Source organism: Nitrosomonas sp. (assembly GCA_016703745.1).
Taxonomy (GTDB): domain Bacteria; phylum Pseudomonadota; class Gammaproteobacteria; order Burkholderiales; family Nitrosomonadaceae; genus Nitrosomonas.
This window is the reverse complement of sequence record JADJBK010000006.1, coordinates 634,386-749,728: the sequence shown is the minus strand read 5'-3', so window position 1 is coordinate 749,728 and position 115,343 is coordinate 634,386. Positions and strand designations below refer to the sequence as shown.

91 protein-coding genes, 2 tRNA genes and 3 pseudogenes (2 of these 96 cut by a window edge) are annotated in these 115,343 nt (G+C 49.1%); 46 read left to right on the top strand and 50 right to left on the bottom strand.

Translation table 11 applies throughout. The features are described 5' to 3' along the window. The 8 genes from IPG31_04510 to IPG31_04475 form a co-directional block, all read left to right on the top strand. On the top strand, positions 1-1,132 hold the 3' portion of the coding sequence (locus tag IPG31_04510; protein ID MBK6617648.1) for a phosphomannomutase/phosphoglucomutase. Its footprint begins 245 nt before the window's first position; 1,132 of the gene's 1,377 nt are visible here — the last part of the coding sequence; its start codon lies off the left edge, out of view; the stop codon is at positions 1,130-1,132. Between the two features lie 67 nt (positions 1,133-1,199). Further along, the gene (locus tag IPG31_04505; protein ID MBK6617647.1) at positions 1,200-2,798 is read left to right on the top strand and encodes an NAD+ synthase; all 1,599 of its coding nucleotides are present in this window, start codon (positions 1,200-1,202) and stop codon (positions 2,796-2,798) included. Between the two features lie 512 nt (positions 2,799-3,310). After that, positions 3,311-4,534, top strand: coding sequence for an ABC transporter permease (locus IPG31_04500; protein ID MBK6617646.1), 1,224 nt, complete (start codon positions 3,311-3,313; stop codon positions 4,532-4,534). Between the two features lie 58 nt (positions 4,535-4,592). After that, the gene (locus IPG31_04495; GenBank protein ID MBK6617645.1) at positions 4,593-5,813 is read left to right on the top strand and encodes an ABC transporter permease; all 1,221 of its coding nucleotides are present in this window, start codon (positions 4,593-4,595) and stop codon (positions 5,811-5,813) included. Positions 5,814-5,951: 138 nt separating this feature from the next. After that, complete coding sequence (locus IPG31_04490) at positions 5,952-6,944, top strand: polysaccharide deacetylase family protein (GenBank protein ID MBK6617644.1); 993 nt, start codon at positions 5,952-5,954, stop codon at positions 6,942-6,944. Continuing rightward, positions 6,944-7,882 (top strand): GNAT family N-acetyltransferase, encoded by a 939-nt coding sequence (locus tag IPG31_04485; protein MBK6617643.1) that lies wholly within the window; start codon positions 6,944-6,946, stop codon positions 7,880-7,882. Before IPG31_04490 ends, IPG31_04485 begins: the two co-directional genes overlap by 1 nt. Positions 7,883-7,930: 48 nt before the next feature. Beyond that, positions 7,931-9,004: an ATP-grasp domain-containing protein gene (locus tag IPG31_04480; GenBank protein ID MBK6617642.1), complete on the top strand. Its 1,074-nt coding sequence runs from the start codon at positions 7,931-7,933 to the stop codon at positions 9,002-9,004. Positions 9,005-9,159: 155 nt separating this feature from the next. After that, a complete protein-coding gene (locus IPG31_04475) occupies positions 9,160-10,119 on the top strand; it encodes a hypothetical protein (GenBank protein MBK6617641.1) in 960 nt (319 codons plus the stop codon). 1 nt (position 10,120) lies between these two features. Here IPG31_04475 and IPG31_04470 read toward each other — a convergent pair whose 3' ends face one another. Next, entirely contained in the window at positions 10,121-11,239 is a 1,119-nt protein-coding gene (locus IPG31_04470; GenBank protein MBK6617640.1) for a hypothetical protein, read from the bottom strand. Positions 11,240-11,377: 138 nt separating this feature from the next. On the opposite strand from IPG31_04470, the gene IPG31_04465 reads away from it, so the two are divergent. From IPG31_04465 to IPG31_04455, 3 genes are all read left to right on the top strand, one after another. Beyond that, positions 11,378-13,267 carry an aminoacyl-tRNA hydrolase gene (locus IPG31_04465; protein ID MBK6617639.1) on the top strand — a complete coding sequence of 630 codons (1,890 nt, stop codon included), beginning with the start codon at positions 11,378-11,380 and terminating at the stop codon, positions 13,265-13,267. A 138-nt stretch (positions 13,268-13,405) separates the two neighbouring features. Further along, on the top strand, positions 13,406-15,325 hold the full coding sequence (gene htpG, locus IPG31_04460; GenBank protein MBK6617638.1) for a molecular chaperone HtpG: 1,920 nt from the start codon (positions 13,406-13,408) through the stop codon (positions 15,323-15,325). Between the two features lie 63 nt (positions 15,326-15,388). Next, on the top strand, positions 15,389-16,669 hold the full coding sequence (locus IPG31_04455; GenBank protein MBK6617637.1) for a divalent metal cation transporter: 1,281 nt from the start codon (positions 15,389-15,391) through the stop codon (positions 16,667-16,669). Between the two features lie 159 nt (positions 16,670-16,828). On the opposite strand, the gene IPG31_04450 is transcribed toward IPG31_04455, so the two are convergent. From IPG31_04450 to adk, 4 genes are all read right to left on the bottom strand, one after another. Then, positions 16,829-17,878, bottom strand: a complete 1,050-nt coding sequence (locus IPG31_04450; protein ID MBK6617636.1) for a class I fructose-bisphosphate aldolase — start codon at positions 17,876-17,878, stop codon at positions 16,829-16,831. Between the two features lie 150 nt (positions 17,879-18,028). After that, on the bottom strand, positions 18,029-20,086 hold the full coding sequence (locus tag IPG31_04445; GenBank protein MBK6617635.1) for a sodium-translocating pyrophosphatase: 2,058 nt from the start codon (positions 20,084-20,086) through the stop codon (positions 18,029-18,031). A gap of 129 nt (positions 20,087-20,215) precedes the next feature. After that, positions 20,216-21,475, bottom strand: coding sequence for a 6-phosphofructokinase (locus IPG31_04440; protein MBK6617634.1), 1,260 nt, complete (start codon positions 21,473-21,475; stop codon positions 20,216-20,218). Positions 21,476-21,592: 117 nt separating this feature from the next. Continuing rightward, positions 21,593-22,246 (bottom strand): adenylate kinase, encoded by a 654-nt coding sequence (adk, locus tag IPG31_04435; GenBank protein ID MBK6617633.1) that lies wholly within the window; start codon positions 22,244-22,246, stop codon positions 21,593-21,595. 217 nt (positions 22,247-22,463) lie between these two features. Between adk and recA the strand changes: the two genes are divergently transcribed. The 8 genes from recA (at position 22,464) to IPG31_04395 (ending at position 31,824) form a co-directional block, all read left to right on the top strand. Beyond that, positions 22,464-23,492 (top strand): recombinase RecA, encoded by a 1,029-nt coding sequence (gene recA, locus IPG31_04430; protein MBK6617632.1) that lies wholly within the window; start codon positions 22,464-22,466, stop codon positions 23,490-23,492. Further along, positions 23,489-23,947 (top strand): recombination regulator RecX, encoded by a 459-nt coding sequence (gene recX, locus IPG31_04425; protein ID MBK6617631.1) that lies wholly within the window; start codon positions 23,489-23,491, stop codon positions 23,945-23,947. The genes recA and recX overlap by 4 nt, the downstream gene beginning before the upstream one ends. Positions 23,948-23,972: 25 nt before the next feature. Continuing rightward, the gene (gene alaS / locus IPG31_04420) at positions 23,973-26,564 is read left to right on the top strand and encodes an alanine--tRNA ligase (protein ID MBK6617630.1); all 2,592 of its coding nucleotides are present in this window, start codon (positions 23,973-23,975) and stop codon (positions 26,562-26,564) included. Positions 26,565-27,154: 590 nt separating this feature from the next. Continuing rightward, on the top strand, positions 27,155-27,583 hold the full coding sequence (gene tnpA, locus IPG31_04415) for an IS200/IS605 family transposase (protein MBK6617629.1): 429 nt from the start codon (positions 27,155-27,157) through the stop codon (positions 27,581-27,583). A gap of 232 nt (positions 27,584-27,815) precedes the next feature. After that, positions 27,816-28,283 carry a hypothetical protein gene (locus IPG31_04410; GenBank protein ID MBK6617628.1) on the top strand — a complete coding sequence of 156 codons (468 nt, stop codon included), beginning with the start codon at positions 27,816-27,818 and terminating at the stop codon, positions 28,281-28,283. 50 nt (positions 28,284-28,333) lie between these two features. Next, positions 28,334-28,879 (top strand): TlpA family protein disulfide reductase, encoded by a 546-nt coding sequence (locus IPG31_04405; protein ID MBK6617627.1) that lies wholly within the window; start codon positions 28,334-28,336, stop codon positions 28,877-28,879. A 45-nt stretch (positions 28,880-28,924) separates the two neighbouring features. Beyond that, a complete protein-coding gene (locus IPG31_04400; protein MBK6617626.1) occupies positions 28,925-29,152 on the top strand; it encodes a DUF4266 domain-containing protein in 228 nt (75 codons plus the stop codon). Between the two features lie 92 nt (positions 29,153-29,244). Further along, positions 29,245-31,824, top strand: coding sequence for a DUF3570 domain-containing protein (locus IPG31_04395; protein ID MBK6617625.1), 2,580 nt, complete (start codon positions 29,245-29,247; stop codon positions 31,822-31,824). 112 nt (positions 31,825-31,936) lie between these two features. On the opposite strand, the gene IPG31_04390 is transcribed toward IPG31_04395, so the two are convergent. The 3 genes from IPG31_04390 to IPG31_04380 all read right to left on the bottom strand — a co-directional run bounded on the left by IPG31_04390 (position 31,937) and on the right by IPG31_04380 (position 33,788). Beyond that, positions 31,937-32,012, bottom strand: a tRNA-Phe gene (locus IPG31_04390). A gap of 69 nt (positions 32,013-32,081) precedes the next feature. Next, positions 32,082-32,158: transfer RNA gene (locus IPG31_04385), tRNA-Arg, on the bottom strand. A gap of 88 nt (positions 32,159-32,246) precedes the next feature. Continuing rightward, the gene (locus IPG31_04380) at positions 32,247-33,788 is read right to left on the bottom strand and encodes an adenylyltransferase/cytidyltransferase family protein (protein MBK6617624.1); all 1,542 of its coding nucleotides are present in this window, start codon (positions 33,786-33,788) and stop codon (positions 32,247-32,249) included. A 197-nt stretch (positions 33,789-33,985) separates the two neighbouring features. Here IPG31_04380 and IPG31_04375 point away from each other — a divergent pair, with 197 nt between their 5' ends. Further along, a complete protein-coding gene (locus tag IPG31_04375; GenBank protein MBK6617623.1) occupies positions 33,986-34,591 on the top strand; it encodes a hemolysin expression modulating protein in 606 nt (201 codons plus the stop codon). Between the two features lie 44 nt (positions 34,592-34,635). Here the strand turns inward: IPG31_04375 and IPG31_04370 are convergent, their stop codons facing one another. The 3 genes from IPG31_04370 to IPG31_04360 form a co-directional block, all read right to left on the bottom strand. Then, the gene (locus tag IPG31_04370; protein MBK6617622.1) at positions 34,636-34,923 is read right to left on the bottom strand and encodes a hypothetical protein; all 288 of its coding nucleotides are present in this window, start codon (positions 34,921-34,923) and stop codon (positions 34,636-34,638) included. A gap of 106 nt (positions 34,924-35,029) precedes the next feature. Continuing rightward, entirely contained in the window at positions 35,030-36,490 is a 1,461-nt protein-coding gene (locus IPG31_04365; protein ID MBK6617621.1) for a DUF3526 domain-containing protein, read from the bottom strand. 79 nt (positions 36,491-36,569) lie between these two features. Continuing rightward, positions 36,570-37,160 carry a DUF3526 domain-containing protein gene (locus tag IPG31_04360; GenBank protein MBK6617620.1) on the bottom strand — a complete coding sequence of 197 codons (591 nt, stop codon included), beginning with the start codon at positions 37,158-37,160 and terminating at the stop codon, positions 36,570-36,572. A gap of 88 nt (positions 37,161-37,248) precedes the next feature. Here IPG31_04360 and IPG31_04355 point away from each other — a divergent pair, with 88 nt between their 5' ends. Then, positions 37,249-38,229, top strand: a complete 981-nt coding sequence (locus IPG31_04355; GenBank protein ID MBK6617619.1) for an IS5 family transposase — start codon at positions 37,249-37,251, stop codon at positions 38,227-38,229. A gap of 81 nt (positions 38,230-38,310) precedes the next feature. On the opposite strand, the gene IPG31_04350 is transcribed toward IPG31_04355, so the two are convergent. From IPG31_04350 to IPG31_04315, 8 genes are all read right to left on the bottom strand, one after another. Continuing rightward, positions 38,311-39,252, bottom strand: coding sequence for an ABC transporter permease subunit (locus tag IPG31_04350; protein ID MBK6617618.1), 942 nt, complete (start codon positions 39,250-39,252; stop codon positions 38,311-38,313). Continuing rightward, entirely contained in the window at positions 39,249-39,965 is a 717-nt protein-coding gene (locus IPG31_04345) for an ABC transporter ATP-binding protein (GenBank protein MBK6617617.1), read from the bottom strand. The genes IPG31_04350 and IPG31_04345 overlap by 4 nt, the downstream gene beginning before the upstream one ends. A gap of 32 nt (positions 39,966-39,997) precedes the next feature. Then, a complete protein-coding gene (locus IPG31_04340) occupies positions 39,998-40,945 on the bottom strand; it encodes a TonB-dependent receptor (GenBank protein ID MBK6617616.1) in 948 nt (315 codons plus the stop codon). A gap of 88 nt (positions 40,946-41,033) precedes the next feature. After that, entirely contained in the window at positions 41,034-42,014 is a 981-nt protein-coding gene (locus IPG31_04335) for an IS5 family transposase (GenBank protein ID MBK6617615.1), read from the bottom strand. Positions 42,015-42,151: 137 nt separating this feature from the next. After that, entirely contained in the window at positions 42,152-43,753 is a 1,602-nt protein-coding gene (locus tag IPG31_04330; GenBank protein ID MBK6617614.1) for an IS66 family transposase, read from the bottom strand. Between the two features lie 63 nt (positions 43,754-43,816). Continuing rightward, entirely contained in the window at positions 43,817-44,167 is a 351-nt protein-coding gene (tnpB, locus tag IPG31_04325; protein MBK6617613.1) for an IS66 family insertion sequence element accessory protein TnpB, read from the bottom strand. After that, on the bottom strand, positions 44,155-44,451 hold the full coding sequence (locus IPG31_04320; GenBank protein ID MBK6617612.1) for an IS66 family insertion sequence element accessory protein TnpB: 297 nt from the start codon (positions 44,449-44,451) through the stop codon (positions 44,155-44,157). The genes tnpB and IPG31_04320 overlap by 13 nt, the downstream gene beginning before the upstream one ends. A 3-nt stretch (positions 44,452-44,454) precedes the next feature. Then, a complete protein-coding gene (locus tag IPG31_04315) occupies positions 44,455-45,786 on the bottom strand; it encodes a TonB-dependent receptor plug domain-containing protein (GenBank protein ID MBK6617611.1) in 1,332 nt (443 codons plus the stop codon). Between the two features lie 294 nt (positions 45,787-46,080). Between IPG31_04315 and IPG31_04310 the strand changes: the two are divergent. Together IPG31_04310 and IPG31_04305 are read left to right on the top strand one after the other, a co-directional pair. Continuing rightward, positions 46,081-47,508: pseudogene (locus IPG31_04310) on the top strand (IS21 family transposase). A gap of 30 nt (positions 47,509-47,538) precedes the next feature. Continuing rightward, a complete protein-coding gene (locus tag IPG31_04305) occupies positions 47,539-48,276 on the top strand; it encodes an ATP-binding protein (GenBank protein MBK6617610.1) in 738 nt (245 codons plus the stop codon). A gap of 176 nt (positions 48,277-48,452) precedes the next feature. Here IPG31_04305 and IPG31_04300 read toward each other — a convergent pair whose 3' ends face one another. The 4 genes from IPG31_04300 to IPG31_04285 all read right to left on the bottom strand — a co-directional run bounded on the left by IPG31_04300 (position 48,453) and on the right by IPG31_04285 (position 51,494). Further along, positions 48,453-49,082 carry a PepSY-associated TM helix domain-containing protein gene (locus IPG31_04300; protein MBK6617609.1) on the bottom strand — a complete coding sequence of 210 codons (630 nt, stop codon included), beginning with the start codon at positions 49,080-49,082 and terminating at the stop codon, positions 48,453-48,455. Between the two features lie 141 nt (positions 49,083-49,223). Continuing rightward, complete coding sequence (locus IPG31_04295; GenBank protein MBK6617608.1) at positions 49,224-50,204, bottom strand: IS5 family transposase; 981 nt, start codon at positions 50,202-50,204, stop codon at positions 49,224-49,226. 152 nt (positions 50,205-50,356) lie between these two features. Further along, positions 50,357-50,995: a DUF4198 domain-containing protein gene (locus IPG31_04290; protein ID MBK6617607.1), complete on the bottom strand. Its 639-nt coding sequence runs from the start codon at positions 50,993-50,995 to the stop codon at positions 50,357-50,359. Between the two features lie 298 nt (positions 50,996-51,293). Further along, positions 51,294-51,494 carry a hemin uptake protein HemP gene (locus IPG31_04285; protein MBK6617606.1) on the bottom strand — a complete coding sequence of 67 codons (201 nt, stop codon included), beginning with the start codon at positions 51,492-51,494 and terminating at the stop codon, positions 51,294-51,296. 81 nt (positions 51,495-51,575) lie between these two features. On the opposite strand from IPG31_04285, the gene IPG31_04280 reads away from it, so the two are divergent. Next, positions 51,576-51,791: a hypothetical protein gene (locus IPG31_04280; protein MBK6617605.1), complete on the top strand. Its 216-nt coding sequence runs from the start codon at positions 51,576-51,578 to the stop codon at positions 51,789-51,791. A 280-nt stretch (positions 51,792-52,071) separates the two neighbouring features. Here the strand turns inward: IPG31_04280 and IPG31_04275 are convergent, their stop codons facing one another. The 3 genes from IPG31_04275 to IPG31_04265 all read right to left on the bottom strand — a co-directional run bounded on the left by IPG31_04275 (position 52,072) and on the right by IPG31_04265 (position 58,170). Then, positions 52,072-53,157, bottom strand: a complete 1,086-nt coding sequence (locus IPG31_04275) for a multicopper oxidase domain-containing protein (GenBank protein MBK6617604.1) — start codon at positions 53,155-53,157, stop codon at positions 52,072-52,074. 236 nt (positions 53,158-53,393) lie between these two features. After that, positions 53,394-55,655, bottom strand: coding sequence for a hypothetical protein (locus IPG31_04270; GenBank protein ID MBK6617603.1), 2,262 nt, complete (start codon positions 55,653-55,655; stop codon positions 53,394-53,396). Between the two features lie 97 nt (positions 55,656-55,752). Further along, positions 55,753-58,170: a TonB-dependent siderophore receptor gene (locus IPG31_04265; GenBank protein ID MBK6617602.1), complete on the bottom strand. Its 2,418-nt coding sequence runs from the start codon at positions 58,168-58,170 to the stop codon at positions 55,753-55,755. Between the two features lie 408 nt (positions 58,171-58,578). Between IPG31_04265 and IPG31_04260 the strand changes: the two genes are divergently transcribed. The 7 genes and pseudogenes from IPG31_04260 to dapE all read left to right on the top strand — a co-directional run bounded on the left by IPG31_04260 (position 58,579) and on the right by dapE (position 64,631). Next, positions 58,579-59,766 (top strand): D-alanyl-D-alanine carboxypeptidase, encoded by a 1,188-nt coding sequence (locus tag IPG31_04260; GenBank protein ID MBK6617601.1) that lies wholly within the window; start codon positions 58,579-58,581, stop codon positions 59,764-59,766. A gap of 15 nt (positions 59,767-59,781) precedes the next feature. Further along, on the top strand, positions 59,782-60,642 hold the full coding sequence (locus IPG31_04255) for a D-amino acid aminotransferase (GenBank protein ID MBK6617600.1): 861 nt from the start codon (positions 59,782-59,784) through the stop codon (positions 60,640-60,642). A 12-nt stretch (positions 60,643-60,654) separates the two neighbouring features. Then, a complete protein-coding gene (locus tag IPG31_04250; GenBank protein MBK6617599.1) occupies positions 60,655-60,921 on the top strand; it encodes a DUF493 domain-containing protein in 267 nt (88 codons plus the stop codon). An 18-nt stretch (positions 60,922-60,939) separates the two neighbouring features. Next, on the top strand, positions 60,940-61,614 hold the full coding sequence (lipB, locus tag IPG31_04245) for a lipoyl(octanoyl) transferase LipB (GenBank protein ID MBK6617598.1): 675 nt from the start codon (positions 60,940-60,942) through the stop codon (positions 61,612-61,614). After that, the gene (gene lipA / locus IPG31_04240; protein MBK6617597.1) at positions 61,611-62,561 is read left to right on the top strand and encodes a lipoyl synthase; all 951 of its coding nucleotides are present in this window, start codon (positions 61,611-61,613) and stop codon (positions 62,559-62,561) included. Before lipB ends, lipA begins: the two co-directional genes overlap by 4 nt. A 134-nt stretch (positions 62,562-62,695) precedes the next feature. Beyond that, positions 62,696-63,471 (top strand): annotated as a pseudogene (locus IPG31_04235) (ATP-binding cassette domain-containing protein). A gap of 20 nt (positions 63,472-63,491) precedes the next feature. Then, a complete protein-coding gene (gene dapE, locus IPG31_04230; GenBank protein MBK6617596.1) occupies positions 63,492-64,631 on the top strand; it encodes a succinyl-diaminopimelate desuccinylase in 1,140 nt (379 codons plus the stop codon). Positions 64,632-64,633: 2 nt separating this feature from the next. Here the strand turns inward: dapE and IPG31_04225 are convergent, their stop codons facing one another. After that, the gene (locus IPG31_04225; GenBank protein MBK6617595.1) at positions 64,634-65,056 is read right to left on the bottom strand and encodes a hypothetical protein; all 423 of its coding nucleotides are present in this window, start codon (positions 65,054-65,056) and stop codon (positions 64,634-64,636) included. A 141-nt stretch (positions 65,057-65,197) separates the two neighbouring features. Between IPG31_04225 and IPG31_04220 the strand changes: the two genes are divergently transcribed. From IPG31_04220 to hemB, 4 genes are all read left to right on the top strand, one after another. Then, entirely contained in the window at positions 65,198-66,187 is a 990-nt protein-coding gene (locus IPG31_04220; protein MBK6617594.1) for a biotin--[acetyl-CoA-carboxylase] ligase, read from the top strand. Positions 66,188-66,206: 19 nt separating this feature from the next. Further along, positions 66,207-66,965 (top strand): type III pantothenate kinase, encoded by a 759-nt coding sequence (locus IPG31_04215; protein ID MBK6617593.1) that lies wholly within the window; start codon positions 66,207-66,209, stop codon positions 66,963-66,965. A gap of 92 nt (positions 66,966-67,057) precedes the next feature. Then, complete coding sequence (locus tag IPG31_04210) at positions 67,058-67,723, top strand: YihA family ribosome biogenesis GTP-binding protein (protein MBK6617592.1); 666 nt, start codon at positions 67,058-67,060, stop codon at positions 67,721-67,723. A 156-nt stretch (positions 67,724-67,879) separates the two neighbouring features. Then, positions 67,880-68,884, top strand: coding sequence for a porphobilinogen synthase (hemB, locus tag IPG31_04205; GenBank protein ID MBK6617591.1), 1,005 nt, complete (start codon positions 67,880-67,882; stop codon positions 68,882-68,884). Positions 68,885-69,152: 268 nt separating this feature from the next. Here the strand turns inward: hemB and guaA are convergent, their stop codons facing one another. The 18 genes from guaA to IPG31_04115 all read right to left on the bottom strand — a co-directional run bounded on the left by guaA (position 69,153) and on the right by IPG31_04115 (position 95,801). Continuing rightward, entirely contained in the window at positions 69,153-70,712 is a 1,560-nt protein-coding gene (guaA, locus tag IPG31_04200) for a glutamine-hydrolyzing GMP synthase (protein ID MBK6617590.1), read from the bottom strand. Between the two features lie 10 nt (positions 70,713-70,722). Beyond that, positions 70,723-72,186, bottom strand: coding sequence for an IMP dehydrogenase (gene guaB, locus IPG31_04195; GenBank protein ID MBK6617589.1), 1,464 nt, complete (start codon positions 72,184-72,186; stop codon positions 70,723-70,725). 106 nt (positions 72,187-72,292) lie between these two features. Further along, positions 72,293-72,955 (bottom strand): HAD family hydrolase, encoded by a 663-nt coding sequence (locus tag IPG31_04190; protein MBK6617588.1) that lies wholly within the window; start codon positions 72,953-72,955, stop codon positions 72,293-72,295. A gap of 827 nt (positions 72,956-73,782) precedes the next feature. Continuing rightward, entirely contained in the window at positions 73,783-74,553 is a 771-nt protein-coding gene (locus IPG31_04185; protein ID MBK6617587.1) for a M48 family metallopeptidase, read from the bottom strand. Further along, entirely contained in the window at positions 74,498-77,566 is a 3,069-nt protein-coding gene (locus IPG31_04180; GenBank protein MBK6617586.1) for an HsdR family type I site-specific deoxyribonuclease, read from the bottom strand. Before IPG31_04180 ends, IPG31_04185 begins: the two co-directional genes overlap by 56 nt. A gap of 150 nt (positions 77,567-77,716) precedes the next feature. Next, positions 77,717-79,183 carry a putative DNA binding domain-containing protein gene (locus IPG31_04175; GenBank protein ID MBK6617585.1) on the bottom strand — a complete coding sequence of 489 codons (1,467 nt, stop codon included), beginning with the start codon at positions 79,181-79,183 and terminating at the stop codon, positions 77,717-77,719. Continuing rightward, positions 79,180-80,403 (bottom strand): restriction endonuclease subunit S, encoded by a 1,224-nt coding sequence (locus IPG31_04170; protein MBK6617584.1) that lies wholly within the window; start codon positions 80,401-80,403, stop codon positions 79,180-79,182. Before IPG31_04170 ends, IPG31_04175 begins: the two co-directional genes overlap by 4 nt. Further along, positions 80,394-82,832, bottom strand: a complete 2,439-nt coding sequence (locus tag IPG31_04165) for a type I restriction-modification system subunit M (GenBank protein MBK6617583.1) — start codon at positions 82,830-82,832, stop codon at positions 80,394-80,396. Before IPG31_04165 ends, IPG31_04170 begins: the two co-directional genes overlap by 10 nt. Positions 82,833-83,125: 293 nt before the next feature. Further along, positions 83,126-84,727, bottom strand: a complete 1,602-nt coding sequence (locus IPG31_04160; GenBank protein ID MBK6617582.1) for a hypothetical protein — start codon at positions 84,725-84,727, stop codon at positions 83,126-83,128. 148 nt (positions 84,728-84,875) lie between these two features. After that, entirely contained in the window at positions 84,876-85,154 is a 279-nt protein-coding gene (locus IPG31_04155) for a hypothetical protein (GenBank protein MBK6617581.1), read from the bottom strand. A 229-nt stretch (positions 85,155-85,383) separates the two neighbouring features. Next, positions 85,384-88,566, bottom strand: coding sequence for a TonB-dependent receptor (locus tag IPG31_04150; GenBank protein ID MBK6617580.1), 3,183 nt, complete (start codon positions 88,564-88,566; stop codon positions 85,384-85,386). Between the two features lie 201 nt (positions 88,567-88,767). Next, positions 88,768-89,946, bottom strand: coding sequence for a tetratricopeptide repeat protein (locus tag IPG31_04145; GenBank protein ID MBK6617579.1), 1,179 nt, complete (start codon positions 89,944-89,946; stop codon positions 88,768-88,770). An 18-nt stretch (positions 89,947-89,964) separates the two neighbouring features. Then, positions 89,965-90,603, bottom strand: coding sequence for an energy transducer TonB (locus IPG31_04140; protein MBK6617578.1), 639 nt, complete (start codon positions 90,601-90,603; stop codon positions 89,965-89,967). 6 nt (positions 90,604-90,609) lie between these two features. Continuing rightward, positions 90,610-91,014 (bottom strand): biopolymer transporter ExbD, encoded by a 405-nt coding sequence (locus IPG31_04135; GenBank protein MBK6617577.1) that lies wholly within the window; start codon positions 91,012-91,014, stop codon positions 90,610-90,612. After that, positions 91,011-91,637, bottom strand: coding sequence for a MotA/TolQ/ExbB proton channel family protein (locus IPG31_04130; GenBank protein MBK6617576.1), 627 nt, complete (start codon positions 91,635-91,637; stop codon positions 91,011-91,013). Before IPG31_04130 ends, IPG31_04135 begins: the two co-directional genes overlap by 4 nt. 1 nt (position 91,638) lies before the next feature. Continuing rightward, complete coding sequence (locus tag IPG31_04125) at positions 91,639-93,153, bottom strand: MotA/TolQ/ExbB proton channel family protein (GenBank protein MBK6617575.1); 1,515 nt, start codon at positions 93,151-93,153, stop codon at positions 91,639-91,641. Beyond that, positions 93,150-93,920 (bottom strand): DUF3450 domain-containing protein, encoded by a 771-nt coding sequence (locus tag IPG31_04120; GenBank protein ID MBK6617574.1) that lies wholly within the window; start codon positions 93,918-93,920, stop codon positions 93,150-93,152. Before IPG31_04120 ends, IPG31_04125 begins: the two co-directional genes overlap by 4 nt. A gap of 183 nt (positions 93,921-94,103) precedes the next feature. Further along, the gene (locus IPG31_04115; protein MBK6617573.1) at positions 94,104-95,801 is read right to left on the bottom strand and encodes an ABC transporter ATP-binding protein; all 1,698 of its coding nucleotides are present in this window, start codon (positions 95,799-95,801) and stop codon (positions 94,104-94,106) included. 207 nt (positions 95,802-96,008) lie between these two features. Between IPG31_04115 and rfbA the strand changes: the two genes are divergently transcribed. Then, positions 96,009-96,935 (top strand): glucose-1-phosphate thymidylyltransferase RfbA, encoded by a 927-nt coding sequence (rfbA, locus tag IPG31_04110; GenBank protein MBK6617572.1) that lies wholly within the window; start codon positions 96,009-96,011, stop codon positions 96,933-96,935. An 80-nt stretch (positions 96,936-97,015) separates the two neighbouring features. On the opposite strand, the gene IPG31_04105 is transcribed toward rfbA, so the two are convergent. The 3 genes from IPG31_04105 to IPG31_04095 all read right to left on the bottom strand — a co-directional run bounded on the left by IPG31_04105 (position 97,016) and on the right by IPG31_04095 (position 101,750). Then, positions 97,016-98,773, bottom strand: a complete 1,758-nt coding sequence (locus IPG31_04105) for a hypothetical protein (GenBank protein MBK6617571.1) — start codon at positions 98,771-98,773, stop codon at positions 97,016-97,018. A gap of 31 nt (positions 98,774-98,804) precedes the next feature. Then, positions 98,805-100,058 (bottom strand): putative O-glycosylation ligase, exosortase A system-associated, encoded by a 1,254-nt coding sequence (locus tag IPG31_04100; GenBank protein MBK6617570.1) that lies wholly within the window; start codon positions 100,056-100,058, stop codon positions 98,805-98,807. Between the two features lie 255 nt (positions 100,059-100,313). Further along, positions 100,314-101,750 carry a lipopolysaccharide biosynthesis protein gene (locus IPG31_04095; GenBank protein MBK6617569.1) on the bottom strand — a complete coding sequence of 479 codons (1,437 nt, stop codon included), beginning with the start codon at positions 101,748-101,750 and terminating at the stop codon, positions 100,314-100,316. A 555-nt stretch (positions 101,751-102,305) separates the two neighbouring features. On the opposite strand from IPG31_04095, the gene IPG31_04090 reads away from it, so the two are divergent. The 5 genes and pseudogenes from IPG31_04090 to IPG31_04070 all read left to right on the top strand — a co-directional run bounded on the left by IPG31_04090 (position 102,306) and on the right by IPG31_04070 (position 107,260). After that, positions 102,306-102,758 (top strand): cytochrome c, encoded by a 453-nt coding sequence (locus tag IPG31_04090; protein MBK6617568.1) that lies wholly within the window; start codon positions 102,306-102,308, stop codon positions 102,756-102,758. A 34-nt stretch (positions 102,759-102,792) separates the two neighbouring features. Continuing rightward, positions 102,793-104,127 (top strand): cbb3-type cytochrome c oxidase subunit I, encoded by a 1,335-nt coding sequence (locus tag IPG31_04085; protein MBK6617567.1) that lies wholly within the window; start codon positions 102,793-102,795, stop codon positions 104,125-104,127. 50 nt (positions 104,128-104,177) lie between these two features. After that, a complete protein-coding gene (locus IPG31_04080) occupies positions 104,178-104,960 on the top strand; it encodes a CbbQ/NirQ/NorQ/GpvN family protein (GenBank protein MBK6617566.1) in 783 nt (260 codons plus the stop codon). Positions 104,961-104,964: 4 nt separating this feature from the next. Then, on the top strand, positions 104,965-106,899 hold the full coding sequence (locus IPG31_04075) for a VWA domain-containing protein (protein ID MBK6617565.1): 1,935 nt from the start codon (positions 104,965-104,967) through the stop codon (positions 106,897-106,899). A gap of 43 nt (positions 106,900-106,942) precedes the next feature. Beyond that, positions 106,943-107,260, top strand: a pseudogene (locus tag IPG31_04070) (transposase). Positions 107,261-107,433: 173 nt separating this feature from the next. On the opposite strand, the gene ppsA reads toward IPG31_04070, so the two are convergent. Further along, entirely contained in the window at positions 107,434-109,791 is a 2,358-nt protein-coding gene (ppsA, locus tag IPG31_04065) for a phosphoenolpyruvate synthase (protein MBK6617564.1), read from the bottom strand. A 54-nt stretch (positions 109,792-109,845) separates the two neighbouring features. Next, positions 109,846-110,229, bottom strand: a complete 384-nt coding sequence (locus tag IPG31_04060) for an Mth938-like domain-containing protein (GenBank protein MBK6617563.1) — start codon at positions 110,227-110,229, stop codon at positions 109,846-109,848. A gap of 175 nt (positions 110,230-110,404) precedes the next feature. Here IPG31_04060 and IPG31_04055 point away from each other — a divergent pair, with 175 nt between their 5' ends. The 5 genes from IPG31_04055 to IPG31_04035 form a co-directional block, all read left to right on the top strand. Continuing rightward, positions 110,405-111,631: a pyridoxal phosphate-dependent aminotransferase gene (locus tag IPG31_04055; protein ID MBK6617562.1), complete on the top strand. Its 1,227-nt coding sequence runs from the start codon at positions 110,405-110,407 to the stop codon at positions 111,629-111,631. Between the two features lie 64 nt (positions 111,632-111,695). Beyond that, positions 111,696-113,012, top strand: coding sequence for a homoserine dehydrogenase (locus IPG31_04050; GenBank protein MBK6617561.1), 1,317 nt, complete (start codon positions 111,696-111,698; stop codon positions 113,010-113,012). A 50-nt stretch (positions 113,013-113,062) separates the two neighbouring features. After that, on the top strand, positions 113,063-114,490 hold the full coding sequence (locus IPG31_04045; GenBank protein MBK6617560.1) for a threonine synthase: 1,428 nt from the start codon (positions 113,063-113,065) through the stop codon (positions 114,488-114,490). Positions 114,491-114,596: 106 nt separating this feature from the next. Then, on the top strand, positions 114,597-115,292 hold the full coding sequence (locus IPG31_04040; protein ID MBK6617559.1) for a succinate dehydrogenase iron-sulfur subunit: 696 nt from the start codon (positions 114,597-114,599) through the stop codon (positions 115,290-115,292). Then, a protein-coding gene (locus IPG31_04035) for a succinate dehydrogenase assembly factor 2 (GenBank protein MBK6617558.1) crosses the window boundary here: on the top strand, positions 115,289-115,343 show its beginning. It continues 179 nt past the right edge of the window; the window shows 55 of its 234 coding nt (coding positions 1-55); its start codon is at positions 115,289-115,291; its stop codon lies beyond the right edge, outside the window. The genes IPG31_04040 and IPG31_04035 overlap by 4 nt, the downstream gene beginning before the upstream one ends.

The window sequence follows — 115,343 nt, the reverse complement described above, 5'->3', positions numbered from 1 at the left end:
CCCTATGCTGTACTTCGCGGCGCATGAATTATGCGACTACTCTGGTGTGATGGTAACAGGTAGTCACAATCCCCCGGAATACAATGGATTAAAGATGGTATTGGGTGGGGAAACCCTTGCAGCAGAAGCCATTCAGGCGTTGCGTCACCGGATTGAGCAGCAGGACTTCACCCATGGGTCAGGGGGATATCGCGAGCTGGAGATTGGCGAGCGCTATCTGCAACGCATCACAAGCGATATCAAGCTGACACGTCCGATCAAATTGGTGGTCGATTGTGGCAATGGTGTGGCAGGTGCATTTGCGCCTGAGCTTTATCGCCGGTTGGGCTGTGAAGTAACAGAACTGTTTTGCGAAGTGGATGGCACTTTTCCGAATCATCATCCGGATCCTTCCGTGCCGGAGAATCTTCAGGACGTCATTCATGCGCTTGAAACCACCGATGCTGACATCGGTTTTGCTTTCGATGGTGATGGCGACCGGCTTGGTGTGGTGACCAAGGATGGCCGCATTATTTATGCCGATCGCCAGCTGATGCTTTTTGCTGCCGATGTGCTATCGCGCAATCCGGGTGGACAAATCATCTTTGATGTCAAATGTACGCGTAATCTGGCACCGTGGATTGAACAGCATGGCGGTAATCCAGTGATGTGGAAAACCGGTCATTCCTTTATCAAAGCCAAGTTGAAAGAAACAGGGGCTTTGCTGGCAGGCGAGATGAGTGGGCATATTTTTTTCAAGGAACGCTGGTATGGATTTGATGACGGACTTTATGCCGGTGCGCGTCTGCTGGAATTGTTGAGCAAGGAACAGGATATTGGCGCAACTCTCAATGCGTTGCCCGACTCTCTCAATACTCCGGAACTGCAAATCAAGCTTGCAGAAGGAGAGAATCATACTTTGATTGCGCAGCTACAGCGCGAGGCGCGTTTTCCTCATGCCGACCGAGTGATCACCATCGATGGGCTGCGCGTGGAATACCGGGATGGTTTTGGTCTGATTCGCGCTTCTAATACCACGCCCGTTGCAGTATTGCGTTTCGAGGCAAAAGACGAGGCCGCACTTAAGCGTATTCAGCAGGATTTTCGCCAATGTATCCTGCAGATCAAACCCGACGCAGTGTTGCCTTTTTGACAAGACCGGGAATGGACGGCTGGCATTATCAATCCAGCCCGCCGCACCTCAGTCATTCATGACTACCATAAAAATCGCTCTGGCGCAGATCAATCCTATTGTTGGTGACCTGCAGGGAAACGTCGATAAAATTCTTGATGTCTGTCTGCAGGCACAGGCCAGTTTATTCATCACTCCGGAAATGGCGTTGACGGGTTACCCGGTTCAGGACTGGTTGCTGCACAAAGACTTTATTTCAGCTTGTGAGCAGGCATTACTGACCCTTGCCGCAAAACTTCACCATATCACCCTGGTGGTTGGTCACCCAGCAGTCGAAAATGACAAACTGTTCAATGCCGCATCAGTTATCCGCTGTGGCAAGATTATTGCCCGGTACCATAAAAATCACCTGTCCGCAGACAATGTATTCAACGAACAGCGCTATTTCACAGCAGGGGATCATCCTTGTACTTTTGAGCACGATGGGCTGATTTACGGATTAACAATCGGTGAAGAGGCCTGCCAGTTGTCTCACCTGCAAAGACTGCAACAACAAGGGGCACAAGTGTTACTCGCAATGCATGCTTCCCCTTATGGCATTGAGCAACACGGTGAGCGACTACGCATAGCAAAAGCTGCTTCCATGCGTACTGTTCTACCCGCTATTCACGTCAATCTGATTGGTGGGCAGGACGAGCTGGTATTTGATGGCGCATCATTTGCTGTCGATGGCTGTGGTGAACTCACCCATCAGTTTGCCCCGTTTCAGGAAACACTTGGCATCATCGAATTGAGCCATGATCATCCACTTCATGGCACAGAAATTGAGCTGCCAGGCAAGATAGCCAGTATTTATGCCGCATTATGTTTGGGGGTGCGCGATTTTATTGGTAAAAATAAGTTTTCGGGTGTATTGATTGGCCTGTCGGGCGGTATCGATTCCGCGCTGGTACTGGCCATCGCAGCGGATGCGCTCGGATACGACCGGGTTAGAACGGTGATGCTGCCCTCTCCCTATACCACTGACATCAGTCGGCAGGATGCTCAGATGATGGCAGAGAATCTTGGTGTTTCACATCAGGAAATTCCAATTGATATTCTTTTTGCACAATGCCGTCAAACCCTGCTGGCACCATTGCAGGCCCTGCCAGCCATGCCCAATCCCACTACGGAAGAGAATCTCCAAGCCCGTATCCGCGCCACCCTGTTGATGGCGCTCTCCAATCAGAGTGGTCTATTGCTGCTCAATACCAGCAACAAATCTGAGACGGCAGTTGGCTACGGTACGTTGTATGGTGATATGGCAGGTGGATTGGCAGTGTTGCAAGATGTCAGTAAAACCCTGGTCTACGCGCTGTGCCACTACCGCAACCAGATTTCTTCAGTTATTCCAGAGCGCATTCTGCAACGCCCGCCATCGGCAGAGCTGCGCCCCAACCAGACCGACCAGGACAGTCTGCCGCCCTATGCAGCACTGGATGCGATTATCGAAGCCTACATCGAGCTGGGATACTCAGTTGAAGAAATTATTGCCTTGAACTACCCGCAGGATATTGTGCAGCGGGTGGTCAATATGATTCACGCCAGCGAATACAAACGCCACCAGGCCGCCCCCGGCATTCGGCTCACTCGAAGAGATTTTGGGAAGTCGTGGAATTTCCCACTGACTTCCCGGTTTTTGAAATAATTAAAGGCTCTCCTGACGACGCCTGGTCAAAGCTATGCGTTGATTTCATGGCATGAAAATTCCACATCCCTGACCCGCAAGCATACACATTCCATTAAACGCAGGCCCGCACCATGAGGCAGGCTTGCCATAAGTCAGACGATTAAACAGATTGTGTACTTCTTGAACGGTTAATTCTACTTTGGACTAACATCGACACCTCGTTACCCATACAAATTGGTATCCAATCTGATAAACCGTATAATTTCTATCACCTTCCCGACTCATCAATGCCTGTTTGAGTCACACTTAGATTAAACTGAGAATAGTTGAGAGGCATAAAAATTTATTTTATAAAAACCATGTTAGTTTAAGGCTATGTCATCGTTAGTTAGTGGTTGCCATGTAACCCAGTGAATTTAAAGAAAAATATCAATTATTGGTTTTTTGGCTAACGACTTGTTTATAAATGATAAATAGTGTTTATTTGCAGTGACCAACAATTAACGATGACATAGCCTAGTTTAATGCTCATGATTACTGATATGAAATTTGCCTTACGCAATCTTATACGCCAGAAACACCGTAGTTTCATGGCGCTAGGTGCAGTAGCGTTCGGCATTACTGCGCTGGTTATCGCGAGCGGTTTCATCCAGTGGATTTTTCTTGATTTCCGCGAAACCTCGATTCGCTCACAACTGGGTCACATACAGATCGTTCGGCCCGGTTATTTTGATGCGGGCAAGGCGGATCCTTATGCTTATCTGTTACCCGATGCTCTATCGGATTTTTTTGCACGTGATTTTGACGATAATCAAATTCAGGCGATTGTTCCCCGGCTCAATTTCAGTGGGTTGATCAGTCATGAGGAGGCAACGTTATCCTTTATCGGTGAGGGGGTGGATCCTGCCGAGCAGCAGTTTTTTGGTGATGCGTTGCAGATATCTTCCGGTGGGCATTTATCTGCTGACAAACCCAATCAGATTATCATCGGTGAGGGGTTGGCGCGCAACCTGGGGGTGAAAGTGGGCAACACTATAGTGTTATTGGTCAACACCGCTACGGGAGGGATCAACGCGGTAGAGGCAACGGTGGGTGGATTGTTTACGACGGTAACTAAATCATATGATGATAATGCGCTGCGTCTGCCGATCGATACCGCGCGCGAGCTATTGCGCACGCAGGGTGTGCACCGCTGGATCGTGCTGCTGAATAATACCGACCAGACCGATACTGTTTTGTCAAAACTGAGAGCTATACTACCGGCGGATCAGTTTGAAATCATACCCTGGTATGAGCTTGCGGATTTTTATAATAAAACCATCGTGCTGTTTACCAGACAGGTGCAGGGTATCAAGATAATCATCGCGCTTATCATTTTGCTCTCTATTTCTAACACCATGAGCCGCAGCGTAATGGAGCGCACTGGCGAGATTGGTACTGCGATGGCGCTGGGTATAAAAAAAGCCGATATTTTGCGCCAATTCCTGATCGAGGGCGCGTTGATTGGCGTAATCGGGGGGCTGATTGGACTGTTCGTCGGAATGATTCTGGCACAGATTATCTCATCCATCGGCATTCCCATGCCCCCGCCACCCGGCATGGCGCGCGGCTATACGGGTGAGATTTTAATGACGCTGCCGATGGCGGGGGAAGCGCTGCTGCTCGCCATTTTCACTACGCTTGTGGCGAGTGTTTACCCCGCATGGAAAGCATCACATATGCAGATTGTCGATGCACTGCGACACAATCGCTAATGTTGGAAAAATGATGCTATCTTTTTTTAAAGATTCCACACCAAACTTTCAGTAATCTATGTTCAAACTTGCATTGCGCAATATCTTCCGCCAGAGAATGCAAACAATGATGACGCTCGCCGCAATTGTTAGCGGTGTGGCGGGAATCATTCTGGCAGGCGGCTGGGTAAATGACATTTATGTCCAACTGGGTGACGCGCTGATTCGCTCACAAAGTGGCCATCTCCAGGTTTATCGGCAAGGCTATTTTGCTTCCGGTACGCGCTCACCCGAGAAATACCTGATCAACGATTCCGCGCAGCTGAGGCAACAGATTGCCACATCGATTGGTACCGAAAAAATGAGTACCAGCATGGTACGTTTGAATTTCTCAGGGTTGCTCAATAATGGCCGCAGCGATCTGCCCATCATCGGCGAAGGAGTGCAGCCGGCACAGGAAGCCGAGCTTGGCAGTTCGGTCGTCATTACTGCTGGTCGGCAATTGGTGGATGGTGATAACTTTGGTATTCTGCTGGGTCATGGAGTAGCACAAGTACTTAAGCTCTCGCCTGGTGATCACATCACGCTGCTGGCGAACACGCTGGATGGCGCATTAAATAGCCTCGATTTTGAAGTGATTGGTGTGTTTCAGAGCTTCTCCAAAGATTATGATGCGCGCGCAATCAAAATTCCGCTGCCTGCCGCACAGGAATTAATTGGCACGTCAGGAGTCAACGCGCTCGTTATCCTGTTACAGGATACCAGCTATACCGATCAGGTAACTAAGCAACTGGCCAGCCAGCTCGATGCGATGGGGCTGGAAATTAAGACCTGGGTAGAGCTCAATGATTTTTACGAAAAAACGGTAGAGTTATATAAAGGCCAGTTCGGAGTATTGCAAATTATCATTCTGATCATGGTACTGCTGAGTGTTGCCAATAGTGTCAACATGAGCATCTTCGAGCGCGTTGGGGAGTTTGGTACCATGATGGCGCTCGGCAATCACAGCAGGCAGGTATTTTTACTGATCATGCAGGAAAATCTGCTGCTGGGGCTAATTGGCAGCGGACTGGGTATTGGAATTGGCATACTGCTGGCCATGGTGATTTCTGCAATTGGTATCCCGATGCCACCTCCACCTAACGCCGATCTGGGGTATACCGCCCGGATTCAGATCGTGCCAGTTGTGCTGCTGATCGCATTCAGTATTGGTTGCGTTGCGACTATTTTGGCTGCATTGCTTCCTGCGCGACAGGTATCGCGTATACCGGTAGTAGATGCATTAAGACAGAATTTCTAGGAATACTATTGAAAATCAATAAAAAAGGTTTATCTGATATATGTTGACGCTTCGGACTTCATCTCAAAGCGTCAACTTGCTCTGGTTTGATTTGTTATTTTCTTGTGTCATTGGCAGCCCTCAGTTGAGACAAAAGCTATGCTAAATGTTTTTTTAACAGTCGATACTGAAATATGGCCATACTCAGATGGCTGGCCGGTACGATCGCTACCTGCGGATAAAACGCAGTTTGATGCCGAAATCGCCGCTTACTTGTATGGCAAAACATCCACGGGTGAATTTGGCCTGCCTTATCAGATTGAGCAGCTGAATCAACATGGATTAAAAGCGACCTATTTTCTGGAGCCACTTTTTGCAGATCGTGCGGGTGACCAACATCTTGCCAATATTGTGAATCTTATTCAACGTAATGGGCAGGAAGTGCAGCTACACATGCATACCGAGTGGCTGAGTGAAATCCATGATCCGACCATTCCCTCCCATTTCAAACAATATATGCATCAGTTCACACTGGAGGAACAAACCGCGTTGATTGCCAAAGGTGTGCGCAGCCTGCAAGCGGCGGGTGTGCAAGACGTGCACGCATTCCGTGCGGGCAGTTATGGTGCAAACCGTGATACCTTGCGCGCAGCCGCAAAAAATGGATTACTGTTTGACAGCAGCTATAACCCTTGTTTTCTAGGAAATGACTGTCAGGTAGATATGGAACAAACCTTGTTGCAACCAGAAAAAATTGAAGGCGTGTGGGAAATTCCCATTTCCTTTTTTCAGGACTACCCCGGACATCGGCGGTACACACAATTAGCAGCCTGCTCTTTTAATGAGATGAAAACTGCGTTATTCGATGCCTGGCAGGCTGGATGGTTTTCATTCGTCATTGTTCTACACAGTTTCGAGCTGGTCAAAAAAAATAATTCTGGCATGCTCTGTCTGCCAGATAAACAAAATATCGACCGCTTTTGCAAGCTGTGCGAATATCTTTCCGCGCATCAGGATAAATTCAGGACAACACTGTTTTCCGAACTCAATCCGGCAGCCATACCGCAAGCAGATTCGGTTAACAGATTGCGATCGCGCCCCCACCATACTGCTGGACGTTATGTCGAGCAGGCACTCGCCAGGTTGAATTAATGGAAATTTGGTCCAGGCAAACTATCGACTTTACCGTCAGGCTGGGAGAAATCAGGCTGCTGAGCTGGCAATTGACTGCTCGTGTGCTAAAAACTCATTTTACCCGGTTGCCATCTATCCCCGTTATTCCATCAGAATTATCCGAATGGTTTGATGAGTCGTTGGATGTGATAGTGACTCGCTCCCACCCTGTGGAAGCCCCTCTGCCTAAAATTAGCGTACTTCCGCAAGCCATCCGGTATGTTCCAGCAAGCTATCAGCGATACTGGGTCTCGATGGAAGATACATTTGACGCTTACCTGAAAAAGTTTTCTGCTAAATCGCGAAATACGCTCATGCGTAAAATAAAGAAATTTACAGAGTTTTCTGGCGGCGAGATAGACTGGCGGGAATACAGAAAACCAGATGAAATGCAGATATTTCATCAACTGGGGTTGGAAGTCTCACGTAAAACCTACCAGGAACGACTGCTTGATTGTGGACTTCCGGCCGAACAGTCGTTTCTGGATAAAATCATTGAGCTGGCAAAGGAGGATAACGCCCATGGATATATCCTTTTTCATCAGGAAAAACCGGTAGCGTATATTTTTTGCCCCATTCAAGAAGGTGTCGCACTGTATGAATATGTCGGACACGATCCGGACTATCAGCAGTGGTCACCTGGAACATTGCTGCAGTATTTCGCCTTGCAGCGTCTGTTTACTACGGGAAACGTAAAAATTTTTGATTTCACTGAGGGTGAAGGTGCGCATAAGGCATTCTTTTCCACACATTCACAATATTGCGCAGATATCTATTATTTCCGGCAAACGCTAAAGAATTCGGCCAAAGTCAGGTTGCATGCTGGATGTGATAATTTGTCAAAAAGGATTGTGCAACTCCTGGATTTTTTAAAGATAAAATCGGTTGTGAAAAAACTGCTGCGTTCCCATGCCTGACCCCGCTGATCCAAAAAATTATCAATTTGACTGCCACTCATTAACAATATGAAAGTATTATTGCTTTGCGAATCCGGGCCGCTCGGCTTGAAGGTTCTGTACTGCCTGCGCGGAATGCGCGCCAATGTCCAGACTGCGGGTCCTTCTGGTGCAGTTATGTTGAAGTATTCACGTTATGCGGAGCACCATACAACCGTGCAATTCTGGTTGCATGGTGCTCCAAGACCAGAAGCACAGCAATGGTTACGGGATGTTGTTACGGCAGAGTCCTTCGACATTGTGGTGCCTTCTGATATCGGTAGTGCCGCTTTTTTGGCTGCAACCAGGAAAGTCTATCCAGAAATCCCGTGTTTTCCTTGCAGTGGCCTTGATACCCTGGATGAGTTGCACAACAAATGGTCATTTGCGCAGGTTTGTACGAAATATGACTTGCCGATACCAGCCACCATTCTGCTGGAATCAGCCACGCAGATCCATGAGCATTTTTTCGATAAAATTGGGTTTCCACTGATCATCAAGCCGCTGGAGGCAGAATCCAGCCATGGCGTGGTACGTGTGAATGATTTTCAGATGCTTCAGCAGTATCTTGCCAAAGATACACGCTATACCCAATTTCCATTGATTGCTCAAGCTTTTATTCCTGGTCAGGATATTGATATCAGTATTTTGGCAGCGAATAATACGATTCTGTGTAATACGGTTCAGTCCTGGGTGGGCGATGGGGTGCTTGAATTTACCCGGCATCTGGAAATGCACGATATTGCGTTACGTCTTGTCAAGGCGTTTCAATATGAAGGCTTGGCACATTTTGATATGCGAATTGACTCGCGCGATGGCAAGCTGTATGTCATCGAGTGTAATCCCAGGGCGTGGTATACGATTTCTGCTTCGATGTGGCAGGGGCTAAATTTTGTGCAGGCAGGTATCGAATATGCACTGGAAAATAAGATGCCGGTTCTGGGGAAAGGGGAGGGTGAAGGATACTATTGTCTGGCAGGCTCGCTGTGGAAACATTGCCTGTCGCCCCGCACGGGCTGGCCATATATTTCGGTGGGAGCGTTTAAAGGATTCTGGCAGTCGATTACTGATCCGCTGCCGCATCTTTATTCAAAAATCCGTTGAATTTGTGAAGAGGGGTTATGAAACTCAGTAAACTGCTGGATTCTGCCAGAAAAATAAATGAAATTGTTCGGGCTAACGGTTACTCCCTGATTCCCAGTTATTTGCGCTTCCTTGATCTGGCTGTACGTAAACAATATTCCCCTGTTGAGATCTTCATGGAAGACTTGCTCAATCCGCGCTGGAGTGATGCGGAAAGAGCAGAAATGATCAGCAAGGAGCGTTTTCTTCACTTGCAGGAAAAACTGAATCCGCAGCCTTATCGCTACCTGACGGAAGACAAGATTGCCTTTCATCACTACTGCATTAAAAAAAACCTGCCCGTACCGGATTTAGTTGCCATATATGATCCTGACGGAAAGTCTTTCTGGGGAAACGGCGCCTCAATTGACTCCGGCGAATATTTGCTGCAAGGGTTGGCGGATTATCCATTCGATATTATTGCTAAACCCGTTCATGGTGTTCATGGCGATGGCGTGACCTGTCTGGATTTTATCGATGGAAAACATCATCTGGCTGACTCCCCTCATATTCCACTGGACGAAGCATTAGGCAATATTTTTATGAAACAGAGTGACCAGTATATTTTGCAAAAAAAACTGTACAGTCATCAAGCCATTGTTAATTTTACCAATAATACTGCGTTGCAGGGTTTGCGCCTGATTACCTGTCTGGATGAAAGTGACCGACCACTTCTTATTATTCGTAAATTAAAATTATCCAAAAAAGGCAATATTGTTGATAACTTTTACTGGGGCATGAATCAAGGGCGACAGTGCGCCATTGATGAAAATGGGGTTGTAACAAGTACGGCAACCTATGATCCGGTAAAAAAATGCGTTGTACGGCTGGATTATGTTGAAGACGCTGCTGGCAGTCGTGCTACTTTTAAAATACCCATGTGGGAGCAATGTGTAGCACTGATGCTGGAAGCGCAACGCGCCTTTGCGCCATTAAGAACCATCGGATGGGATGTGGCAGTTACGAATGATGGCGTATTCCTGATTGAAGGCAACGTTTTCTGGGATCCCCTAATGCCGCAAGAAGGCAGCATGCATGAAATATGCACGCTTCTTCCGGTAAAACCAGACTCTGTTACTGCCTGGCCAACCCAATGAATTACCGTTTCAACCCATAAAGCTTCAATTTTTCGTAGGGCAGGTTAAAGGGCACGACAGGTACCCAGTTTTCATTGCCTTCAAGCACCATTGGTCCTTGATCAGTGATGGCAATATCCCACCCAACTGCTCGCAGTGGCAGGAAAGCAAGTGCAGCCTGTTCGGCAAGTTGCTTGCAAGTTTGCCAGCAAGGCACTGTAAACTCCAGTAAATTTGCCAGCGTAACAGGATGATAATCCACCTGTACGAGGTATCCCTGTTGTTGATCCATCGCATGGATCTTGCGAAATCTTCCGTTCGTGGGATCAATCTCGGCCAGCATGTTGCCAGTCTTTCCGAGATTAAAGGCATCAGCGAGTCCTTCCGACCCGGCAAGCTTCATGAAGGCAAACAGTATTTCCACCTGATTATCAGCTGTGACGTGCGTACAGATGCGCATGGTCTGCAACATGTTGAAACCAGTCAGCTGCATGATATCAGAATGATTTTTTACCCGGGATTGCAGTAATATGCCCTGGAAATCCTGATCGACCACCGTTATATTTTTCTTGTAAGATGCAAATGATGCTTCTATTTGAGTTAACGTCCGGAAAAAATCATCAACACCAAGTTTCTGATTCTGATAGATCAAGCTGCCGTCCATATGCTTTTCCAAGGTGGCCAATCCCAACCCGAGTATGCCATTATTGGGCTTGAGCAGGTATTCGCCCGGTGCTAGTGCATTGACAAAAGCAACCCAATCCACCGAGGTCTGCAGAAGTGTGCCATCTACTCTCTGGATAGTGCCATCATGGAAAAGGCCATGAGTAGCAGGCGTCGCCAAGTGATTGTGAAGGCATAATTGGGTAAACCGAAGTTTGTCTTCGATGTTAGCAACGGCGGAAACCGGATTATGCTTGCGGTAAAACCGGTCAGCCATTTCCTTGGAGACATAATGTTGAAGTCGGTCTGACCCGTCAAGCGGATCGGCTAGTCCGTAGAGCCGGATTTCGTATGCGGAGAATTGTGCCCACCCATAAGCGGTGAACCAGTTTTGTAACACTTGAACAGGTGAGCGCTGGTAACGTTGGATTTCCTGATTGATTGTGGCGAGTGTTTGTAATACTTTTTGTAACAAAATAGCAGTCCTCAAAATAGTGAAATCCAAAGCAATGAATGGCCATATCTTCTGATCTGGCGATAGTAATTTATGGCAGCATTCTTAACCGATAGTACTTGCTACGTAGATTTTTGTAAATTTAGTTATCTGGAGAAAATAATGTTGCATCAATATCGATCAAGGATCAAAGACATTTACGAAACTCTGCGCTGGCGTGGCCGTCTCGCATACACTTTTACATCCGCACGGTTGCATCGTATACGCTTGTCGCAAACTACGTTTATCGGTATTACAGGTAGCGCAGGTAAGACAACTACTAAAAATCTGAGCCATCTGATTCTTTCAGCCTTTTATCCGGTGATCAGCACGGAAGGAACAATGAATACGCCCATCATCATCGCGGAAACCCTGCTTGCCACAGAGAGAAGACATCGATTCTGTATTATGGAGATCGGTGCGTTCAAGGCTGGCGCGTTGGATTTACCAATGCGTCTGCTCACGCCCAGAATTGGTATCTTGACCAATATAGGAAAAGATCACTTCCGAGCTTTCGAGGGAAAAAGTATTGACGGAATTGCCGCCGAGAAGGCGAAATTGATCAAAGCATTGCCAGCAGATGGCACGGCAGTGCTCAACATCGATGATGCGCGCGTCAAGGCCATTGGCGAGCAATGTCGGGCACGGATTATCTGGGTGGGTAGGGATGAAGGGGCGACCATCCGTTTGATCGAAGCCACTTCCCGTTACCCGGAACCGCTCAAATTAACGATCGCCTATCAAGGCAAAACCTATAACGTCATCACGCAACTACACGGCACCCAGCTTGCATTGTCGGTATTATCGGCGTTGGGGGTGGCCGTCGCGGCTGGTATTCCACTGGAGAAAGCGATTCCGTTGCTGGCAGAAGCCTGGCCAGAGGACGGGTGGATGCAGATTGTTGATGGCGGGAAGGGCGTGACGTTTATCCGTGAGGATTTCAAGGCACCGCTATGGTCACTGGGCGCGTCATTTCAATTTCTAGGCGAAGCAGCTGCTATTCGCAAGATTGCGGTGATCGGGTCAGTTTCCGACTTTAACGGAAAGAGCCCTTCGATCTATAGAAGAAGTGCAAGAGAAGCAACAGAATATGCCGACATTGTCATTTTTGTCGGTCAACATGCGCACCGTGCGTTGCGTGCCAGAAAAGATGAGAACGATCAGGTGCTGCAGGGGTTCGCCACCATGCGCGAAGCTGCGGATTACTTGCGGAGTATTTTACAGCCGGGCGATCTGGTGTTGCTCAAGGGATCGAACAAGGTCGATCATCTGGAACGACTGGTGTTTGACCGGCAGCAGCCGATTCAATGCTGGCAGGAGCGCTGCGGGCTGGACCGGTTCTGTAATCATTGCTCGCAACTATATCAGGCCGACCCGATAAATGATTCCGTTCGGGAAGTAATCCCTCCAGAAATGATGTGTGAGGCGATTTCTCGGGAAGTTGCGTATCAAGCTGCCACGGTCACGCCGGTTATTGTTGGACTGGGCAATCCCGGCAAGGAATATGAGGATACCGTACATAATATTGGCTATCGTGTAATTGATGCGCTCGCCGCACGTTATGATGGCATTTGGCAAAATGTGGAAGAAGGGCAGTTCTGCTCGATCCGGCTTAATGAGGCAGTGGTGAAACTGTTCAAGCCTGATGCATACATGAACCTGACGGGGCCCAGGCTGCAGCAGTTTCTGGCCAGTACGGGTTGCCTCCCGTCGCATTGCATGATTATTTACGATGACATGGATATCGAGCTGGGCAAAGTCAAATATAAACAGGAGGGCGGCGATGCTGGGCATCGCGGCGTGAAATCCTGTCTGGCGGCATTGGGCACCTATGCTGTGCCAAGGCTGCGCTTTGGTGTGCGTGAACCAGGCAGTGATAAAAAGGCGGGCGAGCAGGTTCTTACCAATTTTAGCCCGGCAGCGCAGGCACAACTGCCACAATTGATCGAGCAGGCGATGGATATGATTGTGCAAAGGCTTACGGTAGTGAACTCTTCTGATAGCCGGAAGTGAATATAGCGGATTCCAGATTCAGGGCAGTAATTTAAGGCTTCCCCCCGACGGAAAGTGGCTTTGGGGTAATCTGACAAGGTAGGACTAGCCAGCATAATGAATTACCGTTTCAACCTATTTTAGAAAGAGGAGAAATAAATGCAGGTTGCAGAAAATATCGAACACATGAGCTTTCAGACGGAAGCTAAGCAGTTGATGAAGTTGATGATCCATTCCTTGTACAGCAACAAGGAGATATTCTTGCGTGAGCTGATTTCCAATGCGTCTGATGCCGCTGATAAGCTGCGATTTGAGGGGTTATCTGATGCGGCTTTGTACGGGGATGATCCTGATCTGAAAATCTGTGTGGCTTTTGATGGGGAGGCTCGTACACTAACGATTACTGATAATGGTATAGGCATGTCGAGACAAGAGGTGATTGATAATATCGGTACGATCGCCAAATCGGGTACACGAGAATTCTTTAATGCGCTGACTGGAGATCAGGCTAAGGACGCGAATCTGATCGGACAATTTGGTGTCGGCTTTTATTCGGCATTTATTGTCGCGGATAAAGTAACTTTGACCACACGGCGTGCGGGTTTGACGAACGAGCATGGCGTTCGCTGGGAATCAAGCGGTGAGGGAGAATTTACACTGGAGACCGTTGAAAAACATGACCGTGGCACCGAGATCGTGTTGCACCTGCGTGAAGATGAAGTGGATTTTCTGGATGGTTATAAGCTGCGTTCAATTATTCGTCGTTATTCGGATCACATTACCCTGCCCATTCTGATGAAAAAACAGGTATGGGATGAAGAAAGCAAGAGCGATAAGTTAAGTGATGAGGATGAGACGGTCAACCAGGCCAATGCCATCTGGACACGGCCCAAAAACGAGATTACCCAGGAGCAGTACGAGGAGTTCTACAAACACGTTGCCCATGATTTCGAACCGCCGCTGGCTTATGTGCATACCAAAGTAGAGGGCAAACAGGAATATACCCAGCTGCTATTTATTCCCGCACGCGCACCATTTGATTTGTTTGATCGTGATCATCGCCACGGTCTCAAGTTATATGTTAAACGTGTTTTTATTATGGATGATGCAGAGAAACTGTTGCCTGCATATCTGCGATTTGTCCGTGGTATCGTTGATTCGAATGATCTGCCGCTAAATGTTTCCCGGGAAATTCTGCAGGAATCCAAAGATATCGATACTATCCGTGCGGGTTGTATTAAAAAAGTGCTTGGATTGATCGAGTCGCTGGCAACCAGTGGAGAAAAAGCCGGCCAGGAGCAATTCAGAACATTCTGGCGTGAATTTGGCCAGGTTTTGAAAGAGGGCATCGCTGAGGATTTTGCTAATCGCGAGCGCATCGCCAAGCTGCTCAGATTTGTTTCGACATTCGATGAAAGTGAAGCGCAGAATGTCTCGCTGGATGAATATATTTCCCGTATGAAGCCAGAGCAGGAAAAGATTTATTACATCACGGCCGATGGGCTAAAAGCAGCTCAAAGTAGTCCTCATCTCGAGATTTTCCGTAAAAAAGGTATCGAAGTCTTGCTTCTCTGTGATCGTATCGATGAATGGCTGGTATCGAATCTGCATGAATACTCAGGCAAGTCACTACAATCAGTAGCCAAGGGTGATCTTGATCTGGGCAAACTGGAAGATGAAGAAGAGAAAAAAATACAAGAAAAAGAAACCAGCGAATTTCAGGAGTTAGCAGCGAAAATGAAGGAAGTTCTGGCAGACCAGGTCAAAGATGTTCGCGTCACTTTCCGTCTGACGGAATCTCCTGCCTGTTTGGTGGCAGATACACACGATATGAGTGGTAATTTGGAGCGTTTGCTTAAATCTGCAGGCCAAAAAGTCCCCAACACTAAACCTTTTCTGGAAATCAACCCGCATCACCCCATGGTGCAACGTTTGAAATATGAAGATACCAAATTTACCGACTGGAGCCGGATTCTATACGATCAGGCGCTGCTGGCAGAAGGTGGGCAGCTCGAAGATCCAGCTGGATTCGTAAAACGGCTCAATGATCTGCTGCTGCAGAACGTGTTGAGCAGGTAGAAGAACAGGCTCTTAGTTCTTAAATGGGATTTTTCAGTCGAAGCTTGAAAATGGTGCAACACAATGAATGCTGGAAAAATTACTGATAGCATTCTTTCAAAACTGGGGCCGGGATTGCTGTATGCCGGTGCTGCTGTGGGGGTGTCCCATTTGGTGCAATCGACGCGTGCAGGGGGGATGTTCGGATTTGAATTGATCCTGGCGATTGTGATCATCCACTTCATTAAATATCCTTTTTTTGAATTCGGACCACGTTATACCGCAGCAACGGGTAAAAACATACTGCATGGCTATGCCATGCTCGGGAAATGGGCGGTGTGGGCGTATTTGTTGATGACTCTGTCAACCATGTTCATTATCCAGGCGGCGGTTACCGTGGTGACTGCAGGGCTGTTTACCCATATTTTCGGGCTGGACGGATTGGGCGGACATGCGCCACAGACTGTTGCCGCCATTATCAGCAGCTTGTTGCTGCTGATCTGTTTCACGCTACTGGCAAGTGGGCACTACGTATTGCTGGATAAGTTAATGAAGGTCATTATTCTGGTGCTGTCCGTCACCACCGTGATCGCTGTGATTGCATTGCTGTTTGACAATCCAGGACATTACGCCTCTGCAACCGTGCATTTTTCCTGGGGTGAGCATTTGCACCTGCTATTTCTCGTCACCCTGCTTGGCTGGATGCCCGCGCCGGTCGAACTTTCGGTGTGGCACTCCATCTGGTCACAAAGCAAGAATGAGAGTGAAGGCAGAATGGTCAGTATGCGCGACACCATTTTCGATTTTCGGGTAGGTTTTATTGGAACGGCTTTTCTCGCCATCTGTTTCCTGCTGATTGGTGCGCTGGTCATGTATGGCAGCGGGGAAATCTTTGAGACTGATGGCGCCAGATTTGCCGGACAGCTGATCGGCATGTATCAGCATGCGCTTGGTGATTGGGCCTATCCGATCGTTGCCTTGGCCGCACTTACCACCATGCTCAGCACCACGCTGACCTTGCTCGACGCCTTTCCACGCAGCATTGGCATGTCGCTCGAACTGCTGTTTCCGCAAAAGATTCAGCATAGCAAGAATGGAAATATCTACCTGGGCTGGCTGTTGATCACGATTGCTGGCACATTGTTGATCCTGTTCTTTATGCTGCCTTCAATGGGAGAGATGGTAAAAATAGGTACGATAGTTGCCTTTGTGGCTGCACCGGTATTGGCAGCACTCAATACGCTGGTGATGTTTGACAAGAATGTTCCTGAACAATATCGTCCCGGAAAGTTTATGCTGCTTTGGTGCTTGTTCGGATTGGTCGCGTTAACAGCCTGCTCAGCGGGTTATCTGCTTTTGCTGTGAATATAATAAGGTGCGTATAGTTGAAAACAGGACTGAGTGTGGGATGTTTAACTTGACCAGGTTAGAACGATGGCTTTAGCTAAGAAGTCGTGAAGAAATAGGTGTTGCAGTTATTTATAGACGACTTCTCAACCAGATAGTCGCAAGACTCGCCAGCTTTCAGGCTATCGTTACGTCTTTCTCCAGGTACACATCCTGAATCGCATTCAGTAGCGTGATACCATCAGCAAAGGGTTTCTGGAAAGCTTTGCGTCCAGAGATAAGCCCCATCCCACCCGCGCGTTTGTTGATTACTGCGGTGCGGACAGCCTGATGCAGATCGTCCTTGCCGGATTCGCCGCCCGAGTTGATCATGCCGACACGCCCCATGTAACAGTTGGCAACCTGGTAGCGGACGAGATCAATCGGATGATCGCTAGTGAGTGTGCTGTAAACTTTTGGGCTGGTTTTTCCGAATTTAATTGCGTTGTAGCCGCCATTGTTTTCTGCCATTTTTTGCTTGACGATATCTGCTTCGATGGTGACGGCCAGATGGTTGGCCTGGCCGGTCAGATCGGCACTGACGTGATAATCCGCTTCTGGGGTTTTGAACGCCGTATTGCGTGTGTATGCCCAGAGCACAGTTGCCATGCCCAGTTCATGTGCATGCCGGAATGCGTCTGAGACTTCTTCAATCTGCCGACGGGATTCTTCTGAGCCAAAGAAGACGGTTGCACCCACTGCGCAGGCGCCCATATCGAATGCCTGTTCGATACTCGCAAACAGCGTCTGGTCGTACTTGTTTGGATAAGTTAGCAGTTCATTGTGATTCAGTTTGAGAATAAACGGAATTTTGTGCGCATAACGCCGTGCAACCATGCCGAGTACGCCCAGTGTGGAAGCAACACCATTGCATCCACCTTCTATCGCGAGCTTGACAATATTTTCGGGATCGAAGAACTGTGGATTGGGAGCAAATGACGCACCTGCCGAATGCTCAACACCCTGGTCAACCGGCAAAAGTGATAGATAACCACTACCTGCCAACCGCCCATGATTATAGAGCGATTGTAGATTGCGCAGAACGGAAGGCTTACGATCACTTAATGCAACGACGCGATCAATAAAATCCGGCCCCGGCAGGTGAAAATTTTCCTTGGGCAAACCTTTGCAGACATGAAATAGTAAAGTATCTGCTTCATTACCAAGAAATTTTTCTATATCAGACATAATGACCTCCACATTGGTAAGTGAGTGATGCAACAGTTATGAGTATGCACCTTCTTTGTTACATGAGAGCTATTTTCCAGGCATGGCGGATATAAAAAAGCCCATCAATAAATTGATGGGCTTTTAGAGCAGATGGTTAATCCTGCGTGATTACAGCAGTGGAATAATCATTAGTGCCACGATGTTGATAATTTTAATCAATGGATTGATAGCGGGTCCAGCGGTATCCTTATAAGGATCGCCGACGGTATCGCCGGTGACAGCAGCTTTGTGCGCTTCACTGCCTTTACCACCATAGTTGCCATCCTCGATATATTTTTTAGCGTTATCCCATGCACCGCCGCCAGCAGTCATGGAAATAGCGATAAACAAACCGGTGACAATCGAACCCATCAACACCCCGCCCAGCGCTTGCGGACCGAGGAAAACACCGACTAATACCGGCACGAGTACGGGCAGGAGTGAAGGAATCATCATCTCCTTGATAGCGGCAATAGTTAACATATCGACCGCGCGCGAGTAATCCGGTTTGGCCGTGCCTTCCATGATGCCCGGAATTTCCCGGAATTGGCGACGTACTTCAATCACGACCGAACTGGCGGCACGCCCAACGGCTTCCATTGACATGGCTCCGAACAGGAAAGGCACCATACCGCCAATGAAGAGACCAATGATAACCAAATGATTAGATAGATCAAAGGTAAGAACCTTGCCTGCATGTTCCAGGCCGTGCGTGTAATCGGCAAACAGCACCAATGCAGCCAGCCCGGCAGAGCCGATTGCATAGCCTTTAGTGACGGCTTTGGTTGTGTTGCCAACGGCATCGAGCGGATCGGTAATAGCACGAACTGATTCCGGCATTCCTGACATTTCGGCAATACCGCCTGCGTTATCGGTAATCGGACCGTAAGCATCCAGCGCAACGATAATTCCGGTCATGGATAACATGGCCGTAGCGGCGATCGCGATGCCATAGAGGCCGGCCAGTGAGTAAGCAACCATGATGCTGGCACAAACTGCCAGTACCGGTGCGGCAGTCGCGCGCATGGCAACACCCAGACCAGCGATGATGTTGGTTGCGTGCCCGGTGGTGGAAGCGTTGGCGATATGTTGTACCGGCGGGTATTCAGTGGAGGTGTAGTATTCCGTGATCACGACCATCAAACCGGTCAATACCAGGCCGACAGTTGCGCAGGCGAACAAACGCATGACCAGATCACCTCCACTACTTTCGATTCCATCCAGAATCAATGTGGTTTCTCCCATGAACCATACTGTAACCGGGAGGTAGGAGAAAAAAGCAATACCGCCAGCAACTGCTAGACCTCGATATAACGCATTCATGATTTTACCGCCATCACGCATCTTGACAAAGTAGCAGCCGATGATCGAAGCTACAATGGAGGCTGCACCCAGCATTAATGGATAAACGACAGCGCTGCTCGTATTGGTCTGGAACAACAGTGCTCCCAGTAGCATGGTGGCAATAATTGTCACAGCATAGGTTTCAAACAAATCCGCTGCCATCCCTGCGCAATCCCCAACGTTATCACCGACATTATCAGCAATCACCGCAGGATTTCTGGGGTCATCTTCAGGGATACCCGCTTCAACCTTGCCGACCAGATCCGCACCGACATCCGCACCCTTGGTGAAAATACCCCCTCCCAGTCGCGCAAAGATCGAAATCAGCGAGCCACCAAAAGCAAACCCAACTAACGGCTGGATAATGTCACTGGTGGTTGCACCTTCAGCTGCGCCATTAAATAACAGCGCAGTGTAGCCAGCGACACCCAGTAATCCAAGTCCGACAACCAGCATGCCAGTTACCGCACCACCGCGAAAGGCAATATCGAGTGCTTCGTTCAGCCCGATTCGTGCTGCCTCAGCAGTACGAACATTGGATTGAACCGAAACTGTCATCCCCATGAATCCAGCCAGACCGGAGAGTATGGCGCCAAGTGCAAAGCTCAGGGCGGTACTCCAGGAGAGTGCCAGACCGATTAAGGCGAACAGAATGAAACCTACCAAGCTGATCGTTGTGTACTGACGTTTCAGATAAGCCGACGCGCCTTCCTGAATGGCGGCCGCAATTTCCTGCATACGTGCGTTACCAGAGGACTGGGCATAAATTTTCCGAATCCATATGCCACTGAAAATCAGGGCAAGTATTGCACTGCAGATTGCAATTGTTAAACCATTTCCCATAAAAAACTCCAATTAAAATCAGACCAACCCAAATGCACGGGCAGCTCGGCCTGGGAGCTGCCCGTCGATTTACAATTCCAACGCCATATTCTATAGGCTTAATGTTGCCGTAACTATAATAATTGCAAATTAAATCTTGAAATCGTTCAACTTCTTGCTTACCGCCAAATTTTTTAGTCTGACATAATCAGGCAGACCATTTTTATAAGGAGGGTAATCTTCGCCTTCAATCAGGGGACTGAGGTATTCGCGGCATTTGTTGGTGATACCAAACCCATCCGGGCTGATGAAATCTTCCGGCATCATTTTTTCGACATTGGCGACATCAGCAAGCTTGGCCATACCGGTTTTCCAGGTATAGGGCGTGTTGGATGTGCGCTCGATGGTAGGCATGACTGAGTTGTGCCCGGCAATGGCGTATTCCACCGCAGCTTTACCCATGGCATAAGCCTGCTCGACATCTGTCTTAGAGGCAATGTGGCGCGCGGCGCGTTGCAGATAATCCGCTACTCCCCAGTGGTATTTTAGTCCGAGCCCCTCTTTGACGATATTGGCAACAACTGGCGCGACCCCGCCGAGCTGCGCATGACCAAAGGCATCACGTAATCCCTGATCTGCGAGAAATTTTCCGTCGGCATCCTTGACGCCTTCCGAAACCACAACCGAGCAATAGCCATATTCCTTAACATACTGATCTACTTTAGCAAGGAATTTTTGTTTGTCGAAAGTAATTTCAGGAAACAGGATAATAATCGGGATCGGACAATCCTCGCTGGAGGCGAGTCCACCTGCAGCTGCAATCCAGCCAGCATGCCGTCCCATGACTTCCAGCACAAAAACCTTGGTGGAGGTTTTAGACATGCTGGCTACATCAAAACTTGCTTCACGTGTGGATACGGCAATATATTTGGCAACCGAGCCGAAACCAGGGCAGCAATCGGTGACAGGCAGATCATTATCGACTGTTTTCGGGACATGAATGGCCTGCAGTGGATAACCCAGCGTATCCGACAGTTGCGAAACTTTCAGGCAGGTATCTGCTGAATCGCCTCCACCGTTATAGAAAAAATAACCAATATCGTGCGCTTTGAACACTTCGATGAGTCGCTCGTATTCACGTCTGTTATCTTCAAGACTCTTGAGTTTGTAGCGGCAGGAACCAAAAGCACCTGAAGGCGTGTGGCGCAGTGCCCGGATGGCGTCTGCCGATTCGGTACTGGTATCGATCAGATCTTCGGTCAACGCACCAATAATACCGTTGCGTCCTGCATAAACTTTGCCAATTTTATCTGCATGCGCGCGCGCGGTTTCCAGCACACCCGCCGCGGAAGCATTGATAACAGCGGTAACACCGCCCGATTGGGCATAAAAAGCATTCTTTATAGCCATAATTTATGGTTTCTCCTGATTAATCAAACAAAGATAGGTTTTTTTCGGTTATGTGTCAAAGCGGTAAAACAGCTGACAGATTCAGCGACCAGCTCGCTTAGGTGAGTTACTTATGAATTACTTAAGCGCGGCAATGATATTGTTTCGAATGGTCAGGAAATCGCCCATGCCGGTTACTTTGACATAAGTGGGGGCGTTTGCTTCACCGCTTGCTGACCAGCTGGAATAATAGTCGATGAGCGGTCTGGTCTGGCTGTGATAGACTTCCAGTCGTTTGCGGACAGTTTCTTCCTTATCATCGTCACGCAGCACCAGTGTTTCTCCAGTTACATCGTCCACATCAGGCTGTTTGGGCGGGTTGAAAACAATGTGATAAACCCGACCAGAGGCTGGGTGAACCCGACGTCCGGAGAGGCGGTTGATGATCTCGGCATCTGATACATCAATCTCGACGATATAATCGATGGCGATCATCGCGGCTTTAAGCGCATCGGCCTGCGGTATGGTTCGAGGAAATCCATCAAACAGGAAGCCATTGTGGCAGTCAGGCTGACTGATCCGCTCCCGCATCAGATTAATGATAATATCATCCGGCACAAGCGACCCGGAATCCATGATTTTCTTGGCCATCATTCCCAACTTGGTACCTTCCTTGACAGCCTGACGAAGTATATCGCCAGTGGAAATTTGTGGTATAGCGAAATGGTCCCGGATAAAGACTGCCTGCGTGCCTTTTCCGGCTCCCGGTGCGCCTAGCAGAATAATGCGAATGGTGTGCCTCCTTGTGTCATGAATCTTTTGATGAGATAGGAAGTTTGCCGAGGAATCTCAACTCATGCTCCTGGCAACAGCCTGCGAATTATATCCCACGCAACGGGATTCTTGAAGTTTTTGATGGGTTTCAGATGCATGGCATGGCTACAGCTGTCATGCGCATATTTTTCAGTTGACTATGCGATAATTTAACCGCTTCTTCTCGGGAAAGACTATGGACGAAAATAGAAATAAGGCGCTTTCTGCTGCGCTGGCTCAAATCGAAAAACAGTATGGCAAAGGGTCGATCATGCGCATGGGCGACAGCGATATTGCCAGGGATATTCAGGTGGTTTCGACCGGATCGCTGGGGTTGGACATTGCGCTGGGTGTGGGTGGGTTGCCGCGCGGACGGGTAATCGAGATTTATGGGCCGGAATCATCCGGAAAAACAACGCTGACGTTACAGGTGATTGCCGAAATGCAGAAGATAGGCGGGACAGCGGCCTTTATCGATGCGGAGCATGCTCTGGATCCACAATATGCGCAGAAAATTGGCGTGCATGTGCAGGACCTGCTGATTTCACAACCGGATAACGGTGAGCAGGCGCTCGAAATTACCGATATGTTGGTACGCTCCGGATCGGTCGATGTGGTGGTCGTGGATTCAGTAGCCGCGTTGACGCCACGCGCCGAGATCGAAGGTGAAATGGGAGAGCCGCAGATGGGGCTTCAAGCGAGACTGATGTCTCAGGCGCTGCGTAAATTGACCGCGAATATCAAGCGTACCAACACAATGGTTATTTTTATCAATCAAATTCGTATGAAAATCGGGGTAATGTTTGGCAGCCCCGAGACTACTACTGGCGGCAATGCGTTAAAATTTTATGCTTCCGTGCGGCTGGATATTCGTCGAACCGGTTCGATTAAACGCGGAGAAGAAATCATTGGTAACGAGACGCGCGTCAAGATTGTCAAAAACAAAGTAGCGCCACCATTTAAACAAGCTGAATTTGATATTCTCTACGGTGAGGGAATTTCGCGCGAAAGTGAAATCATCGAGCTGGGGGTGCTGCATAAGCTGATTGAAAAATCGGGTGCCTGGTATGCCTATAATGGCGAGAAAATCGGGCAGGGCAGGGACAATGTGCGTGACTATTTAAAAGCGCATAAAACTCTGGCACAGGAAATTGAAGCTAAAATTCGCACGGCTGTCGGATTAGTCGAAGCTAATCAACCGGAGCAATCTTCGGTTGCATCATGAATAACCAGCCTGGATTGATGGCGCGGGCCCTGAAACTATTGGCGCAGCGCGAGCACTCCCGGTTGGAATTGCAGACGAAGCTGGCCGAACATGCCCCAACACCTGATGTATTGACCAGCCTGCTGGATTCACTTGAGCAGCGTAATTTACTTTCAGATGAGCGAGCAGTAGAGCAGATTTTACATTCGCGCAGAAAGCGCTATGGCAGCAGGCGCATCGTGTTTGAATTGCAGGAAAAAGGTATTGCCGATCATTTAATCGCCGCTGCACTGGAAGATCTTAAGGCCACGGAATTTTCCAGTGCGCAGGCAATATGGAGCAAAAAATTTGGGGTCGCACCGGCCAGTCACGCGGAGCGCGGTAAGCAGGAGCGCTATTTGGCGGGTAGAGGTTTTTCATTTGACGTAATTGGTCAGGTGCTGATTAAGGCAGAAAAAACACGTCATCAGGATTGATGCTATCAACAACATTGGCAAAATTATGAAAAGCAGTGAAATCAGGCAAAAATTTCTGGGATTCTTTGAGTCACATGGGCACGCCGTCATTTCGTCCAGTTCACTAGTGCCAGGAAAGGATCCCACGCTGCTTTTTACCAATGCGGGTATGGTGCAATTCAAGGATATTTTTCTTGGCAAGGAAACCCGATCCTATGTTCGCGCCACCAGCGCCCAGCGTTGTGTGCGTGCCGGTGGTAAGCACAACGATCTTGAAAATGTCGGTTATACCGCGCGCCATCATACCTTTTTTGAAATGTTGGGTAATTTCAGCTTCGGTGATTACTTCAAGCGTAATGCCATTCTGTTTGCCTGGGAATTTCTAACCACTACCCTGTGCATTCCTGAAGAAAAACTATGGGTGACAGTTTATGCGGAAGACGATGAGGCTGCCGATATCTGGCTAAATGAAGTTGGAGTCCCCCCTGCGCGTTTTGTGCGTATCGCAACGTCCGATAATTTCTGGCAGATGGGCGATACCGGGCCATGTGGGCCTTGCTCCGAAATTTTTTATGATCATGGTTCAGAAATTGCTGGTGGCCCGCCCGGATCAGAAAACGCGGATGGCGACCGTTTCATCGAAATCTGGAATCTGGTGTTCATGCAATATAACCGGGACAGTGAAGGAGTGTTGCATCCGCTGCCCAAACCTTCGGTCGATACCGGTATGGGGTTGGAACGGATCGCCGCTGTGATGCAGGGGGTGCACAGCAATTATGAGATTGACCTGTTTCAGGATCTAATCCAGGCTGCCGCTAAGGCGACGCGCACCACGGATTTGACCCATAATTCACTTAAAGTAATCAGCGATCATATCCGCGCCTGTGCGTTCCTGATTGCGGATGGCGTCATTCCTGGCAATGAAGGTCGGGGTTATGTATTGCGTCGCATTATCCGCCGCGCGATTCGCCATGGTTATCAGCTGGAGCAAAAACAGCCGTTTTTCCATTTGCTGGTAAATGCGCTGGTTGAGTGCATGGGGCAGGCTTACCCCGAATTGCTGGCAACCAAAGCGCATGTCGAGATGGTGCTGAAGCAGGAAGAGGAACGTTTTGCGGAAACACTGGAAAATGGCATGCAGATCCTGGAAGCAGAGCTTGCCAAAGAAAAAAAGCAGCTTGCGGGCGAGGTGGTGTTCCGTTTGTACGATACCTTTGGTTTCCCGGTTGATCTGACGGCAGATATTGCCAGGGAACGCGGTATCGGTATCGATCAGACCGGATTCGAGGCAGCGATGATGCAACAGCGGGAGCGTGCCCGTGCCAGCGGTAAATTCAGCATGCAATCCGGCATTCGCTACCATGGTGTGCTGACGCAGTTTCATGGTTATGATTCACTGCAACAGGAAGCCATGATCCAGGCAGTTTATAAGCAGGATATCCCCGCTGATTTTGTCGAGGCGGGTGAGGAAGCCATGATCGTGCTGGACCATACCCCTTTTTATGCTGAGTCCGGTGGGCAGGCAGGGGATAGCGGCGAGCTGTTGTCTAGTAGCGGCACCTTTGTGGTGACGGATACGCAGAAATTGCAGTCGCACGTTTTTGCCCATAAGGGTGTGCTTGGCCATGGGCGAATTGTTGTGGGTGACAAGATAATTGCCAGAGTGGATGCGCAAAAACGTGCCAGCACGGCCTGCAATCATTCTGCCACCCATTTGCTGCACGCTGCGCTGCGGCAGGTGTTGGGTCAGCATGTAACGCAAAAAGGTTCGCTGGTTAATGCCAATCGATTGCGTTTTGATTTTTCTCATTATCACGCCATGCAGCCAGATGAGATTCATGCCGTCGAGAACATTGTCAATGCGCAGATCCGGCAGAATCATGAAGTAGCAACACGGCTGATGGCCTATGATGAGGCAGTGAAGCAAGGTGCGATGGCACTTTTCAACGAGAAATATGAGGACGAAGTGCGTGTGGTGGCGATGGGGGATTTTTCGACAGAATTGTGCGGTGGCACGCATGTTGCCCGTTGCGGCGCAATCGGATACTTCCGAATGGTTGCCGAATCCGGTATCGCCGCCGGTATTCGCCGTATCGAAGCACTGACCGGAGAAGCCGCTCTTGAGCATACCCAGCAACAGGAACGGGAATTACGGGAAGCGGCTGGTTTGCTAAAAGTATCTCCCCAGGAAATGACTGTCAAGCTGGCGCAGATGCTGGATCATGTTAAACAAATGGAGAAAGAGCTCGGCACGTTGCAATCGAAGCTGGCAAGCCTGCAAGGTGCATCATTGATCGATCAGGCACAGTCGGTCAAAGGAATCAACGTGCTGGCGATTGCGCTGGATAATGCGAATAGCAAAAACCTGCGTGAGATGCTTGATAATTTCAAATCCAGGTTAAAACCTTGTGTTGTCGTGCTCGGAGTGGTTGAAAATACTAAAGTCAGTTTGATTGCAGGGGTTTCGGAAGAATTAACCGGCCAGCTCAAAGCGGGTGACCTGATCAATTTCGTTGCGCAGCAAGTCGGTGGTAAGGGCGGTGGGCGTGGCGACATGGCGCAGGCTGGCGGTACACTCCCCGAAAATCTGCCACAAGCGCTTGCCAGTGTTGCGGGTTGGGTGGAGCGAAATACATGATAAATATTCCACGCTGGGCAGATTCAAGAACCAACTGCAACAGTTAATCGATGACCCACAGGATTGAGGTGATCCTCAACCCCTGCGGCGTTCCGGGATTGTCGGCGGAGCCGCATTCTCTGCGGCTGGCGGGCTTTGATCTCAATTACTTTGCCTATCATTTTGTCATCCAGCGGGTAGACCTGATAATAATTAACGATTAATAATCATTTGGTTAATACAGTAAATCTCTGGCTGCGAGATGGTAGTAACAGAGGGTGCGACAATTTGTCGCATTGCTATTTAATAATTCACGTCTGATAATTAACCCGATTCTTTGGGATCCGGCTGGTTTTTTTAGGAGTGGCCAAATCAGGGAATCATAATAATTTAATAAATGGCTATGTCATCGTTAGTTAGTGGTGGTCATGTAACCCAATGAATTTGAAAGAAAATATTAATTATTGGTTTTTTGGTTAATGACTTGTTTATAAATGATAAATTGTGTTTATTAGTCCGAAGTAAGGTTAAAACCACCGCCTTTAAGGCGGTAAGATTTATCTTTTAAAATATTGGACGTACCATGATGCTAAAAAAAGTAGGGGAGTATCATGGACTATCGTTATGGAAGTCACACAGTTTTCAAGATACAGTACCATTTTGTATTTGTAACAAAATATCGCTATAAGGTACTGAGAGGTGACATAGGGCTGAAGGTCAGGGAACTGATAAGGCAGACGTGCGAGGCATTTGAAATAGAAATTCTGAAAGGTGTTGTCAGTCAGGATCATATACATGTATTGGTATCTGCGCCACCAAACATGGCGCCCAGCGAAATAATGAGGCGCATCAAAGGCAGAACTTCTACGAAGTTGTTTGAAAGTTTTCCGGACTTAAAAAAACGCTACTGGGGGCGCCATTTTTGGGCGCGAGGGTACTTTTGTGTAACATCAGGAGAGCTGACAGAAGAGATGATCCAAAACTATTTGGAGCATCATTTTGAACCTAAAGGTGATGATAATTTCAGTACCGAAAGCTAAACGGGTCTTAAGACCCGTATCCTGACTTTAGTCATTGTCACTAACCCACCAGCTTTAGCTGGTGGTTGTTTAGTTGCAGTGGTCAACAATTAATGATGACATAGCCTAATAAATTAACAGGGTGAGACACGCAGACGTTCAAGGCTGTCATGCCCAGATTGGCTGGGCATTAATCTGATTGGACTTATAGATCAAGATAATTTTGCAGTTAACCGCATTACAGGAGAAAACCATGTTATTACCAGTTCGCAATACGGGGTTGACGGGGCTGCTGTCAGCCATTTTCATGCTGATGGCTACGGGAGTGGCGCAAGCCCACGAGGTTTCCGGGCCGATCGATCCGGAAGGCAATGTTCCTTCTTTTACTGCTGTCGCGGCTGTCGCCTGTCTGGATGATGGCACTGGCAAGGCTAATCATTTATTTGCCACTGTTCGCGATGACGCCTCCAATCCGTTCGTGGAAGGCATGCAGGTGACGCTGACACTCTTCAAAGGTGGCCGCGCGATCAGCACCACGGATACGACTCAGGGTGACAATGAACCCAGCCTGCCGGTCAAGCTTGAGGGAGGAGAGGGCACATATTTCATGGTCGTCAATAAGACCCGTCCTGGGTTACGTAATGTCAACATTACCTATCACTGTGAAGCGGCAAATGGTATACATACGGGCACGAGTCTCAGTCTTACGCATTATCAGTAATCTTTGGACGGCAACCAGATAGACGCGTTATTTTTCTCAAGGGATATGCCATGACCGGTTGTGGATGGTGGATACGAGGGAAATACTCTGCTGTAGGGAGGGAATTACGCGGACTACTGTTTTGTCTGCTGCTGGCGGCGATTCCGTGTTTTGCGCATTTTGAGGGAAATACCCTGCCGCCAGCCTGCCATCTTTATCAGATGGATGGTGCGCCCGTATCAGGCTGGGAATCCATGCGGGGGAAGGTTATCTATATCGATTTCTGGGCATCGTGGTGTCCACCCTGCATCCAGTCCTTTCCCTTCATGAATCAGCTTTTTGCAGATTTTCATGAACGCGGACTTGAGGTAATTGGTGTTAATCTCGATGAGAAACAAGGAGATGCCGATCACTTCTTGCAGAAAATGCCACCACAGTTTACGGTAATGTTTGATCGCGAGAAGCACTGCGCGGCGGATTTCAATGTCATTGCCATGCCGTCTACTTACCTCATCGATAAGCGGGGATTTATCCGTCATATTCATCGTGGCTTTCGTCCCGGTGAAACGGATCTGATGCGCGAGCTGATTGATGCGTTGCTGGCAGAAGCTATCTGATGATGTACTGATGACTCGTCTTAATCACATACCATAACTTAATTCATGAACATCTATCTTATGGGAAGGTGGCTATGCTTGCTGCTAGTCGTCGGTGTCCTTACGGGATGTGTACAAGTAGCCGCCTGGGAGCGGGGCAATCTGGCCAAGCCCCAGATGGCGCTTGAGCCTCATCCCTTACAGGCGAATACGCGCGCGCATAATTACAGCAGTCGGGAGGCCGGTGCGAATGCCCATTCTGATGGCGGTGGCGGGGGGTGCGGCTGTTACTGAGACAGCTTTTTGCCTGAAGCAGAATCACGCTTCTCATTAGCACAGCTGCGGATACTACGCCACAACTACCCTCCTTAAAAAAGGATTCACGATTGTCCAGTCAATCCAAAAAAAAATTTCCAGACAGTCCCCTTTTACGAACCCTGACATCCACAGCGCTGGTGCTGCCAGGATTATTGACAGCCCCTGCACAGGCGCAGGTAGTCAATCCGGGTAACGGGAGCGGCATCAATTTTCAGTATAGCCGTTATCAGGAAGGCAAACGCGATCTCTATTCCGTTAAAAGTGATTTGAGTCCGATTGTGGTGGATACCCTGCATGGTAGCGGATCATTTTTCATCCATGACCGCTTGAAACTGTCGTTTGCCTATACGCAGGACACCTGGTCGGGCGCTACGCCGGTCAGCATGGTGCCACTGGCTTCCAATGCGGGTAATCGTTCGTTTAATCGCACCCTGAAAACGGGTGAGGCCGTGTCAGGAGCATCCCCTTATGTCAATGGCACTGTAACGCTGGATCGCGATCTCAATCCGATTGGTATCGATGCCCAGGGGAAACAGGTAGTGGATCCGCGAACCGTACTGGTGCTCTCGTCAGCATCTCCGGAAACCCGTGGCCAGGGTGATTTTGGGTTGGCTTATGAATGGGATGAGGCGGCATTGAATCTGAGCGGTGGGCTTTCGCATGAACGGGATTACGATTCGGTTTATGGTCGCGCCAGCGGTCGATTCGATTTCAATCAGAAGCTGACGAGTGTGAAATGGGGGGCAGGATATACCAGCAGTCGACAGTCAGCCGTATTGGATCACGATACGATCTCGTATATAACTAGTCTGGGGTATGCCGATCGGCTCGAAGTGCGCGATAGACTGGTGATATTGGAGGGAGATCGTCGCGACTGGACTTCCGGTCTGGGAATCACGCAAGTATTGGGTAAAAATTCGCTGGCCACTCTGGATTTTGGCTATACCCACAGCAGTGGATTTCTGGAAAATCCATATAAGGCAGTCACAACCATTTTTATCGATCCGGATCTGATCAGTCCTGATCCGAATGCGCTGCTCAGGGGAGATTTGCGCGCTCTGCTCGAACAGCGTCCCGACCTGCGCAATCAATTTGGATTCAGCAGTAAACTGGTCCAGTATATTCAACCGCTTGATGCCGCGTGGCATATCAATTATAAATTTTCATTCGATGACTGGGGCATTCACAGCCACACGTTTGAAAGTGACTGGGTCCAGCCGCTGACAAGCGGCTGGACTATCACACCACGGATTCGCTATTACTCACAAGACTCCGCTAATTTTTATACACCCTACATGATCTCGAACCAGCCTTTTATAAAAGGAACTGTTGGGGAAGATGGTGAAATCACTAATACTTTTTTTGATTTGAATAAACTGCCGAAAAATTTTTCAAGCGATCATCGCTTATCAGATTTTGGGGCGTTAAGTGGTGGCGTCACTCTCAGCAAACGATTTGCGCGCGGGGTGGCGCTGGAAGCCGGGTTTGAATACTACACTCGTGCGAGCAGCTTGAAGCTGGGGGGGGGCGGCAACAGTGGCTTTGCTGATTTTGATTACTATGTTGCCAATGCGGCTATCAAACTTGACATGGATGCCATTCGTTTCAACCGTGAACAGCATGGTCATCATAAGACGGCGGACACCCATGCAGATATGCACCGGCATAATCTCTCTCCTCTGCCAGCAGGCATTATGTTCGGGCATATGCTGGATAAGGCGGGTGACTTCATGCTTGGCTATCGTTTCATGTACACCCGCCAGAGTGGCGGCATGCGCCACAACACACACAGGGCCAATGATCAGGAAATCGTCAATGGAGGATGCAGTCCGGGTCTGTGCACTTTCACCCCTGCCTACATGGATATGCGCATGCACATGCTCGATATCATGTATGCCCCAACCGGCTGGTTGAATCTGATGCTGATGCCACAGTTCATGGATATGGAAATGAATCTGCGTGAACTGAAAGATCGACCTCCGCCTGTGCTTGGCGCGCACGAGCATGTTGGTACACCACATCAAACCGGTGCAATTGGTGACGTAATCGCCATGTCTCTTTTCCGGTTATTGGATTTACCTGACCATAAACTTCATCTGGGGCTGGGCGTTAGCGCACCTGCCGGCAATACCAGGCTGAGGTTGAGACGGATCGCCCAAAATGAGGGGGGACTGATTCATTTTGATATGCAGCAGGGTAGTGGTACCTGGGACTTTCTGCCTAATTTGACTTATACCGGAAACGCTACTCGCTGGTACTGGGGTGCGCAGCTCTCCGGCACTAAACGGATGGAACGCCGGAATGACTCCGGTTACCGGCTGGGTGATATTTTTCAAGCCTCTGCCTGGGGGGGCTTTCATCTGACTGACTGGCTTGCGGCTACGGTGCGAGGACAATACAGACAGCAGGGAAGAATCCAGGGAGATTTTAATTCATTTAATGGTCGTATCGGTCCGATGGATTTTCCCGGAAATCAGGGGGGGCGATTTTGGGATATAGGATTTGGTATCAATGCTTCGGTTCCCAAAGGAAAATTCTCTGGCAATCATTTTTCAGTTGAATGGCTGCAGCCAGTAAGCCAGGATTTTAATGGCTTTCAGCTCAATCGCAAGGGGACATTGAATGCTACCTGGAGTTACCACTTCTAAACTGTACCACCGGCGAAGTCACAAGACTCCGAAGGAACCCGCATCGGCACGCGAGAATTTACAAAAATAGGCAATAAAAAACCCCAACCGAGAGTGGCTGGGGTTTAAATTTTGGTGGCCAAGGGCGGAATCGAACCACCGACACAAGGATTTTCAGTCCTCTGCTCTACCGACTGAGCTACTTGGCCAATACATTCCTATCGTAGCTTCGCCATAAAAAAATCAGCAAACCTAGACTATTTTTAATGCCGCTTTGATGGCGCGCCCGGCAGGATTCGAACCCACGACCCCTTGGTTCGTAGCCAAGTACTCTATCCAACTGAGCTACGGGCGCATCTTGCTGCATCAAGGGAGCTTCAACTAAGCCCAATTATTTTTTGGTTCAAGAAAGCTCAGCATAATGTTACATCCGGACGTTTTTGTCAAGATCCGGGGCGAGCAATGCTCTGAATACGCATCACCAGATCGGACGTGGATATGTCGGGGGTATAGGGTAGTTCCTGAATCATCTCTGCCGGTAATGATGCGCATAATTTGCGTTTATCCTGGCGCTCCTGTTCTGATGCGCAGGCAAAGGTGTAAATATCAAAGCCATGTTGTTGCATCCATTCCAGGGTGACGCTCGCCGGGGTTTCCGTCATGACGGCATCGGTGTATTTGCACGCGGCGACAACGGCAGCGCGTTGCGCCTGTTTCATGACCGGCAGCTTGCCTTTGTTTTCCACCACGCGCTCATCCGAAACGACGCATACCGTCAGATACGTTCCCAATGCGCGTGCCGCTTGCAGAAAATTTACATGGCCTTCATGAAACAGATCGGCCACCATGCGGGTATACACGCGTATTTGCCGTTGATTTTTAGGCCACGCGGGAATTTTCCGCTTCAAGCGCGTAAGCGCGCGTTCCAGCCATTGGCGGCTGCGCAGCGCGAGCACGTCATCGGGGTCTTTTAACGCGATCTGATGCGCATAACACCACGCTTTGGATAAGTCCCCCACCAGCCAGCGCTGTATCAGCCGGTGATACGCGTAGCAGCGCACCAGCAAGGTAAAACTTTCCAGATTGAGCGCGGATACTACGGTATCCCAGTGAGGATTCAGCGTGCGCCAGTCGCCGTAGAATGCGGTGAGAATTTTTTCCGGCTGGCGCGGAAACCAGACGGTACCGTAGTCCGTTTCACGTTGCGTCAGATCGAATTTGGGGAAAATCGAGACTCGCTGATACTCACCGGGATAGCCGGGCAACGCGAAACCGCCCACGATCTGCTTGCCTCTCGCCTGCAAGCCGCAGACATCGAGCGTAATTCCCAGTTCCGGGTGCACGTAATCGCGGTAATTGGCGTATTCAATCCGCATCGGCGAGCGCGCCCACCCGGCTTGCTCCAATGCGGCGCAACAGCCATCCCACGATTCCATGTGCACGGCGATGTCGAGATCCTTGTCGAAATCCAGCAGGCAGCCGTTACGAACCAGGCCCAGCAACGTGCCGGCAAAAGGAAATGCCGGAATGTCCAGCCTGGCCAGTTGCGCGCACGTCGTCCACAGTAATTGCTCGGCTTTGCCCGAGACAAAGATATTTTCCTCGGTTTGCAGTAGCTTCACTGGCTCCTTTTGTGGCGGGATTTTTCCCGTTCTGGCCAGCGCCATCAGGTGATTCGATGCATCAGTGAAATGCGCCTGTGCGGAGGACAAGTCCAGCAAAACAAAACTCGCGGTCCCCAGCACGTGCGCCCAATGCGCCTTATGAAAATCTCCTTGTACATGCGCGTAAATTTTCGCGGCGTATGCGGGCACATCGGCCGCCCGGCCAGTACGCATCGCTAGCGAACACCATAGCCGGGCCACATCCTGCGACAGTGGATTCTCAATTTTCAGCGGATCGAGTAGTGCATCAGCGTCATTAAACTTACCGGCGGCGATCAAATCCTTCGTTTTCAATAATAATTCTTCAAGCTTCGTGGTCATATTCAGCAATCCATATTCCATTTTTTTAACAGTCACTTAGTATCATCCTCTCCAACATCTAGCGCAATTAATGATTGCATTTTAACCATTATTTAATATAATAGGAATCATTCTCATTATTATTTAAGTATTTTAATGAGATAAGGCAATACATGATTTTATTGATTGAATGAACGCGTTTAATTAGGAGGCAAAATATGGCAATCAGCATAACACCACGTCCCAATCTGGGCTCAGGCGCTATCAAGTTTATTGATGGCATCCCTTTTGAAGGAATCGGCTCCGCCGGGTTTACCGAAAACGATTTACTCATCATTGGTGATGACCTGGATAACTTCGACCTGATTGGTGGTGACGGTCATGATGAAATTGAAGGCGGCGGCGGCAATGATATTCTGAAAGGTGGCGCCGGCAACGGCATACTAAAAGGCGGTGATGGTGACGACGACCTTGATGGCCAGGCAGGAACCGAGAAGCTGTTCGGTGGTGCTGGCAACGATATATTGCGCGCCGGCGATGGCTATGACCGGTTAATCGGCGGTGATGGCAATGACACGTTTGGTTTTTATGGTGCCGGGCATTTTGAAATTGCCGATTTTGTGGCAGGCCAGGATCGCCTGTTCTTTGATTCCGAGATTCTGGGCATCCATTCCTTCGTGGAATTGGTATCCCACATCACCAACGTTACCGATAACGGGAATAGCGGATTTACCGTTGAATTTATTGGGGGTGCGGCGACCATTGAGCTGGTTGGCATCAACATAAACTCGATTACCCCGGATATGATTGTGTTTAATCTTTGAGTATATTCAAAGCACAATACTTAATATATATTCAGCTGGTTGCCCTAAGCCCAGGACAGACGACCCGATAGCTCTGAAGACAACGTGATCGGGCCTTGCGGCATCGGCGCAGGCAGCACTACTGCTGCCGTTTCCGGTTCTTGCGGTGGCAACGGTGCAACCGGTTCATTTTCTGCCAGCACCGGTGTTTCAGCGACCAGTTGCCGCGCTTGCGGCTTCTTTTTCAGTTTCGGCTTGGGCGGCTGCAGCTCGGCTTTGAATTCTTCCGCCAATTTGGGCGCAGCGATAAAGTTAACGAAAAGTGTCGCTAGTTGTTCCGGTGGTGGAATCAACCGTTGGCTCCACAGGCCGTAAAGCAGGGCAGCGTGAGCCGCAACGACAAACAACAAACCCGGCCAAAGAAGGCGGGGTTACGCCGAGTTGTCATGCTGTAGGTTGTCATGCTGTAACCGGGTAATTCAGGATGCGGCGCACGCTAAACAAATACAGCAAGCCAATCGGGATAACTAAGCCGAGCAGTCCACCGAGTAGGCGTAATGTTGTTTCAGAGATTGCCTGCTCAACATAACTAAAGTGTGGGAAGTGCTCATAATCTGTGAGTGTGAGCGGTGTATTCTCAAGCGCTTTTGGCAGAAAGAAGCTTTGCCAATTGCGGTGAAACATATCGACTTGTCGAGATAAATGCTGATAGCGGCTATTGTCGGTGCCGGCGACTGCGTTTAACGCCTCCTGCATCACAATCGCTGGCGATAAAAAGCGTAGACTATCGACGATGCGCTGTTGCCGGGCCAATTGATAATCGTACCCAGCCATGATTTGTGCAATTCGGTCAGCCACCGCTTGTTGCACCAATACCCGCCTCCTGGTGGCCGCAGTGTCATCATCGTTTGAGACAGGCTTGACCGTCATTTCAGGATGTTCTTGTTCAAAACGCGCAACAATTGCGTCAGATTCCTTAGTGACATCCACTTGTGCAGCGCGAATTAAACCCACCATTGCCACGCGGGATGAGACTGGATACGCCACGTTGGCAACTATGTTAATCAAGGTCGGTAATACCAACAAAATCACAATCCACAACCCCGTCAAAATCAGCGCGTTCTGTGCAGATGACTTAGCCAACACATTGACCGCAATTGCCAATGCAAACCAGAACAGAATGTAAGCAAACAGCAGAGCTATCCACCAACCCAGTTGTATTAAACTATCCATCGTAGACAAATCTGTACCGGTGACAATCAAGCCCGCCACCGTGATACTCACCATGAGTAAGAAAACAAGACCCGCGCGAAAGCTAAGTTTACCGGCGATCAAAACCCACAACGGCACCGGGTTTGTGAGCATGATGGCCAAGGTACCCTGTTCGCGCTCGGCAGAGAGTAAGTTGTACGAAAGTGCAATAAGCAGGAGTGGTAATAAAAAGACCATGACAAACGCGAGATCGAAATGTCCAATCAGTAAATTGCTGGGGTTTTCGATTTCCTCGTTTAAGGCAAATGACTCCTTATTATCAGCGGATACCATGATGTAGGGCGGATTGAGATCGCTTTGACCGACTGCGGTGGCGGCAAGTGCAGTTGGTGGCAAAATTGCATAAGTTGCCGCATGGCGATTACCCACCCAATAAGCGTTTGCAGGGTTTTCGAAAGCCCTGGCCGGCTTAAGGCTGCCTGCATTAATCTTGCCTAAATTATCTTTCAGTTTCTGCAGGCGTGCCTGCTCTTCGGTGTGCGCAGCCTGTACCGCTTGCTGCTGTTTGTTCACCCATGACTGACCGTTGATAATCGCGTAACTGGCTGCCGCAAACAAAATAAGCGCGATAATCAGGCCTAAGCGGTCGGCACGGAATAATCGGTACTCAAAGTTAACTATCTCTTTTAAATACAGTTGTGTGTGCATAGTTGCAGTTCCTTATGAACGAAGATTTAATAAAACCCGAAAGATTGTTAAGTCATTGCCTCGCATTTCTACCCGTTCCTTATAATGGCCGTAAGCGCCACGTAGCCATTACAGCAAAAGCGATTGCCGCCAACATCCACACCCACAAAATTCTCAGATTCAAACCCTGCTGAGCAATAGCGATGTTCACCTCCGGTATTTTGTGTTCTAACGCTGGAATCTTCTCCCACAAATCACGATTGGAAACATACAAATCATCGCCATTTTTGTGGTGCTGAATCAAATCTTCGCTCATCGTGGTTTGAATCTGCCGCCGGTACAGCTCAGCAGCCGTTGCAAACTGGTTTTGATGAAAAGTATCGGTACCCGCCATGCCCATTGAAAAAGGTCTGAGTACCGCTAGCGGGAACGCAAACCCTGCGATAGCGCGGATATGCTCCTGACGTGCATAGGTATTCCAGAGCACACCGTAGTGTTCATCATAAATGCGGTAGCCGTTCTCATCGTCTTTGCGCAAAGACAGGCCACGGAAACTGACCGGTAAATCCTCAATGCGGGTAACGTTGTACTTTTTAAATACTTCATCACGGAAAGCAGCGAAAGCGGGATGATTTTCATCATGTCCAAAAGTCGCTTTGCGCGCTTCGTTGATACTATTCTGGAATTCCACCTTAGGGAACCTCTGATTAATTCCCCGCAAGTAATATAATTCTGCATCAAACTTTTTCGAGAAGCTATTCATGAAACCTTACCAACAGATGAGTTTTGCTGATGCCGAATACGCCAATAAGGGCAAAGTCACGCGCCGCGAGAAGTTTCTCGATCAACTTGATGGATTATTGCCTTGGCAGGCTATGATTGATGTTATTGAACCACACTATGCGCCAGGCAATGGGCGTGGCCGCAAACCATTTGCCTTGGAATTGATGCTGCGCGCGCATGTTGCGCAAATTATCTACAACTATTCCGATCCGGGCATGGAAGATGCGCTGTATGAGATTGAATCACTGCGCCGTTTTTGCGGCATTCGTCTGGAAGCCGTGCCGGATGAAAGCACCATTTTGCAATTTCGGCATTTACTGGAAAAACACGGGTTAATGGATCAGATCTTCCAGGTCATCAACCAAACGCTGGGTGAGCGTGGGTTGTTCTTGAAAGCCGGCACCATCGTCGATGCCAGCCTGATTGCCGCGCCGACTTCAACCAAAAATAAGAGCCGGTCGCGTGATCCAGAAATGCATTCCAGCAAAAAGGGCAATCAATGGTTTTTCGGCAGCAAGTTTCATATCGGCGTCGATCATGAAACCGGGTTGGTGCATACGCTCAAAGTAACCTCGGGGCATGTCAGCGACGTTGCCGAAGCCGCCGCCCTGCTGCATGGCGAGGAACAGTTTGTTCATGGCGATGCCGGATATCAGGGGCTGGATAAACGCCCGGAGATGCCGGCGGAAAGCCCTCCAGCCTGCGTGATCGCGATGCGTCCGGGCAAACTGGCCAGGCTCACGAAAGACGATTCCGGGGCGGCTCAACTACTGCGCGGTGCCGCCCGTGAGCTGGCGAAACGCCGCGCCAAAGTCGAACACGTGTTTCGGGATATCAAAATCCGCTTTGGGTATGCTAAAAATCGCTATCGCGGCCTGGCCAAAAATGCGGCCCGTTTGACCTTCCTGACAGCCATTGCCAACGTCATCCGTGGTGACGCCTATGAACGTCGACGCCTTGTTGCGTCTGAAATTTGAAAACAAGCCAGTAAATGGACTTGTTTCCAGAGAGAAATAGCTGTTTTCATAAAAATCAGCGTCACTATTTGAAAATAGTGGCTAGTTTTTGAGTGACTGCCGTTCAGAATGTTTGTTTTTCAGAGGTTCCTTAGTGGACGTTGGGCTGACCATGCGGGCTAAATCAGTCATCGCCCTGGGAGCTACAAAACCATTCACGACCCAAAAAGTAAGCAACACAATGAGTGCTTGGCGCGATGATGACAAAGCCGCCGATGCGCCCAGCGCCAAAGCAATAAATCCGGTTAAATAAAGTGCGTAGCCCAAGACCATCCAGGCACCGCGCACGACTAAATTCGCCAGACTTGCGTGTTGATCGCCAGCGAAACCCAAGGCGATAAAGCCCAGCAGCGCCACTGGCAACAGTAATGCACCGATGACCGCCATAATCGCCAGCCCTTTACCGGCGAGTAATTGCGAAGGCTTCACACCAATGCTCAACAATTGCCGCAAGGTGCCGCGTTCGCGCTCACCCGTGAACGCGGAGAATGCAAGCAGCACAATGACTAGCGGTACGAGGTTTTGTAATCCAAACGCCACGGTTAACTCGCCAAAGCGTTGCAACGAGGTCGCATCACGCGCCGGGCGAAAATTGAATTCATTTTGTTTGTGCGCTTCCACCCACACCGTAGAGCCAACAAATTGATCAATACCCGGATCAATGAAAGCTAGCGGACTCACTGGCTTAAAAGCGTATTGCCCGAAATGCGCTGCTCTGTGCGGATTTTTATCGCCCTGATCTAGCCATTGCTGATAAGTCACAGCGCGTGCTGTGGCGCGCTCGGTATCAACACGCTGCATCTGTTGCCAGCCCAGAATAAGCGCAATCAACATGAGCACCAGAATGATGCCGCTGGTCCACCAAAAGCGGGCGTCGCGTAGCAGCTCAAGCAACTCTTTGCGTGCAATGGTGCCGATAGCACCAGCGGCCGGTTTCCATTTGGCAAACAATTCATTGCTGATAACATTGGCGGTAGTGTTCATGCGGTCTCCTTTCTTTCGGCAATGTCGAGATAAAGCCGTTCGAGATCAGCATGGCCGAGATCTTCGGTTGTCAGCGTTGACACCAGTGTTCCGCGCTGCATGATACCCACGCGTGTGCCGACCTGCTTGGCAAGGAAGAGGTCATGCGTGGCCATCAGAATCGCTACGCCCTGAGTCTTGAGCCGATCCAGTAGTTTGGAGAATTCGTTCGCTGCTTGCGGATCGAGACCGGAGGTCGGCTCGTCGAGTAACAGTGCTTGCGCGTTTTTCGCCATCGCAATCGCAATGCCTACTTTCTGCCGCATGCCCTTCGAGTACCCGGAGACGCGTTTGAGCGCCGCATCTTTCGCCAGTCCCGCTTGCGTGAGTAATTCGAGCAACTCATGCCCGGGTCGCTTATGTCCCAGCGCGAGCGTAGTGAAAAAATCAAGATTCTCAAGGCCGGAAAGACTGGGATAGAGCATGACTGTTTCAGGAATGTAGGCGATGTGACGCTTCACCTCGAGCGGTTCATCACTGACGCCGATACCGTTCACCAGCGCACGTCCACTGGTTGGTGCCACGAAATTCAGAAACAAATTGATCGTTGTGGTTTTTCCGGCGCCGTTCGCGCCCAGCAAGCAGAAAATCTCGCCGCTATTAACAGTAAGATTAAGTTTGTTCAGCGCAATAACACCGTTATAGTCTTTAGTGAGTTCAGTAGCTTGTAACATTTCGAGCCTCCATTAATATTAATAGTTTTTAGTTAAAAGAAAAACCGCAGGGAACCGAAAATGCTGCGCGCATTACCCGGTAATGCTCCAGCAAAGGTCGGGTTGATAAAGTAATTCGTGTCTGTCAGATTTCTCAAGTTCAGCGCAGCTTCCAATCCAGCCAGGCGATAGCTGCTGCGGTAGGAAAGGGCCGCATCAAACACGGTGTAGGCTGGCACCCTGAGAAGATTCAAGCTGTCCGCAAAAGCGTCACTTTTATGCGTCACGCCAAAACCAAAAGTCAGGCCGCGCGCAACACCGGTTTGAATCTGGTAGGTTTGCCACAAACTGGATATGTGATTGCTGGCCCCTGCGGGGCGTGTGCCGTGGATACTTTGGTCTTTTACCCCAAAATTCGCATTACTCGCCACAGCACGCGACAACGTTTCCGGATCCATCCACACCGAATTACCTAGAATGTTCCATCCAGAAACCGGATTTAGATTGAAGGATAGCTCCACTCCTCGAGATCGATCTCTACCATCTTGAGTTGGTAGGCCACCACTGCCTGGTAAAAGAATAAAAAAGTTATTACGCTGAGTATCGAATAGCGCTACATTCAAATCAAGCTTATCGTTCAACAGCGTGGTTTTAGCGCCCACTTCTATTTGCGAAGATGTTTCAGGGGCTGCAGGTAATGCTTTGCTTTCAGTCGCTAAGTTGATAAAGGCTCCCGTGCTATAGCCCACATAAAACGCTAAGGATGGTGTAGGCTGAAACACTCCACCTATTGATCCGGTCGTGAAGGATTTACTATGAACAAGTTCACGGTATTTAGATACCCCCGCAAGACTCTGAACACTGCGTTCAAAACCTTTATCCTCATAATTGATAATGTCATGACGCACCCCACCGCGTAGTTTCCAACGCTCACCAAACGCCAGTTGATCCTGCCCATAGGAACCTCTGAAAAACAAACATTCTGAACGGCAGTCACTCAAAAACTAGCCACTATTTTCAAATAGTGACGCTGATTTTTATGAAAACAGCTATTTCTCTCTGGAAACAAGTCCATTTACTGGCTTGTTTTCAAATTTCAGACGCAACAAGGCGTCGACGTTCATAGGCGTCACCACGGATGACGTTGGCAATGGCTGTCAGGAAGGTCAAACGGGCCGCATTTTTGGCCAGGCCGCGATAGCGATTTTTAGCATACCCAAAGCGGATTTTGATATCCCGAAACACGTGTTCGACTTTGGCGCGGCGTTTCGCCAGCTCACGGGCGGCACCGCGCAGTAGTTGAGCCGCCCCGGAATCGTCTTTCGTGAGCCTGGCCAGTTTGCCCGGACGCATCGCGATCACGCAGGCTGGAGGGCTTTCCGCCGGCATCTCCGGGCGTTTATCCAGCCCCTGATATCCGGCATCGCCATGAACAAACTGTTCCTCGCCATGCAGCAGGGCGGCGGCTTCGGCAACGTCGCTGACATGCCCCGAGGTTACTTTGAGCGTATGCACCAACCCGGTTTCATGATCGACGCCGATATGAAACTTGCTGCCGAAAAACCATTGATTGCCCTTTTTGCTGGAATGCATTTCTGGATCACGCGACCGGCTCTTATTTTTGGTTGAAGTCGGCGCGGCAATCAGGCTGGCATCGACGATGGTGCCGGCTTTCAAGAACAACCCACGCTCACCCAGCGTTTGGTTGATGACCTGGAAGATCTGATCCATTAACCCGTGTTTTTCCAGTAAATGCCGAAATTGCAAAATGGTGCTTTCATCCGGCACGGCTTCCAGACGAATGCCGCAAAAACGGCGCAGTGATTCAATCTCATACAGCGCATCTTCCATGCCCGGATCGGAATAGTTGTAGATAATTTGCGCAACATGCGCGCGCAGCATCAATTCCAAGGCAAATGGTTTGCGGCCACGCCCATTGCCTGGCGCATAGTGTGGTTCAATAACATCAATCATAGCCTGCCAAGGCAATAATCCATCAAGTTGATCGAGAAACTTCTCGCGGCGCGTGACTTTGCCCTTATTGGCGTATTCGGCATCAGCAAAACTCATCTGTTGGTAAGGTTTCATGAATAGCTTCTCGAAAAAGTTTGATGCAGAATTATATTACTTGCGGGGAATTAATCAGAGGTTCCCATAGAAAGAAATGGTATCGCTGGTCATCTTTCGTAACCGTCCAACGCTCCCATCTATCTTTCCTGCTGTTTAAGTGATTGAATGAACGCTGGTGTAAGTGGCAGCAATTCATCGATGCGGTTATTGGGCCAGGTCGGTAGTCTGGCGAGGGTGTCTGCAAGCCATGCGGCGGGATCGAGTTTGTTGAGTTGCGCGGTACCGAACAAGGTTTGAATGGCAGCGGCGCGTTGACCGGCACGTTCCGATCCGGTGAATAGCCAATTCTTTTTGCCGATTGCGATCGGGCGGATGGTGTTCTCCACCGGGTTGTTGTCGATCGGAAGAGAGCCGGTTTGTGCGTAGCGGATGAGACCTGGCCAGCGTCTGAGGGTATAGTCGAGTGCTTTGGCGGAGCCGCCGCCATTTGCGGTCTGGCTACGGGTTTGCATCAGCCAGTCATGCAATGCATGCAGTGCGGGCAGGCTTCTGTCTGCCCGCAGTTGCAGACGATCTTCGATGCTCAGGTCTTTGCCTTCTGCTTCGATTGCGTATAAGACGCTGATGCGCTGTATCGCTGCCAATGCCATCGTGCTGGCATTGGCCTGGTACAGGTCAAAGAATTTGCGTCGCGCATGCGCCCAGCACGCCAATTCGACGCAAGGCGATGTGGCTGTGGAAAAAAGTGCTTTATACCCAGCATAGTCATCGACCATCAGGTGTCCTTGCCAATTTTGCAGAAAGTGCCGCGCATGCTGACCGCTACGGCCAGCTTGATAGTCGAAGACGATGATACGCGGCCCGGGTTCAAGATCATTGCTGCGGTAGGCCCACAGGTAGGCTTTACGGGTTTTGCCGCGACCGGGTTCCAATTGTGCAACTGGTGTTTCATCGGCATGCAGCGTGTTGCCCTGCAGTAGATGCCAGGTTAGGCGATCGACCAATGGTTGCAGGGCTACGCCGGTACGGCCTACCCATTCGGCCAGGGTGGAACGGGGCAGCGTGACCTGGTCACGGGCAGCAATCTGCTCCAGGCGATAAAGTGGCAGGTGATTCAGGTATTTGTTTGTCATCACCCAGGCAAGCAGGCCCGGGGCGGCCATGCCGCCATCGATGACTGCCGGTGGCACGGGTTCTGCCGTGATGGTTTCACAGGATTTGCAGGCGTACTGTGGGCGAATGTGGCGATGAACGAAGAATCTGGCGGGTTCCACGTCGAGCTGCTCGGTGATGTCTTCTCTGATATTAGTCAGATCGCAACCGCATCGGTCACATTGGCAGGATGCGGGTTCATGCCGGTGTTCGATGCGCGGCAGGTGATCTGGCAGCGGCTGACGACCGGCGCGGGTACGCGGCACTTTGGTGGCATTGGGGGTTGGTGTGCTGTTGATCTGTTCGATTTCAGCCTCAATGGCCGTGATATCGGTCAGCGCCGATTCTTCAAACAAAGAAAGCTGCCTGGGTGACAAGGCAGACAACGCTTCATTTTTCCTGCCAAATCGGATACGGCGCAGATGCGCCAATTCCAGGGTGAGCGCCTGAATCTTGAGTTCCAGCGCATAAACTGTCTGCTGTGTTTGCTGGGTCAGATCAAGCTGAAATGCCTGAACCAGATTGACCACCTGTTGTTTGGTGGCCGTATCGAGGTTGAGTTGATCCAGTTGCGCCAGTGAATTCATGAGATGAATTATACCACGAAATCGCAATCAACCGCCTGTTAATAAACAACTATTACATATTTTCTACACCTGAAAATGCCATTGTGGCCGCGCCGATAAACGCCGCCAGTCTACGCCGGCAATCAACCATTCCCACTGCGATAGCGCTAACTCGACACACGCCGCATCCTGCCTCGGCCAGACAAACCGCCCCTGATGCAGGCGGCGCTGACATAACCACACCCCCGTGCCATCCCACAGCAAGACCTTGATGCGATTGCCCGCGCGATTGCAGAATATGAACGCCGAACCCGCGCAGGGCGGGTGACCCAATACCTGCTGCACAATCATCGATAAGCCATCCATGCCGCGACGCATATCCACCGGATCGACCGCCAGCCAGATCTTACCCGCGTGCGCAATCAACCCAGACATGACAGCAATTCTCCCAGCCATCGCGGGGAAACGCTCAGTGGTAATTCCAACACATGCGTACCGTGACAGCGAAGCTGCAATACTTCCACTGACGCTGCTGTCGGCTTGATCGTAACCGGAATCAAGGCTGGCAGCTTGATATCATCGCGCCCACGCCGGTGAGCGCGCAACCAATTCCCAAACGTCTTCGCATTCAACCCGAGCGCCCGGCAATAGGCTGCCTGCGACAAACCGCTCGTTTGCCAGTTGCTGATATGCTTTTGCTTATCATCCTGTAATGCCATGGCTTATCCTCCTGTAAGGTAATGCAGAGGAGAATAATCCAGAAAATTGTGATTGCGTAGATGGGAGCGTTGGACGGTTACCATCTTTCGGTCAAACAGTTGAAAATTTGTGTTTCCTGACAGTGAGGTTTCCGTAATGACGGGGTTACGAATATTGGCAATATCAGGGAAGAGATATATATCAACATTTGACTTAATATTCGTATTTTTATATTCAATTCCGCCCAATAGTGTGTGATTAACCAGGCCAGTATTTGTTTTCCAGATTAACTCATTCTGGAAAGTGGTGTAATTAGCACTATCAGATTGTCTACGCGCATTTCGCCCCGTTACGGCATCATTGGCTAACGATACAGTAGCCGAAAGATTTCTTATTAAATCCAAGTCTCGGTGGTCATACGCAACTGCCGTGCGCATGCTTAGTGTGTCGGATATTATCCAATCGTGGGTAACTCCAATACGGTCAATTTTCTGATTTGTTTTATTAAATGGCGTGTAGTAGCGTGTCTCACGGGATACATTGGCAAGATCGCCTCTGGCATCGAAAAGAATACCGAAGTTATCGGGTTTAACTTGAATATCGCGGTGGTTAAAATCAATTCTCAGCGTTTTATTATTGGCTATGTTCCAGGTCATACTGGGAGAAATCTCCATAATGTCGCGCGTGAGGCCACGAAAACCATCGGCATGCTCTATATCTGCAATAACACGTCCGGCAACACGCTGGCCCATGGGGCCAGTCAGGTCGAGATAACCATTACGCGTCCCGAAACTGCCAAGAAAAGTCCCCATGGATAAGCCAAATTTATCTTGTGGTCTTAGGGTGACCATATTGATACTGCCACCAGGGTTGCCTGCGCCAAATAGCGCAGAGCCTGGGCCTTTCAGTACCTCGATCCGGTCAACATCGTACATGGTACGGGTATAGCCATTTTGCGCAGGCCCATCGGGTATCCCGTCGCGTAAAAAACTCATCAGTAAACCGCGCGAGGTGAACTGGTCGGCAAATCCATAGCCACCCGCCATATGAGGTTGAATGCTGCTGACATTGCGCATCGCATCGTTCATGGTATATGCGCCCTGCTCGCGCAATATGGCCGCCGGTACTACTGCGACGCTGGCAGGGATATCCCGTAGCGGTGTATCCGTCTTGCTACCCGTCCCCGCTACATCGTCAGGAGATCCCGCTCGCACCCGATTGGTCATGATCTTCACTTCATTAAGTATTACCTCCCTACTCAGGGGTACCGTGTTCGATTGCGCGACTGTGGCCGCAGCTTCCTTAGGTTGTTTCGCTGTCTCTTGCGCGTGAGTGGAACACGCCAAGGAGATCATCAACACAGCCAGCAAGTTTCTGTTCATATTCGTATAGCCTCCAGATACAGTTATGGTTTCTAGCTGGCTGACTTGAAAGGCTGGCTGGCTGTGGGTAAAAGCGGATTGTTTATTGGGTAAACATGAATTCCTCGTTACGGGTAATGTGCCTGCTATTAGACGACAATTAACCTGTCCGGTCTGACGACAATTATCTTGACCGGTTGAGTGAAAGTATCAGTATGAGTTCTTTTCTATATAAGGAGAAAGAACTTGCCTGGAAAACATATCACTCATCAACAGGAAGCTATTTATATGAAGAATCGTCAGATAGGGCATGGTCAGGAGACAGCGGCAGCGAAAGCGGGGGGTAAGTATCCGCAGTGGCCGCAGGATTGAGAAGGGTGTGCGGGTGGAGAAGTCGCAACGGCAATGGCGCACGCGCCAGGATCCTTTGAGCTGGTTTGGGAGACCGAATTGGTTCCATTGCTGTACGGGGAACCTGAACTGACCGGGACTACGCTTTGGGAGTACCTGGATGATCGATATCCCGGCCAATACCCGGAGAAATTGCTCAGAAGCTTGCAGCGCCGTGTAAAACACTGGCGGGCAACGCAAGGTCCCGGTAAGGCGGTCATGTTTTGCCAGTCGGTGCCTGCCGGGCACCAGGGGTTGTCCGATTTTACCTGGCCGCGCACGGCAATCACGATTGCAGGCAAACCATTTGATCACCTGCTGTATCAGTTTCGTCTGGCTTATAGTCATTGGCGCGCGGTTCATATCATCCGGGGCGGGGAAAGTTATAGTGCGTTGGCCGATGGTTTGCAGACCGCCTTGCATAAACTGGGCGGCGTGCCCAGGGAACATCGCACCGACAGCCTGAGTGCCGCATACGTCAATGCGAGCCAAAAACAAGAACTCACGCAATCTTATGCGGCGCTGTGTCAACACTATGGCATGAAGCCTACGGTCAATAACCTGGGCGTCAGCCATGAAAATGGCGCCGTAGAAAATGCCCATGGTTCGCTCAAACACCGGATTGAGCAGGCGATCAAACTGCGGGGATCTGCGGATTTCGAAAGTGTGGGTGCCTACCGCCGTTTTCTTGAACGGATCGTCGATAAGCTCAATCTGCGCTGCAGGGGGCGATTGGCGGAAGAGCAATCGCATCTCCAGCCACTGCCACGCTACCGCTTCATGGACTTCAGTGAACTGACCGTCAAAGTGACCACCAGTAGCACCATAGCGGTCAAACGGGGACTCTACAGTGTGCCATCCAGACTCATTGGCGAGAACATCCGGGTTCATCTCTATCACGATCGTCTGGAATGCTTTGTCGGCCAAACACCGGTCATTACCTTACCGCGCGCGTATCCGAAAGCGCCGGAAGGACGCGCCCGGCGCATCGATTACCGTCATGTGATTCATGCATTGGCGGCAAAGCCACAAGCCTTTCGCTTTTCCCGGCTGCGGGATGATCTGTTGCCAACGCCACAGTATCACCAGCTGTGGGCGCGGGTACAACAACAATTTGATCCCGGACTCGCTTGCAAATGGATGGTATCAGTGCTGCGTTTTGCCTACGACTATGATTGCGAGAGCCAGTTGGCCGCTGAATTGTTGCAACAACATCCGCTACCTGAACTGCAAACACTGCAAAAGCGATTTCTGCGGCAGCATGCGCCACAGCCGGACATCCCAATTAAACAACACACTGCGGATACCTACGATCAACTCCTCAGCGGAAACTGGGCAACGCAAGGAGGGCAGCTCATGTCTGAATCGCTCCCACTGATGCTCAAGGAACTCAGACTCCCTGCCTTTGGCCAGCATTACCGGCACTTCCAGGATCAAGCCGCAGAACACGCCTGGAGCTACAGCCAATATCTCGCCGCCCTGTGCGAACAGGAAGTCGCCCAGCGCTTCCAAAGCAGAATCAGCAACTGGACGCATGAAGCCAGACTACCGCGCGGCAAAAGCTTTGCCACTCTGGCTCTGACCGAACTGCCTCAAGCCGCTCAGAAAAAAATCATCACGCTGCGCGACAATACCTACTGGGCAAGCCAGGCAGACAATGTGTTGCTGATCGGTCCCTCCGGTGTCGGCAAATCACATGTGGCGGCAGCATTGGGGTTGCATTTGATTGAACAAGGCATCCGCGTCAAGTGGATATCAGCTACCGCACTCGTTCAACTTCTGCAGCAAGCCAGGAAAGAACTGGACTTGATGTCCGCCATGACGCGGCTGGATAAATACCGTGTACTGATCGTTGATGATATCGGCTATGTCAAAAAGACCGATTCGGAAACACAAGTATTGTTTGACTTCATTGCCCATCGCTATGAAAGCGGAAGTCTCATCATTACTTCAAACCAGCCTTTTAGCCAGTGGGATCAAATCTTCCCCGACACCATGATGACTGTTGCCGCCATCGACCGGATCATCCATCACGCAACCATCATCGAAATCGACAGTGAAAGTTATAGGAGGAAAAACCAGAAAAAATCATGAAGTAGCTAATAAACTCAACCGGCCATCATAATTGTCGTCAAAGCGGCCAAGATAATTGACGCGAGATAGCCTGCGGCATTGCTCGTTCCTGTGCATAGGGACCATGTTGTCGTTTTGCGCACATTCCTGAATCTTGGTAGGATGTTCGGGTGTCAACCACCCGGAGATAAGCGGCTTCATGATGGTGACAGGGTTTGGAACATAAGGACGAACGAAGCGGTGAGGGTCGTGCCGATCAAGCCCACTGCCAAAAGCCGCGGGCCATGTAAACGACTCCATAGCAGGGTGCCGGTGATTGACAGAATCAGCAGCCCCCCTGCCAAGGTGTCGGTGAGCAATATCCAGGCATTGGACATGCCACTTCCCTTATGCAGATTGTTTAGCACTGCCCAAACATTGGCATTTTTTTGCTCAATATGCGTGTCTGCGTCACCCTTCCAGTATTCCGCAGACACACTAAGGTCGGGGGTAATGAGCGTGACGCGCCAGTTTTCCGGTTGTTCTATCAGACCGCCACCCCAGGGAACCGGGCTGGCGGGTTTTTTCTGGATACGGGACTTGGCATCGGGCAGCTTGAATTCCGCGCGTAGCCAAGTTTCCAGCGTTTCGGGCGATTGCAGGCTGGCAGCAGGAGGCATCAATTTATGGCGGATTTCCTGTTGTTTAGCAAGTGGAATTTTCATCTCGCTGCGATGATTGAGTAGGATGCCCGATACACCAAACACCAATCCCAATACTGCTCCCCATAAGCCTAACCATGCATGAGTACGGCGTAGCCAAACGACAAAGCGGCCACCCCGTTTCATGCGCTGTGTTAAGGAACCTCTGAAAAACAAACATTCTGAACGGCAGTCACTCAAAAACTGACCACTACTTCAAATAGTGACGCTGATTTTTATGAAAACAGCCGTTCCTCTCTGGAAACAAGCTCATTTACTGGCTTGTTTTCAAATTTCAGACGCAACAAGACATCGACGTTCATAAGCATCACCACGGATGACGTTGGCAATGGCTGTCAGGAAGGTCAAACGGGCCGCATTTTTGGCCAGGCCGCGATAGCGATTTTTAGCATACCCAAAGCGGATTTTGATATCCCGAAACACGTGTTCGACTTTGGCGCGGCGTTTCGCCAGCTCACGGGCGGCACCGCGCAGTAGTTGAGCCGCCCCGGAATCGTCTTTCGTGAGCCTGGCCAGTTTGCCCGGACGCATCGCGATCACGCAGGCTGGAGGGCTTTCCGCCGGCATCTCCGGGCGTTTATCCAGCCCCTGATATCCGGCATCGCCATGAACAAACTGTTCCTCGCCATGCAGCAGGGCGGCGGCTTCGGCAACGTCGCTGACATGCCCCGAGGTTACTTTGAGCGTATGCACCAACCCGGTTTCATGATCGACGCCGATATGAAACTTGCTGCCGAAAAACCATTGATTGCCCTTTTTGCTGGAATGCATTTCTGGATCACGCGACCGGCTCTTATTTTTGGTTGAAGTCGGCGCGGCAATCAGGCTGGCATCGACGATGGTGCCGGCTTTCAAGAACAACCCACGCTCACCCAGCGTTTGGTTGATGACCTGGAAGATCTGATCCATTAACCCGTGTTTTTCCAGTAAATGCCGAAATTGCAAAATGGTGCTTTCATCCGGCACGGCTTCCAGACGAATGCCGCAAAAACGGCGCAGTGATTCAATCTCATACAGCGCATCTTCCATGCCCGGATCGGAATAGTTGTAGATAATTTGCGCAACATGCGCGCGCAGCATCAATTCCAAGGCAAATGGTTTGCGGCCACGCCCATTGCCTGGCGCATAGTGTGGTTCAATAACATCAATCATAGCCTGCCAAGGCAATAATCCATCAAGTTGATCGAGAAACTTCTCGCGGCGCGTGACTTTGCCCTTATTGGCGTATTCGGCATCAGCAAAACTCATCTGTTGGTAAGGTTTCATGAATAGCTTCTCGAAAAAGTTTGATGCAGAATTATATTACTTGCGGGGAATTAATCAGAGGTTCCTTAAGAACAGATAACCTTTTGGTTCATTCGAACGTGAGTTACCTATGCGAGTATCAGAGGACAAGTTGCTCATTTGTAAATACTAAGCGTGGCAATGTGGATCTCGATAGCGTAGGCTTTACCATCAGATTCTCCGGGATTATCTAGCGTGTGCCTCGCTTCAGCAACATAGAGGCCAGGTTTCGGCAGTGAAAAACCAGCTTCACCATTTTCGTCCGTATGCAGATGTTTTTGCCAGCCGCTGGGCGCGGTGATGACAATCTCAGTTTTGGCCCGGGGCTTGCCCATGAAACTCAAGCGCAACAAATTTGCACTGGGTCGTAGTATATCCAGCGGCAAGCTGCCGCCTTTACCAAGGCGTGCATAGAAAAAACGTTTTTGCGCAGGAATGGAGTTTTCTGCCTGTGGTTCACGTACGGGTTGCGAGTGCCTGTACCAGTACTGTATGCCACCAGGAATATCAAAGTGATTGCCGTTGCGGCTGGCATTGACGAACCTCTCTGCGCCTGTGGCATCAATCACGGTTGCTATCGGCGCAATGATGCTGTCGAGTCTTCCTGGCGAGGGTTCACGCAGATTCTCATCGTATTCGCCGAAATAAAGCTTGCTGGCGTTAGTGTCGCCTTCTAGCCATAGCGAGTGGGCGGCGACATTGAGGCTGAGCAGACCGCTCATGACGGCGACGAGGATAGTTTGTGTGGAGCTCATTGAAGTTTTCCTTTCAGTATTTGATGTCAAGGTGAGCTGAGTGCTCGCGACGTACCCAGCAGGGCAGAGCGCGCCTGACTGGATTCAGTGCAGTTTCTTGTTCGTGTTTTTAGCGTAGTAATCGGCCTTCTACCGCAAGGCGTTTAAAAGAAACATGATGAAGTTGGCAAATGGATATTTTTATGTCTCATATAATCAATCAGTTATAATTGTTTCTTGAAAGTGCATATAGCCTCCGGACACAGTTAAATGGTTCCTGGCTGGCTGGCTTGAAAGGCTGGCTGGCGGTGCGGGTTGTTTATTTGGTGAGGATGAGTTTCTCGTTACGGGTAATTTGCAGGCGGTATTCTGCACCTTTATGCGCAATGACTACTTCGCGCGCTGACCCAAATAGTTGTTCCGTGCTAATCAAGCATGGACGTGAAAGCGCTATTGCGTTCTGTTTTTGCGGGATATCTAAATCCGTAGATTTAATAGACCCGTGAAATTGCTTACTCATAGATAAGAATGATAATGATTACTATTCACACTGTCAACATAAATCTTGAATTTCTGGAATTCTGCTTGATGAAGACTTTTTTTGAAAGGAGCTATTGTCAGGTATTGGTTACGGCAACACGCGCCAGTGGGTGGACATTCCCGCCAGCATGCTGGCGGGCAAGAGCACCTCGACCACATCAGTGCGGTGGCCGTGAGCCAACAACCGTCTCTATCCATGCAAGCGGATACGCTTGCCCAGACGTATTTCATAGCCTTCGAGGTTGCCGAGAATGCGGCCGTTGATAGTGTGCTTTAATCCGCTTTATCAAAAAATCTGGCCAAACACTCAAATGCATAAATCTCTTGGTTGCTCATATATCAGATAAATTATGAGATGCAATTTTTGCAATCTGCAGATGCGAATCCAAGCTCCAAGCACAGCAATAAACCCTGGTGCTTGTATAAATCTTACAGCCCGAGAACCCAAAGTCCTTGAATTAAAATTATCCAGCAGTCAGGAAACGACGCATGGAATCATGGAATCAAATCTTACAACTAATCCATCCAGATCCCACATCCTCCCCATAATCCATTGATTATTCAACCGTATAAGTTGACATCATACCGGCACTGATATGGTCATTGACATGACAGTGATACATCCACTCACCTTTCACATCGGGCTGCATGTCCAGTGTTTTGGTCGCCGCCGGCAGCACTTCGGTCACATCCAGGCGGTTGCCGTTGTGCAGCAGCGTCGCGCCGTGCCAATGCGGCGTATGCAGATCCACCTCGGTTCCCATGCCCAGGATATACCAGCGCACGCGCGCTCCCTTGCGCATCAAATAGCCTTGATTGTTACCATAAACCAGTCTATTGATGCCGTGCATCAAATTACTTTCCGCGAAGACTTCATTCTCCGGATCGCAGGAATCTGCGCAGGCGGATAGATTGGTTGCCAGATGCAGGCTGGCATTTTCATCGAACACGGTGAATAACGAGATGAATTCACGCTCGATATTTCGTGGCGCACCGTCCGGTTTTGCCTGTCCCTTGCGGGTGATGATAATCGGGCCGATCAATCCGGCATTGGTTTCGGCAGGCTCGTTTATGTGGCTGTGGTAAATCCAGGCAATCGATGATGGATCATTTTTGCCTGGTCCGGCGCGCTCTGGAACATCCCAGACATAAGTGTGTTCTCCCCCTGGCGCGACCACGCCATGTTGTTGATGGGCACCGCCTGCGGCATGAGCGTGCGCAGCACCCTCATGCGCCTGGGTATATTGAACGCCATGAGGATGGATGCTTGCCGGGAAACGTGTATTGTTTTTGAAGTGAACGATGATCCGGTCCCCGACAGCCGCACGAATGATTGGCCCGAGTATGCCCAGATGCTCTTCTTCGGCACTGCGCGGTTTGATGGCGCCAAACCCTTCGGTATATTGCCGGTAAACTGATTTTAAATAACGCCGTCCGATCCCGTGTTCCACGAAGATGCGCTGATCTGCGTCGAATTCATTGCCGGTCATCGGATTGACAGGAAAAGAAGGTGCGTAATCCCACTGCACTTCGTCAGCCGCTATCCAATAAACTCGTTCTACTGATCTGGCAGAAACTGGATTGCCACTCAATGCAATCCATATCAAAATCACGGCAAAACCCAAAATTTTATTTTGTAACATGTGAATGTTTCTCCTGCTTAAAATAAGCGCAAGCGTAATGACTGGCATTGATGATTCCTTTCATTCGTCTGCGGGAAGCGTGACTTCAAATACGGCCTCCACTCGCAGAATGGCCAGGAGGCCGTCCGAGAATAGACTGATCTACTGCAGACAAGCCTGCCTAAACAGCTCTCGCCCTCGCTACGATCGCTATTCTCGGATAGCCGTCCTAAGACGGCAAGTGGAAAATTATATTTTTAAAATAGCTTGTCTTCGTATTCTGCAATAATCGTGGTCAATATCGATCGCAATGCAACAGCTCTGCCGGTATTTCCGGTATTAATTGCGTCTTTCAGATCTCGTATTGCATTTTCCAGACTGGAACGCTTGGGCGTGCCCAGACGCTGGTTGAGATCAGATGAAAAAATACCGGAATAGAGCGATAATCTTTCCAGGGTCGATAAAGCCTGGTTTTTATCGCCACTTATGTAATTGACTTCGATTTGCTGGATACTTCTTTTAATCTGTCCCAGAATGCCTCTGCTGATTTCACTGACGATCTGGTCGGCAACGACACTCGACAAGTCACCGGTGAGCTGTGTCTTGATTTGATTGCTGCCAGACGGGTTATCCTGCGCGATGAAACTTTCCACGATACGATAAAAATAGTCACCTTCGATTTGCTTTTCTCTGGCCTCATCAACCTCACTAATTCTATTCGCGATAATACCTTCCACTTCACGCAGCACTCCGATCAGGAAACTCCTGACCAACGGAATAACGATATTTTCACGCGCCAAAGCCAATGACCAGATATCTTCTGCATCCGCTTTATCAAGCGCTTGCTTGCCTAAAACAAAAGCAGAGGTGATTTGATAGTCCAGATCCGGATCACTACCCGATACAATCGACAGCTTGTCCGCTGAAAGTACTTTGTCTCCTTTATTTGCCGTTTTGGCGATAGCCAGGTAGGCGGTGTACGCTCTATCCCATTCAAGCAGCAGTGCATCGGTTGATAAATTATCGAATTGCTCCAATGCCAGTGTAATTCGATCGTAAACTACCAGAGCAAAGGTTCTCTGCAACGACTTATCGATCACCTGTAAAGCCAAAGGTACTTGATTACCTGACTTGATCTGTGCGATAGCCGCCAATACATCTTGATCAACCGTTTGTCCATAGAGCGAATCGACCAGTTGTGCCAGTTGCTGTAAATCCCCTGAATACTTTGCGGCGATTGCATCTCCATCAATTGGTGCCTGGTTCCGCAGCATATCGATTGCCTGATAATTGGCCAGCGCATTTTCTATGATGGCGGTGTGTTGGGTTATTTCATAGTTAGCCCGGTTAAGTTCATTCTCATACTTCGTCAGAATCACCGATATGGCATTACGTGCCTGCTCGGATTTTGGTGAGCTTAATTCGTTGCTGGCAGTCAGTAAGTTTTCTAATTCACTTTCCAGACTGTTTCGATCAGCGGCGCCCAGTCGCACTTCAAGATCAGGCAGTAGAATCCGGGCAAAATATTTGGCACCCGCTGCTTCTGCCACTGCGTGTGCGCGGTCTTGCTCGGTAATTGCTGTGGCTTGACCGTTCATCTCGGCCACTACCCGGCCGATAAACCCTTTACCTAACTCGCTGATAATCTCGTCGGCAACAACTTTTGATGGGTCGCCTGTCAATTGTGTTTTTATCCTCAAGCTACCGGCAGGATTGCCTCTCGCTACCAGCGATTCAATGATGCGATAAAAAATTTCTCCTTCTTTCTGCAAAACCCTTGTTTCATCAGGATCCAGGTTCCTGTTTTTGATAATACCGGAGACTTCACGTAGTACCCCTATATAGTAGGCTCGTGCAAGCGACATCCGAATCGCATACCGGGCGATTTGCACCGTAACAAAATCTTCTGCTGGATTGCTCTTATTGATTGCGGCCCTGACCCTTGAAAAGTGATCGTTGACCTCAACATCGATCCCGGGGTTGCTGCCAGCTTCAAGCGCTTGCCGGTCGGCTGTCAAAATCTGGTTTTCTCTTGCGACGGTACCGGAAATGGCCTGGAATGCAGCCTCCGATTCGTTCAGCATGGCGGTTAAAGTATCCAGTGTGCCGGTTTCAAATTGGTCGCGAATGGCGGCAATACGATTCCAGATACTTTGATAAAACACGCGTTGCAGTGTTTTGTCGACAACCTGCGCTGCAAGCCTGGGTGCGTGATCGTTTTGAATATCATCGATTGCAGTTAGCACATCACTGTCCAGCGCCAGGGAATTAGTGGTATCGATTTCCTGCGTTAATACTTGCAGAGCACCAGCATATTCAGTCGCAATTGCATCTCCATTAATGGGGAATTCTCTACGCAACGTTCCAATTTTTTTAAAAGCAGTCACTGCGGATTCAATCACTGCAACGTTGGATGAGGCGGCTACAGTTAACGCATTGCCGATACCGAATGCCATAAAGCACAAACTCACCAGCAACGACCGGCGCAGCGAGTTTGCGAGTTCCTTAAATAAAAACATTTTTAAATCTCCTATTGGAATTTGTTAATGCGGATCGTAATGATAATGATTATTATTTACTAAAGCAAATAAAAAAACACTCATCAATCGCCATCTGCTAGAAATTAGCGATCAGTGTCGCTCTGACCGCAATCGGTGAACCCGGCGTAATATTGAAATCGTTGTGTGCCGCAGCAAAGTATCGGGTATCGAACAAATTCTCGATATTCAACTGGCCACGGAACCGCTTGGTAAACTGCGCAAAAAGCGCCGCATCGACGCGCGTGAAATCGGGTACGCTGACCCGGTTGGTCAGTGAGGCAAACATGTCGCCCCGGTGAATCACCCCCACAGCCACGCCGAACATGGGCGTAACATCATAGCGGCTCCACACTGAGAAGGTGTGACGCGGAAGCTCCGCAACTGTTGCCCCTTTCCGTGCGATCCCCAGGATATCGCTGGTAATTTCCCCCACCTGATAGGCATAACCGCCCATCACACTCCAATTGGGCGTCAGTTGCCCGGCGAGACCGACTTCGACACCTTCGGTACGCTGGCCTTTGGTCAGAAAAGTCTGCCCTCCGACAACCGAATTGATGACATTACTGCGGTCCAATTGATAGACAGCGGTGGTGAAGGCCAGATCAGGGCGAATATCCCATTTGACTCCGGTTTCCAGCGTTACAAATTTTTCTGGCTTGAGTGTTTCAACCGTGACGTTCAAAGCCGTGAGCTGATCACCGGCCCGTGGCACGTAGGCCTGGCTGTAACTGGCATAAAACGAAACCGGCTGAAACGGTTTATAGACCACACCAAAACGGGGTGCAATCAAGTCATCCCTTGATTTCAAGTGATCCCTCGGGCCATTTTTCTGCTGAAAATCTACTTCAAACAAATCATAGCGCACCCCGGCAATTACCTGGAGCTGGGGAATGATCTCAATCTGATCCTGAATATAGAGCGAAGTGATATTGACAACGCTGCGGTTCAGCGCATCCAGATCCCCGCCCGAATCCCGTGTTCTGAACGTGATCGGAACATTGGTGACCGGATTGCTCAAGGAAACCAGCAGATTGGTATTGGCCGGATCATTATTGAACAGGCCAGTCGCGCGCCTGTTATGGGTTTCCTGGCGGCCGACTTCGACACCCGCCATCAGCGTATGCGAAACAGGCCCGGTATTTACCGTATACAGCAGATTCGTCTGGTTGAAGACGTTCTCGCGCGATGTCGTATTGTTATACGCTCCTATTGAAACCAAACCGGTCACGGTATTCAATCCGCCATTGGCAAAGACATTCTGATAAAACTTATCATAGGTCGCATAATTAGTACGGTTTTGCAGCATAACGCCCGAATCGAATTTGTGTTCAATCAGGGAATGGAACGACAAGACATCGACATGCGTGGGACTACGCCGGGGATCTCCGAAAAATTGCGACCGGCTGACATCGACAGGACCGGTTACTGCTCCAGTACGGCCCAAAACCGAGGTAACGCCCCGATCCGCAGTGCGATCGTCATGAAAGCGCTCCATGCCGGCAATTACTTTGGTGCGAGGGGTTGGTTTAAGGGTCACGGTTGGGGAGATTCCCAGCCGTTCCATGCTGACGCCGTCCCGGAAGCTGCCGGCATTTTCGTATAAGGCATTCAAGCGAATTGTTGCCACATCGTTGATGACATGACCGACATCCGCGTTTATTCTTTTCTGATTGTACGATCCACCCTGGAATGAAAATTCCCGCACCGGATCCCAATTAGCTTGCTTGGTGACGCGATTAACCACGCCACCCGAGCCACCTCGGCCAAAAATCATGCCATTGGCGCCTTTCAGTACTTCAACGCGTGCTGTATTGTAAAGATCACGGAAATACTCGACATCATCGCGGATGCCATCGGTAAAAAAATCGCCGGTTGAGCGATTGCCGCGAAACACAAGTGCGTCGCGATTGCCTTCGCCCTGGGAGACGCCGACACCAGGCACATAGCGGACAGCATCACCAATACTCCGGATCGATTGATCCTTGATTAACTCATTGGTTATGACCGTGATAGATTGAGGCACATCGCGCAGCAAGGTATTGGTTTTTGTTGCCGTGCTGGAACTCACCGCTGCATACCGGTTGGTATTACTGGCCGTGATTTGTATTGAAGGCAAGGTTGTAATGGCGGGCTCGGCTGTTGTGGTGGCGGTGGTAATGGCATAACCGCCGCTCCGCTGCACGGCTTGCAGATCTGAATCTGCAAGCAATTGATCCAATGCTGATTTAAAATCAAAATCACCGGTTAATCCCAGTGTTACTTTTCCCTGCAACAACGCTGGGTCGATAGCCAGTTTTATTCCTGCCTGCTGCGAAAGTTGCGTTAATGCATCGTGCAGATACCCGGCAGGAATATGATAGGTTTGTACGGCAGGAGAGGGGGTATTATCAAGCGGTTCCGTCAAGCCAGATTCGGACAATAAAATCAGTACCAAACTCAGGGCAAGTAATAATTTTTTAAAATCAATGCGTTTAGTAAAGTCTAAAATAATCATAGTGGGGTCTGAAATCTATTTTACGGCGATTTAAATGGAATCGTTAAGAATAACGGTAATGAGAATTGTTATTGATTATACCTTGATTTTGTGAAGTGAAATGGAATCTGCCACACATATTTAATCGAAATTTATCAGCCCGGCTGATTACAGTACTGTCATTACCTTAATGATCGATTCAAGGTAATTTTTGCAAAGATCTGGCTGTCAGATACAAAATTAAATTTTGCTTATCCAAAAACCTGCCAAGTATTTTTGAGGGGTGAGTAGTGACTATTTTTATTTATATCTCTTCCAGTATCAACCTCTGAATTTCTGGAAGCGCCCTGTATAATCTCGGCTACGCTCGGTGTTTTTTAGATAACTCCTAACCCTTTTCTTTTTACCCATTTCAGCATCATGATACGTATGGAATTTACCTGTTTTTCCTTGCAGCCAAGAGAGTCGAAATCAAGGCAAGGTCTGGTGACGATCGTTTGGCATGCCTTCATTTCTCTGTTGCTTCTGATCATAACCATTCCTGTTGCTGCGCAGCAACCAGAGCTGACGGTGGCAGCCAGATCATACGTGCTGAGTGATTTTCACAGTGGTCAGCTGCTTGCCAGCCACAATCCCCATGAGCGTTTAGATCCCGCTTCGCTGACCAAGCTGATGACGGCTTATATCGTATTTGCTGCGTTGAAGCAGGAGCGAATCGCGCTGGATCAGGTTACGCCCGTATCCGAGAAAGCCTGGCGTATGGAAGGGTCACGCATGTTTATTGAGCCCAACAAACCTGTTACGGTGAATGAGCTGATCCACGGTATGATTATTCAGTCCGGTAATGATGCCTGCGTTGCCCTGGCTGAGCTCATCTCCGGAGGAGAAGATGTTTTTGTGCATTTGATGAATGAGCAGGCCAAACGTTTAGGTATGCACAATACGCATTTTACCAACACCACCGGCCTGACCCACCCGGATCATTACAGTACAGCACATGATCTGAATTTGCTGGCAACTGCGATCATTCGTGATTTTCCACAATACTATCCGCTATATTCACAGCGCGAATATACCTACAATGGCATTACCCAGCCAAATCGCAATCGCTTGTTGTGGCTTGATCCCAATGTGGATGGTGTAAAAACAGGCTGGACCAAGGCGGCTGGCTATTGCCTGATCACCTCCGCCAAACGCGATGATCGTCGTTTGATTTCGGTGGTTATGGGAACTGCCTCGCCGAATGCGCGCAGCACGGAAAGTCAACGTTTGCTCAATTACGGATTCCAGTTTTATGATACGGCGCGCCCTTATAAAAAACATCAGCCTGCGGCTGATCTTCGTATCTGGAAAGGCGCACAAGATAAAATAAAGGCTGGATTTGACCGGGACATCAATTTTTCGCTTCCCAGAGGGCAGTCGGAGAAGCTCAAGGCAAGAATGGAATACAAGCAACCTCTGGTTGCGCCGGTTGCCAGGGGGCAGCAAATTGGCCAGGTGAAATTTGTGCTCGATGGACAGGAAATTGCTATCTACCCCCTGATTGCGCTTGAGACGGTTGATACCGCCAGTTTTATCGGGCGTGCATGGGACAATCTGAAAATGTTGTTTAACTGACAGGCGAATACCAGCATGATCTATCTTAATGGTAAATTTCTGCCGATCGAGCAGGCCTACGTCCCGGTATTGGACAGGGGATTTATTTTTGGTGACGGCATCTACGAGGTTATTCCAGTTTATTCTCGACTGCCATTTCGGCTCGACGAACATTTGACACGCCTGCAGCATAGTCTGGATGGGATTCGCCTGACCAATCCCTACACGATATCGCACTGGCGCAACTTGATTGAGTCCCTCATTGCACAAAATGAAGGAGAAGATCAGTATCTTTATCTACATATTACCCGTGGTGTCGCCAAGCGGGATCATGCCTTCCCTGCTGGAGTCGAATCAACCGTTTTTATGATGAGCACCCCTCTGGCCATTCCGAGTCAGGAACTCCTGACGACTGGTGTGGCCGCGATTACTGCACAGGATAACCGCTGGGGTCGATGCGACATCAAGGCAATTTCCCTGCTGCCAAACGTACTTTTACGCCAGCTGGCAGTGGATGCGCGCACCATGGAGACTATTCTGCTGCGTGATGGATTACTGACTGAAGGTGCTGCCAGCAATATTTTTATCGTCAGGAACCATATTCTGCTCGCCCCTCCCAAAGATCACCGCATGCTGCCCGGCATTACCTATGATCTGGTTCTGGAAATGGCCGCAGCAAATGCAATAGACCATGAAGTGCGTGACATTACAGAACATGAGTTACGTACCGCGCAGGAAATCATGCTGACATCCTCGACCAAGGAAATTTTGCCTATTGTTCAGCTGGATGGGCAGCCCATAGGTAATACGCTTCCGGGGGAAGTTTTTCGGAAATTGAATGGGCTTTATCAGAATTACAAAGCAACCATAATGCGTGGCAAGCAAGCGTCATCCTGATTTTTACCACCCATGACAGAGCAAGATTCCCTGATTCAGTACCCCTGTGATTTTCCAGTAAAAATCATGGGTAAGGCACAACCAGGTTTTACCCAGGCCATGCTGGTGATCGTTAAAATGTATGCTCCCGATTTTAACGAAACCACCCTGGAAGCCAGAACCAGTAAAAATGGTACCTATTTGAGCCTGACCTGCACAATAAGGGCTCACTCCCGCATACAACTCGATACCCTCTATCAGGCGTTACATGATCACCCGATGGTATCCATGCTGCTATAGACACCCATCGTGCGCAGCATCATCCAGACAACTGATCATCCATCAACCTGCACCACTCCAGTAATCATCCGGCAACTGGGACTGGTGGATTACGCTGATACCTGGCAAGCGATGATCGATCACACTCAGCAACGCACTCGCGAGACACCTGATGAAATCTGGCTGTTGCAGCATCCCCCGATTTATACGCAGGGAATAGCAGGCAAGGCCGAACATTTGCTGGCGCCCGGCAATATTCCGGTAATCCGAACAGATCGTGGCGGCCAGATTACCTATCACGGACCAGGTCAGCTCATTGCCTATCTATTGCTTGACTTGCGCCGCCGGCAACTGGGCGTCAGAGAGCTGGTCAGAAAAATGGAAAATACCGTGATCAACCTGCTGCAAAGCTATCTGATTTGTGCACAAAGCCGTATCGACGCGCCGGGGGTCTATGTGAAGGATGCCAAAATTGCATCACTTGGCCTGAGAGTCCGGCGTGGTGCCTGTTATCATGGCATCGCATTAAACGTGGCAATGGATTTGTCCCCCTTTGATGCCATTAACCCCTGCGGTTTTCCAGGTCTACGCATTACCCAGACGAGCGAGCTTGGCATTGCCGCTTCCATCGATATACTGGAAAAAAAGTTGGTAGAAAATTTTCTGGTGCAACTGAATAGCATGCAAACAAACAAGGAGGAATCACTCTCATGACAGCTGAATCCCATCAACGTGGCGCAGCCAAAACCGCTCGCAACCCGATCAAAATTGATCCTCAGCAAACCAATCAGCTGTTACGCAAGCCTTCCTGGATACGGGTACGATCATCCAATAGCCAGAAATATCATGAAGTCAAACGTCTGATTCGTGAAAACCGCTTACACACGGTATGCGAAGAAGCATCCTGCCCCAATATTGGCGAATGTTTCGGCAATGGCACCGCTACATTCATGATACTGGGCGATCTCTGCACCCGTCGCTGCCCTTTTTGTGATGTCGCTCATGGCCGTCCGCAACCACCTGACCCCGAAGAACCAGCCCATCTCGCACGGTCGATTGCCATTCTCAAGCTCAATTACGTTGTGATCACCAGCGTGGATCGAGATGATTTGCGTGATGGCGGGGCGCAGCACTTCGCAGACTGTATACGTGCCATACGGGAGCAATCTCCCCGTACCCGCATTGAAGTCTTGGTACCTGATTTCCGTGGTCGACTCGACGTCGCGCTGGAAAAACTAGCCGCCAGCTTGTCGGATGTCATGAATCACAATCTCGAAACGGTTCCCCGATTATACAAACAATGCCGACCCGGTGCGGATTATGCCCATTCCCTGGCGCTACTCAAACAATTCAAACAAGCGCACCCGTCTATTCCGACCAAATCCGGGCTTATGCTGGGGCTGGGAGAAAGTGACGAGGAAATCATTGAGGTCATGCGTGACCTGCGTGAACATCAGGTTGATATGTTGACTATCGGTCAGTATTTACAACCCAGTATCGGTCACCACCCGGTTGCGCGCTATGTTGCGCCGGAAGATTTCAAAACCTTCGAGCGCATCGCCCGCAATCTCGGCTTCAGTCATGCCGCTTGCGGCCCAATGGTACGTTCCAGTTACCACGCCGATGAGCAGGCGCATCTGGCTGGATTACCCGAAATCTGATTCGATAGTGCAAAATATGGCCAGTTAGTCTGCATGCATAAAATCCAATATACCATTGATTACAAATGGATAGTATGCGGATAATTTTCTTTTGTTAACGGGCTTGTCATGCTGAATTCTTAGAAATATTTCAAATGACCATTACTACCCCTCCAATCGTTGAAATCATCGGATTACATACCCGCTTCGGTGACAATATCGTGCATGAGAATATCAGTCTGGCGGTCAATCGTTTGGAGGTATTAACGCTGGTTGGGGGATCTGGCAGTGGTAAAACTACGCTGTTGCGGCAAATGCTCGGATTGGGCCATCCCTCGCAAGGTAGTGTCAAGGTTTTTGGATACGCCAGAAATGATTGTGGGCGCGATATTCAGAAAACCCTTCGTCAGCGGGTGGGTGTGCTGTTTCAGCAGGGAGCGCTCTTTAGCGCGTTAACGGTTTTGACAACATTGCCTTGCCACTGCGGGAGCTGCGGGTGCTGCGGGAGAGCGTCATACGCGATATAGTGATGCTGCGTCTCGATATGGTGGGCGTTCAGTCCCAACATGCCTATAAAATGCCAGCCGAGTTGTCGGGTGGCATGATCAAGCGGGTAGCGCTGGCACGCGCGCTGGCACTGGATCCGGAATTGCTGTTTCTCGACGAACCGACTGCCGGCCTGGATCCGTCGCTGAGTGATAGTTTTGTTAGTCTCATCAAGGATTTGCGTGAGGAGCTGACTCTCACCATCGTCATGGTTACACATGATCTGGATACACTCGTTGCGATTTCTGACCGGGTAGCGGTACTGGCAGATCGAAAGCTGATTGCGCTGGGTCCTATTCCACAAATTATCACGATCCCCCATCCCTTCATTGAGGATTTCTTTCTGGGTGTGCGCGGGCAGAATGCGTTACGCGCACTTCAATAATCTTTTCCAAGGAACAATAAATGTCCAATGCTGCCACCCTGACACTTGCTCAAATGCTGATTGCACGCCGATCCTTGACGCCTGATGATGACGGTTGCCAGAATATTCTGGCAAACCGGCTGGCAAACGCCGGTTTTCATAACGAACATCTGCGCCACGGTGAAGTACACAACCTGTGGGCGCGTCGCGGCAATACGGCGCCACTCGTATGCTTTGCCGGACATACCGACGTCGTACCGACAGGCCCGCTTTCGCAGTGGGAAAGCGATCCATTTACTCCAGTGATTCGCGATGGGAAATTATTTGGCCGGGGAGCGGCAGACATGAAAACATCGCTTGCGGCGTTTATTACGGCAATCGAGGCGTTTGTTGCCGATCATCCCGATCATAAAGGCTCGATTGCTCTGTTGATTACATCAGATGAAGAAGGGCCAGCAACGGAGGGCACGGTAAAAGTAGTAGAGACGCTTAGGGCACGAGGCGAAAATATTGACTACTGTATTGTCGGAGAGCCAACCTGCCCGGATGTGCTGGGTGATACCGTCAAGAACGGACGACGCGGCAGCCTCTCTGGAAATCTGACTGTAAAAGGTGTTCAGGGGCATATCGCTTATCCGCATCTTGCCAGCAATCCGATCCATCTTGTTGCGCCCGCTATTGACGAGCTTGCACAGACTACATGGGATACGGGTAACGAATACTTTCCACCTACCACATGGCATATCTCCAATATCAGCGGTGGTACCGGTGCGACCAATATCATTCCAGGAGAAGTGAATATGTTGTTTAATTTTCGTTTTTCCACCGCGAGCACCGTGGAATCGCTTAAGGAACGTGTCCATGCGATACTCGATCGGCATCAGCTTAATTACTCTCTTTTGTGGGAGCTTTCTGGGAAACCCTATCTGACTCCAAAAGGCAGTCTGGCCGACGCACTGAGTTCGGCCATTCGTCTGGTTACTGGTATAGAGGCAGTGCTTTCGACTTCTGGCGGTACATCTGACGGGCGTTTTATAGCCGATATCTGTCCGCAAGTCGTCGAATTTGGTCCTCGTAACGCAACCATCCACAAACTCAATGAGTATGTGGAGGTTGCAGATATTGAACAACTGTCCAGTATTTATCGTCTGACTTTAGAGAATCTGCTAGGTCAAGAATAATGCTATTTACGACGCAGCCACTCTGTAAATTTTTCACTAAAGTGGAATTTGCCTTTTTTCTCATCGATCTTGCTGATTAAGCCATTACTGACGAGTGTATCCAGCTGCCCGGGAAGGTCAATGTGATCTTCAATGAAATAAACCAGACAAGGGCCATGACGATGAAATCCGAACCGGTTCCAGTTCCAGCCCTTTTTATCAATGACAAATTCACGATGCAACTGGAACTCGGGTTTGCTCAGGTCCTGTTGCATCTCCCTGAGCAGTTTTTCGTGTGTTCGCCATAGCTGCTCTGATAACGCGTCGTTCTTGATGACAGTGGGTACTGATGTTTGTTTTTGTGAATCGTCTGAAAGAAAAAATCTGACTAAATAGGTTGCCGCAACACCCGCGAGAAAACCAATCGCCATACTGAGCATATCCATTAATATCCCTCCTGATTGTGAATAAATAAAATTGGAATCGAAATTACGCTATCAACTGCCGTTTCATTATATCAAGCCATGCCATAAATCTTTCTGGCCGCGATTCCGATTTGGGTTACGGACGCTTTGGGCGGCAAGCTTATGAAACCACTGACCTTTGCCATTCTGCGCAGGTTAAGTGATGGAAATTATCATTCTGGCACAGCACTGGGAGAAGTGCTCCAGGTATCCCGGGCAAGCATCTCCAACGCACTGCAAGATCTGGACCAATATGGACTCGTCATTTATCGCGTCACTGGAAAAGGTTATCGCTGGCTAAATCCGGTGCAATGGCTCGAATCCGATAAGATACGCACCCATTTGGGTAAGTATGCAGACAACTTCCAAATCACAATCGCAGATTGTGTTGAATCCACCAATTCCATCCTGCAACAGCATGCAGCTGAATCCGCTTTTCCAGATCACAATCCATACACCGTTCTGGCTGCCGAGCTTCAGACCGGCGGACGCGGCCGACGTGGACGTATCTGGTTTTCCGGTTTGGGGGACAGTTTGACATTTTCGATATCATGGGCATCTCCTTGTACCATGCAGGCACTCGGGGGATTGAGCCTGGCTGTCGGTATTGCCATCGTGAGGGCGCTGACCGTAATTGGTGTTCCAGATATTTCCCTGAAATGGCCGAATGATATCCTGCACCATTTTCACAAACTGGGAGGGGTGCTGATTGAGCTGCACGGTGATATGCTAAGTCCGGTCAGGGTTGTGATCGGAATAGGGATGAACGTCCATATAACGGATTCGGTCAGACAGCAGATCGATCAAGCAGCTACCGATCTGGCGAGCATCATGTCGTCTCCCCCGGATCGAAATCGGCTGTTGGCAGTATTGTTACTGGAGCTGATGGAGGTGTTGCACCTGTTTACAGAGCAAGGTTTTTCGCCAATGCGTGACGAATGGATACGTTATCACGCTTACCATCATCAGCCCGTACTGGTAAATTTTCCAGATGGCAGTTATCGAAAGGGGATCGTTAGCGGGGTGGCAGAAGATGGTGCGCTGCTGCTGGATACGTCAAGCGGACAATTGCAGTTGAGAGGGGGAGAATTAAGCCTGCGGCACCTGTCATGATAGAAAAACTTCCTGTTAAATGAATAACTCTATTTCTCTTTTAGCGATTGATTCCGGCAATACAGCTATCAAATGGGGACTGCACGATGGTCTGCGCTGGGTGGAAAAGGGTTCAATATTACAAAGTGAACGTATCATGCTGCGTCAGGTTCTGCTGCAATTACCTTCAGTTAGCAACATAATTGTCTCCAATGTTGCGGGCAGTTCCGTCAGCAACGATCTCAGGGAGTTACTTGGCAATTGGCGGGTGCGTCAACAGTGGATAACTGCCCAAGTTAAACAGTGCGGCGTATATAACCATTATGTTTTTCCCGGGCAATTGGGCGCTGACCGCTGGGCTGCATTGATTGCGGCTTGGCACCATTTGAAGCGAGAGTGCCTTGTCGTTAATATTGGCACCGCTATGACAGTCGATATCCTGTCGGATACCGCCGAATTTAGGGGGGGAATCATTCTGCCTGGACCAAAATTAATGCAGCAGGCACTGGTTGATCAGACAAACGGCATCAGAACGGAGGGCTGTGGAAAATTCCAGTCTTTTCCAAATAATACTGGTGACGCCGTTTTTAGTGGCATGATTCAAGCACTAACCGGAGCAATCGAGAAAATGTATGCTCTACTTGCTCTCAATAGGGATCATTCTTTACCAAAGGTAATAATAAGTGGCGGTGATGCAGCATGGGTTTGTGAGCATATTCACCTGCCCTATCAAATAATGGATAATCTGGTGCTGGAAGGGCTGCGGATCATTGCCAGAGAGAAACCTGACCCGGCATAAGGGCGGATTGGGATAACCGAATAAATCAAGGGCATCTCTAAAAATCCCTATTCTTAGGAGCACCCTCAAATGAATGAAAGTGGCAATCAATAATGACAAACGCACTATTTAGTAAAGCTGAGTTCTATACTACGGTCAACCAGTTGCGTGATCTTCCCAAGGAATCAGGAGTAGAAATTGCCTTTGCTGGTCGCTCCAATGCAGGTAAATCAAGTGCAATCAACACCCTGGCTGGCAGAGGGCGTTTTGCTTTTGTCAGTAAAACACCAGGACGAACGCAGCATATTAATTTCTTTCAACTCGGTGCGCGGCGTTTCATCGTTGACTTGCCAGGTTATGGTTATGCGAAGGTACCGCTGGCTATCCGACAACACTGGACGGAGTTATTGAGCCAGTACTTACAAACCCGTGAGACGTTATTTGGAATGGTGCTGATCATGGATATACGCCATCCCATCATGCCGCTTGACGTACAAATGCTTGAATGGTTTGCGCTCACCAGGAAACCAGTTCATATTCTGCTGAGCAAAGCGGATAAACTTAGTCGCAGCAAAGCTGTTGAAACACTGCGCTATGTTAGCAGTTATCTGGCGGCACACCAGATTACAGGAAGCGTACAAATATTTTCCAGCATGACATCAGAAGGCAAAGATGAAGCCATCTTGTTGCTGAAAAATTGGCTGGAGAGTGCAGAGCAGGCATTGCAAACTACCAGCACAGAATCCGGGCAAAAAAAAACCCCGGTCAAAGGGGATTAAACCGGGGTAAATCGCCTTGCTCAAAAGAACCTCGTCTCAGGGAGGTAAGACGAGAAACAGTTGCTACGCTTACTACATACTCTTAAGAAAGACAAGTGTATAAAAAGTTCCAAAGAATTTTTATTTTTATTTTTCGATCTTGCTAATAAACAAAAAATGACACCTTTTTCTCAATTTCCACAAAAAAGAATGCGCCGGCTGCGGCGAGATGATTTCTCCCGCCGTCTTGTACGTGAACATCATCTGCAAGCCAGTGATCTGATTCTTCCGGTATTCGTACTGGAAGGTAACAACCGGCAGGAGAAGGTTGCCTCGATGCCGGGTATTATTCGTCAGAGTCTCGATCTGCTGTTTTCCCAGGCGGAACAATGTCTGCAACTGGGCATACCGGCACTGGCCATTTTCCCGGTAATCGATGCTTCCAGAAAAAACCTGACCGCAGACGAAGCGTTCAATCCGGAGGGGCTAGTGCCACGTGTGGTAACTGCGCTCAAGCAACGTTTTCCCGAGCTTGGCATTATTACCGATGTGGCGCTCGACCCCTACACCAGCCATGGTCAGGATGGCTTAATTGATGAACAGGGCTATGTGATGAATGATGAGACCGTGCGCGTCCTGGAACAGCAGGCGCTGGTACATGCCCAGGCAGGAGCTGACATCGTTGCCCCCTCCGACATGATGGATGGCCGCGTGGGTACAATTCGCGCCATACTCGATCAACACCGTTTCATCCATACCCGCATACTGGCCTATTCAGCGAAATATGCATCCAGCTTCTATGGCCCGTTCCGTGATGCAGTGGGTTCATCGGCAACATTGGGCGCCAGCAATAAGTATACCTATCAGATGGATCCAGCTAATTCCGATGAGGCGCTGCATGAGGTAGCGCTCGATATCCAGGAAGGAGCGGATATGTTCATGGTCAAACCGGGTATGCCTTATCTTGATATTGTACGCAGAGTCAAACAGGAATTCGGCGTGCCTACCTTCGTTTATCAAGTCAGTGGCGAATATGCCATGCTGAAAGCAGCCGCAATCAATGGCTGGCTGGATGAAAAAGCCTGCGTACTCGAGGCCTTACTATCTTTCAAGCGTGCGGGCGCAGATGCAATTCTGACTTACTTCGCACGGGAAGCCGCGATGTGGTTGCAGCAGAAATAGGGGAGCAACAGAGTAGATTTAACTTTGAAATACAACTCTTAGCGTAAATACTCACACCATACTTTACGAGTTTCACCGGCCAACGCTACTTAAATAGCGATAAGTGGACTATATCCCTTGTTGACCATGGATTACAGGTAGCTACGCAATATTATTTATATGAAAAAATTATCGATAATTTTCACATATAAGTATTTTATGGAATGAATTCTGAATAAAGGCTTCACGAGTATTCGATAATTTCATGCTACTCGATGCAGACCTAAAATCATTCCCACTCAATAGTTGCAGGCGGCTTCCCGGAAATATCATAGACCACACGATTGATGCCTCGTACTTCATTGATGATACGGTTGGAGATTTTAGCAAGCAGCGTGTAGGGTAATTCTGCCCAATGCGCAGTCATGTAATCCTCGGTCTGCACGGCGCGCAGGGCAATTACGTATTCATAGCTGCGGCCATCCCCCATAACGCCGACAGATTTAATTGGCAGGAAAACAGCAAAAGCCTGTGCGGTTTTTTCATACCAGCCGGAATGCTTGAGTTCCTCGATAAAAATGGCATCTGCCTGGCGGAGTAATTCTGTGTATTCGTATTTAACCTCCCCCAGTATCCGCACACCCAGCCCCGGGCCGGGAAAGGGATGACGAAATACCAGTTCGTGTGGCAGCTCCAGCGCAAGACCCAGTTCCCGAACTTCATCCTTGAACAGTTCGCGTAACGGTTCCAACAGTTTCAGGTGCAGGGTATCGGGCAGGCCACCGACGTTATGGTGTGATTTGATGGTGTGGGCTTTTTGTACTTTGCTTCCGGCCGATTCAATAACGTCAGGATAAATGGTGCCCTGTGCCAGCCATTTGGCATCATCAATCCTGGCGGCTTCCTGTTGAAAAATTTCCACAAATTCCCGTCCAATGATGCGCCGCTTCTGTTCTGGATCGGCAGTACCTTGCAAGCGTTCCAGAAATTGACGGCGCGCATCGACATGAATCACATTAACCGCAAGATTGCGGCTAAATGTTTCCATTACCTGCTTGGCTTCATGTTGTCTCAGTAGGCCGTTATCGACAAATACACAAGTGAGCTGGTCACCAATAGCACGATGAATCAGTGCTGCCGCAACCGAGGAGTCCACTCCACCCGACAGCCCGAGGATAACTCGCTCATTTCCAACACGGGCACGAATACGTCCAATTGCTTCATCGATATAATCCGGCATATTCCAGTCGCAACCTGCCTGGCAGATGTCATGCACGAATCGATCCAGAATACTGCGACCTTGCAAGGTATGCGTGACTTCGGGATGAAACTGCAGACCATAAAACTGGCGCGACTCGTCTGCCATTGCAGCAACTGGAGTGGCTGCATTATGAGCGATTATTTTAAATCCTGATGGTAACGAATCAACTCGATCACCATGGCTCATCCAGACATCAAGTATTTTTTGACCTTCCGTGCTGATACGATCCTGTATATTTTCAAACAGCCTGCAGGATTCGGTCGTTAACTCGGCATAACCAAATTCACGTGCAAGCGCATTTGCCACGCTGCCACCCAATTGATCAGCCATCACCTGCATACCATAGCAGATACCTAATACTGGCAGGCCTAACTCAAACACAATTTGTGGTGCGCGAGGTGCATCTTCCGCAAACGCTGAAGCAGGTCCACCGGAGAGGATGATGCCAACTGGCGCCATATCCTGAATTATTTTCGGATCAACATCAAATGGGTGAATTTCGCAATAAACATTGGTTGCGCGAATACGGCGAGCGATGAGCTGCGTATATTGGGAACCAAAATCCAGAATGAGTACCTTTGAATGCATGGTTAACTACCTATTCAACGTGATAATTGGGTGCTTCCTTGGTAATCTGCACATCATGGACGTGCGATTCGCGTATACCGGCGGAAGTAATTTCAATAAACTCAGCCTTGTTGTGCATATCCTCAATAGTGCTGCAACCGAGATAGCCCATACTTGAACGCACACCGCCCATCAATTGGTGAATAACGCTGGCCAGCGTACCTTTATAGGGAACCCGTCCTTCCACACCCTCCGGTACCAGTTTCTCATTTTTGTTACGCTCGGCTTCCTGAAAGTAGCGATCACTGGATCCCTGCTGCATCGCCGATAGCGATCCCATGCCACGGTAACTTTTATATGCTCTGCCCTTCAGTAGCTCAATCTCACCGGGGGATTCCTCGGTTCCTGCCAGTAATCCGCCCAGCATCACCGCATTGGCGCCTGCCGCAATTGCCTTGGAAATATCTCCAGAATAACGAATTCCTCCATCGGCAATAATTGGCACGCCCGTTCCCAGCAATGCCTTGGCAACATTGTCAATGGCAGAAATTTGTGGAACCCCGACTCCGGCAACAATTCTGGTGGTACAGATCGACCCAGGACCAATCCCAACCTTGACTGCATCTGCACCATGATCTACCAGCGCCCGCGCCGCATCTGCCGTAGCAATGTTGCCCGCGATCACCTGAATTTGTGGAAAGTGCTTTTTCACCCATTGAACGCGATCCAGCACTCCTTGAGAATGTCCATGCGCAGTATCGACGACAATCACATCCACTCCGGCTTCGATCAGCGCTTCCGCACGTTCATCACTTCCCTCGCCAACGCCAATTGCCGCACCAACACATAAACGCTCCAGACTATCAGTGTTGGCATTAGGATGCTCGGTGGTTTTAGTAATGTCCTTAACGGTAATCAGTCCACGCAATTCGAAATTCTCATCCACCACCAGCAGTTTTTCCAGCCGGTGTTTGTGCAACAGTGCCAGTGCTTCCGCCTGAGATACGCCCTCACGCACGGTAACCAGTTTTTTTCTGGGCGTCATGATATTGCGAATGGGTTGATCGAGATTGGTTTCGAAACGAAAATCCCGATTAGTGACAATACCAACCACCTTTTTACCTTGAACCACTGGCAACCCGGAAATATTATGCTGCCGTGTCAGTTCCAACACCTTGCGCACTGTCATATCAGGTGAAATGACAATCGGGTCTTTTACCACGCCACTTTCAAAGCGCTTAACCTGTGCAATCTGTGCCGCCTGCACTTCAATCGGCATATTTTTGTGGATAATGCCGATCCCTCCTACCTGAGCGATGGCGATGGCGAGCGGTGCTTCCGTCACGGTATCCATCGCGGCAGAAATGACTGGAATATTAACGGTCAGGCCGCGCGTCAGTTTCGTGACGAGCCTGACGTCTCGCGGCAAGATTTCAGAATGGGCAGGAACCAGCAAGACATCGTCGAATGTCAGTGCTTTCTGGAGCAGTCGCATATTAACGATCCTTCACAAAACGGCATTATAACGGAACTGGAAGTGCGCTTTCGCACCACGAGTATTGAAATTACCCGCGCAAAGAAATTTTCAGGAATCGTACCGATTAACGCAAACTGATAATCGGCCAATTATTTTTCTGGGCATGTGCCCGCAAAGTATCATCAGGATCAACCGCAACGGGATGCGTGACCTTGCTAAGCAACGGCAAATCATTAAGTGAATCACTGTAAAACCAGCTTTGCAGAAATGATAGCCAGGTAAGATTTTGTTCATCCAGCCACTGCTCCAGCCGCGTAATTTTGCCTTTCTGAAAACAAGGCACGCCAGCCACCCGGCCGGTAAACTGCCCGTCGATCTGCTCGGGATCTGTCGCAATCAAGTGATCAATACCTAGCGCCTGCGCAATGGGTGCTGTAACAAAACTGTTGGTCGCGGTAATGATGATGCATAAATTTTGTTCTGTCTGATGACGACTGACCAGTTCACGCGCGCCAGGTGTAATTAATGGCTGAATTTTTTCAACAACAAACTGCCTGCGCCACTCATTCAATTGCTCACGTGAATGACGAGCCAGTGGTTTAAGCTGAAAATCCAGAAATTCATGGATATCGAGCGTACCATTTTTATATTGCTCATAAAACTCGATATTTTTTGCTGCATATACTTCCTGATCAAGCACCTTCTGCTCGATGAGGAATTGTGCCCATTGAAAATCGCTATCTCCTGCAAGAAGCGTGTTATCCAGATCAAATAAAGCCAGTTTCATGATATTGAATTTCCATTGATAATGGACAAAACGAGCGGGTTTTGTGCCAACGCTTGAATACGTAGTGAAAGTTGTCAGAACTCTTGCGGGTGTAACCTTATCACAAAGGAATGCACCCGGTGAATGAGCTCACTCCCACTGCAAACAATATCCAATAATTGGGAAAGGGCAATGTGGCTGGCGAATTTGGTGATATGGACTAAGGAGGCTCTGATTAACTCACCTTTGTCATTCCGAACGTAGTGAGGAATCTTTGGCAATCAACAATATAGATTTCTCGCTATGCTCGAAATGGCAGTTATTCAGAGGTTCCCTAAGGGAGCAGGGCGTCTTTAAGAACGACTTGATAGTGCGGCATGAGACGGTAGCGGGCACAGACACGCACTCTGTCATCTAAAAATACGCGCACCACTGTGAATTTTGAATTTTATCCTGCAGAGCGTAAGGACCACCAGACAATATGCCCCAAAAATCACATTTGCCCGATGATCCTTAACCGCCAGGTTCAACCCTGGTTATTAGCTGAATGGCTAATTGACAGCAGTTTATTACGAAAAATACATTGATAAAGCGATTAACGCGAATGCCACACCGACTATGACTGCGAAATTGAAACCTAACTTTTTAAACGTTTCAGCATCTTCCCTTTCTAGCATCTTCATAATGACCTCCATCATGTTTTACAACCGAGTTCGCATTATGATTTGAACCTCAATTGAAATTTTTGACTTTAATCAAAAAAATGCCAAATAGTTTAGGTTTGTAAACGCTTGCAGGGATTGCAGTTGATTATTAAGCGCACCCTATATTCAGAAAATAACAAGGAATCAAGATACCCATTCCTCAGCCCCGACCGGCAATCGATTGAGTTCATCCCGATAAAACCGCCATTTCGGCAGGAATCGATCCATCAATCCGATAAATCGGCTGTTATGTGTCGGTTCCAGCAGGTGGGTCATTTCGTGCACCACAACATATTCCAGGCAAATCGGCGGTTTTTTGGCCAGTTCGGTATTCAGCCGGATACTGCCGGAATGCACGCTGCAACTGCCCCACCTGGTTTTCATTCTTTGCACATGGAATCTGGTCACGTGCACATTCATGCGCGGCTGCCATGTTTCAATCAATACGGGGATGGCGTGCTTGAGATTCTCGCGATACCAGGCTTCCAGAATCGCCTGTTTTTTTTCCCGGCTTGTTCCCGTCCGGACCGACAGCACCAGTTTATTGTGCCTGAGTTCTACTCTGGGCGGCGTTTCTGTTGCTTCAATTTTCAACAGATAACGCTTACCCCAGACATGGTGACTTTCGCGGTCGATATATTCGTGTGGCGCTTCGCGTTCCTGTACGCGCAGCTTCAACTGCTGCTTCCTGATCCACGCCAGTTTGGACATGACAAACACCCGCAGGGTATCCGGTGACATGCTGACCGGCGCGGAAACTTTGACCCGGCCATCCGGCGGATAGACGCTTAAATGAACATGCTTGATATTTTTTTGAATTACTTCCACATCAAGATCATTCAGTTTCATAGTCAGGATTTCAGTAATCACTTTGCTGTTTGACGATGACAAAAATGCGCTCGACCTCTTCAACATCGTTGACGATTTCAAAAATCGCCCGTTTAATTTGATTTTCTTTTGCCTGATTGTCACGCCAGCCGTCCTGCTTGCTGTCCCTCACCGCATCATTGATTTGCAGCGCCAGCGCTTCATCTTCACCCAAATTGCCGTACAGCACACGCTTGGCCCTGGTATCCAGTGACTTTGGCGCATCGTCCGCTTGTCCTGCCATCACCTGTTTGGCCAGATCGGCGATCTTTTGCAGATATTCCTGATAATCGAGGGCGTTTTGCTTGCGTTGCTTGATGATCTCATCCAGCAGTGTCGACATTTCTTCAAAATACGCCGGATTGAGCAGGTGGTTTTTGATGATATGACTGCGCACATTGTTTTCGATGGTTTCCGCCACCGCTTCCTGATTGGATCTAATACCATCCGGCATCGCGCCGATGGCCTCGGCGATGCCGCTTTTCACAATGACTTCCAGGATCGGCATATCGGCGAAAGGAGAGATCACCACCGATTCTTCCGCCTGAATATAACGGTCGATCAAATAACGCATGTCCGCTTCATACGCTTTCAGATCAATTTTCTCATTGGAAGCGTTTTTGATGACGTCACGCAGTTTAAGAAAGTGATCCACGCGGGCTTGGATATGCTCAGTCGCATCGGCGGTGTAACCAGCGGCTTCCATGTCGTCGCCGATGTTGGCGTAGGCGCGGAGCAGGTTGGCGGTGGCTTTATATAGCGCCGTCCGTTGCACTTCGCGCGCTTTCAGGTCTTCCGGGATTTCGGTATTGCCGCAGAAATAATGAATGTGTTGCAAATCGTCTTGGGGCGGCTCCACTTTCTCGCACAGCAACTCCAGTTCTTCCAGCGCGTTGTCCAGCCACTCGCGGCCTTTGCTCAGCCGGTCCTGGATCAGAATATCGCAATCCTTCGCTTCAAACTGGTCGTAATCCAGTTCTTCGGTATACACCTGAATCGCGCCGGTACCTTTCTCGTTCACCAGCTTTTTGAACAAATCCTTGTAATCGACGATAAAGCCGAATTTCTTGTCTTCGCTATCGAGCCGGTTTACGCGGCAGATGGCCTGGAACAGGCCGTGATCCTGCATCGATTTATCGATGTACAGATAAGAACAACTGGGCGCATCGAAACCGGTCAGCAGTTTGTCGACCACGATCAATAGCTTCATATTCGCCGGTTCGTCGACAAACAGTTTTTTTGCCTTATCCTCGTAAGTTTCGGTTTGGGATTTGCCCGGTTCGGCGTTGACATCGTTCAGCAAGGTTTCGTAAGTGTGATAGATAACTTGCTTGTCCGTCTCGGTGTTCGCGCCGGTTTCTTCGCTGGTGATGTCCCGGGATTGCGGATTGTACGAAGTGACCACCGCGCATTTACCTTTCAATTCGGTTGCCTGGAACAGCTCGTAATAGCGGCAGGCCTCGAAAATGCTCGATGCCACCAGGATGGCGTTGCCCATTTGCGTGCTTAAGCGCGGCTTCACGCTGAAATCCCCGACAATATCGGTCACCACCTTATCCATGCGCGATCTGGAACTGAGCACGTGTTGCATCGTACCCCATTTCTTTTTCAGCTCGGCTTTCTGGAAATCGTTCAATCCCCTGGTTTTGGCGGCAAACCAGTCGTCGATTTTTTGCTGCGAACTCAAGCGTTGATCAATGTCGCGCGCTTCGTACACCAAATCAAGCACCACGCCGTCTTCCACCGCCTCGTTGAATTTGTAGGTGTGGATATATTTGCCGAACACTTCCAGGCTGGTGCCTTTGTCTTTTTTGAGCAGCGGCGTGCCGGTAAAGCCGATGAACACCGCGCCGGGCAGCAATGCCTGCATGGTTTTGTGCAGCTTGCCGCTTTGCGTGCGGTGGCATTCATCGACAAAAATAAACAATTCGCCGACCGCATAGCTCGGCTGGCTTTGCAGTTGCTCGATAAAAGCGTCAAAGTCATCGACATCGCGTTTGCCGAACTTGTGCACCAGGGAACACAACAAACGCGGCCTGGCCTGCCCCAGTTGCGCCATCAGATCGCGCCCGCTGTGCGTGCGGTAAATCGCTTCCCCGGCATCCCTGAAAACGCTTTCGATCTGCTTGTCCAGTTCATCGCGGTCGGTGACGATGGCGATGCGGGCATGCGGATTGTTTTCCAGTATCCATTTGGCCAGCAGCACCATGACGATGCTTTTGCCGCTGCCCTGGGTGTGCCAGATGATGCCGCCGTCCTTGCGGCGCACATGCGCCTGCGCGGCTTTGACGCCGAAATACTGGTGCGCGCGCGGCAATTTCTTCTTGCCACCATCGAACAGCACAAAGTCGTACAGTAATTCGATCAGGCGTTGCTTGGTGCAGATTTTGGCGAGGTATTTATCCAGCTTGTAGCCGCTGTTATCCGCCTCGTCTTCTTTCCACTTCAGGAAAAACTTCTCCGGCGTGCCAATGGTGCCGTATTGCAGCCCTTCGGAATCATTACCGGCAAACACGAACTGGATGGTGCTGAAAAATGCGCCGATGAATTCCGGTTGTTGGTTCACCAGGTTCTGGCGGATGCCATCGCCGATGGAAACGCGGCTGTTTTTCAGTTCCAGCACGCCGATGGCGATACCGTTGACGTACAGCACGACATCCGGGCGTTTTTCTTTTTCACCGAATACCGTCACTTCTTCGGCAATGTAAAAATCATTTTTCTCAGGATGCCGCCAATCGATCAAATGCACCGTATCGGTAGGCAATCCGGCTTCCGTTTTGACCGGCACGCCATAGCGCAACAGTTGATAAACAGCCTTGTTGTTGTGATACAGATTCTGGGCGTGATTGTTGGCCGCACTTTGCAATTTATCCAGCGCCTTGCTGATCTGGCTGTGATCGTAACCGTTGGCGGTCAGGTAGCGCATCAGTTGCGGCACTTCGATGTTGCTGTTGTCCGGCTTGTCTTCCAGATTGCCGAGATAGCGATAGCCCAACTGCTCGCGGAACAATTTCACGACACGGTTCTGGGTAGCGCGCTCGGGTTTGCTGACAGTATTCACCGATCCTTTCCCCTTATGCCATCAAATAAGATTATCAATACCGATTAATTATTTATTATTATAATTTAACAACTTAAACATACAATCTACAAATCCGCCATTTCCTGATCCACTTCTGTCAAATAACCATCAAATAAGAAATTGGTTGTTTTATGCCCACATAGGCACATATTTCCTGTGCTTCCGGGACATATCATCTTCCACAGGTTTTACAAATTCTGCCGCCAGCGTATCTTTGATGATTCTGGATGCTATTGCGCTGTTTTTTGGATCAATACCAAATCGATCGCGCAGACTGGAGTTGGTCATATATTCCCTGTTCACATACTTCAAACAGGCATGCAGATAGCAGGCTCTGATCTTGTCGTTCTTATCCATATTATTGAGGGGCTTATGAGCGAACAATATTGCGCGTGTATGTTCCGCAGTCACCTCGAATACGGGTGCGGGTAACTGATAGTACTCCGTTTGAGAAACGACTTTATCAACACCACTTCCACGTTCTTCGCAAACACCTACCCGTCGCATAAAGGAGGCAACAGCTTCATTCCTGGATTTAGGCGGACTATCAAGAAATCGATCCGTAGCCACTAGCGGTATACCCGGATTGGTAATCTCCATTCTATCTGAAAAGATTTCCACCATTGGCCCGGTACCCTTGAGAAAGAAATCCTGATGAATAAGTGCATTGGCTACCAACTCACGCACTGCCAGTTCAGGATACATAGGTACATTTTTACGCAAGGCCTCGCCGACCACTTCATTTCGAGGCAGCAAGTTATTAATGTAGCCAATCAAACCTTCAAATCCACCGGCATAGCCTTTGGTACCCGTTTGCTCACGAACTGTTTCAACACGACTATTATCCTTATACACAATAACCCGCATAGCCTTGCGTTTTAATTGAGTGAAGTCATCCAGTCTTTTTGCAAACAAAATGGCACCCAGATTGGTAATATTCCACCCGCCTGCTTCACAGGGCATGATCATTTCATCTGCCTCCAATCGCTCAAGAATACCTTGACGATTATCAGGTAACGAAAGATTCAGTAACTCAAAGTAAGCCGGATAATCCAGTAGTTTCAATACGTCATCGTCAGCAACACGATCAAGCGCAATCATCCTCTCAAAAGGAATTTCGTCAAATACACGCCAAAGCGCTCGCTCTTTTTCCGGATATGCCTTTAATTTCTTTTTTGTTGAACCTACACGAATATATTCAATACCTTGGAACTGTACAGGATTGCGTGCTGCACGGGTAATCTCCAATATCACAACCGGTTTATCATCAATTTCGATGTTATAGAAATAAAAATGAATGCGTGGAGTCAACAGTCGCAACAGCCAGCTTTCCAGCTCTTCATTACCCTTGCGAGTTTTATGCGGTGAAAATGTGGTGCCAACGATTTTATGCGTTTCGTTATTGACACCCCAAACCACATAGCCATTCGTTTTGCCGCACAGTGCCGCTGAATTACTGATAGCCGAAATATATTCACCGATTTGTTGCGGATCTTCGTTATTCTCCTTGAACTCAACCCATTCGGTTTCGGTCGGCAAAGCACACAATTCGCGCAATAATGCTTTCAGATATTCCAGTGAACGATCGGTTGTCATACGGCGGCCCCGGTGTTGCTTTCCGGCTTCACCAGCCGGATGCTGCCGGTGAGCAGGTTTTGCATCATGCCTTGCTTGATCTGCCGGTATTTGGCGAGTTTGATTTCGAGCATGGCGATTTCGGTGTCCATGCCGGAGAGGATGGTGGCGATACGGGTTTGTTCTGTTTTATTTTCTGGCAACAAGACATCCATACCGGTTAAAGTCCCCATGACGATATATGGTGTATTACCCGCATTGACTTCTACCTTAATTCTATTTTGGAGATTACGTTCCATAAACACTTTCAAGTAATGCACATCACACTTAAATCTGCTAAGTACATATGTTCGTTGATAAGCATTAAACTTACCCTTAAAATAATGAATATATCCAACATTAGCGCCATTACCAGAAACCAATAATGCTTCATAATCAAAGGCAAAGTGATTAATTCGATAAACTTGTTTTGCGCATGTAAAAAAAGAATACTCACCATTTTCAATCATAGCGTTAGCATCTAATTTACCAGTAGTTATGTTTTCGCATATATCCCCCAACTTTTTCAACATCCATCCCTCTTTCAGCCGCCCATTTTCATAGGGATTGAGCAGGGTTTGCATGGCGCCTTGTTTGATCTGGCGTTTTTTGGCGATGAGGCGGGTAAGGGATTGAATCAGAGCATCGGCATCGCTGAGGGCGTTGGCGATGGCGGTTTGTTCGGCTTTGGTTGGTGGAAGTGAAATATTAAATGATTTGATCTGACCAAAATTTAAACCCTCTCGGTTTCCACCCGCTTGAAAACTATCAATTTGCCGCTGGCCAATATCAGATAGTAAGACACGCGATAAATATGTAGGGCTTAATAAATGATCATTTGTACGAATTATGCATACATGTTGATTAACATTCCCACCTACTACTTCATTCGTTGCAAGCGCACATCGACCAATTGATGCACCGGTAATGTTCAATAAAACATCATTCTTCTTTAACTCGGTATCAGAAAATGTGTTGTGAATTTGATCATCAATAAACACGATATCATCTAACTTAAGAACGCCCCATCCAACATTCTGACTTCTCATGAAAGGGCGACCAAATTGTTTATACACAGTTACACCACCCTTTGGAGTAATACCACTTCCTACTTTCAGAGTGAAGTCACCAAGCTTGATAATGTCCCAATCCTCAGGAATCACCCCCACCTCAGTCTGCTTGTAACCCGGTTTCAATTCCACACGAACCCCATCTTGTGCAAGTGCGCATTGACGGCCTGTTCCAGTTCCGCTACTTGCTGGTTTTGCTGTGGCAACGGCGTTTCATAGCGTTCGGCGAGTTCCTTGATGCGTTGCGTCAGGCGCTGGCTGATGCGATCCATTTCGGAATGAATGTCCCGGTCGATTGCGGCGATCCATTTGTCGTCGACAACCAGTTGCCTGATCTGGTCTGCGGTCAGTGTGGGGTAGAACGCGAGCAGTTCGGCATCCAGTTCCGTTTCAGCGGACTGAATGGCTTTTTTGGTCGCCGCTTCCTGTTCCAATAGCGCCAGGTATTGCTTGAGGAGCTTTGCTTCTTCAACCGATTGCGGATCGTTCTTGATTTCTTTCAGGCGTGCGTTGATGTTGGCTTTGTTGATCTTATCGAGAATCGCAAATGCACCTTCCTCGCCACTGTGCTCTTCTTCCATTCCCACCAACTGACTTTGCAGCGTTTCCAGTTCGGTGTTGAGCGTATCGATAGCCTGCTGCTGTCCGGCAAAGTAGCGGTGAATCACAAGCGTTTTCGGAACCAGATCGCACGTCCAGCCTTTATCGACGGTTTTAGTGACTTGGCCGTCCCTGTTTTTCTTTTCTTCGACGATACGGTATGTGATGGCTTGCCAGCCCCCGCCCGTTTCAACCGGGGCGGCGATCAGGTAGCAATCGTCCTGCATCACGTCGAACCAGAAGTTCATCAGATGCTGGTAGACATCGTACCGGTCGATCAAGGCGCGGCTTTCGTAGGTGGCGAGCAACGCTTCGCTGATGGCGTGAATGGTGTCCTTCGGATGAAAACCGGGTTGCAGTGCTTTTAACGCGGCGGTGGTGTTGTTTTCCCATTGACTGAACACCTGGTTCATTTCGGTCATGTAACTGACAAATTCGGGGTGCGCGAAAATGGTTGGCTTGATGTCGTCCTTGCTGACTTTCAAGCTCAGATAGTTTGCGCTGCGCTTCGCCTCGGCGAATAATACCGATTTTAGGGTAGGGCACACCGCCCAGTAGTCGTGCAGCGCGTCGATATCGGCCTTGGGTATGTCGCCCAGCAGATGCGCTTCGATGTCCTGCAGGTCTTCGGCTTCGGAACTGTCGATATAGCGCGGGATGTTGAGGTTGAATTCGTTCTTTTCGATCTCGCTGAAGGGTACGATTTTGCTGTAGCCTGGGATTTCGATTTGTTTATTGAACACATCGACAATCTTGTGGATGTCCATTTCCCGCAGGCGGTTTTTGTTGCCGTCTTTCATGAATCCCTTGCCGGCGTCGATCATGAAAATGCCCTTGCGGTTTTGCGCGTTTTCCTTGTCGATGACGATGATGCACGCCGGGATGCCGGTGCCGTAAAACAGGTTGGCGGGCAAGCCGATGATGCCCTTGATCAATCCCTTGCGGATAATATTCTCACGGATGACGGCTTCGACATTGCCGCGAAACAGCACGCCGTGCGGCAGAATGCACGCGCCCTTGCCACGGCTTTTCAGCGAACGGATGATATGCAGCAGGTAGGCGTAATCGCCGTTTTTATCCGGCGGCACGCCAAAACCATCGAAACGCTGATGCGGATCGTTTTCCGTATCGACGCCGTTGCCCCAGCGTTTGTCGCTGAACGGCGGATTGGCGACCACGTAATCGAACGTCTTTAGCCCGCCCTGTTCGCTGAGAAACAACGGGTTAGCGAGCGTGTTGCCCTGCTTGATTTCCGCGCCGGGGTTGTCGTGCAGGATCATGTTCATGCGCGCCAGGCCGCTGGTGGCGGCGTCTTTTTCCTGACCGTACAGCGTCACCGGCGTTTTGGCAACATCACTTACTTTCAACAGCAATGAACCGGAACCGCAGGTCGGATCGTAAACGGTGGTCGAAGCCGTGGTTTCGGCCTGGTCGATGTCGATGATGCGCGCCATGATGCGGCTCACTTCCGCCGGAGTGTAGAACTGCCCCTTGCTTTTGCCGCTCTCGGTGGCGAAATGGCGCATCAGGTATTCGTAGGCATCGCCGAGAATGTCGTCGCCTTCCGCGCGGTTTTTGCTGAAATCCAGCGCCTTGTTTTCAAAAATGGCGATGAGGTGGGTCAGCCTGTCCACCATATCCTTGCCACTGCCGAGTTTTTCCGGATCGTTGAAGTCCGGCATGCTGGCTAATTTGTTGGCATTGGCAAGCGGCGCGATGATTTTCTTGTTGATATCATCGCCGATGGTCGGCTTGCCTTTGAGCGCCACCATGTCCTTGAAACCCGCACCCGGCGGAATGGTGATCGGGGCGAACGGCTGCCCGGCGTATTTGTCGCTGACGTATTTGATGAACAGCATCACCAGCACGTAATCCTTGTACTGGCTGGCATCCATGCCGCCGCGCAGTTCATCGCAGCTTGACCACAGGGAGGAATAAAGCTCAGATTTTTTGATGGCCATAGATTCTTGTTGTTTTGAGGTACAAAAAATTACTGCAATGTACTGCAATGTTCGGAATTATCAAAATAGTGTCCGCCCAAAAAAGGCAAACTATCCAAAATCGAGTTATCTCTTTGAAGAATTGCTTCGCATGAGGAAGAAGTGCTGGGGAGGGGGTTGGGGGGGCGCGAGGGTATTTTTGCGCGACAGCAGGGTAGATGGCAGAAGGCACTCTGACCACCGGTTTTAGCCGGTGGTCAGAGTGCCTGAAAATTAGACAGATTAATAGTAAAAATGGAATTTTTGAGTAGGCATTAATTGAACGGGAATGTCCACTCTTTTGTCCAGTCATCATCTGCATCCCTGAATGCGCCGATATAGTTAACTGGCGTAAAGAAGGCATCAGGAACCGCTGTACCGCCGAGCGTCAGCGGTGATCCACTCGCCGGTAAGTAACCACTCAGCAGAGGATCGCCTTCCTGATTTTCAGATTGCGACAAGAACCAATCAGACGTTGTAAACGTAGCGCCTTCACCATCACCAAAGTTGCCGGTACAATTTACAAAAGAGTGCCCTATTGTCAAACTACCGCTTAAACTACCGGGAGAACCCGCGTTGGTAAAGGTTGCTGGTCCATCAATCTTTAAACAAGAGACAAAACCGCCTGTAATAACCGAATTCCAGATATTGGCACCGGTTCCACGACGTAACAATACACCTTCCACTGCACTACCCGTACGACCAATAATAGTCATATTGGACAGTATCGGTTGAGCACGTGGGGCGCTGCTGTTATCTACTTCGTTGTTGTCGGCTTCAATACCACGATCGCCAGAATCTGCCGCCTGTTTGATCAAAACAAACTGCGCACGCCCTTGCCAACCATTTGTCCAATCCAGGGAATCATCTCGAATACTCGTTAATACCAGATGCTTCATTTGCACTGTGCCGCCGAAGACTTCGACACCATCATCCAAACCCGCATGAACTTGAACATAATCAATAACCGTTCCTGAACCAACACCATTCAACGTCAAGCCATTGAGTTCCTCATCCTGACGAACGGCATCACCCGCAAAAAGAATTTGTACATATTTGAGCACCCCACTGTTATCCGTAGGGTTGTTACCGCCATAAATCTCAGTGGTAACCGCCTCAAATGGAATTTCGCAAACAGGCACACCTGCATTACACCCATTGACTGGTGCATTGCCGGCGAGAACCAAGCCAGCCCATTCTCCTGCATCCTGGCCTATCGCACCCGTCATGATAATTGGGTTATCCGGTGTTCCCTCTGCCATAATTTTTGAATCGCGTCTGATCCACAGATATGCCTTGTCCAGACCAATGATTTTGGTGCCGGGATTTATGGTCAAAGTGGCACTTTGCGTTTTATCGCCACCAACATAGACAGGTCCCTGTAATATCCACTCTGTATTATTTGTCAAAGTAGCATTCGAGGTAATCGTGCCACTCAAAATACAGGAATTCGCAGTCGGTCCTGGTTGCGCAAAACTCGGGCAACCTTGGAATGCATTATTCACCAGTTGATCGACTGTAAAACGCAGCGGATCGGACCCCGGTACCAATTTTAATTTGGCGTAAAACTCATCCGCACCCACAGTGACAGCTGCAACGTGCACTGCGCTTGTATCCGAATCAAACACATTGCGTTGCCCTGTTGTAGCAGCAATCGAATTCGCAGCGATCAATTGCAACTCATTTCCGATGAGTTGTAATTGAGCACTATAAAATGCGGATGATCCGCCACTCAAGACTTCAACAACAGGAAAATCTGCAATACCCGATGCCGGATCAAAAGTTGCGGTTGCCGCATGGCTGTTCAATGCCGTGAGACTTAACAGAAGCGCCGAAGCGATAATGGACTGCTCTTTCATACGATGTAGATTAAACATGATTCACCCACCTCCAGGTTATTTTTAGGGTGAAGCCAATCTAACAACCCAACATGACAGGGATATGACACTCCAATGTTCATGTCGATATAAGCGGTATAAGTGTTACTGACAACAACCGGAAGATGACTTCCGTGGCGCAACATTCCTAAAACCGTGACCAGTGATCAGCCGCAATTTGCCCGTTTTCGATGACGAAACGGTAGTGATACTGATCAATCTTATAAGTCCACACTTCCCGTTTAATATAAACAATTCCACCGAATGCCCGGGTCTGCACCAGCCCCAGATCAGTCCGCACATTCGGTTCGCCCAGATTAATCAGCAGTTTATCCGACAAATCACCTCTGGAAATAAGGTTGCCGTTCGGTGCGCGAAAACCGCATAGCAGCATAACCGCAGCGATAACGATGAATATTTTTTTCATGATGAGTCCTTTCCTGGCACACGATTGTTCTTGATTCATCCTAGCCTGAAGATGATTAACACAGGCTGAACAAGTGAAGGAATGGATCCACGGTGGTGTGGATTGGCTGCAATGCAGAATGAGGAGTGCTCATGCAGCGGGTTAAATTCCGGCGGCACGTTATCTGAAGTCGAGCCTTAACAGTTAGTCAACGCACGGTTTTTCTTTCAAGATTCGCGCTTATACCGCATCAGTAAGCCCACCGCACGCTGAAATTAAAAACGCGCCCACGGCGAAATTGACGGCTAATTTCATTACCTTGCAGGATAAGCACATCATCATCGAGTAAATTCTGCGCCGTAACCTGCATTGATAGCCCTTTATACAAATTCTGACTGACGACAAAATCCAGTTGATGAAAAGGTTGTTCGTATTTATCCGGGGTGCCTAATAATCCTGCGGATACAATGCGTTTACTGGCAACGTTATATAACAAGGTAGCTTGCGTCTTCCAGGCAGGATTGTCATAGCCAATCTGGAAATTAACAATGTGCGCGGAATGGCCTTGTAAGGATCTTTCAGCAGTTGTCAAAGACTTAAGATTCTCCTCATTCAATTGAACTTTTGAGGTAGACCATGTGTAATTTCCGCCAACAAAAAAATTCTGCAGGTGTGGATGAACAAAATCCAGTTTTTTTAATAATTCAAATTCAAATCCATAAATATTCGCTTTGTCAGTATTCTGATAGGTATTGAGTACACCTGACCCTACTTGAGTAACCAGTTCAATCGGATTGGTCAAATCCTTCCAGAAAAAACCGGCGAAGATATTTTCACTGGGTGACAAGTAATACTCCCAACGCGCATCCCAGCTCGTAATGCTGGTTTGTTTGAGATTTGGATTGCCGATGGTTTCCTGATTGGTATTGATATCCGTAAATGGAGCAATTGACAATTCCCTGAAATCTGGCCGCGATAGCGTCTGGCTGAACCCCGCACGCAATTGTTGCTTATCAGTGAGAAACAAGGTTGCCGTTGCAGATGGCAACATGTCAACTCTCTTCAGCCCTGCGGTTGTAGGCAGGTTATCCTTAAACGTATTAACTTTCTGATCATTATCCTCCCAACGCAATCCACCGGTAATGTTGACTTTGTCGTATAACAACCAATCCATTTTTCCATAGTAAGAAAGCAAATTTTGTGAAGCCGTATAGCTTTCGCTGGTGCGAGTTACGTCACGCAGCTGGAACCCGTTTCTTCCAATGAAGTCCGGTTGCAGTATATTTTCCAGTGAAGATTGGCTTAACACGGAGTTATTTACAGCATCCGGGCCAGCAGGAAAATAATTAAAGCGCTGAATATTGGAGTCACGGGTTTTATGCTGGGTGACAAAACCGCCATGCACAGTCACTTTGTGGTCGCGCAAAATCTGTAATGGCAATTTCCCATCGACCCGCCAGCTCTGATCTCGATCTATCAAGCCCGAATACATGATCTGATTACTATCAACCTGGCGAGAAAAGGAAAAATCACCATTTCTTAAGGTATCGTCGTAACGATAATCTCGTGTTTTAGGCTCAGCCCGCCTGGCAGTTGCGTCAATAAATAACCAATTAATAGAAAAATCTTTTAATTTTTCAAACCGATGTTCTCCTCCTGCTTGATGCATTAACAATTGATTTGAGAAAAATTTTAATCTGGTCCGACGAAGATCAAACGTCTCGGCATCGGTAAATCCTTGAGAAATTCTGGCTTCGTCGAACGATTGGCGCAGAAACATAGTTTTTGCAAATATCTTATGGGTATCCTTATACATAAGCTCTGTTCCCCCATAGCCGGTCAGATGTACTTCACGCAACGATCTCTGCATCTCAAAATCCATTTTTTTTATTAATGTGCCATTACTGATAGCAAATTCACGATTAACTTCGTTCTGCCGTCTGAATTCCTGTTTCCAGCCGGAGGCTGCAATGTAGCCCAAAGTAAAGTCTCCCAAGGTAAAACGATCGCCGATGGAAGCTTGAATGCCAGTATCCGGGCCCCGTTTCTTCTCATTCACGTCCCACACATCTGATAAATCCTCGCCAAATTTTTCGAGCTGCGCAGATGTGACGCCATTCGGATTAAATGGAGACTGTAGTCTTAAATTCCCATTCTCAGTTGCATTGGCGATTGAATCAGGTAATGCACGCGCACCGTCATCATAGCTGGTGAAATCGGTCCCACCGCCTTTGTAAGTCAGACCGTTCCGAAAAGTCGTGTTATCGTTGATACCCGCTTGCAAATTCAAATTGAAGAAAAAATCATCGGGAATGCCGCGCGTGCGCATTTCCAGCGTGCCGCCAGCAAACTCCGCAGGACGATCCGCCGAGTAGGTTTTTTGAACCATCACGCTTTCCAGAATATTGGTCGGAAAAAGATCCAGTGGCACCACGCGCCGGGTTGCATCCGGACTGGGAATGGCTGCACCGTTGACCAAAGTCGTGGAAAAACGCTCACCCAGCCCGCGAATAAAGATGAACTGACCGCCGACCAGGGTCAATCCGGAAGCCCTGCGCAGCGCACTGGCCGCATCGCCATCGCCGCTGCGGCTGAATTGCTCAGCGCCCAGAACGGTCGCCACGGCGGAAGACGCTCTTTGTTCCTCAATGACGGAGGCAATCGTGCCGGCAAGATGCGGTTCCAGCACCACATACTCGGCCAGCTCAACACCAGCGGGGGTGAGTTTGAAACTCAGACCGGTATTGCGGCCATTTTCGATTTTCACGTCATCCTGCGTCTGGCTGCTGTACGCGCTATGCAGCAGCGAAACGCTATAACTGCCTGTCGGTACGGTTGCTGTTACCTGTCCTTGCGCATCCGTGCGCAGTTTCTGCTTTGATCCGCTCAGAAAAACCTGCACATCCTTCAGTGGTTTTTGCGTTTCCGCCGAAAGTACTTGTACCGTGACCGTTCCTTCACCCTGATCGCGCGCCGGTTCGGCAGCCCCCTCCGATCCCGCCAGCGTGCCGGCCACCGAGCTCTCAATGTTCAACAGCGGTTTCTTCCGGCTGTCATAGAAGGTGATCAGAATCTGCGCATTTTCCGCGCTGCGCAGCGGCAATTCGAAAGTGAATTCCTGGTCTTTTGTTTTGAGTGTGAATTGATACAGCCCGGCGGGCAATTTCCCGGCAATGCTGCCATTGGCATTCGTCCTCAGCGGGGCATCTCCATCAGGTTTCCAGGTATAGGCAGAGGGAATGGCTTCAAAAATCAGTTTTGCATTGGATTGCCCGTATGCCTCGCTGCTGATGGATAAATCCGCATCGGCGATGGGCAAGCCATTCTGGAATAGATGAATTGAAAATTCAGCTTTTTCTCCGGCTCCCCACGCGCATGGACTCATCAGAGCAGCAACGATTAGAACCCATGCGGCAAGCGTGCAACGTTCCATGGATGGCACAATATTAGACCAGAAAGATTGGTTAGATTTAGTGTTCATTTAGCGTACCAAGCCACTCTCCACCGGCAATCCGTTTGCTGGTTGAGATAAATTCTCGGTTAATCAGTTAGGAAAAGTGCGTTAGGCAGAGGTATTAAGACGGCATCAACAGAAATACAGCACGCGGCAATTCCCAGGTTGCAACCGGTCGCATTACGTACATTGCCATGGCTCGGTTTTGCAAATTTCCATTAAACGGCGCAGCTCGGTTCCTTTTCTGAAGAGCTCGGCATTCTTGAGATGATCCAGATGCTTATTGGCTTCGGGAAAGCGGCGGTTGGAAAACAGCGCATAAGCCAGCGCATAACGTACATCCTGATCTTCCAGCAACCCGGTGCGGTACAGGCTGGATTCCATATTGGCTGCGTGTTCAAACTGCCTGAGTGCGAGCAAAATCGACAGGCGCTGTTTGAGTTTTACTTTCTGGTCAGCGATGCTCTCATTCAACGTCAATGCCTTATGGAAGCGGCCTGCGCGCCGGTAGATCTCGGCTGCCTCGGCCTGTAAAGCGGGATTCAGTAATGCCGCCTGTTCCAGAATAAATGCCGCCGAATTGAGTTTTCCCTGATCCAGATAGGTATGCGCCAGCAGCTTGGCAACCATTTCATCATGCGGAAATTGCAAACGCGCAATTTCCAGAATATTCAAGGCTTCCTGATATTCCCTGCTGAGACGCAAGGCGTTGCCAAAGGCCACATAATCGGCGGCGCTGGCCTTGGATCGCTGCAGATATTCCCTGCCCAGCCTGATTGCTTCCTGATACAACCCCAGCTCGACAAAATAGAACACTTTTCTCTTGAGAAAGCGCATATCCGCCGGAAAGGCTTTCTGTCCGTCATTCAGCGCATGAATGGCGGCATCAGTCTGTTTCAGATGCCAATAGGATTCCGCTTTCAAACTGATCAACGCCGCGTCCTGATTGACTCGGTTGCCGGCCTTGCCAATCGCATCGATCGCCCGCCGGTAATCTTTCAAATCGAAATGGATTTGCGCCAGATAGATAAAAATTGCCGGATCCTGCTGCCCCTGCTTAACCGCTTGCTGCAAACTGTCCTTCGCCGCCTCAGGATCATGCAGACCCATATAAGCCAGTCCCTGCAAGGTATAAAATCTCACCAGATCGGTTTTCTTGTTTTTCAAGTCAACGCTTTGCAACGCCAGCAACGCGCGGTCGTGATGGCCATCCTTCAGCATGATGGCAGCGAGCTCGATAGAGTCCGTCGGCTGTGCCTTATTCTCGGCGGCCCATAAAACAGGGCTGTAAACGCTCAGGAAAATCGCAACAATGATGTAAGACATCTGTTGAGCGTACCGGATGGTTATTGTTTGCATGAGTATCGAACTGGGAAATCAGGACAGGTCAAACCGAATCTTTTGCTTGGCCCAGACACGAACCGTTTCTCCCTTGTATTTTGCCGGCTCGAAATGCCATGCGCGGATACCCTGCAGGGCAGCCGAATCAAACATGCCTGATGGATTGGATTCGAGCACTTGCACTTGATTGACCGAACCATCTGCTTCAACCAGCACGGACAGGACGACATAACCCTTGATGCCATTTTTCTTGGCAGTCGGCGGATATTTGAAAGATCCCCGCGTAACCGGCCTTGGCGGCACATCGACCAGATCCGCCGTCATGACGGCATTACCCGTTTTACCCAACAAACGATCATCCAGATCCCTCTCGTGGCCGTCACCCAAACCCAGCAGCCCCAGGTCGATACCGGACAGCGCCGTATCCAGGCCCTTGAAAGGCGCTGGTGCTTGCGGCCGGGCCACTTGTTTTTTAGGCTCCACTTTCTTGATTTCTTTTTTCGGTTCTTGCTTGATTTCCCGGGTCATGCTGATTTCCGTCACTTCCTGGGGCGGTGATTTCTCAATCTTTCCCATGTAATGATTCATCATCAGAATCAAACCGAAAACCAGGATCAATCCGAACAGCATGGAGGCCATACCGGCCATATGCTGTTGCCATTTCATTGTTTCCATTTGTCTTTACCCCGCTTCTTTTTTAGTTGCAACCCCCACGCTCTCGGCACCCGCCAGACGCGCTTGATCCACGACTTCAACCAGTTTTCCCGCCGGCACGCCTTCATCCGTCACAACCAGAACCACTTTGCTGGCGGAAGTACTCAACAAATCACGCAGTTTGCTTTGTATCAGCCACAATCGCACCGGTTCGCCGTCCATATAGGTATCGCCGTTACGGTCGATAAACAGCCGGATTGCCTTGCTCGATGCCGCAATGGAGCTGCTGGCCTTGGGCCGTTCCAGTTCCAGTTTCATGTCTTTGACGAAGGTTGTCGTCACCATGAAGAAAATCAGTAATATGAATACGATATCGATCAGTGGTGCCATATCGATGGTGGCTTCGGCCTCGACCGGTTCATTATTTCTCATCGTGAATGACTTCCCGTTATGTGATGGTTTTGCGTTTGGTGGCACAACAGGTCCTTGACCTGGGAGAGATCCTGCTCAATCTGATGCTGCTTGCGGTTCAGAATACTGTGCGCCAATAACCCCGGAATCGCGACGGTTAAGCCCATTTGCGTAGTAAACAAGGCTTGCGAGATACCCCCGGCAATGCCGCCGGATTGTGAAAATAATGTCATGGTTGCGAGCGAATCAAACGTTTCGATCATGCCGATCACGGTTCCCAATAAACCCAGCAAAGGGGAGATCAGAATCACCACGCGCACCAGAACAGAAAACCGTCTGATTTCGCTTTCATACTCATAAAAAGCCGCATCCAGATGACGCCGGAGGTTTTTGACACCTTTCTTCTTTAACGCGATACCTTGCTTGATCGCCCGCGCTACGATATTCCCACCCGGTTCGTCATCATGCGTCTGATAATATTTCAGCATGTCGCGCACCCCCATCAACCTGGGTTCTTTCATGACCCAGAAGCGGTAACCCAGTCCGTACCACAGCAGCAGGATGCACAGCACCAGCGGCGGCATGACCATTCCACCTGCGGTAAACAACGCCTTGATGAACAGAATTTGCTCAGAAAAATTCATTTCACGCGCCACTCAATACCGGGGTATTTTCACCGGCAGCAGACACACCGACATCTTCCATATCAAGCCCGCCGCCCAGAAAAACATTAATGATCCTGAGCGCCGAATGCTCCATGCCGCGCTTGATGTTTTTGGCCCACGCGGATAACAGGGAACCCAGCAGCAATACCGGAATGGCCACAATCAGACCCAGCTTGGTGGTGACCAGCGCGATCGCAATGCCATCGGAGAGTAATTTCGGATCGCCGGTACCGAACTCGGTGATCATGTCAAAGGTTTCAATCATTCCGGTCACGGTTCCCAGCAAACCAAGCAGCGGGGCTATCGAGGCAATCACCAGAATGGCCGGGCCGAACCGGTCCAGCGGGCCGGATTCCTGCAGAATCGCTTCGTACACAATGCCTTCCATATGATCCCGGTCATCCTTCAAATGCCGCAAGGTGTAGTGCAAAACCCGTCCGATAGCGGATGAGTCATCCTCACAACTTTTTTTGGCGACCTCCAGATCGCCGGAAGTCAATTGCCGGATGATTCGGTCGGTCAGCAGTTTTGTGTTGGCGCCATTCGAACGCAGTAAATAAGCCCGGATCAGAATCAGAATGAGCGCAACGCCCCCCAGGATGACAATGACCCAGCCAATCGGACCGCCCGAGTCGATAATACCGACGATGGTTTTTTCCGGTGTTTCTTCGATGGTGGTTGTGCGTGACTCAAACAGATACAATTGCAGCAAATCGGGTTGCTGGTTTTTATCCAAAGCCGCAGCGGCCTCGGCACCAGCACTTTTCCACACCTTAAAATCACCGCCACCCACCGGCACCAGGCTGCCACCGCCTTCAGGACTGACGCCATAAGCCGCGATATTGCCTAAATGGATCAGGCTGCCCTGCGTTTGCTTACCATTCTCCAGAAAAAAATTTCCCGGCTTTGTTTGTATCGCGCCCAGCGTTTGCAGCAATGACAAGGCCTGGTTAAATAAATAACCGGTTTTGATCTGATCGTCGTTAATTTGATCATCGCCGCTCGTTTCCTTGACGGATGAAGGCATTTCGATGCCATGATTCTTCAGGGTTGCTTCAGCTTGCAGATAAGTTGTCTCGAGCGCATCGCTGCGTTCACTGACAGCCGCTTCCTTGCGTTCGACTTCGGATAACTGCGCGGTGAGCTGGTCAATTTTGGCCGAGCGTTCCACCGAACCGCGTTCCAGCGCGCCAATCCTGCCATTGAGCGCTTGTTCCTCACGGTTTACGCTGGCTTGATAACTTCTCAGCCGCTCGGTCAATTCGCGCTTCTGCGCTTCCAGGAAGGCAAATTCACGTTTGTAGGCTGTTTCCAGATTGACGGTTTCCTGCCGGGCGGTCTTTTGCTGCGATTTCACGCTCTCCGGGGAGTTATCCGGTTTTGCCGCAGGGACAGAAACGGCGCTATTCTGTGAGGGCATTGCGCTTTTATCTTCGGCCGCAACAGCGGGGCTTCCCAATACGCACAGCAGTAATAAAAAATAAACTTTTTTCATTTTCTTAATGGATTCGGTAATTCAAAATAACCCTGACGTATTTGTTTCTTCAACGAATCGAATAGATTTTTGATGCGCTCGGCATCACTCGTGTTATCGACTGTTTCAAATCTCCAGCCGCCGTCCGCTGCTTTTTTAGCCATTCCAACCTGGCTATCACGGGTTTGAAAGAACAGGAACACCGTTCCCAGTTTGGCAATATCAACCAGGATCCGCTCTCCGCCCAATGGAATGGTTTGCTGGTAAATTCCATTTTCCTTGCTAAGGCGAATTTCATCTTCGATCAACGACCAGACTTGATTGGCCGCCTTATTGGGATCGACTAGCTGATTGGTAATATTATTTTCCAGGTCTTCAATGGCCTTGATGCGATCCTCCATTTTGAAAGGAAAACCGGTCTGAATATGGCGCTTATAATCATTCAGAACTGTCAGCAAAACGGGTTTCAGATTCTCACTGGATTGCTCCGTCTTTTTTGAACTCTCGGTCATTTTGTCAATGGAATGCTGCAATTTCTCGATGCTCATCTTTTGCCTTCTTTCTTCCACGCTTAAATCCGCCAGTTGCGAATTGAGTGCGGACATCTTGCTGGCATGTTTTTCCTTTTCAAGATCCAGTTGCGTTTGCAGCGTCTCGACTTCGCCCCGGACCTTGGCCAGCGATTTGGCTAGATTCTCCAAACTACTGGCCGTAGCCACCGGCACGGAAAAGAGCAGATAAACCAATCCACCCCACAACATTATTTTTTTAGAAAAATGGTTATGCATAAGTCCCTCATCAACGATGCTTGTGCATACTACAAGCCAAATATTTCATTTCCATGACAGCTCGATGTCATTTGATGAAGAATCGCCAGGCGAATTAAGGGAGCATGTGCTGGTCTCGACTGCCCGCCCGCTGGCAACAATCGAGAAATGAAGTGAAATTTCCGGGAAAGGGTTGCTGAAAGGTTATAGCGTAATATGGCGTTGAGCCAGATTGAGCAAGGCAGGCTGGGTAGATAGAATCAGGGTAGTACGCTTACTGGTTAATGTGAGCAGTGCTTGTTGCAATAGTGGATCATCCAGATTAAATTGGGCGATGCTTTCATCAATGATGACAATCGCCGGGTCTTTCAATAGTACGCGAGCGATCAGCAGCCGCTGTCGTTGACTATCTGTCAGCATGCCAATACTTTGTGGGCCCAGTCTGGTTTTATGCCCGCGCGGAAGTTCTCTAATAAATTCAGTGGAATGGCTGGCATGTGCAGCGCGAGTAATCTCTGTTTCCGTGCTGCAACGTTTTATGCCGTATGCAATATTGGCTGCGACCGTGTCACTTAACAGCTTCCTGTCCGGAGATAGCCACGCGATATTTATCTGGCGTATGGCTGGATCAATATGACCGGCGTCGTGTTCATCCAGTATGACCCGGCCTGTCGTCGGCAAGGTGAAGCCAGAAATCATCATGCAGAGAGTCCGTGCCGAGCAGGGGGTAATATCGGTGATGGCAAGCCGTTCTTCGGGTTTGACCAGAAAATTGAGGCGGGAAGATAATTGCGTGCGGTTAGCATCACAGTAGAAACGAACGTTCTCAAAACACACGGTTCCGTGGAGTCGTCTGATAGGGTCTGTGTGTGCGTTACGGCAGGTTGTTGATTCAGGAGGCGGCGATTCTTCGAGCAGATGTGGCGCATCGATTAGCGCAGCAATGGAGAGAAAAGGTATACCGTTATTTTTCAGCAGGCATTTGATTGTCAGTAGTCGTTTTAAAGGCAAGATCAGTATCAGCAAGGCGGAAACGAAGGTGACCATTTCACCTGGTGCCAGTTTGCCAATTACGATCTGCTGTAGCGCGTAATAGAGCAGCATTGTCATCAGACTGACCAGGAATAACCGCATCAACATACTGGTCAAGACGGCGCGTCCCATCTGTTTTAGCGAAGCCCGGTGTTGTTGGTCAAGCGTATAATGAATAGTCAGGATTTCCTGCATACTGCCATGGTCAAGCTGAATCAGGTGGCGATGTGCGATTGCATTTCGAATGGATTCGACAACATTGGCTTCCATCACATCGGCCGTCACCTGACATCCGGTGTCTGTGCCAGGTAATGGCCAGGTCAGCAGGACGACAGTTAGTGCCGCCATGGATAGCAGCGCCAGTTCCTGGTTCAGAAACAACAAAACGGTTGTGAGCCCGATGACAACCAGTAAATCTCTCGACAGAATGTTAACCAGGCGACTAAGGTAATCGAGTAAATTATTAGCTGCCGTGAAATGGCGCGACGTGATCGTTTCGCTGGAGATACCAGAATGATCGGACATGTCACTCATGGAGCGCGCTAACAGTTTACCGTGTAAGTGCAAGGCAAGCTGCCCTCTCAGACGTTGCAACGTATAATTGTTTGCTAGATTGGATGCACTGGCAGCCAATAGCAATGTCGCCATTAGCAGTGGTAATTCCTGTAAAAGTAGACGGTTACCCTCTGGAAGCGCATGGGTGAATAGCTGTCCAATGACTAGTGGCATTGCGACAATAGTAGCTGCGGTGATCCCGGCGCTGAGAAGTATAATCAACAGGGTTTGCCAGCAAGGAATATCAGATTCCTTGAGCCATTGCAGCAAAGTTGAATAAAAAGCAGTTTTGGTGGGCAAAAATTTGTCTGTCATGACACGTAAAAAATTTTCTAAGGCAAGTATTCTTTGTTGGAGGCTATCCGGGAATAGCGATTGTAGCGAGGCTGAAGCTGGCTGAGCCGGATTTTTTGATCATCTGACTGTTTAACAATCAGGATATGGAAATCTGGCAACAGATTAGTCTGCAGTGAATCCGTTTATTCCAGGACAGTTTCCTGAGTTGGTTATCATGGGGTACCAATGACAGTTATTTCTGTAGCAGTACAAAATCCGCAGAACAGTTATATTCGCCGCAAGGGGATCATTCTTGCGGGAGGGAGCGGCACACGCCTTTATCCGGTTACGCAGGTAGTTTCCAAACAGTTATTACCCGTGTTCGATAAACCAATGGTGTATTACCCATTGAGTACGCTCATGCTCGCAGGCATTCGCGATATTCTGATTATTTCGACACCTGAGGATACGCCACGATTTGCCAATTTACTAAGAGGAGGGGAGCAATGGGGAATAAATCTATCCTATGCCGTGCAACCCTCACCGGATGGCTTGGCGCAGGCGTTTATCATTGGCGCACCTTTCATCGGAAATGACTCAAGCGCACTCATTCTTGGAGACAACATTTTCTATGGGCATGATTTTGAGCATCTGCTGAAGAATGCTATGCAGCGCACACAGGGTGCCAGCGTGTTTGCCTACCATGTACATGACCCTGAACGCTATGGCGTGGTGGAATTTGACTCTGCCGGTAAAGCAATTGATCTGGCAGAAAAACCTAAACAACCAAAATCAAATTATGCAGTGACAGGGTTATATTTTTATGATCATCAAGTGGTTGATCTAGCCAGTACACTCAAGCCCTCGGCGCGTAATGAACTGGAAATTACTGACCTGAACCGGCTATATCTCGAAAGAGAGAAACTCAACGTGGAAATCATGGGAAGGGGCTATGCATGGCTGGATACCGGCACCCATGAATCCCTGCTTGATGCCAGCCAGTTCGTCGCGACCATTGAACACCGGCAAGGACTTAAGATTGCCTGCCCGGAAGAAATTGCTTATCGTAATGGCTGGATAGATACGGCACAGCTGCAAGAACTCGCACAGCCACTGGCCAAGAATGGCTATGGCCAGTATTTAATGAAAATTTTAGCGCAAGTTAACCGGTGAATATGGGAGTGTAAATCCGCTACTCACCGTTGTCTAAACGGGTGCATGCGTATGAGTACTACCCTCTTAAATTCAATTAGTTAATTAGTTTTTTTCCAGAAACGATAAAGTACGGAAGGTGGTTGCAGGAGATAAGAGCGGTCGATTTTTCCGAAACTCATCAACCTGAAAAGAGTGAAATAAAATCTGTTCAGATATTTTTTGGAGAAATCGGCGTCGCTGATAAGAAGCCCAGCCTTTTGGCTGATAAGTGAGCGTTTTTCTTTGAGTTCCTTGGGAGATAATTCATCCCATTGATAAGCGGTATTTTCTGGTTGCGGTAACGGGCAGGGCGCATGATTCGGATATGCCTGCCAGGGAATGTCCAGTACGCCCAATTGGGGTGGAAAATATTTAAGCCATTCCAAATAAAAATGATGATACAAAAAGGTATCTATGGGATGGCTGACGATACCGGCAATGAATTCCGCATCAAAAAATGGCATTTCAAACTCGATGCGCGCCAGGTCCATATTCTCAAAATGATTGAACATGTGGCGCCGTTGATCATTAAGCAAGCAAAATAGATAAAAAAGGCGGCCTGCATCACTGGGGTGATATGAGTTTAATTCTGCAATCAACCCTTTTTCGAGCGAATCAGCAAGAAGCTCAGCAATTCCTGATTTCAGTAAACGGGGTGCAATCCCCAAACTGTTATAACTCATGAAAATATCGGCTGCTTTTTTTATATTTCCTTCGCGGGTCATTTGGATAATGTCAGCATTAAGATAAACGTGCCCCAGACCAACGCTGCCGCCATCACCGGTCCAGACAACATTTGGCCGTTGTGGATGCTTTTCAAGAAATAGCTTCGACCTCAACCACTCCTGAACGGCGGTTTTACCATAGGGATCTCCTTCAACCAGCGGACGAAAATTAATATGGGAGAAATCTGCCAGAGACATTTTCTGCGCAGCCATCTCACTGAAGACGTAATCCTGACTACCGGGTAAGCGAAAATTTGCCGCATACACATCAGCACCACAAGCTTTCAGTGCGGCAACTTCTGCGCGGGAATCCAGCCCACCGCTCAAAAATGCGGCAACTACGTTTTGTTCTCGCAGGCGAATTTTGACCGCATCCAGAAATATCCGATAAAGTGTTTCCGGAAATTCCTTATCAGATACTTTTTTCGGTAAAGAGGATTCAGGCAGGTTATCCCAGTGCCAATACCTTTCTCGGCTGAGATTATGCGTGTCACAGGATGTTATTTCTCCTGCATAAAGGGTATACAGGTTTTCGTAGGGTGAACGGTCAGCGAGGGGATAGCCAAAACATGCGATCTCTGCAATTCCTTGTAAATTTAGGGATCGTTTGCAGAATGATACCGTCTCCAGTATCCGCAGGGCGGTAGAAAAAACAATGTAGTCTGGTGAAACCCAGCAATACAAGGGCCTGACACCCAGTTTATCAACCACCAGATAAAGCTTTTGTTGAGTGCGTTCGTAGGCTACGGCACAATAGGTTCCACGACATGCCCGGAGTGACTCTTGCTGGCCATTCACCAGGTCAGTTGCCAGTTTTTGCAAGCTTGACTGGCGTGAACCTGGTGATGCCGATCCAGGCTGTAATAGTGGATCGCCCACCAGGAAAGCAGTTATATTATCTTCAGTAACATGCCCTGGTTCCCCCAGCGCGCCGATATCAATCTTGGCGAGGAATACTCTGTTATCGATAAACTCTATCCGGGAATTCCTATCATCAGGGTGGCGGGATAACGCAGCTCGAAGCTCATCAACAAAAGCAACTGGAATGGAAGTATCAGCCTGGCGCGCATAAATACCTGCGAAAAATGTCATTATGGATATCCTTCTAATTTTGGAAATTAACTCATGCCTTACTTTGCAGGGTGACGATTCTTAACGTCACAACGGTTAATACCATCAGGTGGTAAGGGAGATCAAAATAAGCGAGGCCAAGAAACGCACCGCCTACCATATAACCTACCATTGAGACCTGTAGCATCGATGCCAGATCACGCGCCCATTTATTTTCTGGTGAATATTTTGTCAGTGCAATAATTTTATTGGATTCTCTCCATGCGAGAAAAAATAAAGTCAGAAAAATTCCCAACCCGATAAATCCATGCTCACCAAGTACTTCAAAATAAATACTGTGCACATCATGGTATTTCCCCGTGCCAGCCGCGACTAAGCCTGGTGCAAAGCGCTCGTAATTATCTGCATGGAAACTTTCAAACCCACCGCCCAGAGGTCGCGCGACTGCCAAATGATATGCAAATTCCCATGCCTGCAAGCGTCCCTGCGCCGAAGCATCTTCTTCATATGTCTGAATTGTACTCATGCGATCATGCCAGGACTGCGGCATGAATGAGTATAAAAATGGGGCAGCAGCGATAATGGCGATAATTAATAACCCCTTTTTACTGCTTTTCAGCCATAAGAAAAAAACACACGCTACGATAGCCAGAAGCGCGCCCCGTGACTGCGTTCCCAGAATTCCAGCGGGAATTAAAAACATGGACGCCAAGAGCCCAATACGTATCCATAATTGCCGGGTATTGAGGTATAAATACCAGACCAATGGCAGTACCATTACCAGTGCCAGACCAATTTCGGTGTTACCTGCTATGAACCCGCCACGCGGACCCAGAACATGAGTTCCACCTCCACCTATAAGTGTAAAAACGCCCCCTTTTACACCATAAAACCCTATGGAAACTACAATTACCCATACAAGCGTATGTATTTTTTTGAAATCATTGATTATCCAGAAAGACAAAAAAATAACTAGCTGAATCTTGATGACTTTTTCCAGTTGCGTCCATGAATCTTCCGGCTGCAATGAAAAAATTGTCGTAATAAGCATCCACACGTTGAAGAAAAGAAGCCATCCCATCATAGGTGCCCAGAAAAAATGTAATTTCTCTCTGGAAAAAATAATTGAAAGAAGGGTGACAATCCCAATGATTTGCGCGAAAGGAAAATAAAATGCAAATCCCCATCCAAGTCGATGCGGAGCCATATAACCAATCCATGACCATAGAAAAATGCCAAGGTGGGGGCGAGTGAATACCAATGGCAAAGTACCAAAGACAATTGCAGCTACAAGCAGATCCCTCAAGGGATATTCTCCTGATCAGAAACAACAGATGGATTCAAATTTACCGATATGTCCGATAGATATAAAGACAGCAAAAGATTATTTTATCAACCTGGGAATGGTGAAATAATTATGATTCTATAACTTTCGGATTCAAGGTATGTTAAAAACAGAAGGGGCAATCCAATTCTCTTATCAGCCTATTAAGCAATGACCGCCGCTGGCGTGGGTAGCGTTTTGTATCAGATAGCTCTAAAGAGAAAAACTGCGATCTGACTATTTCTTCCAAAGAAGGCTGGCTGCCTCTTGATAGGTGCGATGGTTAAACAATAAAGTCAAACTTCCGTAGACCAGCATGCCTGTTACAACCATGATAGAAAGCTTAATCGTCTGATTGATGTCGTCTCCCAGGGCCAAGCCTGTTATCCATACTGCCAGATACATTGCAACCGCCAAACTGGCTGCCGGGAAAATAGCATGGATAAAATTCTGCAATCCAAGCCCGATGGCGCTCATCATGCGCTGAATATTAATAAAAAGAACAACCGGGTAAACTGTTACCCATGCCAGCACCACTCCGGTAAGCCCCCATTCACTTCCAACAATAAAGCTGATCGGCATAACAGCGGAAGCAAGGATGACATTTTTAAGAGCAATATCAGGCCGACCCAGCGCATCGGTGGCAGTTGGAATAAAGTTCGCTACCATGCGAAATGGCATCATTAGCGCCAATAGCTTTAACGGTAATACGGCTGCCTTCCATTTTTCACCAAGAACGAGTAACACTAGTTCGTCGGCGACACTGGAGATGCCCCACAGAATGGGAAAAGCGACCAGGCTCAATACACGTATCGCCTTCAACACAACATTGCGAAACTGCTGGTGATCATGCTGTATTTTCGAGAAAACAGGAAAGGCCACCTGGTTGACAATTGCGGAGACCCGCTGGACAGGCATGGAAGCAAGCTGCATTGAGACGGAGTAAAAGCCGAGCATTTCCTTGCCCAGCATTTTGCCAACGATAATGACATCGATCTGGGTGAAAAAGAACCAAAGCAAACGGGATGCGGTAACATTTCCCCCGAACGCCAGCAAGCTGCGCATACCCACCAGTGAAAATCTGGGGCGCAGATAAAATGGCGCGATGATATTCAATGCGGCAACATTACAAAGACTGATAAGCAGATTACCAAAAACAAGCGCCCAAACACCAAATTGCGCGAATGCCAGTACCAGAGTCAATACACTACCGGAGATTGTGGCTACAAGATGGATTAGCGAAAGATGTTTAAATTTCAATTCGCGATACATATGAACAGAAGGCAGGGTACCGAATATGGACAGTAAAAACTGCAATGACATGATCCGCAGAATCAAGACAAGCCGTTCTTCTTCAAAAAAAGCTGCAATAACAGGTGCCAGCAAATTGAGTAACGCCAGCAGACTCAGGTTGATAATAATGACAATTGCAAAAACGCTGCGTAATGATCCTTCATCCAGGTTTTGTTGCTGTATCAGGGCCGGTGCAAGCCCTGCTTCAGACAGCATCAGCATAAAAGCGATAAAGACCGTTGCCATGGCCAGCAGGCCGTAGTCTTCTGGTGTCAATAATCGTATGACGATCAGCGTAATTGCCCAAGTGATAATTTGTGCGCCAAATTTTCCGGCTGCTGTCCATTTCAGACCGCTGATTGCCTGTTCACGTATTGCCATTAATAGTTTTGAAACTCCAGGAGTCTGTCGGTTTGCCTTGAGTCAAACCGCATCGGCTGACTCTCTTGGTTGGCGATAATATGCCATTTCAAATTCTGCCGGCGGAATATTTCCAATCAGTTCCAACAATCGGCGAGTGCATTGTCATAAGAATCGCCAACACTGTCAGCAGAAGCATCCATATTGGCCTGTATCAAGCGTTCCGTATGGCGAATTGCGATTCATGCTCTTTTTGCTGCTCGAATACCAATCTTAGTGCTCGCTCCCGGACTTCCAGTGAATAACTGATTTGATTTTTCATATCCTCCTCCCCAATCATTTTATCTCTGGAAAAACCGGGGTGATTCAGTGCCAAACAGTCTTCTGCCGGGCGGAAAATGGCTCTGGAGTTATTTGACAAAGCAGAGGTATTCTTCCTATACCCTTCACACAGTCGATAACTTACGCTATTATCTAATCTGGTTTCTAAAAGAGTTGTTTATCCATTTGATTATAATGGTTAAAAGACACTGCTACTGATGCGCATATGTTAACCGTTTGTGAATAGGGGGAGGTATGGCAGAACGTTTGACCAAGTCGGCAGCACGTAACATATTCTATGGCGGCTCGATTTTCTTTCTGGTGATTTTTGTGCTATTAACAGCGCACAGTCACTATTACATCAAAAATGTTTCAACCGATGAATCAACCCTTACCGAAGCAGTCGTTAGAGGAAAGCATGTGTGGGAGCGTAATTCCTGCATTAATTGTCATACGCTGCTGGGAGAAGGGGCTTATTTCGCTCCTGAATTAGGAAACGTGTGGGTTCGTTACGGTGGGCGTGACAGCCCGATAGGCGCGCGCATGGGCATCAAAGCCTGGATGCGTGCACAGCCAACCGGCACAGAAGGGCGGCGGCAGATGCCGCAATTTAATCTGACAGAGCAGGAATTGGATGATTTAATTGACTTTCTTGAATGGACGAGTCGTATCGATACACTGGGCTGGCCTCCCAATGATGCTGGTTGATTGATTATCAGAGTTGCCTAAGGAGAGATTCATCATGAAATATCAGACTCAGAAGCTTGCCTATCCTTATTTTATCGCCGCATTGGCTTTATTCCTGGTGCAGGTTTCAGCTGGCGTGCTTGCTGGCGCTGTTTATGTTTTTCCTAATTTTTTATCGGAAGCAGTGCCTTTTCATATTATTCGCATGATTCATACCAACGCGTTGCTGGTATGGCTGCTGTTGGGATATTTTGGCGCCAGCTATTTCTTGCTACCTGAAGAAAGCGAATGTGAGATTCATAGTCCAAAGCTGGCTTGGTTGCAGCTTGGCATTTTCGTATTTGCTGCTTTGGCTGCCGTGGTTGGTTATCTGTTTGGCATTCATGAGGGGCGTGAATTTCTGGAGCAGCCCTTTTGGATAAAAATCCTGATGGCTATTGCTTTTATCGTGTTTATATACAATGTAACCATGACGGTTCTCAAAGGCCGCAAAACTGTGGTTTCTATTGTTTTATTACTGGGCCTATGGGGTGCCATGATATTTTTTCTGTTTGCTTTTTATAATCCCGATAACCTGGCTTTGGATAAAATGTATTGGTGGTGGGTGGTGCATGTGTGGGTGGAAGGTGTCTGGGAATTGATCATGTCGGCCATGCTGGCATTTTTGTTGATCAAACTGACAGGCGTCGATCGTGAAGTGATAGAAAAATGGCTGTATGTCATCGTGGGCTTCTCTCTGTTTAGTGGTTTGCTGGGAACCGGTCATCACTATTACTGGATTGGCACACCGGAATATTGGCACTGGATCGGTGCGGTATTTTCGATTCTGGAAGTTGTGCCCTTTTTTGCAATGATTTTGTGGGCTTTTCATCTGGTCTATAAAAGCGGGCGTAATCATCCCAATAAAGCAGCTATGCTCTGGAGTCTGGGTTGTCCGGTCATGGCCTTTTTTGGCGCCGGAGTATTGGGGCTTATGCATAGTTTTCCATCGATAAACTTTTATACTCATGGCACACAATTAACCGCCGCGCATGGGCATTTGGCTTTTTATGGCGCTTATGTGATGTTGAATCTGGCCTTTTTTACTTATGCTCTGCCAGCTCTGCGAGGTTTGCAGCCATTCAATCAGATTCTGAACATGTGGAGCTTCTGGCTCATGACAGGATCTATGGTGTTAATGACTTTCACGCTTGCGTTTGCCGGCGTCTTGCAAACACACCTTCAGCGAGTATTGGCAATCGGTTTTATGCAAATCCAATCGCAGGTTGAATTGTTCTACTGGTTCAGACTGGGTTCCGGCATATTTTTTGTGATTGGAGCGATACTGTTTATTTATTCAGCGTTAGGTCCTGTCCGCGAGCAGGTAATGGCGCAGTCGCGTTCACGCTAATAGCCTGTCCGAATCATTTTCAGCATCAAGACAGACCTCAAACAACCGTGATGCCAGAAGAAATTCCATTCTATAAACCGATCGGTAATGAGTGCGCAATCTTTGAAGCTGCTTATCACCAGCAATTGCCTTTGCTGATCAAGGGGCCAACAGGGTGTGGTAAAACTCGGTTTATAACGCATATGGCGGCTCGTTTGGGTCGCTCTCTGCAGACTGTTTCCTGCCATGATGACCTGACAGCTGCCGATCTGACTGGGCGTTATTTGTTGAAGGGTGGGGAAACGGTATGGGCGGATGGTCCACTAACGCGTGCTGTGCGCGAAGGCGGGATCTGTTATTTGGATGAAATTGTGGAAGCTCGTAAAGACGTCACAGTGGTGCTTCATCCATTGACCGATGATCGCCGTATTTTACCGTTGGAGCGCACCGGTGAGATTCTGCAAGCGCCGGATGAATTTATGCTGGTGGTATCGTATAACCCGGGTTATCAGAATATTCTCAAGTCATTGAAACCAAGCACACGTCAGCGTTTTGTTTCAATCAGTTTTGATTTTCCTCCACTCGAAGCGGAGGTTGAGATCGTGTCCAGCGAAAGTGGTTTACCTGCGGAACAGTGCAGACCATTGGTGAATCTTGCGAAAAGGTTGAGGGAACTGAAAGAAGCTGATCTGGAAGAGGTCGTGTCAACTCGTTTGTTAGTTTATTGCGCCATCCTCATGAAAACTGGGCTGGATCCCTATCAGGCAGCTGAAACAGCCCTGGTTGAGCCGCTGTGTGATGATGCTGACATTAAGGAAGGTCTGCTGGAGCTGATACGCGCGACGTACGGATAACGGCATGTGGGAATTCCTCGAACTGGAAGAGCAGATTGGCCGCTACTGGCACCGCCTCGTTAGCAAAGCAGAGAGCTACGCTTATTACCCTGATGCTGCGGTAACGCTGGATTCTGTTCGCTCATCACTGAGTATTTTTTTTCGCGGCCTGGGGGGTGCACCCGGCATTGCATTGACTGCGGCGACAGGGCAATCTTCAGCGCATCGTTTGAGCCTAAGGCAACGTCTTGGCATGGAACAGGAATCCATGCCAAGCATAGAATGTAATGTCGAGCGGATGTTACTACCAGCCACCATTGCCTGCTTTCCATCGATCACCTTGAATCGGCGCCTGTATTTTTGGCTGGCTGCTTATTTTGCTATGGCGGAAGACTGGTGTTGCGATACTTTATGCGATCCTTTGCAAACAGATCTCGCTTTTCTACGTAACGCCTATCGGGTTAGCTTAAAAGTATGCGATCATTTTCCCGGTTTGGCCAAGGATTACCGGTTACTCTGCCAGGCGCTCTGTGAGCAGCGACCTCAGCGATTACTATCCGAACAAGAGCAAGCTATCGAGGCGGTTATCCAAACATTATTAGGCAAGTCATCCTCGCATATTGGCAGTGAAGCATTTTTGCAAGCCATTATACAATCCGAGTCAAATTTTCAGGCTTGGCAAGCCGCAGCGAATTATCATACTTTTCTGCCAGTTCCTTTATGGGGTAAAGTCGATTTCGTTAAAGCTTCAACGACCGTGATGGCTGATTTTGCAGATCAGGAGGGGGGGGCCAGCAGCATAGAAAGCGCGGATCAATGCAAGAAAAAAGGACGCAGAGAAAGATTTGAGCAAAGCGAGCGCGATGATCCGATGTTACTGAATCGTTTTGAGAAACTTATGAGCTGGTCCGAGATGATCAACGTCAATCGGGCTGTGCAGGACGATGATGAAGACGCCGCCAGAGAAGTCGCTGAAGCGAGTAAAGAAATCGTGCTGAGTCCACATCAGCGCCAAGCGGCGACCAAGCTCAAGTTTGATCTGGATTTTGCACCTGACGATGTCAATCCTGCTGCTCTAATCGCGCAACTGACGTATCCTGAATGGGATTATCGGCGCAAAGATTATCATGCGCGGCAGTGCCGGGTTGTGTTTCAGGAAGCTGAAGAAGGGGGCGATTTATGGATTCCCGATCTTCGAGCCAGGCGTTTATTTCGTAAAGTTCAGCGACAGTTTGAAGCGCTGCGTCCGAAGCGCGAGGTTTTGCGCGGACAATTGGATGGTGTTGAATTGGATATCGACGCATTGGTGCGGGCGCAATGTGATTTTTTGGCAAATGGAAACAGCTCGGACCATATTTATATAAAATCCCATCAGCAAGCGCGAGATATGGCTGTTGCCATCCTGGTGGATGTGTCGCTTTCTACCGATAGCTGGGTGAGCAATCGACGGATACTTGATATTGAAAAAGAAGCCCTGATTACACTGGCTTCCGGCCTTGCCACTTGCAGAGATACTTTCTCGATTTATACTTTCACTTCGCGTAGGAAGCATCATGTTCGTGTCACAGCTATCAAACATTTTAATGAGACTTTCAACAACCAAGTCTTGCGACGTATTGCCGCTCTGCGGCCTGGTTACTACACACGCATGGGAGCGGCTTTGCGCCATACCTGTCATCTGCTGAGCAAACGCCCTGAGCGCCACCGTCTATTGCTATTATTGAGTGATGGCAAGCCCAATGATCTGGATTATTATGAAGGTCGTTACGGGATTGAAGACACTCGACAGGCCATTCTTGAAGCCCGTAAGGCAGGTCTTGCGGTATTTGGGATCACCATAGACCGCAAAGCACAAGATTATTTTCCCTACCTATTCGGTAGAGGGAGCTATGCCATCGTAGGGCAGCCTGATCGCTTGTCTCATGTGCTTCCAATCATCTGCCAGCAATTGGTTGGATGAATGTAACCGTCCAATGCTCTCATCTACGCAATCACAATTTTCAACCCTCAGACGCTGGCCCGGTCTCATCCGCTACGCACAAACCGGCTTTCTTCCGATCGACAACAACCCGGTGGAGAACACCATCCGCCCGATCGCAATCGGTAAAAAGAATTGGCTATTCACCGGATCGGAACGTGCCGGTCAACGCGCCGCTGCCATTCAAACCTTGTTCGGTACCGCGCAACTCAACAAACTCGATCTCGCCGCATGGCTTGCAGACACCCTCGCCAAACTACCCACCTGGCCCAATAACCGCATCGATGAATTGCTGCCGCTTACGCCAGCGTTCATTCAATCACTTAAACAGCAGGAAAGATAGATGGGAGCGTTGGACGGTTACAATTCTCCCAACCATCGCCTGCGATCAGAGATGTCCGCAACCTTATTAGAGACAGCCTCAAACTGACTGAGCAGATTATGCCCAAGTTTTTCTGTGATGATTCCAGTACGATTGGAGAAAAAAAGACACCACGTATTGGCATGACGGGTCTTTTATAGCTGTGCTTGGGTAAGGTGAAGCCAGGTAGCCACGACGGTATCCTGATTGAGCGACAGGCTGTCAATACCTTGTTCTACCAGCCACTGCGCAAAATCAGGATAATCGGAAGGTGCCTGGCCACATATGCCAATATATTTATCCTGTTTGCGGCAGGCACTGATTGCCATTTTTAGTAATTTTTTGACGGCAGGATCGCGCTCGTCGAATAAATGTGCAACGACGGCAGAATCACGATCCAGTCCCAGTGTCAGTTGTGTCATGTCGTTGGAGCCGATGGAGAATCCATCGAAATATTCGAGAAATTCCTCCGCCAGAAGCGCATTGGAAGGAATTTCACACATCATAATCAGGCGAAGATCATTGTGTCCCCGTGCCAGCCCATTGGTCGCCAGTAATTCCGTCACGCTCCGCGCTTCCTCCAGTGTCCGGCAGAAAGGCAGCATGATCTCGACATTGGTCAGACTCATCTCGTTTCTTACCTTGCGCAGTGCCGCACACTCCAGCTCAAAGCATTTTTGAAAATCTATGGAGAGATAGCGGGAAACACCCCGAAATCCAATCATCGGGTTGTCTTCATGTGGTTCGAAACGGTTGCCTGCCAGTAGATTGGCGTATTCATTGGATTTGAAATCCGACGTGCGCACAATGACGGTATGAGGATAAAAGGCTGCCGCCAGCGTAGCGATGCCTTCGGTCAGCTTCTGCACATAAAATTGCGCCGGGTTGTCGTAACCGGTAATTCGCTCTTGAATAGCGGATTTCAGCTCAGCGTCGAGTGTGTCATATTCGAGCAGCGCTCTGGGATGGATGCCGATATGGTTGTTTATGATGAATTCCAGCCGGGCAAGTCCAACTCCCTGATTGGGTAGCCGGGACAGTTTGAATGCCTGTGAGGGATTGCCAATATTGAGCATGATCCTGACAGGAGGTGCAGGCAGATTATCCGCCGTCAGATGAGTGTGTTCAAATGTCAGTAGCCCGGCATAGACGGAACCGGTGTCACCTTCCGCGCACGATACGGTCACCTTGTCCCCGTTCCGAATGACTTCCGTTGCTTGTCCGCAGCCGACGACCGCTGGAATACCCAGTTCACGGGCAATAATAGCGGCATGACAGGTGCGCCCGCCACGATTGGTTACGATTGCGGCTGCGCGCTTCATGATCGGCTCCCAGTCAGGGTCGGTCATGTCGGTAACCAATATCTCCCCAGGCTGGATTGAAGCCATCTGCGCAACATCCAGAACAATGCGTGCCGTTCCTTGCCCGATTTTCTGTCCGATGGCGCGTCCCTGTGTCAATATTTTTCCATGTTCCTTCAGGTTGAATTGCTCAACCACGTAACCTGTGCGGCTCTCGACTGTTTCTGGGCGAGCCTGAACGATATAGAGCTGGCCATCAATCCCATCCAGCGCCCACTCGATATCCATTGGGCGTTGGTAATGCTGCTCAATGATTACCGCCTGCCTGGCAAGGGACTCAACTTGTACGTCAGACAGGCAGAAACGACGGCGACGCTCAATCTCAACCGCGCGTGTCCTGGTTTGGGTATCGGGGTCGTACACCATTTCAATCGCCTTTGATCCTGGCTGACGCGAAAGAATGGCTGGAAGATTTTTACTAAGATTGGGCTTGTAGACAACAAATTCATCAGGGTTGACGGCGCCCTGTACAACCGTTTCACCCAGCCCATAAGCAGCAGTGATAAAAACGACTTCGCGAAAACCGGATTCGGTGTCAAGTGTGAACATGACGCCGCTCGCGCCTTGATCACTGCGCACCATTTTCTGAATACCGGCCGAGAGTAATACCTGATCATGCCGGAATCCATGATGCACCCGATAGGAAATGGCGCGATCGTTATACAGCGAGGCAAAAACCAGCTTGACTGCACCGATAAGGTGATCCAATCCGCACACATTGAGTCGTGTTTCCTGCTGGCCGGCAAAGGAAGCATCTGCGAGATCTTCTGCAGTGGCAGATGAACGTACTGCGAAGGAGATTTCGCTGCCGTATTTATCAACCAGTTTTAGATAAGCTGCTGTGAGTTCTTGTAAAAATTCTTTTGAAAATTCCGTAGAAATCAGCCAGTTGCGGATAGTCTGGCCAGCAGCTGCCAGCGCGCTGACATTCGTTACATCGAGTGGTATCAACAACTGGCTGATTCGTTCAGCCAACCCATTTCTATCCAGAAACTCACGATAGGCATGGGTGGTGGTGGCAAACCCACCGGGAACGGTAACACCTGCTCCTGCTAATCGACTGATCATCTCGCCCAGTGAAGCATTCTTGCCTCCCACTGTGGCGATATCTCCCATATTTAACTGATCAAGCCATTTGATGTAAGTTGTCATCGAAATATCCTCGCGTCAAATATTCATTCAGTACCTGATCGGGCACGACAATCGTTACTTGCCCGTTGTTTCAACAAACATTGCAGCCACAACCCGCCGCCCCTCGGCTGACAGAATATTGTAGGTGCGGCAGGTCGCCTGCGTATCCATGACTTCCAGGCTGATTGCTCGTGAAGCGATATTTCTCTGTAATGATTTATCGGGAAATTTGAAAGTTGCGCCGGTTCCGATCAGAATGATCTCCGGTTGCATGCTTAATAGTGCTTCCAGATGCTGATCATTCAGCTGAGTCATATCGGCCACTTGCCAGTTTTCAATGATCTGGTCAGGGAGTACAATAAGATTGCATTTATATTTCAAGTGGTTAACTTCCACATAATCTGGCCCGTAACCGGTAAATGCATTCAGGTCAGGAAAATTCGTCAGATGTAATTTCATGAAGCAACCTTTCCATTAAAGTGAATACCCTATACAAATAGGCAGACGTTGTTGCCCTGTTCGTGGCAACAGGGGCTAGCGTAACATGGTATGCTTTTGCCTGGGTAGCCTGTGTTTATCGAACGATTAACCAAGGATGCCGTCATTTTTATAAGTTTCTATAACGATCCTTGCCATGCGTCCCATCAAAAAATCCAGCAAACTTGCCCATGTCTGTTATGACATTCGCGGCCCTGTACTTGATCGTGCGAAGCAGATGGAAGAAGAAGGCCATCATGTCATCAAGCTCAATATTGGCAATCCGGCGGCCTTTGGTTTCGATGCGCCGGATGAAATATTGCGGGATGTTATCCACAATTTATCGACAGCTTCCGGCTACTGTGATTCCAAGGGGTTATTCTCTGCGCGCAAGGCCATCATGCACTATACGCAAGAAAAAGCTATCTCCAATGTACAGATAGACGACATTTACGTGGGTAATGGCGTGTCAGAACTTATTATGCTGGCGACGCAGGCGTTGCTGGAAAGTAATGATGAGGTTCTGATTCCGTCACCCGATTACCCGCTATGGACGGCTGCCGTTTCGCTGGCAGGCGGAATAGCGCGGCATTACATCTGTGATGAACAATCGGACTGGCTACCTGATCTTGATGATATGCGCGCAAAAATTGGACCCCATACCCGCGCTATTGTGATTATCAATCCCAACAATCCAACCGGCGCGTTGTACCCGAATGAGCTGTTGCTGGATATCATCGACCTTGCCAGGCAGCATGGTCTGGTCATCTTTGCTGATGAAATTTACGACAAGATTTTGTACGATCAGGCAGTGCATACCTCTATCGCCTCCCTGGCAGATGATGTTTTATTTGTTACGTTCAATGGTTTGTCCAAGAATTACCGTGCAGCTGGTTTTCGATCAGGTTGGGCAGTGGTTTCAGGTGGCAAGGCGCGTGCACGGGATTACATCACCGGACTGAATATGCTGGCATCGATGCGGCTGTGCGCCAACGTTCCGTCACAGTTCGGCATTCAGACCGCACTGGGTGGTTACCAGAGTATTTATGATCTGACCATGCCAACCGGACGCCTCAAACGGCAGCGGGATCTGGCGTGGAAACTGCTGACGGATATTCCGGGCGTAACCTGCTTTAAGCCAAAAACGGCACTTTATCTGTTTCCAAGACTTGACCCTGCTTATTACCCTGTCGAGGATGATGAACAGTTTGCGCTAGAGCTGTTACTGGAAGAAAAAGTATTGATCGTACAGGGTAGTGGTTTTAACTGGCCACACACAGATCATTTTCGGGTGGTTTTTCTGCCTAACAGTGATGATCTCACTGAAGCGATCGGAAGAATTGCGAATTTTCTGGGTCGTCGCCGTACCATCCATAAAAGCTGATATGGATTTTTAGAGCTGCCCTTATATAATTCGCAGCTTATTTTTACAATAGAGAACATTTTTTATGAAACCGATTTACGTTGGATTATTGGGTACCGGCACAGTAGGGGGCGGTACTTATGCCGTTCTCAAGCGCAATCAGTCAGAAATTAGCCGTAGAACGGGGCGTAATATCGAGATTTGCATGATCGCCGATCTCGATCAGGAGAAAGTCCGTCATTTGACTGCGGGTGATAATGTCACCATTACCAGTGATGCCTTTGAGGTTGCGCGACACCCCAAAATTGATATTGTAATCGAACTGATCGGTGGCCAGACGGTTGCCCGGGAAGTGATGATGACGGCAATTGAGCATGGCAAACATGTGATCACAGCCAATAAGGCATTACTTGCCGCGCATGGAAATGAAATCTTTGCGGCAGCCCACCAGCGAGGTGTCATTGTTGCGTTTGAGGCGGCGGTTGCGGGTGGAATCCCGATCATCAAGGCCTTGCGCGAGGGATTGACCGCTAATCGTATCGAATGGATTGCCGGCATCATCAATGGCACCAGTAATTTTATCCTTTCAGAAATGCGCTCGAAGGGACTCGATTTCAGTACGGTACTCGCGGAAGCGCAACGTTTAGGCTACGCTGAAGCTGATCCCACATATGATATCGAGGGCATTGATGCGGCGCATAAAATCACCATTATGGCGACTTTGGCTTTCGGTATTCCGGTGCGGTTTGATCAGGTCTATGTTGAAGGTATTTCCCGGCTTGCCAATGAAGATATTCGTTATGCTGAGGAACTGGGATATCGCATCAAATTACTTGGCATTACCAGGCGTGTGGCAAAGGGGATTGAATTGCGCGTCCATCCTGCACTGATACCGGTAAAACGCCTGATTGCCAATGTGGAAGGAGTGATGAATGCGGTTATTGTTCATGGTGATGCCGTTGGATCGACGCTCTATTATGGCGCCGGTGCGGGGGCCGAACCGACCGCAAGCGCAGTCATCGCCGATCTTGTCGATGTCACCCGTTTGTTAACAGCCAGTCCCGAGCAGCGTGTGCCTGTTCTGGCATTTCTGCCGGAATTATTATCCGACATACCTATCGTGGCCATGGAAGAGGTTGAAACTGCCTACTATCTGCGCTTGCAAGCCACGGACAAAACCGGAGTGCTGGCTGATGTTACCCGTATATTGGCTGATCACGGTGTTTCCATTAACGCGATGGTGCAGAAAGCACACCATGAAGGAGATGATAAGGTGAACATCATCATGTTGACACACAAAACGGTGGAGAAGCAGATCAATGATGCGATTATCAAAATACAGAATTTACCAACTATGATTCGCCCGATTATTCGTATCCGTCTTGAGAAGCTAGGTAGCTGATGCAAGTAAAACCACTCATTCTTTTTCTGTCAAAGGAGTGCTGATTCAATATGCGTTATCACTCAACCCGTGGCGGTATGCCACCCAGAACTTTTACGGAAATTCTGCTAAGTGGACTCGCGCCGGATGGGGGGCTTGCCGTGCCGGAAGCGTATCCACAAATTGGAGCCATCGAACTGGCGGCATGGCGGGAACTGGATTACCCCGCACTGGCGTTTGAAGTATTGTCTCGCTTCATGGACGACATTCCTGCGCAGGATTTGCGACAATTAATCGCATGTACCTACACGGCAGAAGTATTTGGTAGCCCGGATATTACACCTGTGCAGACATTGGAACCCGGTCTGCATCTGCTGCACCTCTCCAATGGGCCTACCCTGGCGTTCAAGGATATGGCCATGCAGTTGTTGGGAAATTTGTTTGAATATGTGCTTGCCAGAAACCACGAAGAACTGAATATTCTTGGTGCAACCTCAGGAGATACTGGTTCCAGCGCTGAATATGCCATGCGTGGCAAACACGGTATTCGCGTATTCATGCTCTCGCCTTACGGCAAGATGAGCCGTTTTCAGACAGCGCAGATGTTTTCCCTGCAGGATGAAAATATTTTCAATGTTGCGGTAGAGGGTGTATTTGATGATTGTCAGGATATTGTCAAGGCAGTCAGCAATGATTCCGCATTCAAGCAGCAATATCATATTGGTACCGTCAATTCAATCAATTGGGCACGAATAGCCGCGCAGATCGTCTACTACTTCAAAGCCTATTTTGCAGTTACCCGTTCCAATAACGAGCAGGTGAGTTTCTCGGTACCTTCCGGTAATTTTGGCAATATCTGCGCGGGGCATGTGGCGCGCATGATGGGTTTGCCGATCAGGCATCTGATTCTGGCGACCAATGAGAACGATGTGCTCAATGAGTTTTTCCGTTCAGGGCTGTATCGACCACGTACGGCGGACGAGACTAGACATACCAGCAGCCCTTCGATGGATATATCCAAGGCATCAAATTTTGAACGCTTCATTTATGATCTGACCGGGCGAGATAGCCGGCATGTCAAGGAATTATGGCAGTCTGTCGAGCAGGGCGGTACTTTTGATCTGTCTGGCAGCAAACTTTGGGAGCAAATCAGGGATTTTGGCTTTTTGTCTGGCACCAGCAATCATGCTGATCGCATCAGAACGATTCGTGATATCTATCAGAAGTATAATGTGCTGGTGGATACCCATACTGCCGATGGACTGAAGGTGGGTATGGAACTGCGTGAACAGGATGTTCCTCTGATATGCGTGGAGACGGCACTGCCGGCAAAATTCTCGGAAAGTATTCGAGAAGCGGTTGGTTTTGAACCTGAAAGGCCCGCTGGTTATGAAAATCTGGAAGTTCTACCACAGCGTTTTGAACGTATGCCTGCTGATGTCAACCGAGTAAAGCAGTTTATTGCGGAGCATAGCCGCCAGGAGGCTGCCCGAGAATAGCGGTCGTAGCGAGAGCAGGTTAGGCTGCTGCGGTATGTTCATTGGCTGATAAGCGCGAGTCACCAGAGATTTGTCCCATTATGAAATACGTCAAAAGGAGTGCAACATGCGATTTTCCATTAGCCGCTATGACCCGGACAAAGATACGAAACCCTACATGCAGGATTATGATATCGAGCTGGCGCCCACCGATAAAATGCTTCTGGATGCACTGATTCGCATTAAAAGCGTGGATGATAGTTTGAGTTTGCGGCGTTCCTGCCGCGAGGGCGTCTGTGGGTCGGACGGTATGAACATCAATGGTCGCAACGGTCTCGCTTGCATCACGCCTCTGGCTGGATTGAAGGAGCCGGTTGAAATACGCCCGTTACCCGGCTTGCCAGTAATCCGGGATTTGATCGTTGATATGACACAATTCTTCAATCAATACCATTCGATTAAACCCTACCTGATCAATAATGATCCTCCGCCAGAAACCGAGCGGCTGCAGTCGCAGGAAGACCGCGCACTGCTGGATGGTGCTTATGAGTGTATTTTGTGTGCGTGTTGCACTACTGCCTGTCCTTCCTTCTGGTGGAATCCGGATAGATTCGTTGGTCCGGCCGGGTTATTGCAGGCGTATCGCTTTCTGGTCGATAGCCGCGATCAGGCAACTGCTGAGCGTCTTGATGATCTGGAAGATCCTTATCGTTTATTCCGTTGTCACTCCATCATGAATTGTGTTGATGTTTGCCCCAAGGGATTAAATCCAACTGCTGCCATTGGCAATATCAAGAATATGATGTTGAAAAAAACGGTTTGAATGAAGTTAATCGTATCCGGTGGCGCTGCCGTCGCGGTATGTTGGAATTGG

What these genes read in the sequence shown, in the direction of transcription:
- IPG31_04255 (MBK6617600.1), top strand. Translation starts at nt 59,782, where the DNA reads ATGATCTATCTTAATGGTAAATTTCTGCCGATCGAGCAGGCCTACGTC.
- IPG31_04305 (MBK6617610.1), top strand. Translation starts at nt 47,539, where the DNA reads ATGTCTGAATCGCTCCCACTGATGCTCAAGGAACTCAGACTCCCTGCC.
- IPG31_04315 (MBK6617611.1), bottom strand. Translation starts at nt 45,786, where the DNA reads ATGATCTCCTTGGCGTGTTCCACTCACGCGCAAGAGACAGCGAAACAA.
- IPG31_04405 (MBK6617627.1), top strand. Translation starts at nt 28,334, where the DNA reads ATGACCGGTTGTGGATGGTGGATACGAGGGAAATACTCTGCTGTAGGG.
- hemB (MBK6617591.1), top strand. Translation starts at nt 67,880, where the DNA reads ATGACACCTTTTTCTCAATTTCCACAAAAAAGAATGCGCCGGCTGCGG.
- IPG31_04120 (MBK6617574.1), bottom strand. Translation starts at nt 93,920, where the DNA reads ATGCATAACCATTTTTCTAAAAAAATAATGTTGTGGGGTGGATTGGTT.
- IPG31_04345 (MBK6617617.1), bottom strand. Translation starts at nt 39,965, where the DNA reads ATGTTACAAGCTACTGAACTCACTAAAGACTATAACGGTGTTATTGCG.
- IPG31_04115 (MBK6617573.1), bottom strand. Translation starts at nt 95,801, where the DNA reads ATGACAGACAAATTTTTGCCCACCAAAACTGCTTTTTATTCAACTTTG.
- IPG31_04250 (MBK6617599.1), top strand. Translation starts at nt 60,655, where the DNA reads ATGACAGAGCAAGATTCCCTGATTCAGTACCCCTGTGATTTTCCAGTA.
- IPG31_04450 (MBK6617636.1), bottom strand. Translation starts at nt 17,878, where the DNA reads ATGTCTGATATAGAAAAATTTCTTGGTAATGAAGCAGATACTTTACTA.
- IPG31_04055 (MBK6617562.1), top strand. Translation starts at nt 110,405, where the DNA reads ATGCGTCCCATCAAAAAATCCAGCAAACTTGCCCATGTCTGTTATGAC.
- IPG31_04475 (MBK6617641.1), top strand. Translation starts at nt 9,160, where the DNA reads ATGGAAGACTTGCTCAATCCGCGCTGGAGTGATGCGGAAAGAGCAGAA.
- IPG31_04320 (MBK6617612.1), bottom strand. Translation starts at nt 44,451, where the DNA reads ATGGCATTACAGGATGATAAGCAAAAGCATATCAGCAACTGGCAAACG.
- tnpB (MBK6617613.1), bottom strand. Translation starts at nt 44,167, where the DNA reads ATGTCTGGGTTGATTGCGCACGCGGGTAAGATCTGGCTGGCGGTCGAT.
- IPG31_04210 (MBK6617592.1), top strand. Translation starts at nt 67,058, where the DNA reads ATGACAAACGCACTATTTAGTAAAGCTGAGTTCTATACTACGGTCAAC.
- IPG31_04410 (MBK6617628.1), top strand. Translation starts at nt 27,816, where the DNA reads ATGTTATTACCAGTTCGCAATACGGGGTTGACGGGGCTGCTGTCAGCC.
- IPG31_04135 (MBK6617577.1), bottom strand. Translation starts at nt 91,014, where the DNA reads ATGAGAAATAATGAACCGGTCGAGGCCGAAGCCACCATCGATATGGCA.
- IPG31_04440 (MBK6617634.1), bottom strand. Translation starts at nt 21,475, where the DNA reads ATGGCTATAAAGAATGCTTTTTATGCCCAATCGGGCGGTGTTACCGCT.
- IPG31_04330 (MBK6617614.1), bottom strand. Translation starts at nt 43,753, where the DNA reads ATGAATTCACTGGCGCAACTGGATCAACTCAACCTCGATACGGCCACC.
- IPG31_04500 (MBK6617646.1), top strand. Translation starts at nt 3,311, where the DNA reads ATGATTACTGATATGAAATTTGCCTTACGCAATCTTATACGCCAGAAA.
- IPG31_04145 (MBK6617579.1), bottom strand. Translation starts at nt 89,946, where the DNA reads ATGCAAACAATAACCATCCGGTACGCTCAACAGATGTCTTACATCATT.
- htpG (MBK6617638.1), top strand. Translation starts at nt 13,406, where the DNA reads ATGCAGGTTGCAGAAAATATCGAACACATGAGCTTTCAGACGGAAGCT.
- IPG31_04190 (MBK6617588.1), bottom strand. Translation starts at nt 72,955, where the DNA reads ATGAAACTGGCTTTATTTGATCTGGATAACACGCTTCTTGCAGGAGAT.
- IPG31_04225 (MBK6617595.1), bottom strand. Translation starts at nt 65,056, where the DNA reads ATGGATATGCTCAGTATGGCGATTGGTTTTCTCGCGGGTGTTGCGGCA.
- IPG31_04480 (MBK6617642.1), top strand. Translation starts at nt 7,931, where the DNA reads ATGAAAGTATTATTGCTTTGCGAATCCGGGCCGCTCGGCTTGAAGGTT.
- IPG31_04355 (MBK6617619.1), top strand. Translation starts at nt 37,249, where the DNA reads ATGAGTTTTGCTGATGCCGAATACGCCAATAAGGGCAAAGTCACGCGC.
- IPG31_04215 (MBK6617593.1), top strand. Translation starts at nt 66,207, where the DNA reads ATGAATAACTCTATTTCTCTTTTAGCGATTGATTCCGGCAATACAGCT.
- IPG31_04160 (MBK6617582.1), bottom strand. Translation starts at nt 84,727, where the DNA reads ATGTTTAATCTACATCGTATGAAAGAGCAGTCCATTATCGCTTCGGCG.
- IPG31_04060 (MBK6617563.1), bottom strand. Translation starts at nt 110,229, where the DNA reads ATGAAATTACATCTGACGAATTTTCCTGACCTGAATGCATTTACCGGT.
- IPG31_04495 (MBK6617645.1), top strand. Translation starts at nt 4,593, where the DNA reads ATGTTCAAACTTGCATTGCGCAATATCTTCCGCCAGAGAATGCAAACA.
- IPG31_04490 (MBK6617644.1), top strand. Translation starts at nt 5,952, where the DNA reads ATGCTAAATGTTTTTTTAACAGTCGATACTGAAATATGGCCATACTCA.
- IPG31_04295 (MBK6617608.1), bottom strand. Translation starts at nt 50,204, where the DNA reads ATGAGTTTTGCTGATGCCGAATACGCCAATAAGGGCAAAGTCACGCGC.
- recA (MBK6617632.1), top strand. Translation starts at nt 22,464, where the DNA reads ATGGACGAAAATAGAAATAAGGCGCTTTCTGCTGCGCTGGCTCAAATC.
- IPG31_04380 (MBK6617624.1), bottom strand. Translation starts at nt 33,788, where the DNA reads ATGACCACGAAGCTTGAAGAATTATTATTGAAAACGAAGGATTTGATC.
- IPG31_04085 (MBK6617567.1), top strand. Translation starts at nt 102,793, where the DNA reads ATGAAATATCAGACTCAGAAGCTTGCCTATCCTTATTTTATCGCCGCA.
- lipA (MBK6617597.1), top strand. Translation starts at nt 61,611, where the DNA reads ATGACAGCTGAATCCCATCAACGTGGCGCAGCCAAAACCGCTCGCAAC.
- IPG31_04140 (MBK6617578.1), bottom strand. Translation starts at nt 90,603, where the DNA reads ATGGAAACAATGAAATGGCAACAGCATATGGCCGGTATGGCCTCCATG.
- IPG31_04465 (MBK6617639.1), top strand. Translation starts at nt 11,378, where the DNA reads ATGTTGCATCAATATCGATCAAGGATCAAAGACATTTACGAAACTCTG.
- IPG31_04130 (MBK6617576.1), bottom strand. Translation starts at nt 91,637, where the DNA reads ATGAATTTTTCTGAGCAAATTCTGTTCATCAAGGCGTTGTTTACCGCA.
- ppsA (MBK6617564.1), bottom strand. Translation starts at nt 109,791, where the DNA reads ATGACAACTTACATCAAATGGCTTGATCAGTTAAATATGGGAGATATC.
- IPG31_04270 (MBK6617603.1), bottom strand. Translation starts at nt 55,655, where the DNA reads ATGTTTTTATTTAAGGAACTCGCAAACTCGCTGCGCCGGTCGTTGCTG.
- guaB (MBK6617589.1), bottom strand. Translation starts at nt 72,186, where the DNA reads ATGCGACTGCTCCAGAAAGCACTGACATTCGACGATGTCTTGCTGGTT.
- IPG31_04175 (MBK6617585.1), bottom strand. Translation starts at nt 79,183, where the DNA reads ATGACAACCGATCGTTCACTGGAATATCTGAAAGCATTATTGCGCGAA.
- IPG31_04125 (MBK6617575.1), bottom strand. Translation starts at nt 93,153, where the DNA reads ATGAAAAAAGTTTATTTTTTATTACTGCTGTGCGTATTGGGAAGCCCC.
- tnpA (MBK6617629.1), top strand. Translation starts at nt 27,155, where the DNA reads ATGGACTATCGTTATGGAAGTCACACAGTTTTCAAGATACAGTACCAT.
- IPG31_04285 (MBK6617606.1), bottom strand. Translation starts at nt 51,494, where the DNA reads ATGAGTAAGCAATTTCACGGGTCTATTAAATCTACGGATTTAGATATC.
- IPG31_04260 (MBK6617601.1), top strand. Translation starts at nt 58,579, where the DNA reads ATGGAATTTACCTGTTTTTCCTTGCAGCCAAGAGAGTCGAAATCAAGG.
- IPG31_04080 (MBK6617566.1), top strand. Translation starts at nt 104,178, where the DNA reads ATGCCAGAAGAAATTCCATTCTATAAACCGATCGGTAATGAGTGCGCA.
- IPG31_04220 (MBK6617594.1), top strand. Translation starts at nt 65,198, where the DNA reads ATGAAACCACTGACCTTTGCCATTCTGCGCAGGTTAAGTGATGGAAAT.
- IPG31_04290 (MBK6617607.1), bottom strand. Translation starts at nt 50,995, where the DNA reads ATGAGCTCCACACAAACTATCCTCGTCGCCGTCATGAGCGGTCTGCTC.
- IPG31_04090 (MBK6617568.1), top strand. Translation starts at nt 102,306, where the DNA reads ATGGCAGAACGTTTGACCAAGTCGGCAGCACGTAACATATTCTATGGC.
- guaA (MBK6617590.1), bottom strand. Translation starts at nt 70,712, where the DNA reads ATGCATTCAAAGGTACTCATTCTGGATTTTGGTTCCCAATATACGCAG.
- recX (MBK6617631.1), top strand. Translation starts at nt 23,489, where the DNA reads ATGAATAACCAGCCTGGATTGATGGCGCGGGCCCTGAAACTATTGGCG.
- IPG31_04040 (MBK6617559.1), top strand. Translation starts at nt 114,597, where the DNA reads ATGCGATTTTCCATTAGCCGCTATGACCCGGACAAAGATACGAAACCC.
- IPG31_04485 (MBK6617643.1), top strand. Translation starts at nt 6,944, where the DNA reads ATGGAAATTTGGTCCAGGCAAACTATCGACTTTACCGTCAGGCTGGGA.
- IPG31_04075 (MBK6617565.1), top strand. Translation starts at nt 104,965, where the DNA reads ATGTGGGAATTCCTCGAACTGGAAGAGCAGATTGGCCGCTACTGGCAC.
- IPG31_04185 (MBK6617587.1), bottom strand. Translation starts at nt 74,553, where the DNA reads ATGTTGAAGAGGTCGAGCGCATTTTTGTCATCGTCAAACAGCAAAGTG.
- IPG31_04335 (MBK6617615.1), bottom strand. Translation starts at nt 42,014, where the DNA reads ATGAGTTTTGCTGATGCCGAATACGCCAATAAGGGCAAAGTCACGCGC.
- IPG31_04350 (MBK6617618.1), bottom strand. Translation starts at nt 39,252, where the DNA reads ATGAACACTACCGCCAATGTTATCAGCAATGAATTGTTTGCCAAATGG.
- IPG31_04150 (MBK6617580.1), bottom strand. Translation starts at nt 88,566, where the DNA reads ATGGAACGTTGCACGCTTGCCGCATGGGTTCTAATCGTTGCTGCTCTG.
- IPG31_04165 (MBK6617583.1), bottom strand. Translation starts at nt 82,832, where the DNA reads ATGGCCATCAAAAAATCTGAGCTTTATTCCTCCCTGTGGTCAAGCTGC.
- IPG31_04445 (MBK6617635.1), bottom strand. Translation starts at nt 20,086, where the DNA reads ATGGGAAATGGTTTAACAATTGCAATCTGCAGTGCAATACTTGCCCTG.
- dapE (MBK6617596.1), top strand. Translation starts at nt 63,492, where the DNA reads ATGTCCAATGCTGCCACCCTGACACTTGCTCAAATGCTGATTGCACGC.
- IPG31_04155 (MBK6617581.1), bottom strand. Translation starts at nt 85,154, where the DNA reads ATGAAAAAAATATTCATCGTTATCGCTGCGGTTATGCTGCTATGCGGT.
- IPG31_04300 (MBK6617609.1), bottom strand. Translation starts at nt 49,082, where the DNA reads ATGAAACGGGGTGGCCGCTTTGTCGTTTGGCTACGCCGTACTCATGCA.
- IPG31_04365 (MBK6617621.1), bottom strand. Translation starts at nt 36,490, where the DNA reads ATGCACACACAACTGTATTTAAAAGAGATAGTTAACTTTGAGTACCGA.
- IPG31_04375 (MBK6617623.1), top strand. Translation starts at nt 33,986, where the DNA reads ATGGCAATCAGCATAACACCACGTCCCAATCTGGGCTCAGGCGCTATC.
- IPG31_04400 (MBK6617626.1), top strand. Translation starts at nt 28,925, where the DNA reads ATGAACATCTATCTTATGGGAAGGTGGCTATGCTTGCTGCTAGTCGTC.
- rfbA (MBK6617572.1), top strand. Translation starts at nt 96,009, where the DNA reads ATGACAGTTATTTCTGTAGCAGTACAAAATCCGCAGAACAGTTATATT.
- IPG31_04095 (MBK6617569.1), bottom strand. Translation starts at nt 101,750, where the DNA reads ATGGCAATACGTGAACAGGCAATCAGCGGTCTGAAATGGACAGCAGCC.
- IPG31_04105 (MBK6617571.1), bottom strand. Translation starts at nt 98,773, where the DNA reads ATGACATTTTTCGCAGGTATTTATGCGCGCCAGGCTGATACTTCCATT.
- IPG31_04265 (MBK6617602.1), bottom strand. Translation starts at nt 58,170, where the DNA reads ATGATTATTTTAGACTTTACTAAACGCATTGATTTTAAAAAATTATTA.
- IPG31_04455 (MBK6617637.1), top strand. Translation starts at nt 15,389, where the DNA reads ATGAATGCTGGAAAAATTACTGATAGCATTCTTTCAAAACTGGGGCCG.
- IPG31_04275 (MBK6617604.1), bottom strand. Translation starts at nt 53,157, where the DNA reads ATGTTACAAAATAAAATTTTGGGTTTTGCCGTGATTTTGATATGGATT.
- IPG31_04045 (MBK6617560.1), top strand. Translation starts at nt 113,063, where the DNA reads ATGCGTTATCACTCAACCCGTGGCGGTATGCCACCCAGAACTTTTACG.
- IPG31_04050 (MBK6617561.1), top strand. Translation starts at nt 111,696, where the DNA reads ATGAAACCGATTTACGTTGGATTATTGGGTACCGGCACAGTAGGGGGC.
- alaS (MBK6617630.1), top strand. Translation starts at nt 23,973, where the DNA reads ATGAAAAGCAGTGAAATCAGGCAAAAATTTCTGGGATTCTTTGAGTCA.